This is a genomic window from Chryseobacterium electrogenes, from assembly GCF_053553015.1.
The window spans coordinates 1,495,996-1,611,338 of record NZ_JBNPPB010000002.1 but is presented as its reverse complement, the minus strand read 5'-3'; the positions used below and the strand labels follow the sequence as shown (position 1 = coordinate 1,611,338).

At 34.2% G+C, this 115,343-nt stretch carries 99 protein-coding genes, 5 tRNA genes, 3 rRNA genes and 1 pseudogene (2 of these 108 only partly in view); 72 read left to right on the top strand and 36 right to left on the bottom strand.

Annotated features, from left to right (window positions below; all coding sequences use genetic code 11):
• On the bottom strand, positions 1-250 hold the beginning of the coding sequence (locus tag ACQQ6V_RS07425) for an L-threonylcarbamoyladenylate synthase (RefSeq protein ID WP_448844905.1). The gene continues 362 nt to the left of window position 1, outside the view; the window shows 250 of its 612 coding nt (coding positions 1-250); its start codon is at positions 248-250; its stop codon lies off the left edge, out of view.
• A 194-nt stretch (positions 251-444) separates the two neighbouring features.
• Here ACQQ6V_RS07425 and ACQQ6V_RS07420 point away from each other — a divergent pair.
• From ACQQ6V_RS07420 to ACQQ6V_RS07370, 11 genes are all read left to right on the top strand, one after another.
• Positions 445-517 (top strand) — tRNA-Met (locus tag ACQQ6V_RS07420).
• Positions 518-548: 31 nt separating this feature from the next.
• Positions 549-621 (top strand) — tRNA-Met (locus ACQQ6V_RS07415).
• Between the two features lie 37 nt (positions 622-658).
• Positions 659-734 (top strand) — tRNA-Met (locus ACQQ6V_RS07410).
• A gap of 1,188 nt (positions 735-1,922) precedes the next feature.
• Positions 1,923-3,439 (top strand): 16S ribosomal RNA (locus ACQQ6V_RS07405).
• Between the two features lie 209 nt (positions 3,440-3,648).
• A tRNA-Ile gene (locus ACQQ6V_RS07400) sits at positions 3,649-3,722 on the top strand.
• A gap of 100 nt (positions 3,723-3,822) precedes the next feature.
• Positions 3,823-3,896: transfer RNA gene (locus ACQQ6V_RS07395), tRNA-Ala, on the top strand.
• A gap of 155 nt (positions 3,897-4,051) precedes the next feature.
• Positions 4,052-6,814 (top strand): 23S ribosomal RNA (locus ACQQ6V_RS07390).
• Between the two features lie 148 nt (positions 6,815-6,962).
• A 5S ribosomal RNA gene (gene rrf, locus ACQQ6V_RS07385) occupies positions 6,963-7,070 on the top strand.
• Together the 16S, 23S and 5S rRNA genes with 2 tRNA genes alongside form the textbook arrangement of a ribosomal RNA operon.
• 602 nt (positions 7,071-7,672) lie before the next feature.
• The gene (locus ACQQ6V_RS07380; protein ID WP_448844904.1) at positions 7,673-8,032 is read left to right on the top strand and encodes a BlaI/MecI/CopY family transcriptional regulator; all 360 of its coding nucleotides are present in this window, start codon (positions 7,673-7,675) and stop codon (positions 8,030-8,032) included.
• Positions 8,032-10,158 (top strand): M56 family metallopeptidase, encoded by a 2,127-nt coding sequence (locus ACQQ6V_RS07375; protein ID WP_448844903.1) that lies wholly within the window; start codon positions 8,032-8,034, stop codon positions 10,156-10,158. Before ACQQ6V_RS07380 ends, ACQQ6V_RS07375 begins: the two co-directional genes overlap by 1 nt.
• Positions 10,159-10,232: 74 nt before the next feature.
• Positions 10,233-11,063, top strand: a complete 831-nt coding sequence (locus tag ACQQ6V_RS07370) for a GLPGLI family protein (RefSeq protein ID WP_448844902.1) — start codon at positions 10,233-10,235, stop codon at positions 11,061-11,063.
• A gap of 145 nt (positions 11,064-11,208) precedes the next feature.
• On the opposite strand, the gene fsa is transcribed toward ACQQ6V_RS07370, so the two are convergent.
• The 3 genes from fsa to gyrA form a co-directional block, all read right to left on the bottom strand.
• Positions 11,209-11,862 carry a fructose-6-phosphate aldolase gene (gene fsa, locus ACQQ6V_RS07365; RefSeq protein ID WP_448844901.1) on the bottom strand — a complete coding sequence of 218 codons (654 nt, stop codon included), beginning with the start codon at positions 11,860-11,862 and terminating at the stop codon, positions 11,209-11,211.
• Between the two features lie 98 nt (positions 11,863-11,960).
• A complete protein-coding gene (locus ACQQ6V_RS07360; protein ID WP_448844900.1) occupies positions 11,961-13,346 on the bottom strand; it encodes a tetratricopeptide repeat protein in 1,386 nt (461 codons plus the stop codon).
• Between the two features lie 18 nt (positions 13,347-13,364).
• Entirely contained in the window at positions 13,365-15,947 is a 2,583-nt protein-coding gene (gene gyrA, locus ACQQ6V_RS07355; RefSeq protein ID WP_448844899.1) for a DNA gyrase subunit A, read from the bottom strand.
• A gap of 169 nt (positions 15,948-16,116) precedes the next feature.
• Here gyrA and ACQQ6V_RS07350 point away from each other — a divergent pair, with 169 nt between their 5' ends.
• Entirely contained in the window at positions 16,117-16,431 is a 315-nt protein-coding gene (locus ACQQ6V_RS07350; RefSeq protein WP_448844898.1) for a DUF4286 family protein, read from the top strand.
• Positions 16,432-16,469: 38 nt separating this feature from the next.
• On the opposite strand, the gene ACQQ6V_RS07345 is transcribed toward ACQQ6V_RS07350, so the two are convergent.
• From ACQQ6V_RS07345 to ACQQ6V_RS07330, 4 genes are all read right to left on the bottom strand, one after another.
• Positions 16,470-17,150, bottom strand: a complete 681-nt coding sequence (locus ACQQ6V_RS07345) for a Bax inhibitor-1/YccA family protein (RefSeq protein WP_448844897.1) — start codon at positions 17,148-17,150, stop codon at positions 16,470-16,472.
• A gap of 108 nt (positions 17,151-17,258) precedes the next feature.
• On the bottom strand, positions 17,259-17,930 hold the full coding sequence (locus ACQQ6V_RS07340) for a DedA family protein (RefSeq protein WP_448844896.1): 672 nt from the start codon (positions 17,928-17,930) through the stop codon (positions 17,259-17,261).
• Between the two features lie 84 nt (positions 17,931-18,014).
• Positions 18,015-19,124: a peptide chain release factor 2 gene (prfB, locus tag ACQQ6V_RS07335; RefSeq protein ID WP_448844895.1), complete on the bottom strand. Its 1,110-nt coding sequence runs from the start codon at positions 19,122-19,124 to the stop codon at positions 18,015-18,017.
• A gap of 63 nt (positions 19,125-19,187) precedes the next feature.
• Positions 19,188-20,552, bottom strand: a complete 1,365-nt coding sequence (locus ACQQ6V_RS07330; protein WP_448844894.1) for an AAA family ATPase — start codon at positions 20,550-20,552, stop codon at positions 19,188-19,190.
• Between the two features lie 111 nt (positions 20,553-20,663).
• Between ACQQ6V_RS07330 and ACQQ6V_RS07325 the strand changes: the two genes are divergently transcribed.
• From ACQQ6V_RS07325 to ACQQ6V_RS07315, 3 genes are all read left to right on the top strand, one after another.
• Positions 20,664-21,560, top strand: a complete 897-nt coding sequence (locus tag ACQQ6V_RS07325; RefSeq protein WP_448844893.1) for an ABC transporter ATP-binding protein — start codon at positions 20,664-20,666, stop codon at positions 21,558-21,560.
• Positions 21,557-22,405, top strand: a complete 849-nt coding sequence (locus tag ACQQ6V_RS07320; protein ID WP_448844892.1) for a DUF2705 family protein — start codon at positions 21,557-21,559, stop codon at positions 22,403-22,405. The genes ACQQ6V_RS07325 and ACQQ6V_RS07320 overlap by 4 nt, the downstream gene beginning before the upstream one ends.
• A 69-nt stretch (positions 22,406-22,474) precedes the next feature.
• Complete coding sequence (locus tag ACQQ6V_RS07315) at positions 22,475-23,116, top strand: uracil-DNA glycosylase (protein ID WP_448844891.1); 642 nt, start codon at positions 22,475-22,477, stop codon at positions 23,114-23,116.
• On the opposite strand, the gene ACQQ6V_RS07310 is transcribed toward ACQQ6V_RS07315, so the two are convergent.
• Together ACQQ6V_RS07310 and ACQQ6V_RS07305 are read right to left on the bottom strand one after the other, a co-directional pair.
• Entirely contained in the window at positions 23,117-23,551 is a 435-nt protein-coding gene (locus ACQQ6V_RS07310; RefSeq protein ID WP_448844890.1) for a hypothetical protein, read from the bottom strand.
• 12 nt (positions 23,552-23,563) lie between these two features.
• Entirely contained in the window at positions 23,564-24,052 is a 489-nt protein-coding gene (locus ACQQ6V_RS07305; protein ID WP_448844889.1) for a DUF456 domain-containing protein, read from the bottom strand.
• Between the two features lie 89 nt (positions 24,053-24,141).
• Here ACQQ6V_RS07305 and ACQQ6V_RS07300 point away from each other — a divergent pair, with 89 nt between their 5' ends.
• From ACQQ6V_RS07300 to gloA2, 7 genes are all read left to right on the top strand, one after another.
• Entirely contained in the window at positions 24,142-25,407 is a 1,266-nt protein-coding gene (locus ACQQ6V_RS07300; RefSeq protein ID WP_448844888.1) for a mechanosensitive ion channel family protein, read from the top strand.
• Positions 25,408-25,437: 30 nt separating this feature from the next.
• Positions 25,438-26,163: a pyridoxine 5'-phosphate synthase gene (locus tag ACQQ6V_RS07295; RefSeq protein ID WP_448844887.1), complete on the top strand. Its 726-nt coding sequence runs from the start codon at positions 25,438-25,440 to the stop codon at positions 26,161-26,163.
• Positions 26,164-26,242: 79 nt separating this feature from the next.
• The gene (locus tag ACQQ6V_RS07290; protein ID WP_448844886.1) at positions 26,243-27,022 is read left to right on the top strand and encodes an alpha/beta fold hydrolase; all 780 of its coding nucleotides are present in this window, start codon (positions 26,243-26,245) and stop codon (positions 27,020-27,022) included.
• Between the two features lie 84 nt (positions 27,023-27,106).
• Entirely contained in the window at positions 27,107-28,108 is a 1,002-nt protein-coding gene (locus ACQQ6V_RS07285) for an NAD-dependent epimerase/dehydratase family protein (protein ID WP_448846183.1), read from the top strand.
• A gap of 3 nt (positions 28,109-28,111) precedes the next feature.
• The gene (locus ACQQ6V_RS07280; protein ID WP_448844885.1) at positions 28,112-29,872 is read left to right on the top strand and encodes an AMP-dependent synthetase/ligase; all 1,761 of its coding nucleotides are present in this window, start codon (positions 28,112-28,114) and stop codon (positions 29,870-29,872) included.
• A gap of 44 nt (positions 29,873-29,916) precedes the next feature.
• Positions 29,917-30,990, top strand: coding sequence for a diphosphomevalonate decarboxylase (locus ACQQ6V_RS07275; RefSeq protein ID WP_448844884.1), 1,074 nt, complete (start codon positions 29,917-29,919; stop codon positions 30,988-30,990).
• Positions 30,991-31,478: 488 nt separating this feature from the next.
• A complete protein-coding gene (gloA2, locus tag ACQQ6V_RS07270; RefSeq protein ID WP_448844883.1) occupies positions 31,479-31,856 on the top strand; it encodes an SMU1112c/YaeR family gloxylase I-like metalloprotein in 378 nt (125 codons plus the stop codon).
• 11 nt (positions 31,857-31,867) lie between these two features.
• On the opposite strand, the gene ACQQ6V_RS07265 is transcribed toward gloA2, so the two are convergent.
• On the bottom strand, positions 31,868-32,245 hold the full coding sequence (locus ACQQ6V_RS07265; RefSeq protein ID WP_448844882.1) for a DUF1634 domain-containing protein: 378 nt from the start codon (positions 32,243-32,245) through the stop codon (positions 31,868-31,870).
• Positions 32,242-33,072, bottom strand: a complete 831-nt coding sequence (locus ACQQ6V_RS07260; protein ID WP_448844881.1) for a sulfite exporter TauE/SafE family protein — start codon at positions 33,070-33,072, stop codon at positions 32,242-32,244. The genes ACQQ6V_RS07265 and ACQQ6V_RS07260 overlap by 4 nt, the downstream gene beginning before the upstream one ends.
• 210 nt (positions 33,073-33,282) lie before the next feature.
• Here ACQQ6V_RS07260 and ACQQ6V_RS07255 point away from each other — a divergent pair, with 210 nt between their 5' ends.
• Positions 33,283-33,618: a zinc ribbon domain-containing protein YjdM gene (locus ACQQ6V_RS07255; protein WP_448846182.1), complete on the top strand. Its 336-nt coding sequence runs from the start codon at positions 33,283-33,285 to the stop codon at positions 33,616-33,618.
• A 33-nt stretch (positions 33,619-33,651) separates the two neighbouring features.
• The gene (locus ACQQ6V_RS07250; protein ID WP_448844880.1) at positions 33,652-34,761 is read left to right on the top strand and encodes a 5-(carboxyamino)imidazole ribonucleotide synthase; all 1,110 of its coding nucleotides are present in this window, start codon (positions 33,652-33,654) and stop codon (positions 34,759-34,761) included.
• Positions 34,762-34,794: 33 nt separating this feature from the next.
• Here ACQQ6V_RS07250 and ACQQ6V_RS07245 read toward each other — a convergent pair whose 3' ends face one another.
• Positions 34,795-35,700 carry a DMT family transporter gene (locus tag ACQQ6V_RS07245; protein WP_448844879.1) on the bottom strand — a complete coding sequence of 302 codons (906 nt, stop codon included), beginning with the start codon at positions 35,698-35,700 and terminating at the stop codon, positions 34,795-34,797.
• Positions 35,701-35,933: 233 nt separating this feature from the next.
• Between ACQQ6V_RS07245 and purE the strand changes: the two genes are divergently transcribed.
• On the top strand, positions 35,934-36,437 hold the full coding sequence (gene purE / locus ACQQ6V_RS07240) for a 5-(carboxyamino)imidazole ribonucleotide mutase (RefSeq protein ID WP_448844878.1): 504 nt from the start codon (positions 35,934-35,936) through the stop codon (positions 36,435-36,437).
• 177 nt (positions 36,438-36,614) lie between these two features.
• Here the strand turns inward: purE and ACQQ6V_RS07235 are convergent, their stop codons facing one another.
• Both ACQQ6V_RS07235 and ACQQ6V_RS07230 read right to left on the bottom strand, forming a co-directional pair.
• Positions 36,615-37,526 (bottom strand): T9SS type A sorting domain-containing protein, encoded by a 912-nt coding sequence (locus tag ACQQ6V_RS07235; RefSeq protein WP_448844877.1) that lies wholly within the window; start codon positions 37,524-37,526, stop codon positions 36,615-36,617.
• A gap of 117 nt (positions 37,527-37,643) precedes the next feature.
• Positions 37,644-38,552 carry a T9SS type A sorting domain-containing protein gene (locus ACQQ6V_RS07230; protein ID WP_448844876.1) on the bottom strand — a complete coding sequence of 303 codons (909 nt, stop codon included), beginning with the start codon at positions 38,550-38,552 and terminating at the stop codon, positions 37,644-37,646.
• 101 nt (positions 38,553-38,653) lie between these two features.
• Here ACQQ6V_RS07230 and ACQQ6V_RS07225 point away from each other — a divergent pair, with 101 nt between their 5' ends.
• Positions 38,654-40,012 carry a dGTP triphosphohydrolase gene (locus tag ACQQ6V_RS07225; RefSeq protein ID WP_448844875.1) on the top strand — a complete coding sequence of 453 codons (1,359 nt, stop codon included), beginning with the start codon at positions 38,654-38,656 and terminating at the stop codon, positions 40,010-40,012.
• Positions 40,013-40,080: 68 nt separating this feature from the next.
• Here the strand turns inward: ACQQ6V_RS07225 and ACQQ6V_RS07220 are convergent, their stop codons facing one another.
• The 5 genes from ACQQ6V_RS07220 to ACQQ6V_RS07200 form a co-directional block, all read right to left on the bottom strand.
• The gene (locus ACQQ6V_RS07220) at positions 40,081-40,464 is read right to left on the bottom strand and encodes a GreA/GreB family elongation factor (protein WP_448844874.1); all 384 of its coding nucleotides are present in this window, start codon (positions 40,462-40,464) and stop codon (positions 40,081-40,083) included.
• A 366-nt stretch (positions 40,465-40,830) separates the two neighbouring features.
• Positions 40,831-41,544, bottom strand: coding sequence for a lipoyl(octanoyl) transferase LipB (gene lipB / locus ACQQ6V_RS07215; RefSeq protein WP_448844873.1), 714 nt, complete (start codon positions 41,542-41,544; stop codon positions 40,831-40,833).
• A gap of 117 nt (positions 41,545-41,661) precedes the next feature.
• A complete protein-coding gene (locus ACQQ6V_RS07210) occupies positions 41,662-42,957 on the bottom strand; it encodes a T9SS type A sorting domain-containing protein (protein WP_448844872.1) in 1,296 nt (431 codons plus the stop codon).
• A gap of 130 nt (positions 42,958-43,087) precedes the next feature.
• Positions 43,088-44,371: a T9SS type A sorting domain-containing protein gene (locus ACQQ6V_RS07205; protein WP_448844871.1), complete on the bottom strand. Its 1,284-nt coding sequence runs from the start codon at positions 44,369-44,371 to the stop codon at positions 43,088-43,090.
• Between the two features lie 152 nt (positions 44,372-44,523).
• On the bottom strand, positions 44,524-45,282 hold the full coding sequence (locus ACQQ6V_RS07200; RefSeq protein WP_448844870.1) for a T9SS type A sorting domain-containing protein: 759 nt from the start codon (positions 45,280-45,282) through the stop codon (positions 44,524-44,526).
• Positions 45,283-45,375: 93 nt separating this feature from the next.
• On the opposite strand from ACQQ6V_RS07200, the gene ACQQ6V_RS07195 reads away from it, so the two are divergent.
• From ACQQ6V_RS07195 to ACQQ6V_RS07150, 10 genes are all read left to right on the top strand, one after another.
• Positions 45,376-47,490, top strand: a complete 2,115-nt coding sequence (locus ACQQ6V_RS07195) for a TonB-dependent receptor plug domain-containing protein (RefSeq protein WP_448844869.1) — start codon at positions 45,376-45,378, stop codon at positions 47,488-47,490.
• A gap of 9 nt (positions 47,491-47,499) precedes the next feature.
• A complete protein-coding gene (locus ACQQ6V_RS07190) occupies positions 47,500-48,579 on the top strand; it encodes an HmuY family protein (RefSeq protein ID WP_448844868.1) in 1,080 nt (359 codons plus the stop codon).
• A 30-nt stretch (positions 48,580-48,609) separates the two neighbouring features.
• Positions 48,610-49,488, top strand: a complete 879-nt coding sequence (locus tag ACQQ6V_RS07185) for a heme/hemin ABC transporter substrate-binding protein (protein ID WP_448844867.1) — start codon at positions 48,610-48,612, stop codon at positions 49,486-49,488.
• Positions 49,472-50,512, top strand: coding sequence for a FecCD family ABC transporter permease (locus tag ACQQ6V_RS07180; RefSeq protein WP_448844866.1), 1,041 nt, complete (start codon positions 49,472-49,474; stop codon positions 50,510-50,512). Before ACQQ6V_RS07185 ends, ACQQ6V_RS07180 begins: the two co-directional genes overlap by 17 nt.
• Entirely contained in the window at positions 50,512-51,288 is a 777-nt protein-coding gene (locus ACQQ6V_RS07175; RefSeq protein ID WP_448844865.1) for a heme ABC transporter ATP-binding protein, read from the top strand. Before ACQQ6V_RS07180 ends, ACQQ6V_RS07175 begins: the two co-directional genes overlap by 1 nt.
• Before the next feature lies 1 nt (position 51,289).
• Positions 51,290-51,937, top strand: a complete 648-nt coding sequence (locus ACQQ6V_RS07170) for a class I SAM-dependent methyltransferase (protein ID WP_448844864.1) — start codon at positions 51,290-51,292, stop codon at positions 51,935-51,937.
• Positions 51,938-51,941: 4 nt separating this feature from the next.
• Entirely contained in the window at positions 51,942-52,958 is a 1,017-nt protein-coding gene (locus ACQQ6V_RS07165; protein WP_448844863.1) for a hemin-degrading factor, read from the top strand.
• 106 nt (positions 52,959-53,064) lie between these two features.
• Complete coding sequence (locus tag ACQQ6V_RS07160; protein WP_448844862.1) at positions 53,065-53,937, top strand: ChaN family lipoprotein; 873 nt, start codon at positions 53,065-53,067, stop codon at positions 53,935-53,937.
• Positions 53,938-54,093: 156 nt separating this feature from the next.
• Positions 54,094-54,711, top strand: coding sequence for a peptide deformylase (locus ACQQ6V_RS07155; protein ID WP_448844861.1), 618 nt, complete (start codon positions 54,094-54,096; stop codon positions 54,709-54,711).
• Between the two features lie 74 nt (positions 54,712-54,785).
• Positions 54,786-55,127: a phage holin family protein gene (locus tag ACQQ6V_RS07150; RefSeq protein WP_448844860.1), complete on the top strand. Its 342-nt coding sequence runs from the start codon at positions 54,786-54,788 to the stop codon at positions 55,125-55,127.
• Positions 55,128-55,247: 120 nt separating this feature from the next.
• Here ACQQ6V_RS07150 and ACQQ6V_RS07145 read toward each other — a convergent pair whose 3' ends face one another.
• The 3 genes from ACQQ6V_RS07145 to ACQQ6V_RS07135 all read right to left on the bottom strand — a co-directional run bounded on the left by ACQQ6V_RS07145 (position 55,248) and on the right by ACQQ6V_RS07135 (position 57,425).
• Positions 55,248-55,856: an alpha-ketoglutarate-dependent dioxygenase AlkB family protein gene (locus ACQQ6V_RS07145; protein ID WP_448844859.1), complete on the bottom strand. Its 609-nt coding sequence runs from the start codon at positions 55,854-55,856 to the stop codon at positions 55,248-55,250.
• 38 nt (positions 55,857-55,894) lie between these two features.
• Complete coding sequence (locus tag ACQQ6V_RS07140; RefSeq protein ID WP_448846181.1) at positions 55,895-56,740, bottom strand: methylated-DNA--[protein]-cysteine S-methyltransferase; 846 nt, start codon at positions 56,738-56,740, stop codon at positions 55,895-55,897.
• A gap of 187 nt (positions 56,741-56,927) precedes the next feature.
• Positions 56,928-57,425, bottom strand: coding sequence for a nuclear transport factor 2 family protein (locus tag ACQQ6V_RS07135; RefSeq protein ID WP_448844858.1), 498 nt, complete (start codon positions 57,423-57,425; stop codon positions 56,928-56,930).
• 120 nt (positions 57,426-57,545) lie between these two features.
• Between ACQQ6V_RS07135 and ACQQ6V_RS07130 the strand changes: the two genes are divergently transcribed.
• Positions 57,546-57,815 carry a DUF1294 domain-containing protein gene (locus tag ACQQ6V_RS07130; protein WP_448844857.1) on the top strand — a complete coding sequence of 90 codons (270 nt, stop codon included), beginning with the start codon at positions 57,546-57,548 and terminating at the stop codon, positions 57,813-57,815.
• A gap of 3 nt (positions 57,816-57,818) precedes the next feature.
• Here the strand turns inward: ACQQ6V_RS07130 and ACQQ6V_RS07125 are convergent, their stop codons facing one another.
• A complete protein-coding gene (locus ACQQ6V_RS07125; protein WP_448844856.1) occupies positions 57,819-58,727 on the bottom strand; it encodes a CorA family divalent cation transporter in 909 nt (302 codons plus the stop codon).
• Between the two features lie 242 nt (positions 58,728-58,969).
• Here ACQQ6V_RS07125 and ACQQ6V_RS07120 point away from each other — a divergent pair.
• The 6 genes and pseudogenes from ACQQ6V_RS07120 to ACQQ6V_RS07095 form a co-directional block, all read left to right on the top strand.
• A pseudogene (locus ACQQ6V_RS07120) lies at positions 58,970-59,440 on the top strand (3-oxoacyl-ACP synthase III family protein); the annotation flags it as partial.
• Positions 59,441-59,624: 184 nt separating this feature from the next.
• On the top strand, positions 59,625-60,203 hold the full coding sequence (locus ACQQ6V_RS07115; RefSeq protein ID WP_448844855.1) for a hypothetical protein: 579 nt from the start codon (positions 59,625-59,627) through the stop codon (positions 60,201-60,203).
• A gap of 150 nt (positions 60,204-60,353) precedes the next feature.
• Positions 60,354-61,397 (top strand): glucokinase, encoded by a 1,044-nt coding sequence (locus tag ACQQ6V_RS07110; RefSeq protein WP_448844854.1) that lies wholly within the window; start codon positions 60,354-60,356, stop codon positions 61,395-61,397.
• Between the two features lie 70 nt (positions 61,398-61,467).
• A complete protein-coding gene (locus tag ACQQ6V_RS07105; RefSeq protein WP_448844853.1) occupies positions 61,468-62,034 on the top strand; it encodes a YceI family protein in 567 nt (188 codons plus the stop codon).
• Between the two features lie 93 nt (positions 62,035-62,127).
• A complete protein-coding gene (locus ACQQ6V_RS07100; RefSeq protein WP_448844852.1) occupies positions 62,128-62,769 on the top strand; it encodes an alpha/beta hydrolase in 642 nt (213 codons plus the stop codon).
• Between the two features lie 96 nt (positions 62,770-62,865).
• Positions 62,866-64,284 carry an L-serine ammonia-lyase gene (locus tag ACQQ6V_RS07095; RefSeq protein WP_448844851.1) on the top strand — a complete coding sequence of 473 codons (1,419 nt, stop codon included), beginning with the start codon at positions 62,866-62,868 and terminating at the stop codon, positions 64,282-64,284.
• 203 nt (positions 64,285-64,487) lie between these two features.
• Here ACQQ6V_RS07095 and ACQQ6V_RS07090 read toward each other — a convergent pair whose 3' ends face one another.
• The 4 genes from ACQQ6V_RS07090 to tsaE all read right to left on the bottom strand — a co-directional run bounded on the left by ACQQ6V_RS07090 (position 64,488) and on the right by tsaE (position 67,594).
• On the bottom strand, positions 64,488-65,333 hold the full coding sequence (locus tag ACQQ6V_RS07090; RefSeq protein ID WP_448844850.1) for a prephenate dehydrogenase: 846 nt from the start codon (positions 65,331-65,333) through the stop codon (positions 64,488-64,490).
• 216 nt (positions 65,334-65,549) lie between these two features.
• A complete protein-coding gene (locus tag ACQQ6V_RS07085) occupies positions 65,550-65,921 on the bottom strand; it encodes a hypothetical protein (RefSeq protein WP_448844849.1) in 372 nt (123 codons plus the stop codon).
• A 1-nt stretch (position 65,922) separates the two neighbouring features.
• Positions 65,923-67,116, bottom strand: a complete 1,194-nt coding sequence (locus tag ACQQ6V_RS07080) for an alanine dehydrogenase (RefSeq protein ID WP_448844848.1) — start codon at positions 67,114-67,116, stop codon at positions 65,923-65,925.
• Positions 67,117-67,186: 70 nt separating this feature from the next.
• Positions 67,187-67,594, bottom strand: coding sequence for a tRNA (adenosine(37)-N6)-threonylcarbamoyltransferase complex ATPase subunit type 1 TsaE (gene tsaE / locus ACQQ6V_RS07075; RefSeq protein ID WP_448844847.1), 408 nt, complete (start codon positions 67,592-67,594; stop codon positions 67,187-67,189).
• Between the two features lie 94 nt (positions 67,595-67,688).
• On the opposite strand from tsaE, the gene dnaG reads away from it, so the two are divergent.
• Complete coding sequence (gene dnaG, locus ACQQ6V_RS07070; protein WP_448844846.1) at positions 67,689-69,614, top strand: DNA primase; 1,926 nt, start codon at positions 67,689-67,691, stop codon at positions 69,612-69,614.
• A 65-nt stretch (positions 69,615-69,679) separates the two neighbouring features.
• Positions 69,680-70,363: an ATP-dependent Clp endopeptidase proteolytic subunit ClpP gene (gene clpP, locus ACQQ6V_RS07065; protein WP_448844845.1), complete on the top strand. Its 684-nt coding sequence runs from the start codon at positions 69,680-69,682 to the stop codon at positions 70,361-70,363.
• Positions 70,364-70,724: 361 nt separating this feature from the next.
• Here the strand turns inward: clpP and ACQQ6V_RS07060 are convergent, their stop codons facing one another.
• Positions 70,725-71,489 carry a TIGR02757 family protein gene (locus ACQQ6V_RS07060; RefSeq protein ID WP_448844844.1) on the bottom strand — a complete coding sequence of 255 codons (765 nt, stop codon included), beginning with the start codon at positions 71,487-71,489 and terminating at the stop codon, positions 70,725-70,727.
• A gap of 131 nt (positions 71,490-71,620) precedes the next feature.
• Between ACQQ6V_RS07060 and pyrF the strand changes: the two genes are divergently transcribed.
• Positions 71,621-72,979: an orotidine-5'-phosphate decarboxylase gene (gene pyrF / locus ACQQ6V_RS07055; protein ID WP_448844843.1), complete on the top strand. Its 1,359-nt coding sequence runs from the start codon at positions 71,621-71,623 to the stop codon at positions 72,977-72,979.
• Positions 72,980-73,110: 131 nt separating this feature from the next.
• Entirely contained in the window at positions 73,111-75,924 is a 2,814-nt protein-coding gene (locus ACQQ6V_RS07050) for an aminopeptidase (RefSeq protein WP_448844842.1), read from the top strand.
• A 234-nt stretch (positions 75,925-76,158) separates the two neighbouring features.
• Here ACQQ6V_RS07050 and ACQQ6V_RS07045 read toward each other — a convergent pair whose 3' ends face one another.
• Positions 76,159-76,932, bottom strand: coding sequence for a T9SS type A sorting domain-containing protein (locus tag ACQQ6V_RS07045; protein WP_448844841.1), 774 nt, complete (start codon positions 76,930-76,932; stop codon positions 76,159-76,161).
• A 420-nt stretch (positions 76,933-77,352) separates the two neighbouring features.
• Positions 77,353-79,491 carry a S46 family peptidase gene (locus ACQQ6V_RS07040; protein WP_448844840.1) on the bottom strand — a complete coding sequence of 713 codons (2,139 nt, stop codon included), beginning with the start codon at positions 79,489-79,491 and terminating at the stop codon, positions 77,353-77,355.
• Positions 79,492-79,701: 210 nt separating this feature from the next.
• On the opposite strand from ACQQ6V_RS07040, the gene ACQQ6V_RS07035 reads away from it, so the two are divergent.
• From ACQQ6V_RS07035 to ACQQ6V_RS07020, 4 genes are all read left to right on the top strand, one after another.
• The gene (locus tag ACQQ6V_RS07035) at positions 79,702-80,577 is read left to right on the top strand and encodes a carbon-nitrogen hydrolase (RefSeq protein WP_448844839.1); all 876 of its coding nucleotides are present in this window, start codon (positions 79,702-79,704) and stop codon (positions 80,575-80,577) included.
• Positions 80,567-81,277, top strand: a complete 711-nt coding sequence (locus ACQQ6V_RS07030; RefSeq protein ID WP_448844838.1) for an STM3941 family protein — start codon at positions 80,567-80,569, stop codon at positions 81,275-81,277. Before ACQQ6V_RS07035 ends, ACQQ6V_RS07030 begins: the two co-directional genes overlap by 11 nt.
• A gap of 1 nt (position 81,278) precedes the next feature.
• Positions 81,279-82,340 (top strand): agmatine deiminase family protein, encoded by a 1,062-nt coding sequence (locus ACQQ6V_RS07025; protein ID WP_448844837.1) that lies wholly within the window; start codon positions 81,279-81,281, stop codon positions 82,338-82,340.
• A gap of 96 nt (positions 82,341-82,436) precedes the next feature.
• The gene (locus ACQQ6V_RS07020) at positions 82,437-84,830 is read left to right on the top strand and encodes a S9 family peptidase (RefSeq protein WP_448844836.1); all 2,394 of its coding nucleotides are present in this window, start codon (positions 82,437-82,439) and stop codon (positions 84,828-84,830) included.
• A 69-nt stretch (positions 84,831-84,899) separates the two neighbouring features.
• On the opposite strand, the gene mscL is transcribed toward ACQQ6V_RS07020, so the two are convergent.
• Entirely contained in the window at positions 84,900-85,286 is a 387-nt protein-coding gene (gene mscL / locus ACQQ6V_RS07015; RefSeq protein WP_448844835.1) for a large conductance mechanosensitive channel protein MscL, read from the bottom strand.
• A 153-nt stretch (positions 85,287-85,439) separates the two neighbouring features.
• On the opposite strand from mscL, the gene ACQQ6V_RS07010 reads away from it, so the two are divergent.
• A complete protein-coding gene (locus ACQQ6V_RS07010) occupies positions 85,440-86,927 on the top strand; it encodes an NAD(P)H-hydrate dehydratase (protein WP_448844834.1) in 1,488 nt (495 codons plus the stop codon).
• Here the strand turns inward: ACQQ6V_RS07010 and ACQQ6V_RS14585 are convergent.
• Positions 86,908-87,330 carry a DUF1648 domain-containing protein gene (locus tag ACQQ6V_RS14585; RefSeq protein ID WP_528072283.1) on the bottom strand — a complete coding sequence of 141 codons (423 nt, stop codon included), beginning with the start codon at positions 87,328-87,330 and terminating at the stop codon, positions 86,908-86,910. The two genes, ACQQ6V_RS07010 and ACQQ6V_RS14585, sit on opposite strands and share 20 nt — an antisense overlap.
• A gap of 121 nt (positions 87,331-87,451) precedes the next feature.
• Here ACQQ6V_RS14585 and ACQQ6V_RS06995 point away from each other — a divergent pair, with 121 nt between their 5' ends.
• The 6 genes from ACQQ6V_RS06995 to ACQQ6V_RS06970 all read left to right on the top strand — a co-directional run bounded on the left by ACQQ6V_RS06995 (position 87,452) and on the right by ACQQ6V_RS06970 (position 97,799).
• Positions 87,452-89,998: a phosphoenolpyruvate carboxylase gene (locus tag ACQQ6V_RS06995; protein WP_448844833.1), complete on the top strand. Its 2,547-nt coding sequence runs from the start codon at positions 87,452-87,454 to the stop codon at positions 89,996-89,998.
• A gap of 104 nt (positions 89,999-90,102) precedes the next feature.
• Positions 90,103-90,780 carry a response regulator transcription factor gene (locus ACQQ6V_RS06990; RefSeq protein ID WP_448844832.1) on the top strand — a complete coding sequence of 226 codons (678 nt, stop codon included), beginning with the start codon at positions 90,103-90,105 and terminating at the stop codon, positions 90,778-90,780.
• A gap of 1 nt (position 90,781) precedes the next feature.
• On the top strand, positions 90,782-92,134 hold the full coding sequence (locus ACQQ6V_RS06985) for a HAMP domain-containing sensor histidine kinase (protein ID WP_448844831.1): 1,353 nt from the start codon (positions 90,782-90,784) through the stop codon (positions 92,132-92,134).
• A gap of 176 nt (positions 92,135-92,310) precedes the next feature.
• Positions 92,311-93,585: a TolC family protein gene (locus ACQQ6V_RS06980; RefSeq protein ID WP_448844830.1), complete on the top strand. Its 1,275-nt coding sequence runs from the start codon at positions 92,311-92,313 to the stop codon at positions 93,583-93,585.
• Positions 93,563-94,687: an efflux RND transporter periplasmic adaptor subunit gene (locus ACQQ6V_RS06975; RefSeq protein ID WP_448844829.1), complete on the top strand. Its 1,125-nt coding sequence runs from the start codon at positions 93,563-93,565 to the stop codon at positions 94,685-94,687. Before ACQQ6V_RS06980 ends, ACQQ6V_RS06975 begins: the two co-directional genes overlap by 23 nt.
• 16 nt (positions 94,688-94,703) lie before the next feature.
• Positions 94,704-97,799 carry an efflux RND transporter permease subunit gene (locus ACQQ6V_RS06970; protein WP_448844828.1) on the top strand — a complete coding sequence of 1,032 codons (3,096 nt, stop codon included), beginning with the start codon at positions 94,704-94,706 and terminating at the stop codon, positions 97,797-97,799.
• A 94-nt stretch (positions 97,800-97,893) separates the two neighbouring features.
• On the opposite strand, the gene ACQQ6V_RS06965 is transcribed toward ACQQ6V_RS06970, so the two are convergent.
• Positions 97,894-99,501: a S8/S53 family peptidase gene (locus ACQQ6V_RS06965; RefSeq protein ID WP_448844827.1), complete on the bottom strand. Its 1,608-nt coding sequence runs from the start codon at positions 99,499-99,501 to the stop codon at positions 97,894-97,896.
• Between the two features lie 67 nt (positions 99,502-99,568).
• Between ACQQ6V_RS06965 and ACQQ6V_RS06960 the strand changes: the two genes are divergently transcribed.
• From ACQQ6V_RS06960 to ACQQ6V_RS06920, 9 genes are all read left to right on the top strand, one after another.
• Positions 99,569-100,699, top strand: coding sequence for a DegT/DnrJ/EryC1/StrS family aminotransferase (locus ACQQ6V_RS06960; RefSeq protein ID WP_448844826.1), 1,131 nt, complete (start codon positions 99,569-99,571; stop codon positions 100,697-100,699).
• Between the two features lie 43 nt (positions 100,700-100,742).
• The gene (gene galE / locus ACQQ6V_RS06955; protein WP_448844825.1) at positions 100,743-101,762 is read left to right on the top strand and encodes a UDP-glucose 4-epimerase GalE; all 1,020 of its coding nucleotides are present in this window, start codon (positions 100,743-100,745) and stop codon (positions 101,760-101,762) included.
• 155 nt (positions 101,763-101,917) lie between these two features.
• The gene (locus ACQQ6V_RS06950; protein WP_448844824.1) at positions 101,918-102,580 is read left to right on the top strand and encodes a copper homeostasis protein CutC; all 663 of its coding nucleotides are present in this window, start codon (positions 101,918-101,920) and stop codon (positions 102,578-102,580) included.
• Positions 102,581-102,669: 89 nt separating this feature from the next.
• Positions 102,670-105,117 (top strand): replication restart helicase PriA, encoded by a 2,448-nt coding sequence (priA, locus tag ACQQ6V_RS06945; protein WP_448844823.1) that lies wholly within the window; start codon positions 102,670-102,672, stop codon positions 105,115-105,117.
• A gap of 150 nt (positions 105,118-105,267) precedes the next feature.
• Complete coding sequence (gene dacB, locus ACQQ6V_RS06940) at positions 105,268-106,716, top strand: D-alanyl-D-alanine carboxypeptidase/D-alanyl-D-alanine endopeptidase (protein ID WP_448844822.1); 1,449 nt, start codon at positions 105,268-105,270, stop codon at positions 106,714-106,716.
• Positions 106,717-106,959: 243 nt separating this feature from the next.
• A complete protein-coding gene (locus ACQQ6V_RS06935; protein ID WP_448844821.1) occupies positions 106,960-108,063 on the top strand; it encodes a T9SS type A sorting domain-containing protein in 1,104 nt (367 codons plus the stop codon).
• A gap of 102 nt (positions 108,064-108,165) precedes the next feature.
• A complete protein-coding gene (locus ACQQ6V_RS06930) occupies positions 108,166-110,091 on the top strand; it encodes a M1 family metallopeptidase (RefSeq protein ID WP_448844820.1) in 1,926 nt (641 codons plus the stop codon).
• A gap of 76 nt (positions 110,092-110,167) precedes the next feature.
• The gene (gene kbl / locus ACQQ6V_RS06925) at positions 110,168-111,361 is read left to right on the top strand and encodes a glycine C-acetyltransferase (protein ID WP_448844819.1); all 1,194 of its coding nucleotides are present in this window, start codon (positions 110,168-110,170) and stop codon (positions 111,359-111,361) included.
• Between the two features lie 99 nt (positions 111,362-111,460).
• Positions 111,461-111,637, top strand: coding sequence for a phosphatidate cytidylyltransferase (locus ACQQ6V_RS06920; protein ID WP_448844818.1), 177 nt, complete (start codon positions 111,461-111,463; stop codon positions 111,635-111,637).
• Positions 111,638-111,693: 56 nt separating this feature from the next.
• On the opposite strand, the gene ACQQ6V_RS06915 is transcribed toward ACQQ6V_RS06920, so the two are convergent.
• Together ACQQ6V_RS06915 and ACQQ6V_RS06910 are read right to left on the bottom strand one after the other, a co-directional pair.
• The gene (locus ACQQ6V_RS06915; protein WP_448844817.1) at positions 111,694-112,188 is read right to left on the bottom strand and encodes a DinB family protein; all 495 of its coding nucleotides are present in this window, start codon (positions 112,186-112,188) and stop codon (positions 111,694-111,696) included.
• A 17-nt stretch (positions 112,189-112,205) separates the two neighbouring features.
• Positions 112,206-112,499 carry a rhodanese-like domain-containing protein gene (locus tag ACQQ6V_RS06910; RefSeq protein ID WP_448844816.1) on the bottom strand — a complete coding sequence of 98 codons (294 nt, stop codon included), beginning with the start codon at positions 112,497-112,499 and terminating at the stop codon, positions 112,206-112,208.
• 90 nt (positions 112,500-112,589) lie between these two features.
• On the opposite strand from ACQQ6V_RS06910, the gene queG reads away from it, so the two are divergent.
• The 5 genes from queG to alaS all read left to right on the top strand — a co-directional run.
• A complete protein-coding gene (gene queG / locus ACQQ6V_RS06905; protein WP_448844815.1) occupies positions 112,590-113,519 on the top strand; it encodes a tRNA epoxyqueuosine(34) reductase QueG in 930 nt (309 codons plus the stop codon).
• Positions 113,520-113,716: 197 nt separating this feature from the next.
• Entirely contained in the window at positions 113,717-114,394 is a 678-nt protein-coding gene (locus ACQQ6V_RS06900) for a TIGR02117 family protein (protein ID WP_448844814.1), read from the top strand.
• A 2-nt stretch (positions 114,395-114,396) separates the two neighbouring features.
• Positions 114,397-114,660, top strand: a complete 264-nt coding sequence (locus ACQQ6V_RS06895; protein WP_448844813.1) for a hypothetical protein — start codon at positions 114,397-114,399, stop codon at positions 114,658-114,660.
• Positions 114,653-115,057 (top strand): murein L,D-transpeptidase catalytic domain-containing protein, encoded by a 405-nt coding sequence (locus tag ACQQ6V_RS06890; RefSeq protein ID WP_448846180.1) that lies wholly within the window; start codon positions 114,653-114,655, stop codon positions 115,055-115,057. The genes ACQQ6V_RS06895 and ACQQ6V_RS06890 overlap by 8 nt, the downstream gene beginning before the upstream one ends.
• Positions 115,058-115,207: 150 nt before the next feature.
• Positions 115,208-115,343: the beginning of an alanine--tRNA ligase gene (alaS, locus tag ACQQ6V_RS06885; protein ID WP_448844812.1), read on the top strand. It continues 2,468 nt past the right edge of the window; 136 of the gene's 2,604 nt are visible here — the first part of the coding sequence; the start codon lies at positions 115,208-115,210; the stop codon falls past the right edge of the window.

Genomic DNA, 115,343 nt, shown 5'->3' with positions numbered 1-115,343 from the left:
CAATAGGTTTTGTAAACTCAGATAAGTGGCTTAGGTCATTACATATAATAGAAAAATGAGCTTTTTCTAGTTTAACATTTTTGATGCTCGCTAGTTTCTCCATAGCTTTTAGGTTATAGATGTCACAACCTAATGCATAAATAGTGTCGGACGGATAAATAATAAGTCCTCCATTTTGCAATGTTTTTACGATTTGATCCAGATAATTTTCTTGTGGATTGTCAGGATATATTTTTAAAATTTTTGCCATAGTACAAATTTAGTAAAAAGAAATCGGCTGTAGGTTAAGTTTTTATGTAACTAAATGATAATAATAATATTTTTATTAAAAATGTAAAGCGTTGATAGTTATATTAGTTAAAGGATTATTGTGAAATATTTGCTTTATTTTGAAATATTAGATTTGTATTTTGAGAGAAAAATCGTACATTTGCAAAACAATATCGCGGGGTAGAGCAGTAGGTAGCTCGTCGGGCTCATAACCCGGAGGTCGCACGTTCGAGTCGTGTCTCCGCTACAAAAGTCACTTGATAAGTGCAAAAATATATCGCGGGATGGAGCAGTAGGTAGCTCGTCGGGCTCATAACCCGAAGGTCATCGGTTCGAGTCCGGTTCCCGCTACTAAGTTAACGCTTTCGGTAGGCGTTTTAAAATATACCGCGGGGTAGAGCAGTAGGTAGCTCGTCGGGCTCATAACCCGGAGGTCGCACGTTCGAGTCGTGTCCCCGCTACCAATAGGAGATTCAAAAATGAGTCTCCTTTTTTTTTGCTTAATTTTCAAGTGCTTAGATTTTTGCTAAAATTCTAAATTTTCTTAATCCTTATTAAAAATCACTTTTAGAGGCATGCAATTAGGCGTACCCTAAATTTTGAAAGACACTATCTTAATTATTTATATTGAGAAATATAATGTTTTTTTTTATATACATTTAGTTTCTATTGTTTGTGCTATTCATTCTTCAATTATCATTTCATTTAAAATGTTCTTCAAAATTGATACTTCTCGGGATATAACCAATTCTCATAATATTGTCGAGTATTTCCATTCCTCAAATTATATCTGCTCATTATCACATTTGCTCATCACCATATTGTCAAATCATCGCATCAATTTTGGCAATACCCTTGCCTTGGCGCAAGCCTTTGCTATAGGGTCGGGCTGTCCGCTGTATCTTTTACTTTTGTCACTCAGGTGTCTCCGCTTCGCTGCGCCGCCTCATTCCACAAGAAAAAGGATGTCGCTTCCATCCCTATTGCGAGCAAAGAGGGCAACTAGAAGCTTACTTTCATTATTTAAAATCGAATCCTTCCCGTTAAAAAAGATGCGCCTGACTAATTAGATAGGTTTATTTTATATAGCCTCTCGCTGTATTGTATCATCGTTGCATTTTCCAATCTTCGAATCCCATATCCATGTCTGAAGACTAAGATTAAAAAAATAGCATTGAATTTCAGTGTGTTTAAGGATGCGTTAATAAATAGTTCACAATAAGTTTGCGGGAGATATGTAAAGGGCTTACCTTTGCAGTCGCAATTAGAGATAAGAGCGGCGCAGAAGACAGTAAAGATGACATAAACTATAAAGATTCTCAAAAAATAAATACAAATTTTATTTGCGAGTATTGATAAAAAGTTTTACTTTTGCAAACGCAAATCGAGATAGATTAGCAAGCGTAGGAGTAGAGTATAAGATGTGTGATGATGATTATTATGGCTAAGAAAAATAGTAATAATAAGAGTTGTGTATATCGGAAAAAGTTTTTACTTTTGCACTCGCAAATCAGGGACGACTGACAGAGAAGATTCCTGATAGAAAAGCGAGAAGAATATAGATCATTGAAATAACATATAACAACCAAGTAAGGAAAAAAAACCAAAGCGTCAATTTTAGGATTGAGTAGAGTTTAAGGACAAACCAACATACAATGGAGAGTTTGATCCTGGCTCAGGATGAACGCTAGCGGGAGGCCTAACACATGCAAGCCGAGCGGTAGATGTCCTTCGGGACATTGAGAGCGGCGCACGGGTGCGTAACACGTGTGCAACCTACCTTTATCAGGGGGATAGCCCGAAGAAATTCGGATTAATACTCCATAATATGAGTCAAGGCATCTTGATTTATTGAAAACTCCGGTGGATAAAGATGGGCACGCGCAAGATTAGATAGTTGGTGAGGTAACGGCTCACCAAGTCTACGATCTTTAAGGGCCTGAGAGGGTGATCCCCCACACTGGTACTGAGACACGGACCAGACTCCTACGGGAGGCAGCAGTGAGGAATATTGGACAATGGGTGAGAGCCTGATCCAGCCATCCCGCGTGAAGGACGACGGTTCTATGGATTGTAAACTTCTTTTATATAGGGATAAACCTACTTACGTGTAAGTAGCTGAAGGTACTATATGAATAAGCACCGGCTAACTCCGTGCCAGCAGCCGCGGTAATACGGAGGGTGCAAGCGTTATCCGGATTTATTGGGTTTAAAGGGTCCGTAGGCGGGCTTGTAAGTCAGTGGTGAAATCCGGCAGCTTAACTGTCGAACTGCCATTGATACTGCAAGTCTTGAGTAAAGTAGAAGTGGCTGGAATAAGTAGTGTAGCGGTGAAATGCATAGATATTACTTAGAACACCAATTGCGAAGGCAGGTCACTATGTTTTAACTGACGCTGATGGACGAAAGCGTGGGGAGCGAACAGGATTAGATACCCTGGTAGTCCACGCCGTAAACGATGCTAACTCGTTTTTGGGATTTAGGTTTCAGAGACTAAGCGAAAGTGATAAGTTAGCCACCTGGGGAGTACGTTCGCAAGAATGAAACTCAAAGGAATTGACGGGGGCCCGCACAAGCGGTGGAGCATGTGGTTTAATTCGATGATACGCGAGGAACCTTACCAAGGCTTAAATGGGAATTGACAGGTTTAGAAATAGACTTTTCTTTCGGACAATTTTCAAGGTGCTGCATGGTTGTCGTCAGCTCGTGCCGTGAGGTGTTAGGTTAAGTCCTGCAACGAGCGCAACCCCTGTCACTAGTTGCTAACATTAAGTTGAGGACTCTAGTGAGACTGCCTACGCAAGTAGAGAGGAAGGTGGGGATGACGTCAAATCATCACGGCCCTTACGCCTTGGGCCACACACGTGCTACAATGGACGGTACAGAGGGACGCTACCAGGCGACTGGATGCAAATCTCGAAAGCCGTTCTCAGTTCGGATTGGAGTCTGCAACTCGACTCTATGAAGCTGGAATCGCTAGTAATCGCGCATCAGCCATGGCGCGGTGAATACGTTCCCGGGCCTTGTACACACCGCCCGTCAAGCCATGGAAGTCTGGGGTACCTGAAGTCGGTGACCGTAACAGGAGCTGCCTAGGGTAAAACAGGTAACTAGGGCTAAGTCGTAACAAGGTAGCCGTACCGGAAGGTGCGGCTGGAACATCTCATTTTAGAGCGTCTTTAAGACGAAAAACGTACAAGTCATTAGATTGACAACAAGACCTTAGACAAAACTACAAGTTTTGGTTTTTTTACTCGGTTGGATATATAAAAAAGATAAACCCACTAGAAATTAGTATAGGGAAGAGATTTGGAAAAAGAAGTTAGGAATTAGAAGTTAGAAATTAGTCTAACCTCTATTATCTAACATCTAAAACGAAGTCTCGTAGCTCAGCTGGTTAGAGCGCTACACTGATAATGTAGAGGTCGGCAGTTCGAGCCTGCCCGAGACTACTAATTGGAATAGAGGTTAGAGGTCAGAATTTAGAAGTTAGATATATGCGCAAGCAAAAGTCTAATATCTAATATCTATCATCTAACATCTTAACTAGAGGGGGAATTAGCTCAGCTGGCTAGAGCGCCTGCCTTGCACGCAGGAGGTCAAGGGTTCGACTCCCTTATTCTCCACAGTTTTAGGAGTTTGATTTAAAAGTTACGATTGGAGCCAAAAACAACAATTGTTCATCAGACAAATAAGAAGAAAACAAAGATCATTGACATTAACGGTAAAGACATCACAAAGAGAAAACCGAGCGCAAACAAGCGCTTGAGTAACCAATAGGAAAGAAATCGTTAAGGGCGTATGGCGGATGCCTAGGCTTTCAGAGGCGAAGAAGGACGTGGTAAGCTGCGAAAAGCTGCGGGGATCGGCACACACGAATTGATCCGCAGATGTCCGAATGGGGCAACCCGTCTGGTTGAAGACCAGTCATCTTGATGTTTACATTGAGAAGCAAACCCGGAGAACTGAAACATCTAAGTACCCGGAGGAAAAGAAATCGAAGAGATTCCGTAAGTAGTGGCGAGCGAACGCGGATTAGCCCAAAAGTCTTTATATATTTAGAAGAATGTTCTGGAAAGAACAGCCGTAGACGGTGATAGCCCGGTATTCGAAAGGTATATTTAGATGATAAATGAGTATGGCGGGACACGTGAAATCCTGTCTGAATATGGGGGGACCATCCTCCAAGGCTAAATACTCCTGAAAGACCGATAGTGAACAAGTACTGTGAAGGAAAGGTGAAAAGCACTTCGAATAGAAGGGTGAAATAGAACCTGAAACCGTACGCCTACAAGCGGTCGGAGCTCACAAGTTGAGTGACGGCGTGCCTTTTGCATAATGAGCCTACGAGTTAATGTTACTAGCGAGGTTAAGGACTTCAGGTCCGGAGCTGGAGCGAAAGCGAGTTTGAATAGGGCGCTTAGTTAGTAGTATTAGACGCGAAACCTTGTGATCTACCCATGGGCAGGTTGAAGCTTTGGTAACACAAAGTGGAGGACCGAACCGGTTGACGTTGAAAAGTCTTCGGATGACTTGTGGGTAGGGGTGAAAGGCCAATCAAACTGGGAGATAGCTCGTACTCTCCGAAATGCATTTAGGTGCAGCGTCGTATATAAGTTTATTAGAGGTAGAGCTACTGATTGGATGCGGGGGAGTCAAATCCTACCAATTCCTGACAAACTCCGAATGCTAATAAATGTTCTACGGCAGTGAGGGCATGGGTGCTAAGGTCCATGTCCGAGAGGGAAAGAACCCAGACCAACAGCTAAGGTGCCCCAAATATATGTTAAGTTGAAATAACGCGGTTGGACTGCATTGACAGCTAGGATGTTGGCTTGGAAGCAGCCATTCATTTAAAGAGTGCGTAACAGCTCACTAGTCGAGCGGTCCGGCATGGATAATAATCGGGCATAAACATATTACCGAAGCTATGGATTTATACCTTAGGGGTATATCTGGTAGGAGAGCATTCTATTTGCGCCGAAGCAGTATCGTGAGGTATTGTGGAGCGGATAGAAAAGAAAATGTAGGCATAAGTAACGATAAAGGGGGCGAGAAACCCCCTCACCGAAAGACTAAGGTTTCCTCAGCCATGCTAATCAGCTGAGGGTTAGTCTGGACCTAACGCGAACCCGAACCTGGAAGTGGATGGACAATGGGTTAATATTCCCATACTTGCTCACACTAAAAGGGGACGGAGTGCCGTACTTACTGGAGACTGACGGAATAGTCAAGACCTAGCCTTCGGGCGAAGTTGTTGTAAGGAAAGCGCTTCCAAGAAAAGCCGAAGTGAAGCAACCCGTACCAAAACCGACACAGGTAGTCGAGGAGAGAATCCTAAGGTGCTCGAGTGAGTCGTGGCTAAGGAACTAGGCAAAATAGTCTCGTAACTTCGGAAGAAGAGACGCCAACAGCAATGTTGGCCGCAGTGAAGAGGCCCAGGCGACTGTTTATCAAAAACACAGGACTCTGCTAAATCGAAAGATGCTGTATAGGGTCTGACACCTGCCCGGTGCTGGAAGGTTAAGGAAGGGCGTTAGCGTAAGCGAAGCGTTTGACTGAAGCCCCAGTAAACGGCGGCCGTAACTATAACGGTCCTAAGGTAGCGAAATTCCTTGTCGGGTAAGTTCCGACCTGCACGAATGGTGTAACGATCTGGGCACTGTCTCAGCCACGAGCTCGGTGAAATTGTAGTATCGGTGAAGATGCCGATTACCCGCAATGGGACGAAAGACCCTGTGAACCTTTACTATAACTTCGTATTGACTTTGAGTAAGTAATGTGTAGGATAGGTGGGAGACTTTGAAGCAGGCACGCTAGTGTTTGTGGAGTCAACGTTGAAATACCACCCTTTACTTACTTGGAGCCTAACTTCTTTTAGAAGGACATTGCGTGGTGGGTAGTTTGACTGGGGTGGTCGCCTCCAAAAGAGTAACGGAGGCTTTCAAAGGTACCCTCAGCACGCTTGGTAACCGTGCGTAGAGTGTAATGGCATAAGGGTGCTTGACTGTGAGACCAACAAGTCGATCAGGTGCGAAAGCAGGACATAGTGATCCGGTGGTTCCGTATGGAAGGGCCATCGCTCATAGGATAAAAGGTACTCCGGGGATAACAGGCTAGTCTCCCCCAAGAGCTCACATCGACGGGAGGTTCGGCACCTCGATGTCGGCTCGTCACATCCTGGGGCTGGAGAAGGTCCAAGGGTTGGGCTGTTCGCCCATTAAAGTGGCACGCGAGCTGGGTTCAGAACGTCGTGAGACAGTTCGGTCTCTATCTATTGCGGGCGTTAGAAGTTTGAGCGGACTTGACTCTAGTACGAGAGGACCGTGTTGAACAAACCTCTGGTGTATCAGTTGTACCGCCAGGTGCACCGCTGAGTAGCTACGTTTGGAAGAGATAAGCACTGAAAGCATATAAGTGCGAAACTCGCCGCAAGATTAGACTTCTTTTAAGGGTCGTGGGAGATGACCACGTTGATAGGCTATAGGTGTAAAGGCAGTAATGTCATAGCCAAGTAGTACTAATTACCCGTAGATTTATAGCCTATTGTAAAGCGCAAGTTTGCGCGCCAAAGGTTTTGTCTTTGTGAACGTTTTTATCGATAAACATAGTTTTTAGTTTTTAGTGTATTGTTTTTAGTATGAATGCTAAATAGCCAACACTAAATACCCAAAACTAAAATATACCTTATTTAGGGTGGTTTTAGCAGAGGGGCTCACCTGTTCCCATTCCGAACACAGAAGTTAAGCCCTCTAGCGCCGATGGTACTGCTAACGCGGGAGAGTAGGTCGCCGCCAGTTTTTTTTAAAGCTCAATCATTTAGTTGATTGAGCTTTTTTTTGATCCATACTTTTGAAAAAAGACGAAAGAAATTAAACTTTAGAAGTTAGATATTAGAAATGTGATGAAAAGACATGAGAAACGAAATGGCATATACCGCATCAACAAATCAGCAAATCAACAAATCGTCATATCACCGTATCTCCACATCGTCCTCGCGCTAGGGATAGAAGCGGTTATCCTTTTTCTTTTGACTTCTGGTGATTATTGTAATAGATTTTGAGGTGATGAAGTTCTAAACAACAAAAGATAGACACTGGAAAAAAGAAAAAGATAGTAGCGGATAGCCCGGTGACATAGCCTAAGCCTGGACTTAAGCAAGGAAGGATAGGGCAAGTGCCATAGATATTATTATTATTTTATATCTAGTAATAATGTATTTACTACAGTCATTAATTGATATAAGTGTTAATTATTTGATTTTAACCAATTTGTTTTCAATAGTTTATAATTATTAACTTCTTTTAACTAAAAAAATAGTTGTAAGAATGGAAAATTATTCTACATTTGTATTACTAATTAATTAGTGATATAAGATTGATTGATTTTAAAAGTAATAATTATGAACAAGTTGACAAAAGCAGAGGAACAAGTAATGCAGTATCTATGGACGATAGAAAAAGGTTTTCTAAAAGATATTTTAGAACTTTTTCAAGAGCCTAAACCACATACCAATACTATTTCTACAATTCTTAAAATCTTGATGGAAAAAGGATTTGTCGAGTACAAAACCTTCGGGCGTCAACATGAATATTACCCTGTCGTTTCTAAAGAAAACTATAGTGGAAGAAGCATAAAAAGCTTGGTGAAAAATTATTTTGAAGGATCTTATACTAATGCTGTTTCTTTTTTGGTAGAAAAAAATGAGATTAGCGTAGAAGATCTAGAGATGTTGTTAGACGAACTAAAATCTAAGGACTAATGGAAACTTTATTACTCTATCTGGGCAAGATGATATTGTGTTCTGCCGTAATGTACGCATATTATATCTTGTTTTTAAAAGATAAAACATTTCATCACTATAACCGATTTTATCTTCTTCTGACGGTTATTATCAGCTTATTTTTACCATTATTGAAGGTCTCATACTTCACCATGGAAATTAATAATAAACTGCTGTTATTAATTGCTAATCTACAATCACAACCTATTAATTCTCACAACGATGGTTTCAGTATTTATACAATTTTTTCTCTATTGTTTGGATTGGTTTCAATCCTGTTTTTAGGGAAGTTAGGCTACGGAATTTTGAAAATTAACCATATCAAAAAACAATTTCCCAATGAGAAGATAGAAGGGATAAACTTTTATCATACCAATCTAGAGGAAGCACCATTCTCGTTTTTCAGACATCTTTTTTGGAAAAAATCCATCGAAATTCAGTCCTCTGTTGGACAACAGATTCTTAAGCACGAGATGGTTCATATAGAACAAAAACATACATGGGATAAGCTTTTTATGCAATTGGTAAAAGCTATATTCTGGATGAATCCTATGTTTTATATTATTAATAAAGAAATCAATCTTATTCACGAATATTTAGCGGATAATAAGGCGGTAAAACGGTCAGATACCAAAGCATTTGCGCAGATGTTATTGGCAAGTCATTTTCCCGGGAGAACTTTACCCGCAACAAGTCCATTCTTATCTTCTAACCTCAAAAAAAGATTAAAAATGCTTACAAAAAGTAAACCAAAATATAGCTATGCACGTAGAATCTTTGCGTTACCATTGCTGTTTTCTTTGTCTTTTGCGTACCTCGTTAATGCTAAAAATAAAGAGATTAAAAAAACTAATATTGCTATAGATCTTGCGGTCGAAAATTTGCAAAAAGACACATTGACTTTGCAGTCTGCTTCGTCTGAAGTTGTAGAACCTATCAAGCCTACACAAAATGCCCTGATAGAAACTAATGAACAAATTGCAAAGGATAACCAAAAAATAGCTGAGATTAACCAAAAGATTGCAGAGAAAAATAAATCAATTAGTGAGATGATCAAAGCTAAAAAGACTAAAAGCGAAGATTTTGCTCAGAAAGGAAAAGAAGTTGATTATTTGCAATCGCAAGTAGATGGTCTTGTCAACTCAGATAGATACAAGGATTTATTGAAAAAGTCTGATGAGTATAGTAAGAAGATGGAAGAATATTTCAATTCTGCTGAGTTTAATAAAAAGATAGCTGATGCAGAGAAACGTGCTGCTGAAGTTGATGCAAAATTCAATTCGCCGGAGTTTAAAAAGAGAATTGCAGATGCAGAGAAACGTGCTGCTGAAGCTGATGCAAAATTCAATTCGCCGGAGTTTAAAAAGAGAATTGCAGATGCAGAGAAACGCGCTGCTGAAGCTGATGCAAAATTTAATTCACCGGAGTTTAAAAAGAGAATAGCTGATGCAGAAAAACGCGCTAAAGATCTAGAAATCAAATTTATTTCTGCAAAATTTAAAAAGAGATCTGAAGATGGTAAGAAAAATAATAGTAATGTAATTATTTTGCCCAATAATAATTTTAGTTTTTCTAATAGTTTTGATGTCGCTGACCTAGGTAAGATTTTTGATTTAAGAGATGTCAAATTTGACAATAAAGAAGTTCAGGAACTATTGGCTAAGCTTCCGAATGGAAAAGATATGAAAGGTGGCGGAGCAATTGTTAATTTTAATGATTTTGCTTTCGGGAGAGAGCTGACAGCAAAAGAGAAGCGTCAATACGAAAAACGTCAGAAAAAAATTAAAGAACTTCAGGAAGAAATTAATAAGAAAAGAAAAGAATTAAAACAGGATTTACCATTAGTAGGTAGTCCTTGGGTATTGAATTCTAATTTTACTGATATGAAACCTGCGTCAACTAATCTTTATAAAAATAATACGAGAATTATTATTGACGGAAAAAATCTTGATGAATTAGGTCGTGCATCTGGTACTAAATTTTATCTTAATGGTGAAGAAGTGAGCAGCGAAACAATCCAATCTATCGATAACAATAATATTAAGAATATTAATATTAATAAGGCTAATGGTAAAAGCGAGTTGAGTATAGAAACCAGAAAATAACATAAAACCACTATTTAATATTTAGCCAGGAGGGATTATTTTTTAATCCCTTTTGTTTTCAAATCCTAAAACTTATGAGAAAATATTTACTTTTATTAGTTTTTTTTAGCCTACTTTTTTCGGCTCAAAATCAACGTTACATTTATGAATATAAAATTATAAAAGATTCTACTGATCGTGATAATGTCAGAAACGAAATGATGTTTCTGGACACTTCCAAAGAAGGCTCGCGATATTATAGTTACACGGCTTATCATTCTGATTCCTTAATGTTAGTTAGTCTGGAGCAACAACTTAAAGCGACAGGTATGATTAATATAAAATCAGACATGAAAAAAGAAGCTGTACGTTACAGTGTTAGTAAGACATATCCTGATTATAAAGTTAACTTGCACAATAAAATTGGCACTGATAATTACAATATTTCTGAAGACAGAAAATTCAACTGGAGCATTACTTCTGATAAACAAAAAATAGGAAAATGGAATACCCAAAAAGCCACTTTAGATTTTGCAGGAAGACAATGGACTGCGTGGTTCACTACAGAAATTCCATTGCAAGATGGACCGTATAAGTTTTCTGGTTTGCCTGGTTTGATTGTTAAAATTGAAGATAAATCCCAATCTCATATTTTAGAATTAAGAGGTATTAAGACCATTTCGGATGCAGAGTATAATGCAAAGTCAAAACCTAAGAAAGAAGTATCTCTTAACTTAAAACAATATCAAAAAATTATCACAGACTACGAGAATGACCCAACTAAAGGTCTTAAGCAAGCATCTATGGGAAATATTACTATGTTACCTGCGGAAGGCGGCGACAATCGTTGGATAAAAGAACGTGAGGAAAGTTTGAAAAAAGAATTGAAAAAAGATAATAACAAAATCGAGCTTTCATTTAAATAAAACCAAATCACGGATTATTGTGATAATTTCACACAATTAATTTTTGATCCAAAACTAAAGAATAGAATTAGATATTTTAAAGTAAAATAAAAATTCCGAAGCGATAAAGCTTCGGAATTTTTTTATGAATTGAAATTAATTGTTATTAGCTTAATTTCTTAGCATCTGCTACAAATTGAGCCAATCCGCTATCTGTCAAAGGATGATTTAACAAATTAAGAATCGAAGCTAATGGCGATGTAATAACATCAGCACCAATTTTAGCACAATTGATAATATGCATTGGGTTTCTGATAGATGCTGCTAAAATCTCTGTATCAAAAAAGTAATTATCATAGATTGTTCTAATCTCTTGGATTAACTCGATAGAATCTACAGAGATGTCGTCTAATCTTCCTAAGAAAGGCGATACATAAGTTGCACCAGCTTTAGCCGCTAATAATGCCTGACCAGCAGAGAATATTAGTGTACAATTGGTTTTTATACCTTTATCAGAAAAGTATTTTAAAGCTTTTATTCCGTCTTTAATCATTGGTATTTTTACCACGATTCTTTCGTGCAATGCAGCTAACTCGTCACCTTCTTTGATCATTTCTTCATAAGTTGTAGACAATACTTCTGCAGAAACGTCACCGTCTACGATATTACAAATATCAACATAATGTTGGTTAATAGCGGCTTTACCAGAAATACCTTCTTTAGCCATTAATGATGGATTAGTTGTTACACCATCCAAAATACCAAGATCTTGAGCTTCTTTGATTTGTGCTAGATTAGCTGTATCAATAAAAAATTTCATAAGAATGAGTTTAATTTTCGGTTTATACAAAGATACTTTATAATTCTAGTATCTCTAAAATATTTATAAAAAAAGGAAGCAAAAAGCTTCCTTTGATATTATTTTTTAAGTTGAGCTTCAATTGCTTTAAACTCGTTATACTTAGCCGTGTTTTGTGTTGACATATAGAAACTTTTTAATAAAGAGACATTGTCAATATCTTTCGGGTCTATTGCATAAAGTTTTTCTGCATAAGGTAAAGCTTTAGCAAAACGTGCACGACGTTTCTCCATTACTTTGTTAGCCTCATCAATCTTACCAGATTTTCTTAATGAGTTGTAATCATCAACAGTTTTTGGATCATCACCCATTTGGAAATAAACCATATTAACTAATGCAGATTTATTGGTTGGGTCAATCTGTATTGTCTTACTGAAGGCTTCTTCTGTTTCTTTTTGTTTGTTAGGATCTTTGCTCATGATAACTCCTAAATTGTACCAAGCAACCGCATCATTAGGGTTTTTAGCAATTTGAGCCTTTAGAGTATTAACAAATTCGTCTGTTTTACCAGCTTTGTAATATGCTAAACTTTGAGTTTGAGAAAGCTTATTATTATTAGGGAATTTTTTTAATCCTTTTTCTGTTGCGGTAATGGCATCATCAAATTTTCCCATGTCAAACAATAGAAGAGATTGTATCTCGTACATTTCTTCTTCTTTGCTTGGCGTATTTTCAATTTTAAAATCTGTGAAATCAGAAGATGCTCCCATTTTTTTATACAAATCAAATGTAGATTTATCTAAATTTTCATTTTGATTTGTTTTCTTATTTTTAGCAACATAATTAGTTTCTACGCCTGTATAACCTTCGTTAATCAATATATTGAAAACATCAGCTGCTTGACTTTTTTTATCCGTGCTTTGTGCGTAAGCTACACCAGAGTAATAAAGATAACTTTTATTATCCTGACCTCCTGCTTTTAGAAGATAATAAGATTCTCGGAATTTATCACCAGCAGAACCGTAATTTTTAGCATCATAGTCCGCAGAAGCTTGCTTGCTCACTGCTTGTAGTGTAGGATTGATGTTATTACCAATTTTAGAAGCTAGAGTAGGTGTGTATTTTTCTTCTTTTAAAGATAATCCAGCTCCTAATTTTTCTGCTTCAGTTTTTCCTACAAAATAGACTTTGTTTTTGTCAGCATTTTTACCTGTGAATACAGATTGCTTACCAAGGTCTGTGATTTTTGCTAAAATAGTTGCGCCCTCTGTAACCTTACCAGATTTTAAAAGAGCGAGACCTTTAGCATAATATAATTGTTCTTGTAAAGAAGGTTCTAAAAGATAAGTTTTATCTCCAATAATTGCTTCTGCTTTTGCAACTTCCGAAGTAGCAGTGTTATTATCACCAGCTTCTACAGCTTTTACAGCATTGGCGATTTCTTTTTTCTGTCCAAATACAATTGAGGCAGAAATTAATGTGATGCTTAAAACTATTTTTTTCATAAATAATCTTTTTATAATTTATTCTTCGTTAGATTCTGGAGTTTCTGAAGTGGTATTTTCTTCATTGTTTAGAGTGTCTTCAGATTCAGAAATTGCTTGTTCTATAATTACAGATCCTTCTTCTGTTTCTTCTACTTCTTCCTCAACTTCTCTGTCCATTTCTACTTTTGCAATGGCTGCAATTTCGTCATTAGCTTTAAGGTTGATTAGTTTTACACCTTGCGTATTTCTACCCATTACTCTAAGTTCTGCGGTATTCATACGGATGGCAACACCAGATTTATTGATAATCATTAATCCGTCTTCGTCTGTTACGCTTTGTATTGCAATAAGATTACCCGTTTTTTCTGTGATATTAAGGGTGATTACACCTTTACCACCACGATTAGTAATACGATAATCTTCTACTGCAGTACGCTTACCGTAACCTTTCTCAGAAACTACCAAAACAGTATCATTCTCTAGATCGTTCACAACAATCATACCAATAACTTCGTCACCTTCTGCAAGATCTATTCCTCTTACACCAATAGATGTTCTACCAACTGGTCTTGCTTTAGCTTCTGGGAAACGGATACATTTACCATCCTTAGACGCAATCATGATTTCAGAATTCCCATCTGTTAATTTAGCGCCAAGAAGCATATCGTTTTCACGGATTTCGATGGCGTTAACACCATTGGTTCTTGGTCTAGAGTAAGCTTCTAGAGATGTTTTCTTAATGGTACCGTTTTTAGTAATCATGACAACATTCATTTGGTTGATGTAATCTTGATTTTTAAGATCTTTGGTACGGATATAAGCTTTTACTCTATCATCAGGTTCTATGTTAATCAAATTCTGAATGGCTCTACCTTTAGCAGTTTTAGACCCTTCTGGCACTTCGAATACTCTTAACCAGAAACATTTTCCTTTTTCGGTGAAGAATAGAAGATACTCGTGATTGGTAGCGGTAACGATATATTCTAAGAAATCCTCATCACGCGTTGTTGCGCCACGATTTCCTACGCCACCTCTTGATTGTACTTTATATTCTGAAAGAAGTGTTCTTTTAATATAACCAGCGTGAGAAATGGTTAATACTACTTTTTCGTCTGGGATGATGTCTTCGATAGAGAATTCTCCACCAGAATAGTCGATCTCAGAACGTCTCTCATCACCATATTTTTCTTTAACCTCGGTTAATTCGTCTTTAATAATTTGGAATCTTCTTGGCTCATTCGCTAGTATGTCTTCTAAATCATTAATTAAAGCCATGATCTGATTGTACTCGTCACGGATTTTGTCCAACTCCATACCTGTAAGACGCGCTAGTCTAAGATCTAGGATAGCTTGTGCTTGTAGGTCTGATAATTCAAAAGCTTCTATTAAACCTTCTTTTGCTGCTTGTGGATTATTAGAGTTTCTGATGATTGCAATTGCTTTGTCCAAAGATGCTTGGGTCGCAATTACTTTCATGAAGCCTTCTAAAAGATGTGCTCTTTCTCTGGCTTTTTTTAGTTCATATCTTGTACGTCTGATGATTACTTCATGACGGTGATCTACAAAATGATGAATGATATTTTTTAAGTTAAGTTGCTCTGGTCTACCTTTTACCAATGCAATATTATTAACACTGAAAGACGTCTGTAATGATGTATACTTATACAACATGTTAAGAACAACATTAGGAATAGCGTCGTTTTTCAATTCATAAACAACACGTAGACCATTTCTGTCAGACTCATCACGGATTTCATAAATACCTTGGATTTTGTCATCTTTAACCAATTCTGCCGTTCTGGCAATCATCTCGGCTTTGTTAACTTGGTAAGGGATTTCTGTAACGATAATCGCATTACGATTTCCGATTTCTTCAAAACCAACCTTTGCACGAAGTACGATACGACCACGTCCTGTATGGAAAGCATCTCTAACACCATCATAACCATAGATGATACCACCTGTAGGGAAATCTGGCGCAATGATATGCGTCATTAACTCGTCTATTGTGATCTCGTTATTGTCAATATAGGCGCAGATAGCATTAATACTTTCTGTAAGGTTATGAGGTGCCATATTGGTTGCCATACCTACAGCAATACCAGATGTACCATTAACCAAAAGATTTGGGATTTTGGTAGGCATAACAGTAGGTTCTGTTAAGCTATCATCAAAGTTATTTTGAAAATCAACGGTTTCTTTATCAAGATCTGATAAGATATCGTCAGAGATTTTTTTTAGTCTAGCTTCGGTATAACGCATTGCTGCTGGTGGATCTCCATCCATAGACCCGAAGTTACCTTGGCCATCTACTTGTGGATAGCGTAAGCTCCAAGGTTGCGCCATACGTACCATAGCATCATAAACAGAGCTATCGCCGTGTGGGTGATATTTACCCAAAACGTCCCCAACAATTCTGGCAGATTTCAAGTATTTTCTGTTAGAAAAAACACCTAGACCGTACATACCGTATAATACTCTACGGTGTACAGGCTTTAGCCCATCTCTTACGTCTGGTAAAGCTCTTGATACAATTACCGACATCGAATAATCGATGTAAGAGGATTTCATTTCATCAACAATGTTGATAGGAATTAACTTTTCTCCTTCTGATTTCATCTATAAAATTATAAGTTAGTAAGGGAATTCCCTTTTTTAATATAAATTACTGATTAACAAACTTTTAAAATGCTTGCGCGAGTAGTTTGAAAATGCTGTGCTAAAATACGAAATTTTTACCTATTATTGCCAATTAAACCTAATTAATAATAGAAGTAATATCAAACGAATGAGTATCTTAAGCATTACTTTTCATACGACTGAAAATCAACTAGAAAAATGGGATGGTTATCTAGAATCTGACCTTCATGCAATGATCGAAAATCTAATGGATGTCGATAAATATATCCTGTCTGAGGTGCATAGTGATATGGTAAATGAGGGGAGAAATACCAATTTATTATTGATCTTTGATAGAGATGAATTGAGAGAACAATTTATCATTAACGAATTGGAAAATATTGCAGAAAGAATCCATCGAGAATTTGGTGAAGAGGTTATGATTTTTCAGACTTTTCTTAATCCAAAAAAGCACAGACTATAGAATCTGTGCTTTTTTTTATTTGTTTCAACTAAATAGAATTAGCTTCTTCTGCTCATTAATATTCTTAAGATGTACCAGAATAGTAACATAATAGAAGCAAAAAGCTGTAGCGAAGCGCCTACATATTGGTCGGTATGGTAAACATTTTTTAGCTTGCTGGTTTCGTATAAAATGCTTGCCGAAGCTAATAAAACCATGCCTACAGAAAACCATAACCCAAGATCAAAACCGAAAATTGTACCTGCAACAATTAGTCCTAATGCTACAAATCCTCCGATAACGATAGCAGATCTAAGGAAAGAAAAATCTTTATTGCTTAGGAAGGCAAAAGCCGTTAACCCACCGAAAAGTGCCAATGTTAATATGGCCGCTTGGTAGATTACATCTCCCGATGTATACATTGTTGCCATATGTAATAATGGTAAAAAAATGATGGCCTGCAGGATAACATAAAGTCCAAGTCCGAAATATTGTGTGGATCTACTTTGGGATAAAGTCCACTTGTTGGCTAGCATGGAAGCAAGCCAGACGGCGCCAATAATTAATAACCAAGAGTATTTTTGGCCAATCATCATAAAGATGTATTCTTCCGGAACGGTTTTTAATAGAAGAGTTTCTACCAAAATGAAAGCCAAAATTGCTAAGGCAACATGTGAGTAAGTTTTTTTGTAAAATTCTGATTTCTCTATCGCTGTAGAGTTGAGAACTAAAGTGTCCATATTGATGTGTGTTTGTTTTAGGATTCTAATATAATAAATTAATTGTAGTTGAGGTATAAAAAAAGAACCCACGAATAGGTTCTTTATTAAATTTATTCTTAAATCTTTTTAATCTCTATGTTTTTCTTTACCGAAGAAAAATTTCATAACAATTGGTACAGTCGTGATTAGAACGATAATAATGATAATCCACTCTAAGTGAGATTTTAAATCTATATCAAATTGATCTTTAAATAATTTGTCTAAATAATGTCCCGCAAATACTAAACTGAAAGACCATAAAACTGCTCCTACAATATTGTCAAACAAAAATCTCTTTTTGTCCATCTTTACGATACCTGCTACAATTGGCGTAAAAGTCCTTACAACTGGTAAGAATCTTGCCATGATAACTGCTAGACTACCATGTTCTTCAAAAAAGTCATGTGCCTGATTAAGATATTTTTTCTTGAAAAGAAATGTGTCTTGCTTTTTGTAAAGGGCTGGACCAGCTTTCACCCCGAAGAAATAACCTACTTCATTACCGATAATTGCAGCTAATGATATACAGCTTGCAAGGATTGTTGTGTCTAGCAAGTCATTGCCAGTACCTCCAAGAGTTTCTTTAACTATTTCTACAGCGTAGATTCCTGATACAAATAAAAGCGAATCGCCAGGTAAGAAAAAGCCTACAAATAATCCAGTTTCAGCGAAGATGATAAATAGTATTAACCAAAATCCCCCCATTTTTATGTAAAATTCTGGGTTTAAGAGATCTTTCCAAGTTTCAAAGTGTTCCATATATGTGATTGATGCGCAAATATAATAAAAACGATTAATTTTATCTATTATATATCTCGTTAATTTTAGTTAAAATATATCAGATTAAAATAGGTTTTCGTCATCCGTATTTTGTCCTTCTGCCATAAGAAATGACTTAAGGAATGGTGTTATATTACCATTCATTATGCCATCAACATCGGAGGTTTCGTGTCCAGAACGTACGTCTTTAACCAATTTATAAGGATGCATGACGTAATTTCGAATTTGGCTTCCCCATTCGATTTTCATTTTACTGGCTTCAATTTCGTTTCTAGCGCGTAATTTTTCTTCCAATTCCATTTCATAAAGACGAGATTTAAGAAGTTGCATCGCTTTTTCCTTATTCTGAAGCTGTGATCTAGATTCTGAGTTTTCGATAATAATTCCTGTTGGTGCGTGACGAAGACGGACGGCTGTTTCTACTTTATTAACATTTTGACCACCGGCTCCGGAAGATCTCATGGTTTCAAAACTGATGTCGGCAGGATTAATATTAATCTCAATGGTGTCATCTACTAAAGGATAAACGTAAACTGAAACAAAACTCGTATGGCGCTTAGCATTACTATCAAAAGGCGAAATTCTTACCAATCTATGCACGCCGTTTTCACCCTTAAGGTAACCGAAGGCAAACTCGCCTTCAATCTCTAACGTTACAGTCTTAACACCAGCAACATCACCTTCCTGGAAGTTGAGTTCTTTAATTTTATAACCTTGCTTTTCTGCCCACATGATGTACATTCTCATGAGCATGCTTGCCCAGTCACAGCTTTCTGTCCCACCAGCGCCAGCAGTAATTTGCAAGACAGCCGATAGCTCATCACCTTCGTTGGATAACATATTTTTGAATTCTATGTCATCTAGTTTTTCTAGAAGAATAGGGTAGCTGTCATCTAATTCTTTTTCGCTATCAGGATCTTCTTTGGCGAATTCTACCAAAACTTGCAAGTCATCAAAAAGTGATTGTATGTCATGATAACCTTCTACCCATTTTTTCTTAGATCGAAGTTGCTTAAGAAAAGCTTCTGCTTCTTTGGGATTGTTCCAAAATTCTGGTGAAGCGGTTTTCTCGTCATCGTTGGTAATCTCGATGGTTTTTTTTTCGATTTGAAGATATTTATAGAGATCTTCAATTCTAGACTGTAGATCTTTTATTTGGTCATTATTTAGCACGGGATGATATAATTTTTTACAAAAGTAAGGATAAGATAAGACTTTCTGTAGGACAATGTCTAATTATTCAATTGGATTATTATTGTTTTCAATGGTATTAAAGCCAATTGATCTGGATGGCTTTTCTTTAATCATATAAAATTGAAGTTCTTCTTTTAATTGCGAAATGCGACTTTCAAATTGATCCGAAGAGTTAATACTTGCATCTTGTAAGAATTGTTGTACATCATTAAGATAATCAGAAGTTAACTTGCTGGCAGCTTCTTTGTAAGCGGAGTTAAGAATATTGTCATCTATTGTAATATTTTCATCATGATTTTTCAGGAAAATAGTTCTTAGACGTTTCTTGAGGCTTTGGGTAAAATCTACAAGCATTGTGTTAGAAAATGCCCTCATTTTTAGTGCGATATCATTCCAGAAAGGAAGTTGATTAGCTTGGTTGTATTGTAATATTTTCAGCAAAGTTGCATTTTCCGTAAGACCATTTTGCATGTGATGAAGTATCATCTCTGCTCGTTCTTTTGCGTTAGGCGGAAAAATAGGAATTAAAACATCAAATCTTCCTGGCGCAATTATTTCTGGATCAATCATAGAAAAACTCTTAGCAGAGCCAATCATGGTGAGGTCTTCTTGTTGAAATTTGTCTACGCTGTGTAATATAATGTTTTTAGTTTCTTCATTTTCAGAATTAATGCTTTCTTGCTCGCTTCGTTCTTGCATGACGGTGTCGAAATTCTCCATGAAAAGAAGCATTTTGTCTTGTTTCATCATGGTTAATAGAAAATCATTGAAAGAGGTCTTCTTTCCGTTAACAAAAGATGTTTTGAGGTAAGTATGTCTGATTTCTTCAAATTTATAATTAATGATTTCTGCGATTTTTCTAGCCCAGAAAATCTTACCACTTCCCGGAGGTCCATAAAGGATGATTCCTGCTGCTTTTTCTATGCCCCAATTTTGGCTTTGATCAGGATTGATAAAAGGTTCTAGCATATCTACAATATAAAAGTAAAGATCTCTGTATCCAATAAAATCACGCTGTTCTAGAGCCGTTTTTGCACCAAAATAATCATAGATAAATTGATAATTGCCTCCTAACTTTTTATCGATCCCAAAGCTGGAGATAGATGTTTTAAAATATCCATTTTCGAAAATATTAGTTGCTTGTTGGCTAATATATTCCTGTATTTTTTCTATAGGTTGATGTGCTTTGTTGGCAACATCTTCTATAGTTTTTTTGGTAGAAAGATCATCGCTGTAATCTTTGATAAAGGATTGATGGTCTTTCGCGAAATTTTCAAAATTTATTTTTATGTCTTGATTGCAAGAGATACAGTCAGAAACTTCTAAGTCGAAATCTTGTATAAATTGCATTAAGCTTTCTACAGGTATTTTTAATTCTTTAGCAAGTGCTCTTAGGTTTTTAGACATAATATTTGATTTAGGAATTCCAAGTTTTATATTAGCAATAATTGTACAAATTTTATTAAGAATTGTAACGATTCTTAATTTTTAAGGACTATTTATTTAAATCATATAATAATGGAGAAAATACTCGAAGTTAAAAATTTAACCAAAAAATTTAAACATATTGCCGTAGATAATATTTCTTTTGAAGTAGAGCGTGGCAATGTTTATGGACTTTTGGGGCCAAATGGTAGTGGGAAATCTACCACATTCGGAATGCTGCTCTCTACCATTAATCCAACCAATGGAAGTTGGAAATGGTTCGGGAAAGAAGGTACAGATACGGATACTTTGAAAAAGATTGGCGCCATAATAGAGCAACCTAATTTTTATCCTTATCTAAGTGCAGAGAAAAATCTTAAGATTGTAGCTACGATAAAAGGTGTTTCTGAGAAAAGAATAGATGAAGTACTAGGCATTGTTGGACTTTTAGACCGTAAGAAAGATGCTTTTAAGACTTACTCTTTAGGGATGAAACAGCGTCTCTCTATTGCTTCTGCTATGTTGTGTAACCCAGATGTTTTGATTCTGGACGAGCCAACTAATGGTCTGGATCCTGAAGGAATTATCCAAATTAGAGAAATTATTAGCAATATTGCAAAGACCGGTACTACAATTATTCTGGCAAGTCACCTCTTGGACGAAGTAGAAAAAGTATGCAGCCATGTTATTGTCTTAAAGCAAGGTAAAACCATCTATTCTGGTGCTGTAGATGCTATGAGTAATACTAAAGGTTACTTTGAGCTGAAAGCAGATAACGACGATCTGTTGTTAGAAAACCTGCTTGCGATGCCTTATTTTTCTTCGGCTAAATATGAAGGTCAATTAATTGTAGCTCAAATAAAAGAAGATATTGCTGCCGCAGATCTTAATAGAAAATTAGCAGAGAAAGGCATTTTTGTATCGCATCTTGCTAAGAAAAAAGAAAGCCTCGAAAGTCAATTCCTAGAACTTGTAAAACAGAAATCATGATAAGATTATTAAAATTAGAACTACTAAAAAACCTTAATTATAAGCCATTTAAGATTTTTACTGCATTATATTTTATAGTGCTGATTTGTCTATTGTTTGTAGGATTGATTAATTTTGATTTGTTTGGTTCAGAAGTTAATCTTAAGGAGCAAGGATTTTATGATTTTCCGGGCATCTGGAATTTTATCACGTACAGCGTTGCTATTTTAAAAATATTTTTGGGCTGTATTATTGTTTTTTCAATTTGTCAAGAGTTTTCTAACCGTATGTTTAAGCAGAATTTGATTGATGGCTTAGGACGTGGCGAGTTTATACAATCCAAGTTAATTACTATTTTATTATTTACAATATTGTCAACCATAATTGTTTTTGTTTTAGGATTATATTTAGGCAAGACTTATTCTGTAACGCAAGAAAGTGATTTAGTTTTTAAAGAAATTTATTTCATCTTGTGCTACTTTATTAAGTTGCTTACTTTCTTCTCGTTGATGATGTTTTTATCAATTTTGTTCAGAAAATCAATATTTGTATTCTTAGGATTATTTATGCTTTGGTTTATAGAAGGCGTTTTGTCTGCTGTAGAAAAATTTGCATTTGCGCAGAATGTCTTAGAGTCAAAGAAAGCAAAATATGTAGAAGGCAAAATATTCTTAACAGATTATCTGCCACTATCGAGTATGTCTAACCTTATACCGTCACCGTTGATGCGTACGACGATGGCAAAAGCTTTTGGAATTAGTGATTTTAAATTTGAATTTCCAGTAGCAGGTATTTTGATTTGTTTGGTATGGAGCGCAATTTTTATCGGTGGTTCTTACTGGATTCTGAAAAAGAAAGATTGGTAAACTTACTTTAGATATAATATAAAGCTCAACTTTTTGGTTGGGCTTTTTCATTTCTGTTATCTTTGTTGGATGAATTGGACTGACGTTTTAGAACCTATAAAAAATTCTGATTATTATAAAACACTCTGGCAGAAGGTAGAAGAGCAATATCATACAGAGCAATGTTTTCCGCCGAAAGATCAGATTTTTAGAGCATTGGAGTTAACAGATTTTGATGATGTTAAAGTTGTTATTATTGGTCAAGATCCTTATCATAATTTGGGTCAGGCTAATGGACTTTGCTTCTCTGTGACGGAAGGTATAAAAGCACCGCCATCACTCAAAAATATTTTTAAAGAATTAGAATCCGACCTCGGAATTATCCGTACAAAAACCGAATTATCCGATTGGGGAAGTCAAGGTGTTTTGCTACTTAACGCAACGCTGTCTGTAAAAGCACATGAGCCTAATTCTCATAAAGATATCGGTTGGGAAGTGTTTACAGATTTTATTATTAAACAGATTTCTGATCGTAAAGAACATGTTGTGTTTGTTCTTTGGGGCGCTTTTGCACAAAAAAAGGAAGAGTTAATAGATTCTGCACAGCATTTTATTCTAAAATCTCCACATCCATCACCATTTTCTGCACGTAAAGGTTTTTTCGGAAGCCAGCCTTTTTCTCAAATTAATGACTTTCTGAAAACAAAAAGTAAGTCAACGATTAATTGGTAGTTATTTAATTTTTTTAAGGCTTATTTCGATGCCGTTTTTCACAGTTGATGGACTTCCGTCTTGGTTGCGCCAAGGAGAGACGTGATTTAGTGTTACTGCGTAGCCTTCAAATACTTTTGTTTGTCGAGCGTTGCTGCCTTCAAAATCCATTGTTGATAATTCTATAACTTGTGGTGTAGATCCTTTGCGGCTAAGCTCTAGTTCAACTTTTGCTAATCCTTGCCAGACGCATGTTACATCTTCTGGACATCGGCTATCTTCTGTTATTGTTAGGTATTTTGCAGTGATATTTGTTTTTGCAATTTTAATAGATTCGCCTTGTTTTAAAATGATACTTGTTTCAGAAATGTCAGAAGAGTTTTCGGTATTAATTTTTTGAGTTTGACAACTTGTCAGACTGATTATGCTCATTGCTAAAAAGAGAGAACGTATCATAATATATTTAGTTTAAAAAAATGCATAATAAATAACTACAAAAAACATAGCAACACCTACCATCATATTAAAGCCCGTACCATAAATAAATCCTACTAAAGCTCCTTTTGTAGAGTTAAAAGCTTTTTTATGATTGTTAATATCATGTAGTAATTCGCCTACGAAAACGCCCAATAACATTCCTATTAAAAATCCGAACGGAATAGGGATGAAGAAGAATCCTAATAATGTTCCTACAAAAGATCCAATGCTTCCCCAGCGCGTACCTCCATATTTTTTGTTGGTTTTTGCCGGAATAACATAGTTGAGAACGGCGGAAAGTAATGTTAGAAACCCAAAAATCCAGACATATAAGATAGGCATCTCAGTGTTACCCCCGAATTTAAAAATTAAAAGCCCGGCAAAGCTCAAGAATAGTCCAGGTAACACAGGGACAATTGTACCAACAATGCCGATAATGATTAATAGTATACTTATTACTAGGATAACAGTGTTGTCCATTTTTTTTTAATTGTTAAAATTAAGTATTATATCTGTACGATGAGGTTATTATTTTGTTTTAAATTTGCAAAACCTAAGCCAAATTGCATATGAAAGATGAACTGAACGATACAAAAGATTTTTTACAAAATATTAGCGATCAGATTAATGTTTTTTTTGCTCAATATTTTCGTGGTGATGCAGCGTGGATTTTTCAGGTAACGTGCAAAATATTGGTGTTATTGGCTTTTCTTTTTTTAATGGATTTCTTACTAAAGTTTTCTTTTAAATTGGTGGCTAGATATTTTTCAAATCCAGAAAAATACCCGTTTATTCATTCTTTATCCAAAGCAAAGTTTTTTGATTCTATAGCACATATTATTGCGTTAGGTCTCTGTAATTTTGCATTAGAATCTATTTTTTATGCAGGGATGCATCAGATCACCAAAGGTATATTAGACAAGATTGTTAATGTGGCTCAGGTTGTGGTGATTGCTGGTGCTGGACTTAGATTGTATAACGGTGTGGAGAATTATTATATCCTCATAAAGGATAGCTATAAGCTTATTGCATTCCGTGCCATTTCTCAGACTCTTAAGATTTTTGGTGGTGTTATATTGTTCTTTATCGCGATTAAGATTCTTTTCAATATCGGAAGCGGTGCAATATTAGGAAGTATTGGAGCCATTACGGCGGTTATGGTTTTGGTGTTTCGGGATACGATTTTAGGTTTTGTAACGGGCATCCATGTGGCGACTTCTAAAACTCTGAAAGTTGGAGATTGGATAGGGATCCCTAAGTATAATCTAGAAGGAACGGTGATAGAAATAAGTCTTCTAACCACTAAAATCATGAACTTTGACAAAACCATTTCTACAGTGCCAACTTATGATCTTATGACCACTGAGATTAGAAATTTCCAGGTGATGACAGAGGGTAATCGTCGTAGGATTAAGCGTTCTATGATTTTTAATATCAAATCTTTTCATTTTCTGACAGAACAAGATTTTGATAAATTAGCGAATATCAATCTTATTTCGGATTATCTGATTACCAAAAAAAACGAAATAGAATCAGAAAGAGTGAGTCTAAACAATGCTGATATTAATCTTAATGGACAGCAATTGACCAATATTGGTGTGTTTAGAAAATATGTGCAACACTATCTTAAGAATAATCCAGATATAGAACAAAACGAAATTATCTTAGTAAGACAATTAGAAATCACACCACAAGGTATGCCTTTGGAGGTTTATTGTTTTACAATTTATTCGGGCTTAGAGGATTATGAAAGAGTACAATCTGATATTTTCGATCATTTGCTAGTTGCGGCTCAGGATTTTGGATTGGAGATTATGCAGATTAATAAAATTTAAAAATAAAAAAGTTAAGCTTTCAAAAATATTATGACAACTAAATTAAGTGTTAATATCAATAAAATAGCTACGTTGCGTAATGCAAGAGGTGGCGATGTGCCAAGTGTAACACAGATTGCAGTAGATGCGCAGAGATTTGGTGCGCAAGGAATTACCATTCATCCCAGACCAGATGAGAGGCATATCACCCGCAAAGATGTCTATGACTTAAAACCATTGGTGACAACAGAATTTAACATCGAAGGTAATCCTCATCGTGATTTTATTGACATGGTTCTTGATGTTAAACCAGAGCAAGTGACTTTGGTGCCAGATGCTGATGATGCGATAACGTCTAATGCAGGTTGGGATTGTAAAACTCATTTTGATAAATTAACGGAGATTATTGCTGAATTTAAAAATGCAGGCATCCGTACTTCTGTTTTTCTTGATCCTAATCCAGAAATGGTGGAGTTTGCGGCAAAAACTGGTACAGATCGCATCGAGCTTTACACCGAAGCCTACGCAACTCATTATCCTATTAATAAAGAAAAAGCTATTGCAGATTATATTGCGACAGCTAAGCGTTGTCAGGATTTTAACCTCGGTGTTAATGCAGGACACGATTTGAGTCTTGATAATCTTAAATATTTCTCAGATAATATTCCTAATTTGTTAGAGGTTTCTATTGGTCATGCTTTGATCTCGGAAGCTTTATATTTAGGTTTAGAAAATACAATCCAGGCTTATCTTAAAAGATTGGCGAAATGGGCTTAAATGTCGACTGTTAGAGAGAAGTGTGCTCAATATATTTCGTTTAATCTAACAATTGATGCTTAATACTAATATTAAAATTATGGAATTATTACATTCAAAAATATACGGAGAGGATAAAGTCGGGACGCCATTATTGGTGTTTCATGGCTTGTTTGGGATGTTGGACAATTGGGGGAGTTTTGGGAAAGAATTTGGAGAAATTTTACCAACGCATCTTCTGGATCTAAGAAATCACGGACGCAGTTTTCATTCGGATTCTATGTCGCATGACGATTTGGCAGAGGATATTCTTAATTATATGGATCATCACAAAATCCCGAAAGCCTTTATTCTAGGACATTCTCTAGGCGGAAAAGCTGTGATGCAATTTGCGATTAATTATCCTGATCGTGTAGAAAAGTTAATTGTTGTAGATATTGCGCCTAAAGCGTATCCGCCGCATCATCAAGGGATAATTAAAGCTTTGCAATCTGTAGATTTTACCAAAGTTGAAAACAGACAAGATGTAGAAGCTTCGTTAAAAGAATACATCCCGGAGACTTTTGTGATTCAGTTTTTGATGAAAAATCTTTACTGGAAAGATGACAAAACTTTGGGTTGGAGATTTAACCTTGATACTTTGGCAACGCATTATGCAGAATTTGTTTCTAATGCTATAAAATTTGGTGTTTTTAATGGTCCAACGTTGTTTATTGCGGTCGCCAAATCTAATTATATCTTGCCACAAGATGACTTTGGGATAAAACAACAATTCCCTAATTCTCGTGTTATAAAAATAGCTAATGCTTCTCATTGGGTACAAGCCAATAATCCTGTAGATTTTGCAGTTGCTGTGAGAACTTTTTTGTTTGATGAATAAACTTCGTTTTCATTTATCAATTCTTATCTTTGTAGAGTTTAGAATTTTAAATCAAATATATTGGATCAACTTCCACAAGATAAAATAGTTTTAGTAACGGGCGCCACAGGAATATTGGGGCGTGTCATTGTGCTAGAATTGTTAAAGCTAGGCAAGGTAGTAAAAGCAACCAAAAGAAAGCAAAGTAATCTGGATGATGTTAAGTCGTCTTTGCGATTTTATACAGAACATCCAGAAGATTTTTTCGCAAAAATAGAATGGATAGATGTCGATTTTGATGATATCAGTTCTATAGAAGCCGCTTTGGTTGGTGTGTCAGAAGTATATCATTGTGCGGCAAAAGTTAGTTTTCATCCGGATGCTCGACATGAGATGTATCAGACCAATATCGAAGGGACTAAAAATCTACTTTATGCTTGTCAGAATAAAATAGAAAAGTTTTGTTTTGTCAGTTCTATTGCAGTTTTAGATGGTTTTAATGATGACGGTTTTCAAGATGAGGATTCTAATTATAACCCGAAACTAATGCATTCTTCTTATGCTAAGTCTAAGCATTTTTCTGAGATGGAAGTGTGGCGCGCAGCAGCAGAAGGACTTAATACTGTGATTATAAATCCAGGTATTATCGTGGGATCTGGCAACTGGAAGAGTAGTAGCGGTGAGATGTTTGGGCAATTGGCAAAATCTTCATTTTCTACCAACGGAAGCTCTGATTATGTAGATGTTAGAGATGTTGCAAAAATTGCAATTTCTTTAATGGAACAAAATGTTTTTGACCAACGTTTTATTTTGGTTTCAGGAAATGCTAAAAATGAGCACGTTGCCAACAAAGTGAGAAAAGCTGTTGGGAAATCTCAAGTTAAAATTATTTCTAAACCAGTCTTAAATATCGGTCGAGTTTTTAATTTTCTTTTAGGTTGGCTTATCCCAAGTCTCAGAATGATAAACAAAGTTAATATAGATGCGATAACGACAGATTCTAAACTTTCTAATCAAAAAATCATCAATCAGTTGAATTATCAATTTATCCCAGTAGAGGAAAGTATTGATTTTCATCTTAATCATTATTTACAAGATCATCAATAATATATGAATATTGCTAATTTCTTAATAACCAACGCAGAAAAATATCCTTTAAAACAAGCTATTGGTTTCAAAAGTGGTGCAAGCTGGTCTCATATTACGTGGAGAAAATTTAAAACAGTTGTTTTTAAAACCGCTAATGCCCTGAAAGACGCTGGAGTAGAGCAAGGAGATAAGGTCGCTATTTATTCTGAAAATTCTGCAGAGTGGATTATGATGGATCTTGCTGTACTTGCCATTGGTGCGATTACGGTTCCTATTTATTCTACCAATACAAAAGATCAAGCAAAGTATGTTCTTCAGGATTCTGGAGTAAAAATTATTTTGACTGGTAATAAAGAGCAATATGATAATGCGATTGCATTGTTGGATGATTGTCCTTTATTAGAGAAAATTATCGTTACCAAAACTTATGAAAGATTGGTTCATGAGAAGAGTTTTCATCTACAGAAATTTATACAAAAAGCATCAGATCAATTAGAGATTCTTCAGTTGACAGAAGATGACATAGCGACAATAATCTATACATCTGGTACAACAGGTACGCCAAAAGGAGTTGTATTAACTCATTCTAATTTTATAAAATGTATAGAAGCTCATTTTGAGTTTTATAAATTCAAGGATTTTGATGATGAGCATTCGTTGGCGTTCTTGCCTCTAACTCATGTTTTCGAAAGAAGCTGGACGTTATTGTCTTTAACGGGTGGTGCGAAAGTTTCTTTTTTAACTAAAACTAAAGATATTGCTGATGAGATAAAAGTGGTGCAACCTACAATGATGTGTTCTGTGCCAAGATTTTATCAGAAAATTTACATAAAGATTCAGGAGACTATTCAGAGTTCTTCACCAACTAAACAGAAAATTTTTAATTGGGCGTTAGAAGTTGGTGCAGCTTACAACGAGAGAAAAGGCTTGCAAAAAAGTATTCCTTTCGGGTTAGGCCTGAAAAATAAAATTGCCAATGCTTTAGTTTTTAAGAAAATTAAAGGTCAACTTGGTGGTGAGTTGTGGTTTATGCCATGTGGAGGCGCGTCTATTTCGCCGGAGATTGCACGTTTTTTTGATGCAATGGGCATTCATTTAACCATTGGCTATGGACTTACAGAGACAACGGCGACATTAGCACTTTATCCACTAAAACATTATAAATTCGGGACTGCAGGTAAGACTTTGCCAGGTGTAGAACTTAAGATTGGTGACCAAGATGAGATTCTTGCAAAAGGTAGTGGCGTGATGAAAGGTTATTATAATAGACCAGAAGATACTAAAGCTGTTTTTACAGAAGATGGCTGGTTTAAGACTGGAGATTGTGGTAATATAGATAAAGATGGCAATCTTACGATTACAGATCGTATCAAAGATCTCATGAAAACTTCTAATGGTAAATATGTTACGCCGCAAGCAACAGAAAACTTATTGACTAACGATGCTTTTGTACAACAAGCTGTGTTAATTGCAGAAGGTAGATCGTTTGTGACAGCGTTAATTGTTCCTAATTTTGAAGCTTTGGAAGTTAAAGCAAAGCAAGATCAAATTTCTTTTTCGTCTCATGAAGAATTAATTAAAAATCCTCAGATTATTAGCTTCTATAATCAGAAAATTAACGAACTTCAAAAAGAACTTGCTGATTATGAAAAAGTTAAAAAAATAACATTATTACCAAGAGATTTTCAAATGGATTTAGGTGAGATGACCCCAACTTTGAAAGTCAGAAGAAAAGTTGTTTTAGAAAAATATGCCGACTTAATTGATAAAATGTATTCTTAATTTTAATAGTAAGTCAATAGTTCTCAATCTTAATTTTATCAACAGTGGAAAATCAATTCTTAGGAAATTCTCAATATAATATATCTAATCAATCGGTAACAGAAAGTTGCCCGTCTAATATTGCCTTAATTAAATATTGGGGTAAATATGAAAATCAAATTCCGGCTAATCCCAGCATCAGTTATACGCTTAATCATTGCAGAACGAATACAACTATAGAGTTTTTTGCAGATGAAGAATTCTCTGTTCAGACTTTTTTGGCTGGAAATGAAGAAGTGAAATTTGCTTCGAAAATTGAAAAGTATTTTAAAAATATTGAAAAATATTTGCCTTGGATTTTAAAAGGAAAATACATTATCAAAACCGAAAATACCTTTCCTCACAGTTCCGGAATTGCAAGTTCTGCTTCAGGATTTGGCGCGATTGCAAAATGTCTGATGAGCTTGGACGATGTTTTTTCAGATAAGAATAAGGAAGGCTTCGAGAGCCTAAACCTTACAAAGGATAGAAAAGCTAGTTTTTTGGCAAGATTAGGAAGCGGAAGTGCTTGTAGAAGCCTGTACGATGGATTAGTTGTTTGGGGTGAAACCGAGGAGGTAGACGGAAGTTCCGACTTGTTTGCAGTGCAATATTCTAATGATAAAGTACATTCTGTTTTTAAGAATTTTAATGATTGGGTTTTATTAATTCATGAAGGTGAAAAATCAGTTTCGTCCACTGTTGGACACGGCTTGATGAATACTAATCCTTATGCAGAAAGACGTTTTCATGAAGCACATGAGAACTTTACTAAGCTGAAAATGATCTTAGAAAGTGGTGATATGGACGGTTTTATCCAATTGGTAGAACATGAAGCATTGACACTTCACGCGATGATGATGATGAGCGATCCTGCTTTTATCTTGATGAAAACGGGCACTTTAGAGGTTATTAATAAACTTTGGGAGTTCAGAAAAATAACGGGCTTGCCTTTATTTTTCACGTTAGATGCTGGCGCTAATGTTCATCTTCTTTTCCCGAATGATATTGATACAGATAAAATCACAGATTTCATAAAAACCGAATTAATACCATTAACGCAAAAAGGTGGCGTGGTAAAAGATGTGATGAGGTTTTAAATGAAGAATAAGAAAGCAGCTTTAAGGGAAAGACATTTAACACGTTTTTTTCAATTTAAAGGAATTGAAATTGAAGAAAAACTGGCTTTTTATGAGTCTAAACTGATGGTATTTTTACCATTTTCATAGCATTATATAAATGTTATGAAGCATATTTTACGCCGATTATAAAATTAGATTCTAAAAGAATTACATTTAGATTTGATAGATATAATTGGATTGATTTGAAGAAAATAAATATGCATTTCAAAAATAATTATTGGATTTTCGTTTTAGTCTTTTATTCTGAAAAAAAAAATAGAAAAGAAGATTCCTTATTCTAAATTAGAAAATAGTTTTCAGTTACCTTTAATTTTGAAGTCATTTAAGAAAAAATATAGAAGGAAGTTTCATTTAAAACATTAATAATTTGATTAATGAAATAAATAGATTTAGATTCCTACGGAATGACAAATATTGATGATTAATTTAATTACAAAACTTTTAACGTGAAAATCCATCACATCGCTATTATTTGTTCTGATTATAAGATTTCCAAATCGTTTTATACAGAAGTTATTGGCTTAAGTATTTTGCGTGAAGTTTACCGCGAAGAGCGTCAATCTTATAAGTTAGATTTAGCGATTGGAGATCATTATGTGATAGAGTTATTTTCTTTCCCTAATCCACCTGAGCGTCCATCAAGACCAGAAAGTTGTGGGCTTAGGCATCTCGCTTTTTCGGTTGATAATCTGGGCGATAAAAGAAGCGAACTCCTTGCTAAAGGCTTGGATTGCGAAGAGATAAGATTAGATGAGTTTACGGGTAAAAGTTTCTTTTTTACCCAAGATCCAGACGCTTTGCCTTTAGAGTTTTATGAAAGTTAAAACTATTTTAGTTAATGTGCATAACCGCTCACAAAGCTGAAAACCATAATTGCTAAGACAATAATGGATATTACAACATAGGTATAATCCTTTTCTTTAAGATAGCCAATAAGGGCAAAAATAATTCGCATTAATGGTGTGAAGATTAAGAATAGTATTCCTAATTGGATAATTCCTATTCCTTCAAAATTCTTTAGAGAAACCCAGAAAGATTGCCAGATATGATCGCTAGGAATCTGAAGATGCTCAAAGTGTTTTGGCATCTTAAAACCTTCTGTAAATAACTTTATAAAACCAACTAGTGAAGTGGTAACAGAGAATAATACGCCAAGACGAAGAAGGTTTCCTACAGAACGATTAAGGTCGATGTCAGTAAATTCTTTTCTCATTTGAAGTTATTTGTTAATCCGTTATACATCATGTAAATTGACAATATAGTAATGACAATCGCAAAGAATGTTTTTAATTTTTTAGTTTTAGAAACCATTAATGTTTTAGATCCTATTAAGCTGCCTAATACAACGCCAATAACTACAGGAGCTGCGATGACAGGGATAATTTCGCCTCTTTGGAAATAGATTAATGCACCAGCTACAGCCGTTACGCCAATCATAAAATTACTCGTTGTTGTAGATACTTTAAAAGGTAATTTCATCATATTATCCATTGCGAGTACCTTTAGTGCGCCAGATCCAATACCTAATAAACCAGACATTGCGCCCGCAAAAATCATCATGAAAAATCCTGGAATCGTGTTTCTTGCTGAGTAACTTTTAAGCTCTCCTTTATCAGGGAAAGTACCGTATAACTTTAGTCTGTCTTCTACACTTCCTTTAATGAGCGGTTCTTGATGATCTGGTTTTCCTTTAAGATTTAGGATTACAGTTAATAAGAGGATGCTTGCAAAGATAATCCCGATAGTATTAGGATTTAAAATCCCGGAGACCAATGCGCCAGCAACAGCGCCAATAGTTGTTGCAATCTCCAGAAACATACCAATTCTCATGTTGGTAAAACCTTCTTTGACAAAGGCAACTGCTGCTCCAGAAGAAGTTCCGATTACAGAAATTAATGAAGCACCAATAGCATAATGCATAGGTACACCAAAGCCTAATGTTAATAACGGTATGATAATAACACCGCCGCCTAATCCAGTTAGAGAACCAAGTAATCCAGCGCAAATAGCACCGAGAAATAAAATAATAATTTCCGACATAAGGCAAATATAGTGGTATTGAAGTTTTTACACCAAATATTTAATAGTAAAAATAAAAATTTATAATTATTCTAGCTTTTATATCCTCAATTGCACTTATTATAATTAATGTTTTATAGAGCCAAAATTACTTTTTTGGCTAAAAAAGCTGTGATTGTGGCTAATCTTCAATATCTTTGGGGAAATTTATTTAATACTAAAAAGATAACTATGAGTGATGTTGTTCTATGTCCAAAGTGTCAATCAGAATTTACCTATGAAAATGACAATTTAATGGTATGTTCACAATGTTTTTATGAGTGGAATCCAGAAGATAATGCTGTTAATGAAAACAAAATTCTAGATGCTAACGGTAATGAGTTACAAACTGGTGATTCTGTTGTAGTGGTTAAGGATCTTCCTGTAAAAGGTGCTCCAAAACCAGTAAAAGCAGGGACGAAAGTGAAAAATATCAGACTTAATTTTGATAGCGATCATAATATAGATTGTAAGATTGATGGATTTGGATCTATGGCTCTCAAGTCAGAGTTTGTTAAAAAAGCATAATTGTCTTATTCTAATAAAAAGTAATAAAAAATAATGAAAATCGGAATTCTTGGTGGAGGGCAATTAGGTAGAATGTTTATCCAAAATGCATTGAAATATGACGACGAAATCTATACTCTAGATCCTGATGCCAATGCGCCTTGTCGCAATATTTCGCATTTTACCCAAGGTAATTTTAACGATTATCAGACGGTCTTAGACTTTGGGCAAGGCAAAGATGTTATTACCATCGAGATAGAACATGTTAATGCAGATGCCTTAGAAGAATTAGAAAATCAAGGTGTAAAGGTAATTCCGAATTCTAAAATTATTAAAATAATTCAACAGAAGATTCTTCAGAAACAATTTTATGAAGACAACAGGATGCCATCTCCTGATTTTGAAGTGATGGATGGGAGCGAAGAAGAAATCCTTATTCAACTTCCTTTTGTCCAAAAGCTTAATACAGGCGGTTATGACGGGAAAGGTGTCCAGGTTTTACGTACCAATGAAGATTGGAGAAATCTTTGGACTCAAGAATCTGTTCTAGAAAATTTGGTTGATATTGATAGAGAATTATCCGTTATCATTGCTAAAAATGAGGATGATGATATTAAGACTTTTCCCGTTACAGAGATGGTTGCAGATCCTAAGCTTAATCTTCTAGACTTTAATATATGTCCCGCTGATATTTCGCAAGAAACGCAACAGCAGATAGATGTTATAGCTAATCAATTCATAAAAAATGCGGATTCTGCAGGGCTTTTTACCATCGAATTATTTTTAGACAAAGCAGGTAAAGTTTGGGTTAATGAGACAGCCCCAAGATTGCACAACTCAGGACATCAAAGCCAAGAAGGTAATGCTAATTCTCAGTTTGAGCAGATGTATCGCGTAGTAAAAAATCTTCCTTTGGCTGATACAGATTCTTTCGGTTACAGCGGTATGCTTAATCTTGTTGGCGCAGAAGGTTTCTCTGGAAAAGTAATCTATGAAGGATTAGAAGATGTTCTTAAGTTACCTAAAACCTACGTTCATCTTTATGGAAAAGCAGAAACTAAGCCTGGTAGAAAAATGGGACATATCAATGTCTTGGCAGATTCTAGAGAAGAATTAATGCGTAAGCTAGTTCTCATTAAATCTATGATTATGGTTAAAGCTTAGCAGAAATGTTAACACTTATTCTCTAACGATCGTCTATATTTTGACTTTCTTTTTAAACATTTCTGGCTTGTAATTGATAATGAAAACACCACAGATGATTAGAAATGCTGCGATAATAAACTTTTCAGAAATCTTTTCGTCCAAGATTAACCATCCAAGAATAATAGCAATAATGGTATTGAAGTAAGATAGAATGGAAACTTGGATTGGGCTTATTTTGGTTAAAGCATAATGGAATGAGAAAAATGTAATGACAGATCCGAAAATTGATAAGTATAATAAAGCGCTAATACTTTTGAAAGTCCAGTTTCTAACATTATAATCATCAACAAAAATCAATGCAAAAAGAATCTGGACGATACCAGCAAAGATGAATTGATAAAAAAGATTGAGTGATATATTTTTGCTTTGGATATTCATTTTTTTTGTAAAAATAGTTCCTGATGCCCAGCCTAATATAGCGCAAAACATTAAGATAATTCCATTTTTGAAATCGGGGTTTACAAGCTCGTGTAATGTATCCCAAAAGATAAATAAAATACCACAGAAGCACATTATTATACCAATTAATGCACGAAGGCTAAATTTTTGTAAACCAATTGCAACACTACCCAAAAATACCAAAATAGGAGCAGAAGCGGTTATTAGAGAAGCCAAGCTGCTGGTTAGGCTTTCTTCGGCAAGCGTTGTCAGTCCATTAGCCATAATAAGCATGAGAACAGAAAATACAATTTGATATTGTAGATTTTTCCAACCAATCCATTTTAATTCTTTTCTAGATAGTAAAATAACAAGCATAATTAGTCCTGCTAAAAACTGTCTAATCCCTGCAACAAACCAACCTGGTATGCTCTCTACCGCAACACGAATTCCTAAAAAAGTGGTACCCCAGACAATAGCAACAGTAAGTACGGCAAATGTTAGTTTGTAATCTTTCAAAATTTTATAAAATAGCTTACAAATATATTTATTTTACAATAGAATAAAGTGAGGTGTTGTTGTCTATTTATTATTAATATGTAATTTTTATTGATTAATTCTCATTGATATAATTGGATATTTTTTTTATTTTTTGTTTTAGAAATTATATTGCATTAATGCTGCTAAATTAAGTTTTTGTTTACCGCATTTTTAAATTCTTTATCTTTGACAATCTAATAAAATGAAATAAAATGATCGGAATAATCATGGGAAGCCAAAGCGATTTGCCTATTATGGAGCAAGCTGTAGACTTCTTAAAAAATCTAGACATACCATACGAGTTAACAGTTGTCTCTGCACACAGAACACCAGAAAGGATGTTCGATTATGCTAAAACAGCTAAAGATCGTGGCATAAAGGTAATTATTGCAGGTGCGGGTGGCGCAGCTCACTTACCAGGAATGGTGGCTAGTTGTACAACTTTACCAGTCATTGGTGTACCAATATTGTCAAGTAATTCTATTGATGGTTGGGATTCTATTTTGTCTATTTTGCAGATGCCTGGCGGAATTCCGGTAGCAACCGTAGCTCTTAATGGCGCTCTTAATGCTGGGATTTTGGCTACAAAAATATTAGCAACTGCAGACCATGCTATATCGGATAGATTGCAAGGCTATCAGGATGCACTTAAGGATAAGGTATTAGGAACGGTAGATGATATAAAACTAAAACACCCTAACAATTTCGATATTTAATAATATTATTTATTATGAAAGATGTTTTTTAAATGTTTTAATTTTAATAAATACTCATCTATAGTTATTTTTTTACTAAATGTTAATTATTGCTTAGTGAATATCTTCTTTGATAAAATGACAATAAAGTCCTTAATTATATCAATTAAGGACTTTATTATATAAGTAATAGGATAATTATTTTTTTACTATTTTGGTAGATAATGTCTTACCATTCTCGGTAGTTGCTTGTAGAATGTAAGCTCCCGTTGATAAAGATTTTATATCAATGTTTTGAGCTGATGTTCCACTTTTAACTTTTTGACCGGCCGTATTGTATATACTGTAAGTTGTAATTTTTTCTTCGGAAGTAATGGTTACAAAATCTTTTGCTGGATTGGGATATACTTTCAATGTTTTAGAAGCAGTTGCTTCATAAGTTGCTAAGTCTTCACCATTTATTTTAATATTATCAATGAAAGCTGCGCCATCAAAATTGTCATGTAAGAATTTAAAACCTAAAATCTTAGATTTAGAGTAATTGGCTCCAGTATAAATTAATGTATTGTCTACAAAATATTCGATTTCAGTTTCATTAATCTCAGCTCTTAATTTGTACCATTGGTTAGTGTCCCATTTTGTACCAGTATCTGTATATTGATAAAAATTTTCATCAACAACTTCTATAATTCCTGTGGCATTAAAAGCAAAAAAGAAAACAGGGACAAGCTTTCCGTCTTTTGTGCTCCAACTTCCAAAGTCAAAAGATGAGCCTTCTTTTTTCGTTAATCGAACATCAAATTCTACTTTTACATTCTTGAAATCCTGAGCTTGGGATAGCGTTTTGGTTGCTCCAAAAGTCGCAAACCATCCTAAATCTTCTGTCGTATCTACATCTATCTTTAGGGAGTTGGTGCCATCTGTGGATTGTTGGTTAGAGATGTTTTGATTCTTAATAGGTTGATTATTCTTGTTACGTGTGGCTTCCCAGCCGTTTTGACCATTAATATTGCCTAAAGTATAACCTTCAGAAGTTTCGAAAGAAATGTGATTTTGTGCAAATGTTATTGACGCAACTAGAATGGTTGCAAGTGTGTAAATCTTCTTCATGTTTTATTAAAGTAAAAAAAATGTTATCACTTTTGATGAGTGATAAATGTGAAATGTGAATGAAAAGTCCCTAATTTTATTGTAATTAAGGACTTTGTAATAGGATTATTAGCCTGATTAATTCTTGATTAATTTAGTAGATAATGTTTTACCATTTTCAGATTTAGCTTGTAGAATGTAATTGCCGGTTGATAAAGATTTGATATCAATATCTTGAGTTGACGTTCCGCTTTTAACTTTTTGACCAAGAGAATTATAGATAGTAAATGCTGTAATTTTTTCGTCAGAACTTATCGTTACAACATCTTTAGCCGGATTAGGATGTACTTTTAATGACTTAGAAACGGTTGCTTCGTAAGTGGCTAAGTTTTTATCGTTTATTTTAATATTATCAATATAAGCGGCGCCACTTCTATTATCATGTAAGAAATTAAGACCTAGCAGATTAGATTTAGCATAATTAGGACCTGTGAAAATTAATTGGTTATTAACATAATATTTAATTTCTTTTTCGTTGACTTCAGATTTTAACTTATACCATTTATTAACTTCCCAGGTATGTCCAGTACTTTCTGTTTCAAAATAAACATTTTTGATCACATGTAATTCGCCAGAATTCATAAAAGAAAAGAAGGTAACAGGAACGAAGTCTTCATCCTTAATTCCCCAACCTCCAAAATCATAACTAGAACCTTTAGCCTCGGTTATAAAAACATCAAATTCTAATTTTAAATTATTGAAGTTCTGACTTGTAGTAAGTGTTTTAGAAGCTCCTACAGCTGGTATCCAAGATGCGTTAGAGCCATTGTCTTTAGCTATTTTCAGAGAATAATTACCGTCTGTAGCTTTTTCATTTGTTACTGTCTGATTGTTAAAAATTTGCTTATCACTGTTAGTGCCGACTTCCCAACCATTTTGATCATGGATGTTTCCAAGAGTAAAGCCTTCTGAGGCTTCGAAAGAGGTGTTTTGTGCAAATGTAATAGATGCGACTAAAACTGTCGCAAATGTGTAAATCTTCTTCATAAATTTTTTTAATAATTCAAAAGTACTTAAATATTTTTGAATATTATATTATTCGTCTATTTTGATTATAATGAAGCATTAATTTCATTATTTTTGTAATTATGAATCTTAATCAACTTTTCACCAATCAAAGAACCGGAAATCCTCCTAATCATAAAGTTTCAAGAACTGATTTTCAGCGTGATTTTGATAGGATAATTTTTTCGTCAGCTTTCCGAAGATTACAGAATAAAACTCAAGTTTTTCCTTTACCGGGAAGTGTTTTTGTACACAATAGATTGACGCATTCTCTAGAAGTGGCTTCGGTTGGGCGTAGCTTGGGAAGTTTGATAGGAGATCATATCGGATCTGTATATGCTAAAGAGCTAGATGAGACATCTGGTAATTTTTATCAGTATCAATTGAGTGATGTAATTGCTGCGGCATGTCTCTGTCATGATATTGGCAATCCAGCTTTTGGACATTCTGGAGAAGATGCTATTGCAAGTTATTTTGAGAAAAATGAAAACGCTTTAAAACCATTTTTTAATGATAAAGAGTGGGCAGATCTTATTAATTTCGAAGGAAATGCCAATGCGATTAGAGTATTAACTAATCAACAACAAGGTAAAGATGCTGGCGGAATACAGCTTACATATTCTACATTGTCTAGTATTGCAAAATATCCTTGCGAAGCGATTGCTAGAGATAAAAAGAAAATCCATCAGAAGAAATTTGGTTTTTTTCAAAGTTCTAAAACCGAATTTTTAAAAATCGCAGATAGCACAGGTATGACAAAAGATAATAATGATCCTGTTATTTTTAGACGTCATCCTTTTGTATGGTTAGTAGAAGCGGCTGACGATATCTGCTACAGCATTATTGATATGGAAGATGCACACAGATTAGGCATTGTTAATTCTAAAGATTGTGAGGATCTTTTTATAGATCTCATTACCTCTGTTAATCCGCAAGATGTCTCTAGAGTTAAAGATAAGTTGCAAGTCATTTGGAATCCTAACGAAAGGATTTCTTACCTGAGAGCCAAAGTAATCAACTCATTAATTAATAAATCTGTAAGTATTTATAAAGATAATTTTGATAGAATAATTGATGGTACTTTAGATAAAGCTTTGCTTGATATTTTTAAAAATGAAAGCTCTTCTTTAACAGAAATTGAGCGGTTTTCTATCGATAAAATCTACAATCATAAAGCAGTCATCGAGATAGAAAATGCAGGTTATAATGTTATGTATGAGCTTCTGGATCACTTTATTCCGTCTGTAATTTTAGAAAAGTCTCAACGTAAGAACTACGATAAAATGGCCTTGAAACTTCTTCCGCAACAATTTGTCTATGAAAATGGAACAACTTATGATAAAGTTTTGGGTATTTTAGATTTCGTATCTGGCATGACGGATAATTATGCGACGGATCTTTACAGAAAAATAAAAGGAATTGACATCGGTATGACCATGTAAAAATAAAAAATCGAAGTAATTATTACTTCGATTTTTTGTTTATAAAAATGATAGAATATCAAGGTTAATTAAGCAATAGCTAATGCTTCAACACTTAATATTTCGTACTCGATTTCGCCATTGGTAGAAGGCCATTTTATTTTGTCACCTACCTTGTAACCGACAATGGCAATACCAATTTCTGATAAAATAGAATGTTTGTTTTTTTTAGGTTTTGCTTTTTGAGGACCAACAAAAGTGATGGTCTGTACATCATTAGTTGTAGAGTTTTTTACTTCTACAATTCTGTCAACCGTTACAATATCATTAGGCAGATTTCTTCTAAGAACTTGTTTAGACTGTTTTAATTCGCTTAGAAGGATTTCTTCTTCTTTTTTACTTACTTGTTTTCTTCTTAGATGATCTTTGATTAAATCATAAACTCCTGTAGTTAAAATAATGTTTTCTGACACGATAATAATTTTAATAAAAATGAATAGAATTGATACAAAACTCCAACATCTTAATTGTTAATAATTAGATGTTTGATTATCAATTCGGTAAAAATTTGTAGACTTGTGGATTAACCCTGTAGGAGTTCTTACAGGGTAGAAGTGATAAACTCTTTAGAATTTTTTAGGAAAATATCATCATGCAGATATAATAACGAACTGAAAAGTCGCACTAATTTATTATTCGAAAAATAAGAATTAGAAATGTCCATTATATACTGATGAAATACAAAGCTACGACTTAAATAGTGTAAAGCCAAATTGCATCCATATAATTGTATGCTAATTATTTATCAATAAATTATGGAAATAAAGTGTAGTGTATATCTAGACTAATTCACAATTAAAGACGTCAGCAAAATGTTTTTTAATTTTAGATTTAACCTCTTCAATATTGACTTCTCGCTCGAGTTCATTTTTAAGAGAAGTAACCTGCTTATCAGTAATACCACAAGGTACAATATAATCGAAATACTTCATGTCTGTGTTCACATTAAGTGCAAATCCATGGATGGTTACCCAACGAGAGGCTTTGACGCCCATTGCACAAATTTTACGTGCATAAGGCTTACCAACATCTAACCAAACGCCTGTTTCTCCTGTTGATCTTTCTCCAATAATACCGTATTCTGCAATTGTTCTTATGATGACTTCTTCCAGATCACGCATATAACGGTGAATATCTGTGTAGAAATTTTCTAAATCTAAAATAGGATAACCTACAATCTGACCAAATCCATGATAAGTAATATCGCCGCCACGATTAACTTTAACGTAAGTGGCATCAATCTTTTTCAAAAGATCCTCATTGGCTAATAGATTTTCTTCGTGCCCACTTTTTCCTAAAGTATAGACGTGTGGATGCTCTACAAAAAGTAAATGATTGCTGGTAATTGCTTGCTCTTCTGGAGATAAAGAGCGATTGCTTATTTTGATGTCAATATTCTCTTTCAATAGAGATTCTTGATAATCCCAAGTCGGGATGTAATCTTTGGTGCCTAGATCTTGAAACTTTACCTTATCGTTGATATGATGATTCATGTGAAAAATATTACAACAAAATTACATTTATTTTATCTAATAAAGGCAATTATAACATAACGAAAAAGCCATCCAAAATTGGATGGCCTTCTCGAAAAATAATTGGATATGGAATAATTACTTGACAATGATTTTCTTGGTTTCTGTTATACCTCCGAAAGAGATTTTAACAATATAATTACCAGTTGATAATTGACTTAGGTTAAGTTCTTTTTTATACAATCCAGATTGATTATTTAATGTAGATTCGTATACTTTTTTACCAGAAAGATCATAGATCTCTACAGATCCGGTATTGTTAGATTTTTCTTTAACATCAAAAAGGATAGTGGCTTTCTTGTCGATTACAGGGTTAGGATAGATACCAAAACTTGCTTTTTTACCAAGATCTGTAACGCCTAAGGTAGATGTGATATCTTTATATTTAAAATGCATATCACCCGTAGCACCACCGCCTACTTTGGTAAAATACATTCTGTAATATTTGCTATTTTTTTTGATATAATATACAACGTTGGGTACTAGTACGGTAGAGAAGCCTGATAGTTTTTTCCAATTGTCACCTATAGTTGTGATTTTTTTAGAATATTTAGTCGCTTCTGGTGCGTTAAAAGTATTGGTATTCTGAGCTTCTGGTTCTACTCTTGCAACTTCTATATTTGGACTTTGGATAACGCCAGATAGAGCATACATCATAATGTCGTTATAGAAAGTCCAATAACGAGTTAGCGTAATATCCCAATCATTCTTGTTAGGTTCTGCATCTTCTACTTTTTCTCCAGTCTTGAAAGAAAAATAATTGAAAAATTTGTCATCCTTTCCGTTGGCTATAGTTTTAGTAATTGTCGGATCCCAAGATGAGCCATTCCATTTAGCATATTTAAAGGTGTAACCAGCTGCATATTCTGTAAGTAAAATTTTGTAGTTTTCACCATTAGGATATTCTAATACAAAGACTACTTTGCCATCAATTTTATGAGTTGTCATATTGTAAGTTCCCCAACCAACATGGATACCAGGTCCTTTTAGCAAATTAGATGACTCAAAAGCACCGTCTTGCAATCTTTCTGTTTTATCAGGATTGTATAGAGGTTCTCCCCAATTGGATTTCTCTTTAAGATCTACAGTGTCAAAATCTGATGGATTAGCAGAAACCTGATAGACGTTAATCAATGCGCCGTCGTTAATACGTGTCCCATAATCCATTGAGGTATTTCTGTAAAATGCAATATCCCAGATGTCAGCAGGTTGGCTAATTAGGTTGTCTTTCTCGAAGCTGAAAAAGACACGATCTTTATAACTCTGACCTAGAGATGCTTCTACATTTTTGTACCCCAAATCATCAACTTGGGCAGAGGTATTGGTGAATACCAGAAGAGAAAACATTGAAGCAAATAATAGTTTTGATTTCATATATATTATATTAGTTGTACAAATTTACAACTTATTTTTAATTGTTCTAAATAAAAAGAATGAGATTTGTCATTAAAAAAAGCTACCTAAGAAATTAGATAGCTCGTTGTAAAAAGAATTGAAATATGGATTATTTTACAATAACCTTTTTGGTTTCTGTAATGCCTCCATAAGTTATTTTAACAAGATAATTACCTGTAGATAATTTGCTTAGGTTAAGCTCTTGCTTATAAAGACCAGATTGATTGGATAGAGTTGCTTCATATACTTTTTTGCCAGATAGATCGTATACTTCTACTGATCCAGTATTGTTTATTTTTTCTTTAACATCAAAAATAAGAGTTGCCTTCTTATTAACAATAGGGTTAGGGTAAATGCCAAAACTTGCTTTTTTGCCAAGATCTGTAACACCTAATTCTGAAGTAATATTTTTATATTTAAAGAACATATCACCTGTTGTAGCACCGCCATTTTTAGTAAAATACATTCTATAATATTGATTATTTTTTTTGATGTAATAGACAGCATCGGGATGGATGCCCGAAGTTGGTTTCCAACTATGACCGATTGCTGTTATTTCTTTGGAGAATGCTGCATCGGCAGGTAAGTTGTAGGTAGCTGTTTCTTGGGTTTCTGGTCTTGCTTTTGCTACAGTTATACTAGGATTTTGTATGGCACCAGTAAGCGGGTACATCATAGTATTATTATAAAAAGTCATATACTTGGTAAACATTAGATCCCAAGAACTTTTAGAAGGCTCAAGGTTAGGTACTTTCTCACCAGTAGACAGATTAACATAATTGAAGAATGCATCATCAGATCCGTTATCAATGGTTTTAGTTACAGTTGCATCCCATGATGTTCCGTTCCATTTTGCATATTTAAAAGTATAAGATTTAAAATAGTTTTGGATAAAGAATTTATAAACTGTTTTATCAGCTAATTCTAAAACGAAAACTACTTTTCCTTCAACATGATGATTAATAGCATTATAAGCTCCCCATCCGAAATTCATCCCAGTTGAAGGTAGTAAAGTAGAAGCTTCAAAGGCTCCATTTTGTAATCTATCAGTTTTGTCTGGATTGTATAAAGGATCTCCCCAAGTTGATTTTTTGCTTAGATCTACCGTATCAAAATCGTTAGGATTTTTAGAAACTTGATATACAAGAATACCTTTGGCATCATTAACTCTTGTTCCAAAATCTTTGTCCGCATTTCTATAAAATGCAATATCCCAAGTATTGGCAGGTTGAGAAACTATGTTTTTATCAGAAAATCCAAAGAAGACTCTGTTCTGATATTGAGCTCCCATGGTAAGGTCTACTTGTGTATAGCCTAGAGCATCAGTCTGTGCAATTACTGTTTGTTGTACAGATAATGCAAAAAGTGATGCAAAAAATAGTTTTGTTTTCATAATGATTTGGTATTTTATTTTTATTTAGAATTATTATACAAAAGTATAAATTAATTTTAATAGTTCTAAATAAAGATAGTGACACTTGTCATATAAAAAAGACACTGCTAATAATAACAGTGTCTAGAGAGAGTAATATAATTTATTTAAACTTATTTTTTAATGAATTTTGACTGTTTTACTACACCATTATCAGTTGTTAAAGAGATAAAGTATGTACCTGTATTTAGTCTAGAAACATCATATTTTTCATTAATAACTTTGCCTTCAGAAACTAAGCTTCCAGTAGCCGAATAGATTTTAACTGTGTTAACACCTTTTGCCCCAAAAACTATGTTATTATTAGATATTGCAAATTGCAAAGCTATATTGGTTTTGACATCATTAACCGCAAGATCAGGACCATACATTACATTATCTAGCATTGCTGCAGTATGATTAGAAGCTGGTATGTACTTGAAAACAATATACTTATCCGATGTGGAAGGAAGGTTAACAGTATAAGTATTACTACCTGAAGCTAAAGCGATATTACCAACTTTATTAAAGACTGTAAGTGGCGTACCACTAGATGCTGGAGCAGTAGTTGTACCATACTCGAAAGTTGCTGTTGTGCTTGCGCTTCCTGCGATGAATCCTGCATCAAATTTTAGTACATAAGTAGAGTTAATGCTAATAAGCTCAGGTGTTACAATATGGATAGGGACATTAGCAGACATTAATGAGTATAGCTGTACCGTTTGATTAGCTATTGATGCAAAAGGGTGCCCTTTGTCTGATGTCCAGTTATTTTGCGGAAGAGCACCATCAGAAAATTTAGGCGACGCGAAGTTTTCGTTAATCGTTGCTACTTGCGCATTAGTATAACTTATTATTACTAGAGCAATCGACGTGAGTAGTTTTTTTTTCATGACTTTTATTATATATAATGATGGTACAAAAATAGATTATTATTTTTATTAATTCTAAATAAAAGCGTACTTTTGGCAAAAATTATTTATCTAATGAATAAGAAAGTACTTTCAATACTAGCGATGTCTGCCATATATTTTGTTTATGGACAAGAAAAAGATTCATTATATACTAAGAAAATTGATGAAGTTGTAATTACAGGACAATACAGTGCACAAAGTATTAATAAGTCAATCTATAAGGTTGAAGTGATTAATGCAGAGCAAATTAAAAATATGGCAGCTACCAATGTTGCAGATGTTCTTAATCAAAGTCTTAATATATTAATCACTCCTGATCGTAACTCTGGTAACTCAACGGCCTCTATTATGGGATTAAGTGGAGAGTATACCAAAATATTGATTGATAATATACCAGTTGTTGGAGATATAGGACTTGGTAACAATATCGATCTTACTAAGCTTAATATTAACAATGTAGAAAGAGTAGAAATCGTAAGAGGTTCTATGGGCGTAGATTACGGTAGCAATGCCGTAGCTGGTGTTATTAATATCATTACCAAAAAAAATAGCCAAAAAAAATTAACTATTAATGCGGCTTTACAAGAAGAGACCGTTGGTAAAGAGTATGATTGGTATAAGAAAGGAGAAGGACGCCATATACAGACGCTTAACCTTGGTTATAATATTAATGAAAATTGGTATGTAGGAGCTAATGTTAATAGAAATGATTTCCAAGGATTTAAAGGGACTCAAAAAGGTTATAAGCATATAGAACAAGATGCTAAAAGAGGCTACTTATGGCAACCTAAAGATGTCTTGAATGTAGATGGAATTGTAAGATATAACAATAAGAATACTTCTGTTTTCTATAAATTCGGTTATGTTAATGAAAAACTTAATTATTATAATCCTGTTCTTTCAGAGTTATATTTAGGTGGAGGTAACAGAACTTATATTTCTAAAGATAGAGATTATATGACCACCAAATATATTCATCAACTTAATGTATGGAAAACATTAGGAACGGTTAATTATACAGGTGATTTTTCTTATCAGACTCAAGATAGAAAGTATAGAAATTATACCTATGATGTTCCCAATAGAAGTGTGAGCTCAACGGATGATTATCTATCTTATAATAAGGCTGATATTCTTTACTCAAGAGGTGTTTTTAGTAATTTCTTGAATAGTGATAAGGTCGACTTCCAATTAGGTTATGAGCTAGATCACTCTTCTGGATATGCAGGTTTTATAGCGGGATTTTTTGATGGTAATAATGTTAAGCGTAAAATCTTTAATTATGCTAATTTCTTAACAGCAGAGTGGAAGATTAATAATGTATTCTCTTTGCGTCCTGGCTATCGTCTTGCATTGAGTGATAAATTTAATGCACAACATAATTATTCTGTAACAGCAAGAGCAAAAATTACAGACAATGATAACTTGAGATTAGTAGCAGGAAGTGCTAATAGATTTCCTAATTTCAATGAGCTTTACACATACTTCGTAGATAGTAATCATAACCTGCAAGGTAATATGGATTTAGTTCCAGAAAGTGGTTATACAGGAACGATTAATTATGATAAAAAATTAACTAACCTTTCTGGCTGGGATTTTAATCTAGGTGCAAGCACAACTTTCCTTTATGTTAAAGACAGAATAGAAATGCTTAATGTGAAGCTTCAACCATTAATTGTAACTTATCTTAATGTGGATAAATATAGATCTGTATTATTCGAAGGTAATCTTAAAGTTAGAAAAGGTGCTTTTGCATTAGCAGCCAATGCTTCTTATTATGGTATTTCAAGAACTCTAACCGATGGACAAATTGTATCAGATAATGATTTCTTTTATACTTTCGAAGGTAATCTTAATGCCAATTATACCGTCCCGAAACTTAATACAGTGCTCTCGTTGTTCTATAAATATACAGGGAAAAAAAAGGAGTTCGTAATTTCTGCTCTAGATATAACCAAGCCAAAATATGTTCTAGGTGAAAGAGGTGATTATAGTATGATGAATTTTACTATGAGTCAACCATTCTTTAATAACCATTTCGAAATAGCTTTAGGTATTAAAAATATTTTTGATGTATCCTCTATTAGAGATAACACAAAGTCAGGAGGCGCTCATAATGGGCCGTCTGATTTTGTAGAGTTGTTTTATGGAAGAAGCTATTTTGCAAGAGTTAATTATAATTTCTAAAAATTTAAAATGAAAAAAATATTTTTACTAACCGTATTAGGATTGACTTTCATTACTCAATCTTGCATCAAAGACAACGAAGATCCTATTGCAATACCAAAGTCTGATGGTGCTGTTGTAAGCCCTAATGTGGGTGGAGCAAGTCAGCCTAACCAAGTCTGGATAGATCTAGGTACAGAAGATGTAGCTTATAATAAAAGAACCGATTGGGATTTTGGGTTTTATACAGGGACACAATTTAAGGTTATTCTTAACTCTTCTATTATGATGGCTGCAGGCAAGATTCCTAATGCAACTAATATTGATGAGGTTAAAGAAGCAGATCTTTATGACTTACAAGAAAAAGTTGTTGTTGCTAGTTTTGATCCAGCTAACGAACAATTTATTGATGACCCTAAAGGTTACATTGTGACAGGGAGAACTGCTATCTCAGAAATTACGGCCAATGATGACTCCGTTTACCTTATCAATATGGGATTTGATATATATAAAGGCGTAGAGACCCCAGGTACTGCCTATACCGGAGGAGAAAGTAGAGGTTGGAAGAAAGTACAAATAACAAGAGTTAATGACGGTTATAAAATTAAGTATGCCAATCTTAACGAAAAAACTCACCAAGAATATATTATCACCAAGAATTCAGATTTTAATTTTAACTTTTTTAGTACGATCTCAGGTAAGGAAGTTTCTGCACAGCCAGAGAAGAAAAAATGGGATATTGGCTTCACCGTTATTACCAATGTAATTGCTGGCGCAGGAAGTTATATTTATGCCGACTTTGTGGTTACTAACGTTCTTGGTGGTGCCAGTGCTTATCAAGTCACTGTAAAAGCTCCTGCGACTGGTCAGGCTAGATATGATCAATTTAAAATTGAAGATATTGATGTGACTAAATTTATTAATAATGACCAAACTGTTATTGGTGCTAACTGGAGAAATCCTATAGGTGCTAATGGATTGGAGGTATATTCTGATAGATTTTATGTCATAAGAGATGCAGATGGTTATTTCTTCAAACTTAGATTTACAAGAATGACAGATCCTAATGGTAATCGTGGTTTTCCTCAATTTGAATACAAACCATTATAATTTAATAAATACTATAAACCTATAAACAATATGAAAAAATTAGTCTTAATGGCATCTGTGATGCTAGCATTATATTCTTGTAAAAAAGAAGATGCAAAATCAGAAGGAGCAGCAACAGAACAATCTTCAGAAGCACCTAAAACCGCTAACAAAATTGTATCATTATCTGGCGGAATTACAGAAATCGTAAGTGCATTAGGTCACGAATCCGAAATTATCGGGACAGATGTTACCAGCACATATCCAGAAAGCCTTAAAGCTACAGCCAAAGATCTTGGTCACGTTAGGTCTATGACGATTGAGCCTATTATGGCGCTTAATCCAACATTAATTTTGGCGTCTGATAAAGATCTTAACCCAGAATTATTAGCTAAAATCACTTCTTCTGGTATCAAAGCAGATATTCTAAAACAAGAATTCTCTGTTGAAGGAACTAAAAAATTAATCGAAGAAGTAGCAAAAGCAGTTGGTAACAATGATTATCAAAAACTTTATGACAAAATTGATGCTGATCTTAAAGAAATACAACCATTAGCTAAAAAACCAAAAGTACTATTTATCTACGCAAGAGGTAATAACCTAATGGTAGCTGGTAAAAATACAGCAATGTCTAATCTGATTGCTTTGGCTGGTGGAGAGAATGCTTTCAATGATTTTGAAGATTTCAAACCATTAACTCCAGAAGCTGTTGTACAAGGTAATCCAGATGTATTATTTTTATTTACAAGTGGATTGCAAGGTGCAGGCGGTATAGATGCAGTTCTTAAGATGCCAGGTGTAGCACAGACTAATGCTGGTAAGAACAAAAAAGTTATCGCAATGGACGGAGGCTTAGTGTCTAGTTTTGGACCAAGATTAGGAGAAGCAGCATTAGGATTAAATAAACTTTTAATTGAAAACACAAAATAAATTATATATTCACTTGATATTAGGAGGGTTATTGCTGATAATTTTGGCAATAACTTCTCTTTATATTGGCGTTTATGACTTTGGTGATAAATCGCCTTTTTCTGTTTTGTGGCAAGTGATAACCCAAGATCCTAGCATTACATTAAGTGAGAAATATGTCATTTGGGACGTTAGATTTTCTAGAGTCATTATGGCAATATTGATAGGAAGTATGTTAGCCGTTTCTGGTACAGCATTACAAGGGATGTTCAAGAATCCATTAGCAACCAGCGACTTAATTGGATTAACATCTGGAGCAACTTTGTTGGCGGCATTTGCAATAGTTTTGGGTGGACATTTTAGAGCCTATTTACCAGAAGCTTTACAGTTTTCATTAGTAGGATTTTCGGCATTTTTGGGAGCATTATTATCGATGTTGTTGGTATACAGAATTTCTACAAGCAGCGGAAAAACCAATGTGATCATGATGCTTTTAACTGGTGTTGCGATAACAGCAATTGGATTTTCTATCACAGGTTTTTTAATTTATTTGTCAAAAGACGATCAATTAAGAGATTTAACCTTTTGGAATATGGGAAGTCTAGCAGCTGCAACTTGGACTAAAAATATTGTTCTCTTTGTGGTATTGGTAATTTCTTACTTTATATTATTACCGAAAGGAAAAGCGCTTAACGCAATGATGCTGGGAGAAAAAGACGCACAACATTTAGGCATTAACGTAGAAAAACTGAAAAAACAAATTGTCGTAATTACGGCTCTAATGGTGGGTACTTGCGTTGCGTTTTCTGGGACGATTGGTTTTGTAGGATTGATTGTACCGTATATTTTACGATTATTATTTAAGTCCAATTATCATTTTATTTTACCATTGTCAGCTGTATTTGGTGCTGTTTTGTTATTAATTGCAGACACGATTAGCCGAAGTATTGTCGCACCTAGCGAGCTTCCGATTGGTATTTTGACAGCATTAATGGGCGGACCTATTTTTATTGCCATTTTAATGAAACAAAAAAAATCTCTCTAATGATAAAAGCACATCAGATAAGCTACAAGCATAAGACGTTCCATATTTTGGATGGCGTAGATGTATCGTTAGAGTACGGAGAATTTTTGGCAATTGTTGGGCCTAATGGAGCAGGTAAATCTAGTCTTCTAAGTGTTTTGGCTAATGAAGTCAAGCAAGATAAAAAGTCAGATGTTTTATTTAAAAATAAACCAATGTACGATTGGTCAGTGCAGGATTTATCGATTCATAAAGCTAAATTTTCTCAACATAACAGCAATGATATTCCGTTGCAGGTAAAGGATGTTGTGATGATGGGACGTTATCCTTACTTTGATTCTCAGCCGAGAAAAGAAGATATGGAAGCCATGCACAATATGATGTTAGAAACAGATATTAATCATCTCAAAGAGCGGGATTATAACACACTTTCTGGCGGCGAAAAACAAAGAGTACACCTATCCAGAGTCTTGGCGCAGCTAGAAAATGATGTCGCACATAAATTGCTTTTTTTGGATGAACCTCTTAATAATTTGGATGTTAAACATCAATATCGTGCTTTGGATATTATTAAGAAATTTACTGCCAAAGCTAATTCTGCCATTGTTGTCTTACACGATCTTAATTTGGCGGCACAATTTGCAGATAAAATTTTATTGATGAAAGGCGGGAAAGTAGCCGCATTTGGTAAGCCCGATGAGGTTTTTACAGCAGAAAAAATTAGCGATACTTACAATTTTCCGTGTACAATTTGTAAGCATCCAATTAATGAAAATCCAATGATTATTTTTGGTTAAAATGAACGAAAAAGATTTAAAAATACTAGCGAAAAACCTAGCCAACCCCGAAGGCGAAAAAGGATTGGAGATTGCTGATATGATGCATGCAACCAATATTTCTATGACTTTAGAAAGTATTAAGGCTATGGCGCTGCAAGATTTGGATTCAGTTTTAGAAGTGGGGCAGGGTAATGCTGGACATTTAGAATTTGTTTTAAATGAAGCAAAAAATATTCAATATATAGGTCTGGATATTTCCGAAACTATGAGGAAAGCAGCTGTTGAAAAGAATCAAGCCTTCAAAGATCAAGCGCAATTTTTAGTTTATAACGGGCATGATATTCCGTTTCAAGATTATAAGTTTAACAAGATATTTACGGTTAATACACTTTACTTTTGGGAAAGACCGCTAGATTTTCTCAATGAAATTTTTAGAGTTTTAAAACCCGAAGGCATTTTTGTCTTGACGTTTGGTCAAAAAGAATTTATGCAAAATCTACCGTTTACCGAGTTTGGATTTAACCTTTATGATAATCAAAGTTTGATAAAAATGATAGAGAAAAGCCTGTTTTCTAATTATATCTTAACCGAAAAGGAAGAAGTAATTAAAAGTAAAACAGGAGAATTAGTCACAAGAATTTATACCATATTAACGATAAAAAAATAAGATAATGAGCGAGTTAAAAGAAAAATGGAATCAGCTAAAAGCTGAAAACGCACATTTGAGAATACGTAATGCTGCAGAGCAATTAGGCGTAAGTGAGGCAGATCTATTATTAACTAATATTGGAGAAGGTGTAACCATCCTGAAAGCAGATTTTGCAGCGATTTTGTCTGAAGTAGAAAGTCTGGGAAAAGTAATGGCATTAACAAGAAATGACGAGTGTGTGCATGAGAGAAAAGGAGTCTATCTTAATGGCGATTTTAGCAGTCCACATGCACAATTATTTGTAGGAGAGGATATTGATCTTAGGATTTTCCTTAATTCTTGGAAACATGCTTTTGCCGTTGTAGAAGGAGATAAAAAAAGCTTACAATTCTCTGGAAAAGACGGATTGGCTCTTCATAAAATATATTTGACTAAGGATAGCAACGCTGAGGCTTTTGATGTTTTAGTAGAGAAATTTAAAGCAGAAGATCAAGATCAGGTTTTTGCGTTTGAACCTATTCCTGCAAAAGCTGATGAGAAAGCAGATTCTGATATTGATGTTGAAGGTTTCAGAAAAGCTTGGTCAGAATTGAAAGATACACATGATTTCTTCATGATGTTGAGAAAATTTGGTGTGTCAAGAACTCAAGCTTTGCGATTGGGTGCAGCCGAGTTTGTGACAAAAGTTGATAATGCTAGCGTAGTGACTTTGCTAGAGAAAGCTTCTGCACAGCATTTGCCAATTATGGTTTTTGTTGGTAATCGTGGGATTATTCAGATTCATACAGGAGAAGTTAAGAAGGTAATGTGGCATGGTAGCTGGATTAACGTGATGGATCCAGACTTCAATCTTCACCTTGATACCGCTAAAATTGCCGAAACTTGGGTGGTGAAAAAACCTACCGAAGACGGATTAGTACATGCTCTAGAAGTTTTTAATAAAGATGGTGAGTTTATCGCTCAATTCTTTGGAAAGAGAAAACCTGGTATCCCAGAATTACCAGAATGGAAAGCTTTGGTTGAAGAGTTAGAAAAATAATTGGATTAACGTCCAATATTTATCATTAAAGTTTATTAATTGATTCTAAGACCGTTTTGTTAATTATTTAATTTCGAAGCGGTCTTTTATTTTATAATTTTAAAATATGAAAAAATTAGTTTTTGCGTTAATGCTTTCCGGTTTAGGGTTGGTTAATGCTCAGAATTTTACCGCTTACCAACTTTTTAATAAAAAAGGGAAAGTAGTAAAACCAGAAAATATGCTGAAAGAATTAGCGACTTATGATGTCGTTTTGTTTGGCGAAAATCATAACAGTTCTATCAATCATTGGTTGCAATTAAAGGTGACAGAAGGTCTTTTCAAAGAAAAAAAAGGACAATTAGTTCTGGCAGCAGAGATGTTTGAGAGAGATAATCAGCCTCAGGTTAACCAATATCTTGCGGGTAAGTTGGATGCTAAAGTGTTAAAAGATTCTGTAAGACTTTGGAACAATTATTCTACGGATTATAAACCGCTTTTGGATTTTGCAAAAGATAATAAACTGAAATTTATCGCCGGAAATATCCCAAGAAGATACGCTTCTCAGGTGGCAAAACAAGGTTTAGAATCCTTAAATACTTTGCCAGAATTAGATAAAACTTATATAGCGCAATTGCCGATAAAAGTGACATTGGATACACCTGGATACAAAGAAATGAAAGCCATGATGGGCGATCATGCTGATGATATGAAGGTGATGAATTTTGTCTCAGCCCAAGCGGTAAAAGATGCGACGATGGCTGAGTCTATTTTGCGAAATATCGAGGCTGGGAAGACACTTATCCATTATCATGGCAATTACCATAGCAAAGAATATGGCGGCATATATTGGTATCTGAAAGCTAAAAATCCTGAGCTGAAAATTGCGGTGATTTCTGTATTTGAGTCCGATCAACCAGAATTGAAAGTGCCAGAAAAAGATTATATTCCGACAGAATTTAACTTGGTAATTCCGTCTGATATGACAAAGACATTTTAGATTTTCAATTTTTTCATTTATAAAAGCAAACTTTACTCAGAGTTTGCTTTTTTTGTGTTTTAATTTGTGAAAAGCAGATTATTTAAAGGATAAACTTTAATTTCTTTTTGCTAATTCAAAATTAAATAAGACCTTTAATCCTTGCAAAATTATACTATGAAATTTTTTAACTTATTATGTCTTGTTCTATGTATTTCTGTATTTGGTCAAAAATTGACAAAAGAAGAATTAACAATCATCAACCAAGGTGACATATCGTTATTATTGCCAATTTATCAGACAAGCGATCAGCACCAACATGACGTCCTTCTGGGATTATCAACGGATGTTAACCCAAAAGATAAAGCCACCGAAATATTGGTTAATCGCATGAAATTATCACTGTTATCCACAGATGGCGGCGTTGGGATTGCGGCACCACAAGTCGGGATTAATAGAAATGTAATCTGGGTACAACGTTTTGACAAGGCCGGAAATCCATTAGAATATTTTCTTAATCCTAAAATCATTTGGAGATCTGAGCTTCTCAATTATGGTCCTGAGGGAGATCTTTCTATCCCAGAATTCAGAGAAATGTTTTATAGAAGCAAGGTCATTCAGTTAGAATATTACGATTTGAAAAACCAAAAACACACCGAAATTGTAGAAGGATTCAGCGCTGTTATTTTCCAACATGAGATCGACCATTTGTCAGGAATACTGATTTCTGATAAGATAGAGCAGCAAAGGCAACAGAATTATAAATCTGTTGAATCTTTTCAAAAAATAAATTAAAAATGTAGAGGATAATATAAAATTTGTAACTTTAGTTTTCGAATGAATTTTTAAACTTAAAAAAATAATAAACTATGAGATTGATTATTAGCCTTTTGATTACAGCTGTTTCGGCTTTTTTATTGAGCAAAGTACTAACTGGAGTTCATTTTGATGGTTTTGGATCGACAATTATTTTCGCAATTGTTTTAGGTATTCTTAATATGATTGTAAGACCCGTATTGTCAATTTTGTCTTTGCCTATTACCATTATTACATTAGGATTATTCTCTTTTGTAATTAATGCCATTATTATTTTGCTGTGTGATTATTTTATGGATAGTATGCAGGTTGCAAGCTTCTGGTGGGCATTATTATTCAGTATATTATTGTCTTTGGTAACATCATTTTTCAGTTCAATCTTCGAGAAAGATTAATTTTTTGATTTTAAATTTCAAAAATTAAGGAAAATGTATAAAATATATTGCCATTACTTATCAATGGGTTTGTTATGAAGATTATGTTAAATAAGTTTCTTAGCATTAAAAAGAATATTTCTATTCCATAATTGTCCTAAAAGTTAGGTTGATTCTAGCTGTTTTAATTTTTTTTGTTGGAGGAAGCCTGTGTAGCCAATGCGTCTGTGTAGTATCTTTCATTACCAATAAACTACCGTGCTCTAGAATCAACTCAACTTTTTCTTTGGATTGTTTGTGCTTAAAGGCAAACTTACGTTCTGCCCCAAAACTTAGAGAAGCAATTGCACCATTTTTCTTAAGATCTGCTTCTCCGTCGCTGTGCCACGCCATACCTTCGTCACCATTGTGATATAAATTGAGAAGACAAGAATTGAATGTTTCGCCTGTTTCTTTTTCAGCAATATCTTTAAGTTCTAGAAGTTCTTTTGACCAAGCCAAAGCGCGTTTTGTCGTGTTAGAGTAGGTGTACTCAAAAGGTTGGTCTCCATACCACGCAACTTTACGTTTGGTAAAGATTTTTTTTCCAAAAATTATGGCTTCATCATTACGCCAAGCAATGGTTTCTAACAGATTATTGAAATAGAAATCAGCTTGTTCTCTTGTTAAAAGCTTACCATGATAATTGACCGTTCCATCCTTTGGAAGCCAGTTTTTTGTTATATCTATGGTTTGATTAAATAAGTCCATTTTTTCCGTTTTTTGAAAATCTTAAATATTATCCAACATTAAATTTCAGAATTAATTTGTGCCGCTTCCCAACCAATTATTGCTGTTTTTCTTGTGTTTCCCCACATATAACCGCCGAAATTTCCGGTTGATTGAATCACACGATGACAAGGTATAAGAAAAGCCACAGGATTACTTCCGATTGCTGTCCCAACAGCTCTAGAAGCTTTTGGGTTACCAATTCTATTGGCAATATTGCCGTAAGTAGATAATTGCCCTAATGGTATTTTTAACAATGCTTCCCAAACTTTTAATTGAAAATCAGTGCCTTTAAGATGCAATTTGATTTCCGGTAATTTGTTCCAATCATTTTGAAAAATGAACAACGCATTTTGTTGGTTAATATCTGATTTTCTTTGGAAAGTAGCATTATAGAATTTCGCTCTAAGATTGGCAAGTGCTTTTTCTTCATCGTTGTCAAAGGCTATATAACAAACACCTTTTGAGGTAGAGGCAATAATTAGATTACCAAAAGGGCTTGTTGCAAAATTATAATTTATGACTAGGTTTTTACCAGCATTTTTATATTCTGCAGGCGTCATTCCTTCAATATTAATAAAAAGATCATGCAATCTTGCCGTACCAGAAAGTCCTGTCTCTAGCGCTGTGTCAAAGAGTGTAGACTGATTATTTAATACATTTTTAGCATGTTCTATACTTATGTATTGCAAGAATTTTTTGGGAGTTGTACCAGCCCATTCACTAAACATACGTTGAAAATGAAATGGACTCAGATGTACTTGCTCCGCAACTTTATCTAGATTAGGTTGTTGTTGGAAATTGTTTTTGATATAATCAATAGCATCCGCAATCCGGTTGTAATTTATAAAATCTTGCTCAGTCATTGTTCTGAATTTTTCTACTACAAATGTCGGCACAATTTTATAAACCAAAAATCCGAAACTTGCTGAATTTCCTATTTTGGTTATTTTTTTTAATAAAAGTTATAATAAAGCTAAAACTGATTATATCTAAAAAAATCCTATTGATAAAACTAGAGCTAATCTAAGGCACAAAAATTATTCTTATATATTAGAACATCGGATGGTTGTTAGCAGATTCCTTAGGAACATCTTGATGAACATCCCAATGTTCTACAATTTTATTATTAGCAATTTTAAAAATATCTATCGTAGAAACAAGTGTCCCATCTGGGTTTTTATCTTTGAGGTGTACAAATACTAAATCACCATCTGCTGCAACATGCTGAACGTCAATTTTAGTTTTAGGCTGTCCTTTAAACCAAACTGCCGCTGCTTTTTTAAAAGCTTCTGCGCCGTCAGCTACCGTAGGATTATGTTGGATGTATTCTGGTGCAATATATTGATCTACTGCGCTAAGATCTTTGTCTCCAAACATCTTTTGATAAAAGTCCAAAACTAATTTTTTATTCGCTTCATCTTGCGTGTTTTTATCGGAATATTCTTGCTTAGGAGCAATTTTTTGTTCTCTATTTTCTTTCTTTTCGCAACTGCTTAATGTTGCAACTGCAAGTCCTAAAAAAGATAATGTTAAAATTGATTTTTTCATAAAATGTAATTTATTTGTGAATAAAATATTAGAATTTCTTACTATTTGCAAATTTTAAACCATAAATTATTTGTTCATTTTTTTTAACCCAATTTTATAACTTTATTAACTTTGTAGGCCATGGTCATTATTTTAATCATAACATGTTTTAGCTTTTTTGTATTTGCATTAGATAAGTACAAGGCAATACATCATAAAAGAAGGATTTCTGAGAATGCTTTACTATTATTTTCTTTTTGTGGCGGAAGTCTTGGCGCCATATTAGCAATGATCATTTGCCGACATAAAATATCTAAAGGTTCTTTTATCTTAAAATTTATATTGGTTTTAGTGATTCAAATTATTGTAGCATTTTTTATTTATCAGAATTTTTTTACATTCAATAATTAATGATTACCAGCGTTTTCTTCTCATGTACACAAAAGTGCAGGCAACGACTAATCCCATAAAACCGAGTGTGTAAAAATAACCATGCTCAAGATGAAGCTCTGGCATCAAATCGAAATTCATTCCGTACACGCCAGCAATAAAAGTGATTGGTAAAAAATAAACCGAATAGATTGCTAACAGCTTCATAACCTGATTGGCTTTTTGGTCAGACAGCGCTAAGAACATCGAGATTAAGTTGGTTGTCTGTGTGCTTAGATGGTCAAAATCTGCCAATACATCTTTCTGTTTGTCCAACAAGTCCATTACTTCTACATCTTCTAGGTCTAAGGTTTTGAATTTTGTAATCCAATCCGTCGAGATGTACAAAATCCTGGTGTTGAGTCCAGATTTGCGTTTCAATTTATATAATCTTCGTATTTGGTTAGATTGATTAGAGTTTTTCAAGAAAATCTCGTTTTCCATCGTATCAAGAACTTCTAGAAGATAATTACTTTCGTCATCAAAAGTTTTCATCACTTTAAGAGAAAGGCGCAACGCTAGATTAGCAGGCTTTAGCTCGCTTTTATCAATTTTTTCTAAAAAAATATCATCAATAACCGCTTGTATACTTTTACTTTTTAGTCGGTGCACGGTGATGATGACATTGGGTAATATAAAAACACTCAGCTTGCTGCTTACATCACTAATGCTATTAAGTGTCTGGCGTTCTAGATCCGTATTTTCGCGCATCAAGAAGAATTTCACACCTTCCACTTCCTCATATTTCGGCAAGTGATTAGGATCAATTGTATCTTCTAGGAGAAGTTGGTTGATGAGATAACGTTGATTAAGAAAAGTCAGATCCTCTTCCGTAGCTTGTTCTACATCCACCCATTCGCAATAATCGTTCTTGAAAATAATTTCTATAGCCATAGCACAAAACTAACTAAAAAAGTCATAATCTTATCTAATTTTTTTAGGAGCCGGGAACCTGCTTTTTGTTACAATCTTTTATCTTGTCTAGCTTAGGCTTCCCACGGATAAAAGGATTTTCACGTCAATCAGGGCTAGATATTTCTGGGTGATCATTAAGTGATGACATAGAAATATCTTCACTCTATTCATCAATAAGTGATATGTAAAGAATAAAACCTTATTTTTGCACAAATTTTCAATTAGCAACTAATATGCACTCAGAAGGAAAGTATGCAGATGAGTTGGCGGTAAAATTCCCAGGAAGCAAATTCGGTTGGTCAGATCGTATTATTAATGAGCCAGATGCTATTACTGCAGAAGAAATTTACCCTCACATGAATGGTAATTTTGTCTTTAAACATGCCGTTACACGTTTCCCAGAAAGCATCATGGAAGCTCTTAATAAAGCTGGCAAAACAATTGATGATTTAGACTTATTAATTCCGCATCAAGCTAATATTAGAATTGCGCAATATGTACAACAGCTTTTAAAATTACCAGACGAAAAAGTATTTGTCAATATTCAAAAATATGGTAATACAACGGCAGCTTCTATTCCTATTGCGTTAAGCGAAGCGATCCAAGAAGGAAGAATGAAACGAGGAGATTTGGTATGTTTGTCAGCATTCGGGAGTGGTTTCACTTGGGGAAGTGTCCTTTTCGAATACTAAAATATCATACACATATAATAAGGAAAACCACTTTTTACAAGTGGTTTTTTCGTGAATTGTAATTATAAAAATATAATATTGATTTTCAGTTGTTTGATTTTTATAGATGAGTTTTTGATAATATAAATATAGTTTTGGCACGTTATTTTCAAGTAAGGTTTTTGTAAAACAAAAATTTGAAATTATGAAACTATTTAAGCAAACTGTAATAGCAGCGAGTATTTTGGGAGGAGGATTATTATTTGCTCAGAATTCTCAGATGAATAACATGGTAAAAGTTGGGGTTAATGGTGGTGTATCTACAGGAGGTAATACCTCTGCCAATGTTGGTGTAGATGTTTCTTATCAGAATCTTGTGACACCTGGTATTGGATTAGGTCTAGCGACAGGTTATAATCAATTCTTTGGAAAAGATGCAACCATTAATAATGTTAATCTTAGTAATAACAGTTTTGGAGTTGTACCAGTAGCTGCTTTAATCCGTATATATCCTAAGAAGACAGGGTTTTACTTTGGGACAGATTTAGGTTATGGTTTTATCGTAGGCAAAGATAATGTTACAGACAATTCTGTATATAATGCTGCAATGCCAGATGGAGGTTTTTACTTAAAGCCAGAGCTTGGTTACCATAATAAAGATTGGAATTTCTTTGCACATTATACGAAAGTATTTACTGGAGACAGAGGAAAAGTTGTAGATCAGAAATTTAATGCTGGTTCTGTTGGCGTTGGTGTATCTTACAACCTTCCATTAGGTAAGTAATTCTAGAAGCACATAGGTGACAAAACACAAATGATCATTTACACAATGATTGAAAGATAAATAAGAAAACCATCTTCGGATGGTTTTTTTATGTTTTAATTAATACAAACATTATCAGATTTTAATTATATTTGGTAAAAAGCAATTACTATGGTCAATCAGTTTTTTCCTATCCAAGTTCCGGGGCAATTAGAAAGTAATATCTTGACAGGCCAAGTGTTGGCTGCGGATATAGATTCTCAAAATGTCAAATTAGCATATTATTCTGTTGCTGATTCTGTTGTTAATCTTCAAAAAGAAGCATCTTATGCGATATCGGATTACCAATCATTTTCTGCAATTTATCAATCATTTTTAAAAGAACAATCAGTTGCTGTACCTACGGTATTGTGTATTGCTGTTGCCGCGCCTGTTGTTGGCGGGAGATGTGAGTCTGATAGCTGGCCTTGGGTTATAGATTCTGAAGATCTTTCTAAAGAATTAGACCTTACAAACATTTATGTTATTAATGATATAGAAGCTACAGCTTATGCATTTGGGAGTCTTAATGAAGAAGATTTAGCTATAATTTATAAGTCGAAACAATTGGTAAAAGGTAATATGGCTATTCTGGCTCCAGGAAAAGGATTAGGGGAAGCAGGATTGTTCTGGGATGGTCATTTTCTAAGACCATTTGCTAGTGAAGGTGGTCATACAGAGTTCTCTCCACGTACAGATTGGGAGGTAGAGTTTTATCAATATTTAAAGAAAATTTATGGTATTGTCAGTTGGGAGTATGTTTTATCAGAAGAAGGCTTATTTAATATCTATCGTTTCTTAAGAGATGTAAAACAACATGAAGAACCAGATTGGTTAACAGAGAGACTATCTACAGAGGATAAGGTTGATGTAATTTGTAACGTAGCTTTACAGAAAAAAGCAAGGATTTGTAATATTGCTTTGGATTTATTTGTAGAATTTATGGCAAGAGAAGCTAATAATTTAGTTTTAAAATTAAAAGCTACAGGAGGTTTACTTATTTCTGGCAGAATTCCTAATCTTATATCTGAGTTGTTAAATAAAGAAAAATTTTATAAAGATTTCATAATCAGTGACAAGATGGATAAAATACTGAAAGATGTTCCTATCTATCTAGTAAGACAAGAAGAGAGCGTTTTGCTTGGTGCAGCAGTATATGGTGCAAAAATTATGTAATACTTATCATACATCAATTTTTATTGAAAATAAATAATGCTATTTTTGCAGTATAATAATTTATTAAACAATGAAAAAATTAGCATTATTAGCTGTATTAGCTGGAGGTCTAGCATTTGGACAGACAAAAAAAGTAGTAGGATCAGACGTACACTGGTGGGGATATAAAATTGCAAAATCAGAAGCATCTTCACATGATGGTACAGTTAATGTAAAATCAGGTAGCTTAGATGTAAAAAACAACAAAGTAGTTGGAGGTACTTTTGTACTTGATATGACCACAATTAGCTCTACTGACTTAACTGGAGATTACAAAGGTAAATTAGATGGACATTTGAAAAATGGAGATTTTTTCGAAGTAGAAAAATTCCCAACAGCAACATTTGTAATTACATCAATCCAGGCTAAAAAGGATAAAGTTTTTAACTCTACAGTTAATGGTAACCTTACTGTAAAAGGAAAAACTAATGCTATTAGCTTTCCAGCAAGAGTTGTAGTAGGTAAAGATCAGACAAGTATCGTTTCTGATAAATTTACTATCGATCGTCAGAAATTTGATGTAGCTTACAAATCTGCAATGCAAGATGTTTTAGTAAAAGACGATATCGATCTTAAAGTTAAAGTAACAGCTAAATAATCTTATTTAAAAGATATAGTTTTAAAGAACAGCGTTTTGCTGTTCTTTTTTTTGTGCTTATTTTTGAAAGAATGTTTTTTTTGTACGTTAATTATGAAGGTATATCTTATCAGCGGTCTTGGGGCAGATTATAAAGTCCTAGAAAAATTGAGTTTTGGCATGTCAGTGCAACCTGTTTTTATACCGTGGCTAGTCCCCAATAATCAGGAAGACTTTTATGATTTTGTAAAAAGAATGGCAGATTCTATTGACGAAAAAGAAGATTTTTATCTTCTAGGTTATTCTTTTGGAGGGATTGTAGCACAAGAAATACATAAAATAAAACCAGCCAAGAAAGTAGTTATTTTAGGTAGTATCAGATCAGATCAAGAAAAATCAAAATTAATTAAATTAGGTGGTATCTCTAGATTACCGAGATTGTTGCCCGTTAAATTATTTAGTCCAAAATCTGCTGTTTTATACGGATTTATGAGATCATTATTTGATCCTAAAAACCCCAAAGTTTTAGAATATTTCCGGATGAAAGATCCATATTACTTAAAATGGTCTATCGAGAAAATTTCAGAATGGAAATTTGAAGCACTGCCAGATGTTGTTCAGATTTTAGCAGATAAAGATATTGTTTTTCCCATTAAAAACTCAAAACCAGACTTCGTCATACAAAATGCGACACATCTTTTCCCTGCAACAAAATCAAAAGAAGTCTCTAGAATTTTAGAAACTATATTCATCTAATTGTTTATCATTGATTTAAAATTAGCTTTAAAAAAATATTTCTTTTTTTTTAGACTCAGAAATTGATAGTATCTTTAGAGCCCTAATTTTGTATTAATGGAATCGATAAGTGTTTTTGAAATTATAAAAGTTGGAATAGGTCCATCCAGTTCTCATACCATGGGACCATGGAATGCTGCAACGTCTTTTATCAAATTGATAGAAAGAGAAAGAGCATTAACAGAGGTTGCAGAAGTCTTTGTAGAATTCTTTGGTTCTTTAGCAAAAACTGGAGTGGGGCATGGGACTGATATTGCTGGGATGCTTGGTCTAGAAGGAGAAAATTTCAGAACAATTGATACCAATAAGATAGACGAAAAAATAGATCATATTAAGTCTTCCCAATCTCTCAACTTTGCTGGGACAAAGAAGATTCCTTTTATTTATGGTCATCATTTAATTCTAAATAAAGAAAAAAGCCTAGATTTTCACCCTAATGGTATGATCTTTAAAGCTATTTTTGAGAATGGAGAAGAATTAATTCAGGATTACTATTCTGTTGGTGGAGGTTTTATTGCCACAACTGAAAAAAACTCTTTCGAAGTTGCTTGTGTAAGAACATTGTATCCTTGCCATAGCGGTAAAGATGTGACTCAGTATATTCAAAAATTAGGATTATCGCGTCTTTCGGATCTTATTTTCTTAAATGAAGAGAGTTGGAGATCCAAAGAAGAAACAGAAAAAGAAGCCCTTTATATTTGGAAACACATTAAAGAATGTATCTATAAGGGCGTTAACAAAGAAGGTATTTTACCAGGTGGACTTAACGTTGTCAGAAGAGCGGCTGGGCTTAATACCAAATTATTAGGCAATAAAGTCTATAAAAATATTGATGATTGGTTCTCTCAGGTAAGAGAATCAGACACCAACTTTACGACGATTAATAAGTGGGTGTCATGTTTTGCATTAGCTGTTAACGAAGAAAATGCGAGTTTCGGACGGATTATTACAGCACCAACCAATGGCGCGAGTGGCGTAATTCCGGCTGTGTTAATGTATGCGCAAGCATTTACAGAACATATTTCTGATGATGATATTATTCGATTTATTTTGGTAGCAGGAGAGATCGGAACTTTATTTAAAAAGAATGCTACTATTTCTGCAGCAATGGGCGGTTGTCAAGCCGAAGTTGGTGTATCTTCTGCCATGGCAGCAGCGGGATTAACAGAGATTATGGGCGGATCTCCAGGTCAGGTTTTAATGGCAGCAGAGATTGCCATGGAGCATCACCTTGGTCTTACTTGTGATCCTATTGCTGGATTGGTGCAGATTCCTTGTATCGAAAGAAATTCTATGGGAGCTATTAAAGCCATTACTGCTGCTAATATTGCCATAGAAAGTGATCCAACTAAAGCCAGAGTCTCTCTAGATGAGGTTATCCAATCGATGTGGGAAACAGCATTAAGTATGAACGAACGTTTTAAAGAAACCTCAGAAGGTGGATTAGCTATTGCAGTTAATGTAGCTGAATGTTAAAATTTTTCATGTTTATATAAAACTTGTGAGAATTGTCAGATTGCGCTTGTCAAAATCTTTGTAATTTAAAAATAGTTTTATTTCAGTTTAAATTTAAACCAAAAAAAGTGATTTCGAAATTTTGACTTTGGTTAATTTACGGGTAAGAATAAGAATAACAAAAATTGTAAAAAAACTAAATCAAAAAGACGAAATCACTAAGATTATTTATCCAGAATTCCTCTTATTTTATTGGCATTTCTGATTAATTCGTCCAAGTATTGGAAATTTTCTTTCTCCAATGCAGATTTGAATTTCCTTAACTGAGAAATATGCTCATTAAGAACATCAAGGATATTTTCTTTATTTTGTTTAAAAATCGGAACCCACATTTCTGGGTGAGATTTGGCTAATCTTACCGTACTAGAAAACCCAGAACTCGCCAACTGGAAAATAGTATCCTCTTCCTTTTCTTTCTCTAAAACCGTATTGGCAAGGGCGTAGGAGGTAATATGTGAGATATGCGAAATATAAGCCGTGTGTAGATCATGAGCTTCTGCCTCCATATTAAGGATGTTCATTTCTAAAGCTTCATAGATTTTTGTAACCAATTCTACAGCGTCTTTATCGGATTCTTCTGTATTGCAGATTACAGCTGCGCGTCCTTTAAAAGCTTCTGCAGATGCCGCTTCTGGGCCGCTGTTTTCGGTTCCCCACATGGGGTGAGCTGCTACATAACGACCACGGTTGGGGTGATTTTTTACAGCAGCAATAATACTAGATTTGGTAGAGCCTACATCCATTACCACTTGCTTATCTGTTATGCAATCCAAGACTTTTGGCAGTAATAATTTGGCACCGTCAACAGGAATTGCAATCACGATAATATCAGACTTTGCAATGCCATCTTCTAGAGTTTTAATTTCATCAATAATGCCTAATGATAATGCTTTTTCGAGATGTGGAAGGCTTACGTCCATACCAATAACGTGGCTAATAAGCTTTTTATCTTTTAGTTTTAGTGCTAGGGATCCTCCAATTAATCCTACGCCAATTAATCCTAATTTCATATTTATATTTTACATTTATTAAACAAAAAAAAACCTTGTCCGAATAGGACAAGGTCTAATATATCTACATACAGAAGCTCAATCCTATTTTAAGACTGTCATTCTATAATAATATGCGTTCATTAATATCACGGGTCAAATTTAGATAAAAAAAATGAAAATCCTAATTTTTTTAATAGAATTATTAAGGCGATAATTTAATTGCCTTATTTCATTTTACTTTAGTTTTTTGAAAGATTTTATTACAGCAGAATCTTTAGCTTTTTCAAAATAAATCTCAAAACGAGGATTTTTCTTTGGGTAATCTAATAGATATTCTGGGAAGGGCTGCTTCTGTGCTTGGCTTTTCTCGAAATTAATTTCGCCTTTTGCAATAATACTATCTTTAAGAAAAGCTTCATTAACGTTTGCTAATTGCATGCTACTTTCTACGTTATTAGCGTATACAAAAGGCTTGGTTAATGTTTCTGCTGTTACTCTATCATTAGGAAAGTAAGTGCAGCTAGCATTTTTTTTGTTTAATATAAATAGAACTATTATAAGTCCAGGAATTAATCCTACAAAATAAAATTTTAGTTTTTTTAGCATTTTAGAAAATCAATAGGTTGATATCGTGATAAGGTAAATCGAATCTGTTGCAGATTAACTGCTTGGTGTGGCGACCTTTGTACATATAAAGGCTTTGTTTCATTTCGTTTTTGTGAAGTAACATATTTTCGAAACCACCTTCTTCGTCATAGTTAAGGAGATAGCTCAAGAAAAAATTACTAATGGCCTTAGTTGTTGTTCTTGGCATTTTAGAAGTTAAGTTAGGTAGTCCACAATGCAGTACATCGTGTTTTACAAAATAAGGATTGTCTTGACTGGTTAGCTCTGATGTTTCGAAAACCTTACCGTTATCAATTGTAATATCTATAATAACGCTTCCTTTTTTCATTTTCATGACCATCTCTTCTGAGACAACAGGCGACATATTAAGTCGTGGCAAAGCACCAATCACAACATCTGCTCTTCTTATGGCTTTGGTCAGTTCTTTAGGATCGATAATTGAAGTAGGGATTCTACGATCAATTAAAGCATGAAGTCTTCTTAATTTAGATAAAGAATTATCAAAAACTCTTACGCTTGCTCCTAAGCCAACTGCGGCTTTGGTTGCAAATTCTCCCACAATACCAGCGCCAATGACAACAACTTCTGTTGGTCTTACACCAGTTATACCTCCCAACATTAATCCATTAGAAAAAGCTAATAATTCTGAGGCGTAAAGGATAGAAATATTACCTGCAATCTCACCAATTAATCTTACGAGAGATAATTGTTTATACTCATCTGTTATAAACTCGAAGGCAATAGCATTAACCTTTTTCTCAGAAAGTTTTAAGAAATAATTTTTATCCCGAAGGTTAATTTGTAACGCCGAAATAAGATAAGTACAAGGTTTGAGATAATCAATCTCTTCTAAAGTTGGAGGATTAATTTTTAAAACCAAGTCCTGAGAAAATGCTTCTCTAGGATCATCGGTAATAATAGCGCCAGCTTCAGAGTATTGCAGATCAGTAAAGTGAGAGCTATTACCAGCTCCTCTTTCTATAATCACTTCGTGACCATGTTCTACAAGAATCTGGATAGCATCAGGGATAAGACAAGTTCTTTGCTCATTAAGGCAAGTTTCTTTGGGCATCCCAATGCTGAATTTTTTTCCTTTTTTAATGATTTCTAACTTTTCTTCTTTAGGAAGTAAGTCTTCTTCCTTAAAAGGTGTAAATATGGTAGATGAGCTCATATAATTATTTCTTAATCTGCCTGATTAGCATGGTACAAAGGTAAGCAACTTTTAGTAGTTGTGAAATGGCTTAATTAAATGTAATTTCTCTAGATTCTCCGTTATTGAAAATGTCCATTTCATGGTATTCTTCTTGCAAAAGTTCGGGTTCATAGATCTCTGGCCACTCAATAATACAGAAAAAAGCGTTGTCAAGATATTCTTCAATTCCGAAATCAAATGCTTCTTCTATATTTTTTAATCTATATAAATCGAAATGAAAAATCTTTCCTTTTGGAGATTGGTATTCATTAACGATGGAGTAAGTCGGTGATGTTACCTCGTCATCGCTGCCTAAAGCTTTTACAAGATGTTGACTGAAAGTCGTTTTCCCAGCGCCAAGATTACCTCTAAGCAACAAAATCGGTTTTGTGATATTGGGGATGATTCTCTCTACAATGTCGTCCCATTCTTCAATATGTTGAATTTTAAATTCCATATTTTTTATTTGGTGCAAAAATAAAGTTTTATTGTTGATCTATAAAATGCTTGTTCTAAAACTGAAATTTAAAATTACTTCTTAACTTTGTCAAGTGATAACCAAAGATACAATAGATAAGATTTTTGCCGCAGCAAGAATCGAAGAAATCATCGGAGAATATGTACAACTAAAACGCGCTGGCTCTAACCTAAAAGGTCTGAGTCCCTTTGTGGATGAGAAATCACCAAGTTTTATTGTATCGCCAAGTAAGCAGATCTTCAAGGATTTTTCTTCCGGAAAAGGTGGCGGCGTTATTACGTTTCTTAAAGAACTCGAAGGTTTTTCTTATCCGGAAGCACTCCGATATTTAGCTAAAAAATACGGTATTTCTGTAGAAGAAGATATTGTAGAGATGTCTGTAGAACAGCAGCAACAACGTAATCAGAAAGATTTAATTTTTAAGATTCATGAAGTTGCCAATGATTATTTTATCGATCAACTTTGGGAGAAAGAAGAAGGTCGGCAGATTGGATTATCTTATTTTAAAGAGCGAGAACTTCGTCAGGATATTATTAAGAAGTTTCAGTTGGGTTATTCGCCGGAGAAGAAAGATGCTTTTACTAAGTTTTCTTTGGAGAAAGGCTATGACAAAGAAACTTTGGAGAAATCAGGCTTGTCTATTTTCCCAGAAAATGCACCTAACGGGATAGATCGTTTTCGAGAGCGTGTGATGTTTCCGATTCATAGTTTTTCGGGTAGAATATTGGGCTTTGGCGGACGTATTCTCAATAATAATCTTAAAACGGCTAAATATCTCAATTCTCCAGAAACTGAGATTTACCATAAATCAAACGTTCTATACGGATTATACCAATCAAAACAAGCGATTTCTAAACATAATCATTGCCTTTTGGTAGAAGGTTATATGGATGTTATTGCGCTGCACCAGGCAGGATTAGAGAATGTGGTGGCAAGTTCTGGCACGGCGTTAACGGTAGAGCAGATTAAGTTAATCAAGCGTCTTACGGAGAATGTCACAATTCTCTTTGATGGTGATGCTGCTGGGATCAAGGCGAGTTTTAGAAGTATTGATATGCTGTTGTCAGAAGGCATGAATATTAGGATTGCTCTTTTTCCTGACGGCGATGATCCCGATAGTTTTTCTAGAAAACATCCGCAAGACTATGTGGAGAAATTTATTAGAGAAAATGCTAAAGATTTTATCGACTTTAAAGCCGAAATTCTCTTCCGCGAAACAGGAAGTGATCCGATAAAAAAAGCCGAAGCGATCCGCGAAATTGTAAAGTCTGTCGCATTTGTCACCAATGGATTAAAACAAGAAATTTATCTAAAGCAGGTTGCAACCCAGTTTCAATTAAGTGAGCAGAATCTTTTTAATGAGCTTCAACTTCAGAAAGATTCTAAAAATCAGGATTTTAAACCGAAACTTCAAAAAGAACAATCTCAACAGATTAAGCTAGAAGTAGTTAAAGAACCAGAGTTGTCCATCAATCCTTTAATTTTATTAGAAGACAAGTTGGTGGAGTTGATGCTGAAATTCGGGGATTTTATTTTAGAAGAAAGTGATGCAGATGGCAACAAATATGAAACTACGGTGATTCAGACAATTTTACATCATTTAGAAGAAGATGACTGCGAAATCCAGACCGAGATTAATCAAAAAATCATCAGAGAAATTAGATTAGGACTTCAAGAAAATGAGTTGAGATCTGGCAATTTCTTTTTTACGTTGATGGATGATGAGATTTCTGGTAAGATGGCTGATACTATGATTAATCCTTACGATACGAGTGATTGGTCTAAGTTTAATATTTACTTTAGCAAAGAAGAAGAAGTTGTACAGAAGCTGGTCAAAGATATTGTGCTTAGACATAAGCGAGAATATATTGTAAAACTTGTTGAGGACCTCAAAAATCAATTGGATAGTTACGAGAATAAAGACGATGTCTATCAGCATATTATAAAATTAATGACATTCAAAAATCAATTGGATGCTAAGTTGTTTAGGATTTTATGACATAATGACTTATTTTAGCAAAGGAACAATTATTGCAAAAACAATACAGAAAAAATACCAATTATATGGACTTAAAGAAAGAATTTAGAGATTTCGCGGTTAAGCACCAAGGGATCAACGGTCTAGCAACCGATCAATATATGGGACATTTTAATCCAACCAATTTGACGCCTTACATTATGGAAGAACGTCGTATGAATGTTGCACAGATGGACGTTTTCTCACGTCTAATGATGGATCGTATTATCTTTTTAGGAACTGGGATAGATGACCAAGTTGCGAATATTGTGACGGCTCAGCTATTGTTTTTAGAAAGTTCTGACCCTTCTAAGGATATTCAGATTTACATCAATTCTCCAGGTGGTAGCGTGTACGCTGGTCTTGGGATTTATGATACAATGCAGATTATTAAGCCGGATGTTGCGACAATCTGTACCGGTATTGCGGCGTCTATGGGTGCGGTACTTTTGGTTGCGGGCGAAAAAGGAAAACGTTCTGCACTTAAGCATTCTCGCGTGATGATTCACCAGCCTTCTGGTGGTGCGCAAGGTGTGGCTTCAGACATGGAAATCAACCTTAGAGAGATGTTGAAACTTAAAAAAGAATTATACGATATTATTTCTCATCATTCTGGTCAAGATTATGATTGGGTAGAGAAAGCGTCTGATAGAGATTATTGGATGACTTCTTCTGAAGCTAAAGGCTTCGGGATGGTAGATGAAGTATTAGAAAGAAAAACGGATAAATAGTTTTCTTTAATTAAATATAAAATCCTCGGTAATTAGCTGAGGATTTTTTTTTGACTTGATTGTGGAAAACTTATTGTTGTAAATCAATTAGCTAACGAGTTGTTAATAGTTTACTAACAATTAATTGTGGATAACTTTTAATTTAATATTGAGTTAATTTATGTTGAGGAAATAATTTCTAAATTTACTATAGAAGAAAAGTAAACACTTGAAAACATTACTATTTTATTCTCCAAAGAACATCATTAGATTTGATATAAAATTTAAGGACAGCATACGTCGGCTGTCCTTTTTTCTTGGTCTTTAACTAAAAAATGAGATGAATTATCTATTGAAGCGGCTTCTAAAGAGTCGCTTCTTTTTATTCCAACTCCTTACTAACGCCCAATCCGAATAAGGCAAAATCATAGATGGCAGGATCTTCGGGATTGTAGAGTCTGATCTGTTGATCCAGTTCTTCGATGGCTTTCCAGTCGTTTTGTTTTCTGGTAAGAAGTCCAAGTTTTCGGGAGATATTTGCCGTATGAACATCCAACGGAATAGAGAGATGTCTCGCATCGATGTTTTTCCAAATACCAAAATCTACGCCTTTATGATCTTTTCTCACCATCCATCGCAAAAACATAATCAATCTTTTAGAAGCCGAATTTTTATAAGGCGAACTTACGTGTTTGTGCGCACGATGCGGTTCTGACAAAAATTGATTTCTAAAACGTTCTATAGCGTGATAAAAATTGACTTCGTCCTCTTTAACTAAAAATAAATGTTCTAAAGAATTTTGCTCTTTATATATTTTTTGAAATTGTCTTAGAAAATATTTAAAATCTTCAGCATGAAAAGTTCTATGCACTGCTTTGTCAGGGAATTGAGCCAAATCTTTTTCGGTAAAATTCATCATGAAATCATGTGGAGAATCATCCATCCAGCTCAGCATTTTTTCGGCATCTTGGATGATGGATTTTCGGTTTCCCCAGGCGATACTCGCTGACAAAAAAGCAGATATTTCTATATCCTGGATTTTCTCAAAACGATGCGGAATAGAGATTGGATCATTTTCTATAAAGGATTTTTGGTTGTAGAACTCCGCTTTTTCATTAAGAAGATCAATGATATTTTGATGCAGCATTTTTTTGATAAAGATTAAATGTCAGATGATTGAATTTATTTAAAATAACTTCAGATTGTAAAAATACAACTTTACATTGCTTTTCGCTTTCAATATTAAATTTTAACTTTGTAGGAAAGTAAAAAGTAAAAATGGAAAGTAAGAAAGATTTTTTTTTAGAATGCTATCAATTAGGCATTATTAAGTTTGGGCGATTTACCCTGAAAAGTGGCATCGAAAGTCCTTTTTATGTCGATCTAAGACCATTGGCATCAGAGCCTAAAATTCTTAAAAACTTAGCTAATTATCTGTTGGATATGTTGCCGTTGGATAACTTTGATGTGATCTGTGGTGTGCCTTATGCAGCATTGCCAATGGCAACGGCGATGTCTTTAGAAAGTTACATTCCGTTAATTATCAAACGAAAAGAGGCTAAAGAATATGGAACTAAAAAACTGATTGAAGGCATTTATAAAAAAGGCGATAATTGTCTGCTTGTGGAAGATGTGATTACGTCTGGCAAATCTCTTTTTGAGACCATTGCTGAGGTAGAAAATGAAGGGCTTAATGTCTCTGATATTGTTGTTGTACTAGACAGAGAGCAAGGCGGAAAAGAAAAATTAGAAGCCAAAGGTTATAGAGTTCATACTTTGTTTAAAATTTCTGAAGTTGTAGAAATCCTAAAAGATATCGACTATCTTACCGATGAAGAAGTGACGAGAATTAATGACTTTTTACAAAATAATCCGGTACAATTTGAGGAGAAAAAGAAACTATCTTACGAAGAAAAATTAGAGAAAGTAGAACACAGCGTTGGGAAAAAACTCTTAGAAATTGCCATCGAAAAGAATTCTAATCTTATTGCTTCCGCAGATATATTGACGACTCAAGAACTGTTAGATTTTGCGGATATGGTTGGACCGCATATTGTGGCGCTTAAGACGCATATTGATGTTTTAACAGATTTTGATCCTGATACAACAATTTTACCTCTAAAAGACTTGGCTCAGAAGCATAACTTCTTAATTATGGAAGATAGAAAGTTCGCGGATATCGGTAATACGCAAGAGCTGCAATTTTCATACGGAATTTACAAAATTTCTAATTGGGCAGATCTTGTGACGGCGCAGGTTATCGGCGGTAGTCAGAGTTTGGACGGCTTCCATAATGTAGGTGTTGTCGCAATTTTAGGGATGTCTTCTAAAGGCACGTTAACCGATGCGCATTACCGAGAAGAAGCGCTTAAGATTATCCAATCTCATCCTAATGCAATGGCTTGTGTGGCACAAAATGAAATTCCGGATGATCTAATTCTAATGACGCCTGGCGTTAATCTTTCTGCAAAAGGAGATGACAAAGGACAACAATATAACACGCCAGAAAAGGTAATTTCTAATTATCATACAGACTTTATTATTGTTGGGCGCGGTATTTATAAAGCAGAAAATCCAGAACAAGAAGCTTTGCGCTACAAAATGGCTGGCTGGGAAGCTTACCAAAACGCTTTATAAAATTAGCTTTTAATTTAAAATATTAACGACTTTCTGAAGGATTATTAATCTTAAAAGGAAGTCGTTTTTTGCTATAAATATCTTATTAATTCGGGGATTTTTAGTAGTTTTGACTCATATCGAATGTCCTGATGAAGAAATTTTTGACCGCCTTATTTATTCTACAATCTTTAATGTGGTGTTTTGCGCAACAAGACAGTATTTATATTGATGCAAAACTTTCTGATAACAGACGAACGCTTCTTGTAAGTCAAGAAATTATATATCATAATCCACATGATTTTCCGATTAATAAAGTGAAACTTCAAAACTGGATTGCAGCGTATAAAAATAGAAAAACACCTTTACTTAAGAGAAAACTAGAAGATAGAAAAAGAGATTTATACTTTGCTAAACCTTCTCAATTAGGGAAGTTAGACAATCTTTCTTATCAGATTTCTACTCAACAAACCGAACTTGCTGACTTAGACGATGAGAATTTTTTCATTCCTTTAAATAAAGAATTAAAACCGAATGAGTCTGTTAAAATTAAACTTAATTATCAACTAACGCTTCCGCTAAAAACCTTTACAGGTTACGGTACGTCTAATTATGAAGTTGCTCTAAAATATTTTTTCATCACGACAGATACTTTTGAAGATGAAGCGCAGACGCCCAAATATTTTTTGGATATAGAACAAAACCTCAATTCTAATACTTATTGGTTGGTAAAGTTGCAGCTTCCTAAGTTTTTTATCGCCGAATCTAATCTTAACAAAATTAATCATCAAGAATTTGAAGGCGTTTCTGTCAACGATCCGGAGTTTATTATTGCGCCACAGGATTATCCTTTTTTTAAAATTAAAATAGAAAATCAGACTGTTAATGTGCAGTTAGGTTATAATATTACGGCACAAGAACGACAGGATATGGAGTTTTATTTGATGCTTCAGCTTAAATTTATCAAAGAAAAAATAGGCATACTACCATCTAAAATTTTTATTTCAGAAAAATTTAAAGACCGAGAAAAATTTATCGGTATTGAAGATGTTAAGTTTTGGATGTTTCATTATAAACTTTTTTCAGAGGCAGAAAAGACGGATCTTAATTACTTTAGTATTTTGTCTAAAGCTTGTATTAATGATGCTTTTGTAACTAACAAACAAGAAGATCATTGGCTGAAAAACGGAATTAAAACTTATCTAGAAATGCAGTATTTGCAAAGTTTTTATCCTAATCAAAAATTGTTAGGCAACTTACCAGATAATGCGAAAGTCTTTGGAATGAAGCCATTAAAGATCTTTCATGCGTCTGATATCAAGCTGAAAGAACGTTACGGTCTGGCTTATCAATATATTTTGACTCAAAATCTAGAACAAAAAATCTTGTTGCCTTATGAGAAATTAAGTAATTTCAATACGACGGCGATTAGCCATTTTGAAACAGGTACATTATTCAATTTTATATCAGAAAAAATAGGAAAAGATCAGTTTAATCAATTTTTAAAATCCTATATTCTTGAGCATAACGGACAGAAAGTTTTAGGTGATGATTTCTTGATAGCCTTAAATAATTTTTCTCAAAAAAATACAGATTTCTTGAAACCGATGATGTCTGAGAAGTCTAGAATTAATTTCAATATCAGAAATTATAAAAAAGTAGATGACGATTTTCAGGTTAAAATTTCTAAGAAAGCAGCATTTAGTTTACCTTTTAAATTAGAAACAGAACAAGAAAATGGCGAGAAACAAACCGAATGGATGCATGCAGATAAGTCGGTAGATTTTTATCAAATTAAAGATTCTAATGCGGATAAAATAGTTGTTAACGACGAATATTCTTTCCCAGAAACTAACTTTAGGGACAATTATCTGTATACAAAAGGACTTTTCTCTAATATGAAAAGGATAAAATTTAAGCTTATAAAAGATATTCCTAACCCTGAGTATAATGAGATTTTTGTAAGTCCTAGATTTAGTTTTAACGCCTATGATGGATTGTTGCTAGGAGCTAATTTTATTAACAAAGGTATTTTTGATCAGAAATTTGTATATTCTATTTCTCCGTATTATAGTACAAAAACAGGGAGTTTGACTGGATCTAGTGGAGTTTCTTATAGCTTTATGCCTGCAGATAGTTTTTTTAGAAGTTGGCAAGTTGGGGCATCTGCTTCTTATTATCATTACGATTATAATTTAGCTTATCGTAGGATTAACCTTTTTACTAATGTTAATCTTAGTAAAGATCCTAGAAGTGCAATAGGTAGAAGTCTTTATTTCTCCTATGGCTATTTCGAAAAGGATCTTGATGCAATAAGAATTAAAAACAAAGAGTACGGGAAATATAACCTTTGGAATATTGGTTACAGTTATGCTGACAATGGGTTGATCCATGAAAAAAGTATTAATGCTAACTTTCAGTGGATGGAAGATTTCCAAAAAATATCTACGGAAGCTTATTACCGCTGGGAGTATGCGGCTCACAAAAAAGTGAGTTTTAGATTTTATGGTGGTTTTTTTATGTCAAATACCACACAGAATTCGCTTTTTAATTATGGTGTTTCTAAAGTTTCTAATTATGCTTTTTCTTATGGATTATTAGGGCAGAGTGCTACCACAGGCGTATTATCTCAGCAATTTGTATTAGCGGAAGGAGGTTTTAAATCTCGATTTAACCAAAGTGTTAATCAATGGATTGGAGCGGTTAATGTAGATGGACACGTATGGAAGATGTTTAATGTATATGCGGATTTCGGGTTGTATAAAAACAAATATCGTGACCCACATTTTATTTGGGATTCTGGTGTTAAGTTACGACTGATTCCTGATTTCTTAGAGATTTATTTTCCTGTCCAATCATCGTTGGGATTCGAGCCTTCATTTAGAGATTATGCTTCCAGAATTAGATATACTTTAGTTTTTAATCTAGGTTCTTTAGTTGGTAACCTTAGGCGAGGTGTTTATTAGTAAGGTTATTTGGAGCTTAATCCCGCTGTCCACTGTATCTTTACTGCGCTCATTCGGACGGCTCCGCTTCGCTTCGCTGCCTCATTCGCACAGAAAAGGATGTCGTTTCCATCCGGGCTAGAGTATTGCCACTACGATCTAATTTAGTTATAGAAATAAAAATTTACGTTAAAGATTGAAATAAAAAAAGGCTTCCCGAAAACGAGAAGCCTTTAGTATTTCTAAAAAATAAGATTATTTTTTGATAACTTTCTGAGAAACAGACTTACCATTAACTGTACCAGTTACGATATATGTTCCTTTAGCAAGCTCAGATACATTAAGTCTAGCATCTTTAGCAACGTCAGCAGTTTTAACAACTTGACCAGCCATGTTAGTAACAGTTACTTTAGCAGCTTCTCCAAAGATGATTTCGTTAGCAACGATAGTATTTTTAACTAAGCTAGCTTTAGCACCGTTAACATCACCTACAGCAAGTACACCATCAGCAACGATATCGTCAACTAATAAGTTAGGACTTGATGCTTTTTGTAATTTGATTGAGAATGGCCCATTAGCACCAAATGTAACACCAGTTAAATCTAAAGTGATAGTAATCCAATCTGCAGCAGCGATACTTCCTGTATAAAGGTTAGATCCTGTAGCTGATAAAGTTACATTAGATGTTACATTAGCAGGTACATTGAAGAATTTATTTCCAATATTGAAAGAAACACCTCCGGAGTTACCTTTTACTTTTAAAGAAATTGACTTGATGCCAGTTGTATTAAGACCAGAATTAACAGTCATCATATAAGCATTTTGAGTTGCATTGCTACTGTTGATAAGCAAAGCAGTTGATCCTCCAACTCCTTGTCCGTCTGCTTTTACAGCATACTTAAGGCCATTGCTATCTAGACTTCCTAAAAAAGTATCCCAATTGTTAAAATCAGAACCGTTAAATAAGCTGGTTTGAGCAGATGCAAACATTGCTGCAGATACTCCTAAAATAGTAAAAATTTGTTTCATTTTATTAAAATTTTAATTGTTTTATAAGGGTTGCTAAGATAACAAAAAAAACGAACTGGAATTATTTTTATCAAATAATTAACATTTTTTTTAATTATTATTTATTTGATGTATTAAACATAATAACTATTTCAGTTTTATTGTAATTGTTGATTTAAGCCTAATAGATGTTTTCAGCTTAAATTTTACTATTACTTATTTTTTTGTTTAACATTATCCATAAGTGATAATGGTTATTTTTTTTATTTGTTTTAAATATATTGCAAATTTAATACCTTTTATGACAATATTATATTTTTAATATTACAAATAAGTTAATAAAAATTAAAACGAAATTGCTTGCATTTATTCTAAATATTGCTACATGAAAAATGCCAAAGCATCTAGCTTTGGCATTATACTAATAATATGTCAGAATGATTACTTAATGATTTTCATTTCATTAAGAAGCCATTTAGCATCTGCAAATTTGTCTACCACAAAGAGAATATATTTGGTATCAACCATGATATTTCTACTGAATCTAGGGTCAAAGTTAATATCGCTCATTGTACCTTCCCATTGTCTATCAAAGTTAAGCCCAATTAAGTTACCGTAAGCATCCAAAGCAGGACTTCCTGAGTTACCACCAGTTGTATGATTGGTTGCTGTGAAGTTAACAGGTACGTCACCAGATTTGTCTTTGTAGATACCGTAATCCTTAGAATTGTAAAGATTGATTAATTTTTTAGGCACGTCAAATTCGTAATCACCTGGAATATATTTTTCCATAACACCAGCGAGATGTGTCTGGTAACCGTAGTTAACAGCATCTCTAGGATTAGATCCTTTTACTTTTCCGTAAGTTACACGCAGGGTAGAATTGGCATCCGGGAAGAATTTTCTGTCCTTATCAGTTTCCATTTGTTGCGCCATAAATTTCTTTTGCAAGGCATCAATATCCGCTTGTAACGCAGTAACTTTAGGTTGCGTATTGGTTGCGTAAGTATTTCTGATGTTTAACCATAGCTGGATTAATGGGTCTTTCTTTAGATTTTGAACCAAAGCATTTTGATCAGCAAATACTTTATTAATATCTGTGTAAACCGTTGCACCGTTAATGGTTCCGCGTCCTGTGATCACAGAATTTTTAGACCAATTTTCAATGGTGTTAAGATTCATGTTAGCATCTTTAAACTTATCAAAACCTGCTGGTAAGAATTGAGCTTGCGTTTTATTAGCATACAGTGCTAGAACTTTAGCGGTTACTTTAGCATCAAGATCACCTTCGTAATCTTTATATATTTCTGTAAGTCTGGATTTAAGATTTTCAAGGGATTTTTGGTTAGCCGTTCCATTTTCTACGGCTTCAACATAGCTAGAAAACAAACTACCTAAAGCCAAAGTTTCTGCATTTCTTGGCAACTCGCTGTAATAAGAACGGTTAAGTGCATAAGGAGCTTGGTCGTTATACGCTTTATTTAAGCCATCAATCGTCGATTTAATCGCTGGATTTTTAGCAATCAGACTTTGTTCATATTGTTGTTTTTTGCCAACAGCATTAGATTTTTTAAGACCTTCCACTTCGCCGATCCATTTTTTCCAAGCGTTAGCAATTCTTGCATATTTAGAAGCGTACTTAATTCTTGTTGCATCGTCTGTTCTCATTTTTTCGTCCAGAACTTTAAGAGTCACATCACGCACAGAAACCATCGCTGGATCTGTCTCATTCATGATTTTTTCTACAGCAACTGCCGGTAGATATTCTGTCGTTCTACCAGGAAATCCGAATACAAACGTAAAGTCATTTTCTTGCTTATCTTTAATAGAAATCGGTAAGAAATGCTTTGGCGTATACGGGATATTATCTTTAGAATATTCTGCAGGTTTGTTGTTTTTGTCAGCATAGATACGAAACATAGAGAAATCTCCCGTATGTCTTGGCCACACCCAGTTGTCAGTATCACTACCGAATTTCCCTATGCTTTGTGGTGGTGCGCCAACCAATCTAATATCTTTGAAAGTTTCTATGATATAAGCGTAATATTTATTACCATAATACATAGATTTAACAGTAATTTTCTGATAATTTTCTGTTTTCTGAGCGCTGATATAGGCATCTGTATTTTGTTTAATCTTAGCATCAAGATCTTTACCAGAAAGACCATTGGTACTTGCCAAAACTTCAGAAGTAACTTCTTTGATATCAACGATGAAATCTACAGTAACACCAGGATTAGGCAATTCGCCTTGTGTATTTTTTGCCCAAAAACCATTGGTCAGCAAGTCATTTTCTACTGTAGAGTGCGATTGTATATTGTCATAACCACAATGGTGATTAGTCAGTAATAGACCTTGTCCAGAAATAATCTCGGCAGTACAACCACCATCAAACTGTACCACGGCATCTTTAATACTTGGTTTCGCAGGATTGAAAATATCTTTTGCAGAGATTTTCATTCCTAAGTCTTTCATTTCCTTTTCATTAAGTTCTGTAGGGATCCACATTCCGCCGTTCTGTTGGGCAAATGCCATAACAGCAGGTAGAATAATAGCCGATAAAAGAATGTTTCTTTTCATTTCTAAAATTTAAAATTGAGCTAATTTACAAATTTTTCAGTTAACAGAATTCAACGGGTTTTGTAGGAGCTTTTTCCCGCTTTTCGTTGCAATCTACTGGCTTCGGCATAGCCTCTCAGCCAGTAGGATTTTCACTACAATCGGGGCTAGTTTTAGATTCTGTTTTGTCAATCGATTTTTGTAATTTTGTAGATCATTTAAAACAAAACAATGTCAAAAGTAAAAATTGGTACAGTACAGATGTCTTGTGTTAAGGACAAACAAGAAAACCTAGACAAAGCCATCGTTAAGATAAGAGAAGCGGCAGCCAAAGGCGCTCAGATTGTATGTTTACAAGAGTTATTTACGTCTTTGTATTTTTGTGATGTAGAAGATTATGATAATTTTGATTTGGCAGAAACTATCCCAGGACCTTCTACAGATGCATTGTCGCCAATTGCTAAAGAATTAGGTGTTGTGATTATTGCGTCATTATTCGAGAAAAGAACCGCAGGTTTATACCATAATACTACAGCTATAATAGATGCAGATGGCACTTATCTAGGGAAATATCGCAAAATGCATATTCCTGATGATCCTGCTTTCTATGAGAAATTCTACTTTACACCAGGAGATCTTGGTTATAAGATATTCAATACAAAATTCGGGAAAGTTGGTGTGCTAATTTGTTGGGATCAGTGGTATCCAGAAGCATCAAGAATTACAGCATTAATGGGCGCAGATATTCTTTTTTATCCAACAGCAATTGGTTGGGCAACGGATCAAGATGAAGAAACTAACCAAGATCAATACAATGCTTGGCAGACGATACAACGTTCTCATTCTGTTGCTAACGGATTGCCTGTTGTATCTGTTAATAGAGTAGGTTTTGAGCAAGATGGTGCTATGAAATTCTGGGGCGGAAGTTTTGTAACCAACGCACAAGGTAAATTATTGTACCTCGCATCTCACGATCAAGAAGAAGTAGTGGTAACAGAAGTGGATTTGGCAGAAACTGATTTTATGAGAAAGCATTGGCCTTTCCTTCGTGATAGAAGAATCGAAACTTATTCGCCGATTACCAAACGTTTTATTGATGAAGATTAGAACAAATAAAAAAGATATATTTATCTATATCATTTTTTTATTTTTTTCTGTTGCATCCATTTATTTATTATTTAAAAATGATTCTGAAGAAAAGTTTATTATAGGATTATTTAATCTGATTTTTTTTGGCGGCGGCGGGATTGTTTATTTTTTACTAAAAAATGATTTTGGTTCAAAGAAATTAATAGATGAGAAAACGACAATCATATACGAAAGCAAAAGGAAAATATTTTTTTATTTTTTAGGAAGTTTAGTTTTTGTAATTTCTGGTGGAATTTTATTGTTTTATAGTGGCATATTTCATTGGATAAAAATGAGTTATGAAACAGTAATAGGAATTATCTGTATCGCTTTTTTTGGATTAATTCTCATTGCATCTTTCTGGAAATTAATTACGATAAAACGAAAGCTTATAGTAGTTACATCTACTACGATAGAGATTCAAGTTGGTTTTTTACGAGATAAGAAGGTGATTTTACCAAAAGATGAAATTCAGTTAATAACCAAACATGAATTTTTGTCTAATGAATATATTCTAATATACGTTAATAACCCCGAAAAATATATAAAGAAAGGATTTTTTAAGAATGTAAATTATAGATTAGTAGGAACTCCAATTAGTATATCTGCTAAGATGACTAAATTTTCGATTGAAGAAATTTTAAATTTTTTAAAAAGGAATCTAAATATTAAAAATTAAAATGAACAACAATAATATTACTCAAAATATCAATATTTCAGATTATACCTTCCCAGCAGAATGGGAAGAGCACGAAGCAACTTGGCTGTCTTGGCCGCACAAAGAAGCGTCTTGGCCAGATAGAATTCATTTGATTTATCCTGCTTACGCGAAGTTTATTGCAGAATTAACTAAAGGCGAATTTGTATGCATCAATGTCAAGGATCAAGAAATGCAAGCTTTCGCGATGGAACATATTTCTAAAGCAGGAGCTGATATTTCTAAAGTTGAGTTTTATTTTAACGAAACCAATGATGCTTGGTGTCGTGATCATGGACCTGCTTTCTTAGTGAATAAAAATGGCGAAGAACCCAAGAAGATTATTGTAGATTGGGGCTTTAACGCTTGGGGCGGAAAATATCCTCCTTTCGAAAATGATGATGTTATTCCAACCAAAATAGCAGAAGAAAAAGGTGTTCCGGTGCTTTATCCTGGTATTATTATGGAAGGCGGTTCGGTAGAATTTAATGGTGCTGGGACGATTTTAACTTCCAAATCATGTCTTCTTAATGAAAACCGAAATCCACATCTGTCGCAAGAAGAAATCGAAGATTATATTAAAAAATATTACGGGCAACAGCAAGTGCTTTGGGTAGAAGATGGGATTGTTGGTGATGATACAGATGGTCATATAGATGATACGGTTAGATTTGTTAATGAAGATACAGTCTTAACGGTAGTTGAGGATAACGTAGAAGATGATAATTATGAATTGTTACAAGTTAACCTTCGACAATTGAAAGAAATGAAACTGTTAGATGGTCGCCCGCTTAATGTGATTGAGTTGCCAATGCCAGATCCTGTATATTGTGATGGAGAGCGTTTGCCAGCGTCTTATGCTAATTTTTATATCGCCAATGAGTCGGTGATTGTACCAACTTATAATTGTGATAAAGATCAAAAAGCTTTAGATATTATCCAAGACTGTTTCCCAACAAGACGAGTTGTTGGTATTGATTCTACGGATATTATTTGGGGACTTGGTAGTTTCCATTGTCTGAGTCAGCAAGAGCCTTTGGTGTAAAAACCAATATTTAAAATATTAGAAAGCGTCCACTATTGGGCGCTTTTCGTTTTTATAGGTCATTAATAATTCTTAATTTCGAAGAAATAAAGTTTTATGAAGAATAGATTTAGTATTTTGATGCTAGTTGCGGGATCTTTTGCTTTTGCTCAAGAAAATGTCACTTACCAAAAACCTTCTGCCGAAATATTACAATTGGCAGATTATGAGCGTCCTCCATCTATTATGATGGATAGCAAGAGAGAATGGGTTGTTTTATCATATAGACCAACTTATAAAACTCTAGATGATCTTAATCAGGATGAAATAAAATTAGGAGGTTTACGCCTTAATCCTGTTACCAATATTTCTAGCACAATTACTTATTCTGATAATCTTAAAATTAAAAAGTTTAAAGATAAATCCGAAGTTCAGGTCAAAGGTCTTCCTCAGAATGCTAAATTGTCTTACTTCAACTTTTCTCCAGATGAGAAATCTTTAGCATTCACTAACACAACAGCAAAAGGTGTGGAGTTGTGGATTGTAGACCTCGCTACGGCAACAGCTAAAAAACTTTCTGCTGATAATCTTAACGCCAATATGGGATCGCCTTATTCTTGGTTTAGAGATTCTAAAGCATTGTTGGTTAATCAATTGGTTACTAATCGACCTGCGCTGTTAGACGATAAAAAAAATCTTCCGACAGGACCAACAGTTTCTACAGGAGATGGTAAAGTGTCTCAAAACAGAACGTATCAAGATTTGTTAAAAAATCCACAAGATGAGAAAAATTTTGAAACCTTAGTCACTTCAGAATTATATAAAATTGATGTTAACGGCGGATCTACTTTATTTAAAAAAGCTGATATGTATGCTGGGCAAGGCTTTTCTCCAGACGGAAAGTATATCAATATTACCACCATAAAAAGACCATTTTCTTACATCGTACCATTATCGAGATTTCCGATGACGAGCACTGTCTATGACGAATCTGGAAAGGAAATTAAAACAGTAAACGAAATCCCTCTAACCGAAATTATGCCGAAAGGTTTTTCTGCGGTGCGCCAAGGAAAAAGAAATATGACTTGGAGAGCAGATAAGCCAGCTACTTTGTATTTCGTTCAAGCATTAGATGGTGGAGATCCTGCTAATAAAGTAGACTATAGAGATGAAGTTTTTACTTGGGAAGCGCCTTTCAGCAATGCTCCAAAATCCTTAGTTAAAGTTAAAGATCGCTACGCTGGCATAGAGTGGGCGGACGATACGCACGCTACGGTAGCAGATTCTTGGTACGATACAAGAAGTCTTAGAACACAGTTTCTTAATCCTTCTACGGGCGAAACAAAATTGATCTCTGAGAGAAATTCTCAAGATATCTACAGTAATCCGGGTAGTTTTCAAACTAAAAAAAATGAATTCGGTAGAAATGTTATTGATATAGAAAACGGAAAATCTTATCTTCTTGGCGATGGTTATACCAAAGAAGGACAATTCCCTTTTATTGATGCTTTCGATTGGAAAACACTTAAAACATCAAGACTTTATACTTCCAATGTTAAAGGAAAAAAAGAAGAGTTGATTGATATTTTGGATGTTAAAAAGAACGAAGTTTTAGTCCGTGAGCAATCCAAAAATGAGTATCCTAATTATTACGTTAAAAATTTTAAATCAGGGAAATTATCGCCAGTAACGCAATTTGTTAATCCTTTTGTGAGTATTAAAGATGTTTCTAAAGAAGTGATTCATTATAAAAGAAATGACGGCGTAGATCTTTCTGGTACACTTTATTTGCCAGCTGGTTACAATAAAAAAGATAAGCTGCCATTGTTAATTTGGGCTTATCCAGCAGAATATAAAGACAAAAATACAGCGGGACAAAATGATAAAAATCCTAACGAATTCACTTTTCCGTATTATGGATCTTTTGTCTATTGGACGGCTAAAGGTTATGCTGTATTAGATGATGCATCGTTCCCAATTATTGGCGAAGGTAAGACTGAGCCTAATGATACTTTTATCGAGCAATTGGTTGCAGATGGTAAAGCAGCAATAGATGCGGTGGATAAATTGGGTTATATTGATCGCAAGAAAGTGGCTGTTGGTGGACATTCTTATGGTGCTTTTATGACGGCTAATTTATTAACACATTCGGATTTATTTGCTTGTGGTATCGCTAGAAGTGGCGCTTATAACAGAACGTTAACGCCATTTGGTTTCCAAAGTGAGCAGCGTAATTATTGGGATGTTCCTAATATTTATAATGAAATGTCTCCTTTCATGAATGCTAATAAAATGAAAACGCCAATGCTTTTGGTACATGGAGAAGCGGATAATAATCCAGGGACTTTTACGTTGCAAACAGAACGTTATTTCCAAGCTTTGAAAAATCTTGGTGCGCCCGTGAGAATGGTATTATTACCAAAAGAATCTCATAGCTATTTTGCTAAAGAAAATATCTTACACCTTCTTTGGGAGCAAGATCAATTCTTAGAAAAATGTTTGAAGAAATAACAGATATCAATTCAACAAAAAAACCATCGAAGTTATTCGATGGTTTTTTATATTTTAATTAAAAAGAAATTAATTTTTCTCCTTTAATAGATCTCTAATTTGAGCTAATAACTCTTCTTGAGTTGGTCCAGCAGGCGCTTCTTCTACAACTGGTTCTGCTTTTTTCAATTTGTTAATCCCTTTTATCATGATAAACAATGCAAAAGCAACAACTGTAAAAGATATAGCAGCAGATAGGAAGTTACCATATTTTATGGCTGTCCCAGGTACAACTAATTCTGATAAGTTCTGAAGGTTAGCTGCTTTTAAAGCTGGTGTTAAGATTGCTGGAGTGATAATATCTTCTACCAAAGAGGTAACAATTTTACCAAAAGCACCACCGATAACTACACCGACTGCAAGATCTATAACGTTTCCTTTAACGGCAAACTCTTTAAATTCTTTAAAAAATCCCATAGTGTTTTATTTATTTATGAGGCAAAAATAGTAAAATTATCTATTGATTTGTTAATGATTTTTTAAAAGTTTATTATTAAAAAGATAAGATTGTAAATATACAGTGGAGTATTAATATTTTTTTTATAATTTCGAATACTTAAATAGCACAAAATGAAAATACTAAATATCACACAATTAAAGGAGTGTGATCAGTATACTATAAAAAATCAACCTATTTTTTCTATTAACTTAATGGAAAAATCTGCTCAAGCTTATTCAGATTGGATTTTGTTAAATACAAACTCCAGTCAAAGTTTTGTTATTTTTTGCGGTAATGGTAATAATGGTGGTGAGGGATTGGTAATAGCAAGACTTTTATCTAATGTACATCGTAAAGTGAGAGTATACATTAATAAAGATAGAAAGTTGTCAAATGATGCTGAAGTTAATTTTCAAAGGTTGCCTCATAATGTGGCTGTTAATGATTATCAAGAGTTTAATGTAAGTGATATAACTGAGCATGATATTATTATAGATGCTATTTTGAGAATCGGTATTAATAAAAAACTTAGCGGTGTCTGGGCAAGTATTGTTAATGCTGTTAATGAACTTAATAATAGAAGAATTAGCATTGATATTCCTTCTGGCATTCTTCCTGATGTAATTTCAGAAGATACTAATATATTTCATGCTGATGATACTTTAAGTTTTCAATTTTATAAAAAAAGCTTTCTTCATGCAGAAACAGGAATTTTTTGTGGTAAAATTCATGTGTTTAATACCGATTTGAGCCAAGAATATATTTCTAATGTAGATTCTCATCAAAGTATTATAAGTTTGGATCTGATTAAGTCAATATATAAAGCAAGAAAAAATTTCTCACATAAGGGGCATTATGGGAAGGCTATTTTAGTTGGTGGAAGTTACGGCAAAACAGGTGCTATTTTATTAGCTAGTAAAGCCGCTTTACGATCTGGTGCAGGATATACCTTAGCAATGGCTCCAGAAATTGTTAGTCAATCTTTATTAACATTACTTCCAGAAGCTATGTTTATATTATCTGGAGATAAGAGTGTTAATTTTATTGATTATGTAGAAAAAGGAACTTATGGTATTGGTCCAGGGTTGGGTCGTGATGAATTAGCATCTGCCGCTTTGGAGGGTTTTTTAAAGCTAATCAATCAGCCTATCGTTTTAGATGCTGATGCTATTAATATATTAGCAGAAAGAAAAAATTTAATTTCCTGGGTACCTAATAATAGTATCTTGACGCCACATCCCAAAGAATTTGATAGACTTTTTGGTAAATCTCAAAACTCATTTGACCGTTTAGAACAAGCTATAAATAAAGCTTTAAAGTATAAAATTTATATCGTTCTCAAAGAACATCATACGCAAATTATAACTCCACAAGGAGAAGTCTATTATAACAATACAGGTAATTCTGGTCTTGCAAAAGGTGGCAGTGGCGATGTATTGACAGGTATAATAACGGCATTATTAGCACAACGTTATACGCCAGAAGAAGCCGCTATTTTTGGAGTTTGGTTGCATGGTAAATCTGCAGATTTTGCATTAGAAGAACAGTCTAAAGAAAGCTTATTAGCATCTGATGTTATTGATAACTTAGGTAAAGTCTTTAAGTTTTTACAAGAGTAGATGCCACAATAGCCGCGACAATAAGAAGAATCACCCATAACCAAAAGGATTTATTAAGGCGCTCTGCTTTTTTGGTAGCTACTTTATAAATGCTGCTTTGGATGTCTATCAATAGCATTAAAATTAATATATTGATAACATAAGGAAAGCTGCTAATTAATCCTTCTTGCCAATGGGATGTGATTTTAAAATCTCTTAAGGTTAAATGCTGCAGATTATTGTCCTCGTAGGTCATCAGTATAAAAATTAACAAGCCTATCACAGGCAATAGCCAATAATAGCGTTTGCGGGCCTGTCTATCCACCTCGCCGAATAGGTTGAAGTGAATCGGTATTCGTTTTGGTAGGTCTCTATAAGTTAAACTCGTAAAAAGAAATAACCCAAATAGCACTATAAAATTCATAAGTAGGATTAATATTTCCATAGATGATTATTACAAATTAAAAATAATTTAGTTTACAAAATTATGATAAAATTAAAGAATTTAATCCCTTTGAAAAAAAGATATTCTTTACATTTGTTATATGCTAAATGATAAAAAAATAGAAACTTTTCGTCAAATTGTTGAGAATAAGTTTCAGATCTATAATTCGTTGTTCATGAGTTTGCCTTATGACAAGATGACTAATATCGGGATGTTGCTGCCCTTTTTATATGAAGGAAGCAAAGAAGGTTACGATAAAGGGAAATCACCAGAAGAAATTATCAATTCTTTTTTTGAAAAACATACTGACCTAACGACTGAGGAACAAAAAACTGAGTTGTTGTTCAAGATTGTTCAATATATAGAACGCCAAGTAGTATTATTTGATAGTATTGAGGATGCTGCTTTTCATAAGTTACATTCTGAAGCAGATGCAGGCACAATTACTAATCTGTACGAAAGAGCCACACATGCGCAGCAATTATCAGATGTTAGAAAAAAACTTAAGGATTTTGCAGTAAAAGTAGTTTTCACAGCGCATCCAACGCAGTTTTATCCCAATTCTGTTCAGCGTATTATTCATGATTTAAGAGATGCTATTCAGAGTGATTCTGTTACACAAATAGACATTTTGCTTCAGCAATTGGGCAAGACACCTTTTGTTAATAAAGAACGTCCAACGCCTTTGGATGAGGCGATGAGCATTATTTATTACCTTCGATATGTTTATTATCAGAGCATTGGTGAGTTATTTAGAAAGATTAAGGAGGTTTTTGGTACAGATCATTTTCATCCGCATCCAGATGTAATTCAATTAGGGTTTTGGCCAGGCGGTGACCGTGATGGTAATCCATTTGTAACGGCAGATGTCACTATGCAAGTGGCTAAAGAACTGCGTTCTTCTATTCTTAAATGTTATTACGGACATCTTAAGAATCTGAGAAGAAGATTGAGTTTCAGAGGTGTTTCTAGTATTTTAGAAGACTTAAGTCATGAGCTTTATAACGCTATTTTCCAAAAAGATTATACGATTTCGGATCAATTTATTTTAAACAAAATAGATGAAGCAGAAAAAATACTTGTAGAACAACATCAGGGATTATTCCGAGATTTATTAGACGATTACAGAGATCGAGTTAAGATTTTTGGGACACATTTTGCGACTTTAGATATTCGTCAAGATAGCAGAATTCATCAACAAGTTATTGATGCTTTAGTTTCAAAAATATCTACAGAAGCGGTTGAAAATCTTTCACATCAACAGAAATTTGAGTTACTCATTAATTCTGGTAAAATAGTATTGCCAGAAGATTTTGAAAATGATATCGTAAGAGATACTTTGCAGACGGTTTATAATATCAAAAAGATACAAGAAACCAACGGTGAGCGAGGATTACATCGATATATTATTTCTAATTCTGATGAGGTAAAAGATGTGATGAATGTCTATGCCTTAATGAAAGTTTGCGGTTACCAAGATGAAGATATTCACTTAGATATTGTCCCTTTGTTCGAGACGATGGAAGGTCTGGATCATGCAGAAACGGTGATGCGTGACTTGTATCAATTGCCTATTTATCAGAAACATTTGGCATTAAGAAATCAACAGCAATATATCATGCTTGGTTTTTCTGACGGAACTAAAGACGGTGGTTATCTCAAAGCGAATTGGGAAATTTACACCACAAAAGAACAACTGACTAAAGTATCAGAAGACAATGGAATTAAGGTGATTTTCTTTGATGGTCGTGGTGGTCCACCAGCAAGAGGCGGTGGGAAAACCCATGATTTCTATGCCTCGCAAGGCAAGACTATTGCTAATAATCAGATAGAACTTACCATCCAAGGACAGACGATTACGAGCGTTTTTGGTAATAAAGATCAGGCTAAATATAACTTTGAACAGCTTCTAACGGCTGGACTTGAGAACGATGTTTTCCCTAATTCTAAAAAAGAATTGAGCGATAATGAGCGAAACTTGATGTCAGAATTGGCAGAAATAAGTTATCAAAAATATTCGGATCTTAAGGCGCATCCAATGTTTGTACCTTATCTGCAAGAGATGAGCACTTTAGAATATTACGGAAAAACCAATATCGGAAGTCGCCCAAGCAAGCGTGGCGCAGATGGCGCGCTTAAGTTTGAAGATCTTAGAGCTATTCCGTTTGTGGGATCTTGGTCGCAGCTAAAGCAGAATGTTCCTGGCTTTTTTGGCTTTGGCTTTGCGTTGCAACAATTGAAGGATGCAGGACGTTTTGATGAAGTTAAACATTTGTACAGAAACTCAGATTTCTTTAAGACATTGGTGCTTAACTCTATGATGTCGATGAATAAGACTTACTTTCCGTTGACTTTTTATATGAAACAAAATCCGAAATTCGGTGCGTTTTGGAATGTTCTTTTCGATGAATATGAATTGTCAAAAGACATGATGTTAGAATTAACGGGTTTCAAAATTTTGATGCAAGAAGAACCGCTTAACAGAAAATCGGTGAAAATCAGAGAAAAGATTGTCTTGCCGTTGTTGAGCATTCAGCAATATGCTTTGATTAAAATTCAACAAAATCCGGAGAACAAAGAAATCTACGAGAAGTTGGTAATCCGATCATTATTCGGGAATATCAACGCGAGTAGAAACTCCGCGTAATGCTTTATTTTTGCATTATTCATTTTTATTTAATTCGATTTTTAAAGATGAATAATGCAACTTTATTTCAAATAAAAATATATCTTTAAAGATTAAACTCTAGCGTGAATATATTATTAATCGAAGACGACGAAAGAATCAGTAACTTTTTGGTAAAAGGTTTGTTTGAGAATGGACATACCATAAAGTTGGCACAGACGGGAGAAGAAGCTCGAGAAATTATTCAACATTATCAATTTGATATTATATTGATGGATATTATGTTGCCAGGGATTGATGGTATCCAACTGACGCAATTGATTAGATTTAAGAAAAATTTCACTCCGATTTTAGTTTTAAGCGCGCTTAACTCTCCAGAAGATAAAGTGAAAATTTTGGATATTGGCGCGGATGATTATTTGTCTAAGCCTTTTCATTTTGAAGAATTATTGTCGAGGATTAATGCGCTGACAAGAAGAACGCGACAATTTTTTAAAGAAGAAGAAAGGCAACTTCTGACGATTCATAATGTGAGTGTAGATACTGAACAGTACAAAGCTTTTCAAAATAATATAGAGCTTAATCTATCGCCAAAAGAGTATAAGTTGCTTCATTTTTTACTGATTAATAAGAATAAAGTCGTGACTAGAACGCAGATTATGCAGAATGTCTGGGGGATAGATTTTGACTCCAATACCAATGTTTTGGATGTTTATATGTCCTATGTTAGGAATAAGTTGGACGAATCCGAATATAAAATTATCCACACTGTAAAGGGTGTTGGCTATATGATTAAAGATTAATATGACGCTTAGAAACCGATTTACGTTAATATCGAGTTTGTCTTTTGGGATTGTGGCGATCATTACGTTTTTGATTGTCTTTTTAGCCTATTATGATAGTACCAAAAATTCTTACTTTAAAGAACTTAAAAACGTTTCTCTCATTGCTGCGATCTATTATCTGGAAAAAGATGAGCTTCCGCAATACAAACACACTGAAGTTAAAAAACAATATCGAAGCCTGATAGAAAGCCAGATGGTGGCTGTATATAACAAAAGTGACTCGGTTGCTTTTGGGAAATTGGTTAATGACAAGGCGATTACGCATGGTTATTTGGATTTTGCAAGAAAAAATAAAAGTGTCCAGTTTATGGCTGAAGATTATTTTTATTACGGCATTTATTATCCGGATAATCAAGGAGACTTTGTTGTCGTTGTAAAGGCTTCTGCACAAGAATTCCAAAGTCAGATTTTAAGATTATTAGTCATTGTTCTTTTGGTTTTGATTTTAGGATTGATTACTATTTTTTTCTTAAGCCGATACCTTTCAAAAATTGTTTATCAGCCGCTGTCCAACGTTGTAGAGCAAATTAATAGCGCTGATTATAATACCATTTCTAGAGCAATAACTTCTTCTAATACCAATGATGAAATAGACGAACTAATTAAGTCCTATAACAAATTATTAGGACGTATTTCTGAGAATATTTTGGTGCAACAGAATTTCATTAACTATGTTTCTCATGAGTTCAAAACGCCGTTGGCTTCCATATCAGGGAATCTTGAAGTTTTTGCACAAAAAGATAGATCGCCAGAAGAATATCACCAAGTTGTTAAACAAAGCCTAAAAGATGTTTTTTACATAGAATCTATTCTTAATAATCTCTTGATGATGTCTGGGTTACGTGATAAAGAGCATACGTTTTCTAAATTCAGGTTGGATGAAGTCATCTGGAATATCTACGAAGATCTACAGCCTAAAGCTTTGCAAAATAAAACCATGATTAAAGTTTCTTTGGAAGTACAAGATCCTTTACTTTTAGAGTTTAATGGTAACGAAACATTACTGCATTTGGCGATTTATAATTTGGTAGAAAATGCCATAAAATATTCTGCACAAAAACCAATAGAACTGATATTATCAGATGAAAAATCCTTTCTAGAAATTATCATTAAAGACAACGGAATTGGCATTAGCAAAGAAGAATTAGACAAAATAACAACAACATTCTATCGTGGCAAAAACGTTGATAATATCAAGGGAAGTGGTATTGGATTATCATTAGCTAAGAATATTTTGGACTATTATTCAATACATTTGCAGATTACTTCTGATGTCGGCGTAGGAACTGAGGTTAAACTTAGTTTTAAATAACAAAAACGTTGAAGTGTAAAATCATCAAATCTTCACATCACCACATCTTCACATTCTCAAATCCTCAAATCATTTCTCTAATCTAATTTTAAGGTTACTTTAATTGTATTTTAATCCTATTAGGAATTGGCTATAATATGTAACGAATAATTTTGTGGTCTTAAAATAATAAGACCTTGAAATCATACTATATTACACTTTTCGGGATTTTAGCTTTTACGCAATTTTCTGCTCAGACAATGGACACGATTAAGATTAGTCGCGAAGAAGCAGAAACGGTTTTTATAGCAAAAAACCTAGATTTAATAGCTCAAAAAATCGAAATTTCACAAGCGGAGGCCCAAGTTGTACAAGCTAAACTATGGCCTAATCCAACATTAAGCATCAGTGAAGTTAATCTTTGGAAAAACTCTAGCGCAGAAGAAATGCCGCCACTTTTCAGGAATTGGGGACAAACTTCGCAGATTGCAGCACAGATAGATCAAGTCATACAAACGGCTGGTAAAAGACGCAAAAATATTGAACTTCAAAAAATTGAAGTAGATGCTAAAAAGTATGAACTCCAAGAAAGCTTACGAGAGTTAAAGAAAGAATTGAGAAATGATTTGACAGAGCTTTTATTTCAGCAAGAACTGAAAAAAATGTATCAGCAACAGATTATTTCTATTCAGAAATTAACCAAAGCTTTTAAAAATCAATACCAACAATCCAATATCAGTAAAGCAGAATATATGCGACTGAAAGCTCAGGAAGTTGATTTTACAAAGAAAATTGTTGATGTTGACCAAGATATAGAAGATCTTCAGGAGAATCTTAAAGCATTCTTGATGATTCCTTCTTCAGAATTTCTTGTAATTTCTGATCCGTTGACTCGTCCAGAAAAAGATTTGCTAGAGCAGGATTTACCAATCTGGATGAACAAAGCACAGCAAAATAGACCAGACATTTTGTTATCTAGAAATGCTGAATCTTCTGCCAAAAAGAATCTAGAACTTCAGAACGCAATGAAAACGCCAGACCTTGCATTCTCCATGAATTATGATAGAGGCGGTAATATTATGCGAGATTTTATTGGTGTAGGCGTGGCGTTCGATTTACCGATTTTTGACAGAAATAAAGGGAATATCCAAGATGCTAAATTAGAAATCGAGAAAAAACAAATCGAGACCAAAAGAAATCTTCTAAAATCCGAAAACGAAATCGTTACCGCTTATAAAAACTACAAGCATTCTCAGAAAATGTATCAGAATCTCGACACAGATTTTGAAAGTAGTCTAGATGGACTTCTTGTTAATTATGAGAAAAACTTCCGAGAAAGAAATCTCAATATGTTGGAGTACCTCGATTTTGTGGATGCTTATATCAACAACAAAATTAATTTCTTAGAGACCAAAAAAGAATTGAATCAATATTTAGAAAATTTACAATATGCAATTGGAGAAGATTTATAAAAGCAAATGTTATATAAAAAGTTTAGCAACCATAGGGTTTCTAGCTGTTTTATTAGTGGGATGTAAGTCTGATACAAAAGCAGATGTTGATGGTAATACTAAATTCTGTATTGATCAAAAACTAAAAAAAGAATTACAAACCTCCAAAGTTGAGTTAATGCCGATTGAAGAAAGTATCACTTTAACTGGCGAGATAGAAACCAACTCGGATAATACCGTAAAATACGCCAGCATGGTTGATGGATTGGTGACTAATACTTATTTTTCTCTAGGAGATTATGTTAAAAAAGGTCAGCTTTTGGTAGAGATACAAAGTACGTCTCTTAACGAGATGCAGGACGATACACAATCTCTAAGAGCGCAGTTGGTCGTCGCAAAGAGAAAGCTAGAAGCTGTTAGATCTATGTATAAAGATGAGATTGTCTCGCAAAAAGATTTGATTGAGGTGCAGTCAGAAGTAGCTATCATAGAATCTAACATTGCCAAAACAGGAAAGAATATGCAGTTATATTCTGCACATAAAAATAAACTTCAGGTAAAAGCGCCGGCTAGCGGTTATGTCATTGAGAAAAATATCTCTCAAGGGATGAGTGTTAGCGCGGGTGGCGATAACCTTTTTGTAATTTCTAATCTGGATAATGTCTGGGTAATGGCTAATGTATATGCGACTAATATGCGTCACGTTTATGCTAATCAGACGGCTGTCGTTAGTACTTTGGCATATCCTGGCGAAAATTTCTTTGGGAAAGTTAATTCTATTTCGCAGGTTTTTGATGAAAACGAGAGAGTTCTAAAAGCTAAAATTGTCTTAGACAATAAAGACAAAAAACTGAAACCCGGCATGTCAGCAGATATTATGTTTCCGGTTCAGACCAGTGAGAAAAGCGCTTTGGCAATTCCTGTGAAAGCCTTGATATTTGACAATAATCAGAATTATGTGGTTGTTTATAAGGCAGATTGCGATATGGAGATAAGATTGGTGACGGAGATTTCTGCTAATTCTAATTATACTTATGTTGAAGGTAACCTAAAACCTGGCGAAAGTATTATCACAAACAATGCTTTGTTAATCTACGACGCATTAAAAGCTCAGTCTAACTAAATTTAAAGAAGTTAACATGCACAAGTTTGTACAAAACATTGTATCGTTTTCACTCAAAAATTCTTTAATAGTTATTTTTGGGACGATATTATTACTATTAGGTGGGATATATTCCTACATACATACGCCGATAGAGGCTTTTCCCGATGTTACCAATACCAGAGCCAGAATCATCACGCAATGGCCAGGACGTAGCGCAGAAGAAATAGAGAAATTTGTTACGCTTCCTATTTCCAAAGAAATGAATACAATCCCCAACAAGACGTCGGTGAGATCTATTTCATTATTTGGATTGTCTGTAGTTACCGTTATTTTTGACGATCATGTGGATGATTTTTATGCACAGCAATATGCGTCCAATAGGATGGGGAATGTTGATCTTCCCACAGGTGCAGATTTCGAAATAGAACCACCTTCGGGTGCGACTGGTGAGATTTTTAGATATATCATCAAAAGTAAAATGCCTATAAAAGATGTTACCACGATCCAGGATTGGGTAATAGAGAGAGAGTTGTTGGCTGTACCTGGCGTGGCAGATATTGTTAGTTTTGGTGGTGAAGAAAAAACCTATGAGATTAAAATTAACCCAACCGAACTTCATAATTATGACCTTTCACCATTGGATGTTTACGAGGCGGTTTCCAGAAGTAATATTAATGTTGGTGGCGATGTCGTGTCCAAAGGCGATCAGGCTTATGTAGTGCGAGGCGTTGGATTGTTAGAAAGTAAAGCAGATATCGAGAATATTCAGATTGAAGTTAAAGGATCCACGCCAATTTTGGTAAAGCACGTTGCCGAGGTTAAAATTTCTGCTAAACCAAGACTCGGACAAGTCGGTTATAACAAAGAAGATGACGTTGTAGAAGGTATTGTGATTATGCTTCGTGGCGAAAATCCAAGTGATGTTATTGCTAGAATTAAAACCAGAATAGCAGAACTTAACGATGGAGAATTACCAGCCGATGTCAAGATAGAACCAGTGATTGATCGTACAGAATTGGTCAACACGACGGTTAACACAGTTTCTAAAAACTTGGTCGAAGGGATTATCTTGGTTTCCATTATAGTTTTTATATTTCTATACAATTGGAGAACGACATTTATTGTCGCATCTGTGATTCCTTTGGCGTTTTTATTCGCGATAATCATGTTGAAAATCCAAGGCTTACCAGCCAATTTGATTTCAATGGGCGCGCTAGATTTCGGGTTACTTTTAGAAGGAACTTTGGTCATCGTTGAGCAGGTTTTTGTCGCCTTAGAAAAGAAAGCACACAAAGTCGGCATGGCGCGTTTTAATAAAATGTCTAAGCTGGGCATCATTAAGAGAAGTGCAGGAAGTGTGGCGAGTTATATTTTCTTTGCCTTATTAATTTTGATTGTTGCATTACTGCCGATTTTCTCGTTCCAAAAAGTGGAAGGCAAGATGTTTTCACCATTGGCGTTTACTTTAGGATATGCATTGTTAGGCTCTTTAATATTGAGTTTGACTTACGTGCCGGCTATGTGTAAATTATTATTGAACAAAAATATCGAAGAAAAAGAAAATATCATTTCTAGATTTTTCAGAGTCAATTTGTTTAAACTTTATAGTTTTAGTGAGAAATTCAAAAAAGAATTTATCATTGGATTTTTAGTGATTTTAGGTGCTTGCGGATTTCATTTTAGTAACTATGGATCCGAGTTTTTACCGAAGCTAAATGAAGGAGCAATCTATGTGAGAGCAACCTTACCTAATAGCGTTAATCTGGACGAATCGGTAAGATTAACCAAAGAGATGAAAACGATATTATTGAAATATGATGAGGTCAAATTTGTCATGACGCAGACGGGAAGACCTAATGATGGGACGGATCCAACAGGATTTTTTAATATTGAATTTAATATTCAGCTTAAACCTCAAAATGAATGGAAAACTAAAATTAAAAAAGACGAATTATTAGACGAAATGCGAAAAGATCTGGAGCGTTATCCAGGGATTAACTTTGGATTCAGTCAGCCCATTCAGGATAATGTAGAAGAATATGTGGCGGGTGTCAAAGCGCCTTTGGTGATTAAGATTTTCGGGGATGATTTATTCGAGCTTGAAAAAATGGCGGATAAAGTCGCAACGTCTATCAAAGGAGTTAATGGGATTTCGGATGTTAATGTGTTTAAGAATATTGGTTTGCCAGAGTTGAGAATTCAACTTCATGATTCTAAAATGGCAAAATATGCCGTTTCTACAGCAGATGCACAAGCGGTTATAGAGATGACCATTGGTGGTCAGGCAGCGACTAAGTTTTATGAAAACGAAAGAATGTTTGATGTCGTTTTACGTTACCAGAAAGATTATCGTGACACGCCAGAAAAAATCGGAAATATCTTAATTCCGGCTCAGGACGGGAAGAAAGTTCCGCTTAAAGAAATTGCAACGATTGATTATCACACGGGGCCATCTTTCATTTATCGTGAAGGGAATAGCCGATATATTGGTGTTGGTTTTAATATTGATGGTCGAGATCTTGGCAGCACAATTGAAGAAGCTAAGGCTAAAGTTGATAAAGAAGTGAAGTTATCCAAAGGTCACAAAATGGTCTGGGCAGGAGAATTTGAAAGTAAAGAAAGAGCCGCCAAGCAACTCGCAACCGTGGTTCCTATTTCTTTATTATTAATCTTGATGTTGTTGTATTTCAACTTTGGGAATTTTAAAGATACAATGATCTCAGCGATTACTTTGCCATTTGCTTTTATTGGAGGATTCATTTCTCTTTGGGCAACGGGGACGATTTTCGGAATTTCTGCAGGCATTGGATTTATCATTCTTTTTGGCGTTGCAACGATTGATGGTATTGTGTTAATCGGTGTGATGAAAGAGAATTTACTGAACAGAATGCCTCTAAAACAAGCGATTTCGGAAGGTGTAAAAAGCCGAATTAGACCAGTCGTTATGATTGCATTAATGGGATCTATGGGATTATTGCCAGCGGCATTATCCAACGGAATGGGATCAGAAATCCAAAAACCATTAGCCATTATGATTGTTGGTGGATTAATTATATGTATGTTCTTATCATTCACAGTATTGCCACACGTGTTTTACTATGCATATAAGAAGAAGGAAAAGAAAAGTTAGTTAGTTTCTTATAGTAGTAGCGCTCAATGACAATTGTTATTGAGCGCTATTTTTTTTATTTAAATAAATTTTAACCTGAAAATATACAGAATATTTAGTCTTTAATTATTTTTTCGATATAATCTTTTGATGCTGTTTTTACTTTTAGGTAATAAGTTCCTTTAGTTAATTTCGAAACATTAATTATTGACGTTTTTTCGGTTTTTATTAATCTTCCTAATTGATCATAAAGCTCAACAGAGGTAATGGTGTCATCTATTTTAATATTAACAAGATCTTTAGCAGGATTGGGATAGACGCTGATATTCTTTGACTTTGAATAATCTTGAGTACCCAAACTGGATGTGTAAGCTGCTCCGAAATTTAAAATTCCATAACCTTTTTGATAGTTATAATTAGGATAAAGAGACGCTTTGGAAGTTAATTTTGATTTCAGGTCATTAATACTAATACTTTTTGGTAAAGCCTGCATTAATGATGCTATACCACCAGCGGCCAAGGGATTGGCTAGCGATGTGCCATTAGCAAAAGTAAGGGAGTTATTATTAACCGTTGCTGTAGTAGTTCCTTTAGCAGAGGCGTCAGGTTTTATAACATTATCAGCATTAGGCCCGAAAGATGTAAATGTTGAGCTGTTTCCTGATCCATCTACAGCACCAATTGTAAAGACTTTAGCATTGTCTGCCGGTGTAGAAATATAGTGCCAAGGTAGATTGCCTTCGTTACCTGCAGCAAATGATACAAATATTCCTTTTTCTACTGCTATCTGAGCACCTCTTGCAATAAAGGATGTCTGGCCATCCATATCCGCATAAGTATAATTGTAACGACTGTCATCAAAAGTTGTATAACCCAAAGATGTAGAGATGAGATCTACGCCTTTTCGGTCTGCTTCTTCGGCAGCTTCTATCCAATATAACTCTTCTTCTGGGATTTCTTTAGCGCCGTCTTCGGAAGCATAAAGATAAAAATCGGCATCTGGCGCAGTACCTACAAATTGATTCTCAATATAGCCACCAATTACACCAAGACAAATGGCTCCATGTGAGTTAAGATTAACATTGTAGATATCCTCATTTTTTGAAACAAAATTATAACCGCCTTTTATCTGCCCATTATCACGAAGTCTCTTAAAGGCGGATCCTGTATTAACGTTAGGATATCCAGTATCTATAACGGCAATAGTAATATTTTTGCCAGTATAACCAGCAACATGTAAAGGTCGTAGATTAACTTGATCTATCTGAGAGCTTGCGGATCCATAATTAAAATTGGCTTTCTGAGATGGGTTAATGTCGTCCCATTTATTAGGCCTGTTTTCTAAGCTTTGCTTCCCGCCATTGGAGTTTTTTACAAAAGATTCTACAGAAGCAACATAATTTTGTGATTTAAGCGTTTCAATTTGAGTTTTTGTGGCATTAACAGCTACGCCATTCAACCATTTAGAATAATCTTTAACGGTAAAACCTAGATTTTTAACATTCTGAATGTAAGTTGTTTCTATTGGAGCGTCTTGATCATTAAGCGCAATGCTTTTTGCAGATCTTCGGTCAAGTGCTTTTTGAGATAATTCTGATTGAGGATTAGCATAGAATGCTGCCTTATTTGGTTTGTCTTTAAAGAAGACGAAAACCAGTTCTGTATTTTGTGCAGAAATAGAAATTATACTACAAAGGAGCAGAGGAGTAAATATTTTTTTCATAATTTTAGATTGGTACTTTTTATAAGAACGAAATTAAGCTTAAATTTACAAAATCAAACTTTTCTATATGAAAAAAATTCAAATGGTTGACCTTCAAAGTCAATACTATAAAATAAAAAATGAAGTGGATAACGCAGTGATTAATGTCATGAACTCTGCGGCATTTATAAACGGACCAGAAGTAAAGTTTTTTCAATCTGATCTAGAAGACTACCTTGGTGCTAAGCATGTTATACCATGTGGTAATGGGACTGATGCGCTTCAGATTGCATTAATGGCGTTGGATTTACAAGAAGGAGATGAGGTGATTACAGCAGATTTTACCTTTGCTGCAACCGTAGAAGTTATTCATCTTTTAAAACTGAAATCTGTTTTGGTAGATGTAGATTATGATACGTTTACAATTTCGCCAGAAGAAATTAGAAAAGCAATCACTCCAAAAACTAAGGCGATTATTCCGGTGCACCTATTCGGGCAATGTGCTAATATGGAAGAAATCCTGAAGATTGCTAAAGAACATAATCTTTATGTGATAGAAGACAATGCACAAGCTATTGGTGCAGATTATACTTTCTCAGACGGAACGGTTAAAAAGTCTGGTACAATGGGGACAATTGGTACAACATCTTTTTTCCCGTCTAAAAACCTAGGTTGTTATGGTGATGGAGGTGCTATTTTTACCAATGATGATGCACTTGCTCACAGATTGAGAGGTATTGTTAATCATGGTATGTATGAGCGTTATTATCACGAAGAAGTTGGTGTTAACTCTAGATTAGATAGTATCCAAGCGGTAGTATTGAGACAGAAATTACCTTTGCTTAATTCTTATAACGAAGCAAGAGAGTGGGCTGCAGGTATTTACAATGAAGCTTTTGCTAGCCATGCAGATATTTTGACTCCAACCAAAGCAGACAATTCTACGCATGTTTATCATCAATATACGCTAAGAATCCTTAATGGAAAACGTAATGAGCTTCAGAAGTTTTTGACAGAAAAAGATATCCCAGCGATGATTTATTATCCTGTGGCTCTTAGAAAACAAAAGGCTTATTATCAGGAAAGTAATGATGCAGATTTTATTAATACGGATAAACTTCTAGATCAAGTTATTTCTCTGCCAATGCATACAGAATTAGACGAGGAGCAACTTAATTATATTACGGAGGCTGTTTTGGAGTTTATGTCCGCCCAATAAATCTTTATCTGAAAAAACTAATATTTAACTTTAGAAATCAACTATGGCAATACTCGTAACTGGAGGGTTAGGATATATTGGATCACACACGGTGGTAGAACTTCTTAATAATAATTTTGAAGTAATTATCGTGGATGACCTTTCTAATTCAGAAAAATTTATCCTTTATAACATCGAAGAAATCACAGGAAAGAAACCTATTTTTTATCCTTTTGATCTTAGAAGAAAAGAATTATTGACGCAGGTTTTCGAGGCTCATAACATCGAAGGTTGTATTAATTTTGCCGCTTATAAAGCTGTTGGCGAAAGTCAAGAAAAACCTTTGGATTATTATGAAAACAACTTGTTTACTTTAATTAATATTCTTCAGGAGTTTAAGAATAGAAATATTTCTAATTTTATTTTCAGTTCTTCTTGTACCGTTTATGGTCAAGCAGATCAGATGCCGATTGACGAAAATACACCACTTAAAATGCCAGAAAGCGTCTATGGGAAAACCAAACAAATGGGCGAGGAAATCCTGAAAGATTTTGCTGTGGCTGATAAGAAGAAGATAAGTCTATTGAGATATTTTAATCCAATTGGTGCGCATCCATCGGCAATAATTGGAGAGTTACCTATTGGAGTTCCTAACAATCTAGTGCCTTATGTAACACAGACCGCTGCTAAGATTAGAGAAAAACTTAACATTTGGGGTAACGATTATCCTACCGAAGATGGTACTGCAGTTAGAGATTATATCTATGTTGTAGATCTGGCAAAAGCCCATGTGGCAGCGCTTAGAAAGCTGATTAATTCTACAGAAGAAACATTAATAGATGTTTATAATCTAGGTACAGGTAGAGGTTCATCAGTTTTAGAAGTTGTAAAAGCATTTGAAGTTGCTAATAATGTAGAAGTACCTTATCAGATATGTGATAGGAGAGAAGGTGATATTACGGTAGCTTATGCTAATGCTGATAAAGCCGAAAAAGAACTTAACTGGAAGTCAGAGACGACTTTGGAGCAAGCTCTTAAGACGACTTGGGATTGGCAACAATACCTGCAAAGTAACGACCGTTAATAAGTATTATATTATATAAAAGAATAAGAACTCCAATTGTTAGATGTTGGAGTTTTTTAGTTTTTTAAAGAAAGTTTTCTAAGTAAAAATTATACTTAAAACTTTTCATTTTTTACAAGAATTAATTTATTGTATTTGTAAATACCACTTTAGCTATGACAAAACTAGAAATCGCATGTTTTAATGAAGCTTCCGCAATGATGGCGGCACAAGAGAAAGTTGATAGAATCGAACTTTGTGAGGATTACTCATTAGGTGGGATTACACCTCATATTGATACGTTACAAAAATTGAAGTCTCAGTTTTCCGTGCCAATTTTTGTAATGATTAGACCTCGTGGTGGAGATTTTAATTACAATGCAAAAGAATTTGAAAAGATGAAATCTGACCTGTTGATGCTCAAAGAAGCGGGCGCTGATGGTTTTGTCTTTGGGATTTTAAATTACGATCACACTTTTGATTATAAAAGAAATTTAGATTTAATTAAGCTGGCGGGAGCAGTCCCATGTACGTTCCATAGGGCTTTTGATAGAATAGAAAGCCAGGCAAAAGCTTTAGAACAAGTGATTGATTGTGGTTTCAAAACTGTATTAACTTCTGGGGGACAGCCGACAGCGATGGAAGGTATAGTAACATTAAAGAAACTTCAAGAAAAAGCTGCCGGAAGAATCACAATTTTAGTTGGTGGTGGCGTGCGATCTTCTAATGCATCAGAGCTTAAGAAAGAATTTAACTACTTACATTCTGCTTGTATTGCTGATGATTCAGAAAGTATTGATATGGAAGAATTAAGACAATTAAAACAAATAATTTCTTAGAGTTTAGAGATTATTCTTCCTAAAGAAAAGTCATCTCAAATTTTGACTGCGAGAATTAAAGAATTAATTTTACACATTAATTCATTTACTTGCAGTACGCTCAGATTATTTTACCGCTACATCTCAAAGGGACTTTTACCTATAAAGTACCAGATGATTTATTAGAAAAAATCCAGATTGGGATGCGCGTTTTGGTGCCTTTTGGTGGAAAAAAAATATACACCGGAATTATTTTTGAGTTCCATGATACGCCTCCAGAACAATTTGTAGCCAAAGAAATCATCAATATATTAGATGAGTCTGCAATTTTGCCACTGCAACAAATTAGCTTTTGGAAATGGCTTGCTAGTTATTATTTATGTAATTTGGGAGATATTTATCGTTTTGCATTTCCTTCTTCTCTTAAGTTAGAAAGCGAAACGTATCTCAAATTAAAACCCAATGCTGTTATTGATTTTCAAAATTTGGATGTTAATGAGATGTATCTTATTCAGGCTTTAGAAGTCAGACAACTTATTAATTTGACGGATATAGAAGCTTTTATTCCGAAGAAAGAAATCATAAAAACCATCAATGGATTAATTGATCTTCAATACATAGAAATTGACGAGAAAGTTGCAGAAAAATATAAAGCTAAAGAAGTTGCTTATATAAAAATTAATGCTGATCTACTACAAAATTCTCAATTAACGGAGATTTTGTCAATGCTAAATCGTGCACCCAAGCAGAAAGATCTTTTTCTTTGTATCTTGGATAAGCAGACTAATAATCCAGATACTCTTATAAAAAAGTCAGAACTTTTTGATGATGGTTTATTTGCTCATGCACACTTGAAGCCTTTACTAGATAAGGATTTAGTCGAAGAATATTTTGTTCAAAAAGATAGAATAGATTCTTATGAAGGCACAACCGAAGAATTAGAAGTTTTATCAGAAACACAAATCGTTGCCAAAAAAGAAATTGATATTGCTTTTGCTGAAGACAAAAATGTACTCTTGCACGGTGTTACATCTTCTGGTAAAACGCACTTGTATCTTGATAAGATAGAAGAATGTATTAATGCTGGTCAAAATGTACTGTTCTTACTTCCAGAAATTGCGTTAACTAAACAAATTACGCAACGTTTAGAGAAAAAATATGGTGCTCAATTAGGATTTTATCACCAGAAATTAACCGATTTTGAAAGGGTAGAGGTCTGGAGAAAAGTCAAAAATAATCAAGTTAATATCTTAATAGGGACAAGAAATGCATTATTTCTACCTTATCAAAATATAGGATTAATCATTGTGGACGAAGAGCATGATTCTGCTTATAGACCAAGAGAAGTACAACCATTTTTCAATGCTAAAGATGCGGCACTTATGTTGGCTCATTTTTATAAAGCTAAAGTAATTTTGGGTTCTGCAACGCCTTCTGTAGAAAGTTATTATGCTGCGAAAAAAGATAAATTAAGATATGTTTTTTTAGCAGAGCGTTTTGGTAATGTTAAGTTGCCAGATTATGAGTTGATAGATTTTAAAGAAGCTCAGAGTTCTAAGAAAGTATCAGGTAATTTCTCTTTTCAGTTGATTGATGAGTTGCGGAAAAATATTGAAAAGGACAAACAGTCCATTATTCTACATAACCGCCGCGGATATGCTAGTGTGATAGAGTGCGAGAGTTGTGGCTATGTTACTTATTGTACCAACTGTGATGTGGTAATGACTTATCATAAATTTTCTAATGAGATGAAATGTCATTATTGTGGACAGCGTGCAGGCAAACCTCACTCTTGTCCTAAGTGTCACTCAGAAAATCTTAATGAGAAAGGTGTTGGAGTAGAACAAATTCATGAGGAGATTTCTAAAATTTTTCCAGAAGCAGAAATTGATAGGATGGATGTTGATAGCATGCGTCAGAAATTTGCCTACGAGAAATTGTATGAGAAAATAGAAGAACAAGAAACGGATATTATTGTTGGGACACAGATGATATCTAAAGGTTTAGATTTTGATCATATAGAATTGGTTGGGATTCCTAAGGCAGATTCTATGTTGTATGTTCAGGATTTTCGGGCAGAAGAAAGGGCTTTTCAATTAATTACGCAGGTCTCTGGTAGAGCAGGACGCGTTTCTGGTGAAGGTAAAGTTTTTATCCAGACTTATAATCCTCAACATTCTGTTTTCGAGTTAATTAAGAATAAAGACATCATTAGTATTTACAGATACTTTTTGGAAGAACGAAAAAAATTCTTGTATCCACCTTTCACCAAGCTTATCCAAATTGAGTTAAAGCATCGTAAAGATGAAAAAGTGGACAGAGCATCTCAGTTTTTAGGTTCTATTCTTAGAAAATATTTACCAGAAGAATGTATTTTGGGACCAGAGCGTGCATCAATCTCTCGATTGAATAATCTCTATCAATTTCAAATATTGTTGAAACTTCCCAAAAATAAAAATTATAAGATTTATAAAGATTTAATCCAGAAATCTTTAGAAGAATTTGAAGAAATAGCAGCCTACAAATCTATAAAAGTCAATATTTTGGTTGATTTTTAACGGATTTTAACAAAATTTGTGCACTTTTATAACAGCTAAATCCTTTGCGGATAACAATTATCTATAACTTTACTTAGTGTTGAGATTGACAGAGAATGTGATAATTTTTACTTTTTCATATTGTCAATAATTTTAACCAATCCTTTAAGAATGAATAAAATAAAAAGTTATTTGTCAGCTTTAGGTCTAGGGCTTAGTCTTACTTTGTTATCACAAACCTCTGCTGTATCTACATTACCTCAATTATATGAAGCGCCAAGTTTAGTCAAAGATGTCACGGCAGAAAAAGCCTTATTATCTCCAAAAGATCAGATTGATATTAATATTAACAGAATGATGGGTGATCCTGTATTGCGATCAGCTAACTGGGGATTTGTTGTATATGACCCAAAATCTAATAAAGTAATTACATCTTATAACGAAAATGCGCCTTTGGTACCGGCTTCTACTACCAAGTTGCTTACTACAGAAACAGCTTATTCTTTATTAGGAGGTAAGTTCCGTTGGAATACACAATTAGAAATTTCTGGTATTATTGACGAAACAGGTACATTGGATGGTAATCTTTATATTATAGGTAGTGGCGATCCTTCTCTGGGAAGTCGTAAAGGTGGCGCCGCATCTTACACGGATATCATTAACCAATTTGCAGATGCGCTTAAAGAAAAAGGTATTAAAAAAGTAAAAGGAGATATTGTCATAGAAACTGCTGTTTTTAAGGAAAATAAGTCTAATCTCCCACCTAATATCGTATGGATAGAGCATAATAATTATTATCTGCCAATAGGAACAACTAAAGATATTGATCCTAAAAATGAAAAGATGTTGGCAAAACAGAATAATCCATTCAATAGTACTAAAAACTATTATTACGTTTCGCCTTACACCAATAAGATGGTTTATGCAGATAAATTTGAAGGTGGTTGGGTAACTACAAAAATTGCAGAACCGCCAGCTTATCTGGCTAATAATCTTAAGGCTAATCTTGTTAAAAAAGGAATATCGGTAATTGGTAAAGTATCTCCAAGAACTGTCGATAAAGATCCAGAACCTAGAGAAACGATTAGCAAATATCAATCTCCAAGCTTAACGGATATTATTTTTTATACCAATCAACATAGTGATAATGCTTTAGCAGAAGCGACTCTCAAAACATTAGGATTTCAGATAAAAGGAGATCAAACGATAGAAAGTGGTAGAGAAGTAGTAACTGCTCATTTAGCAGATAAAAAATTTGATAGCAACGGGCTTAATTATTATGATGGCAGTGGATTGTCAAGAAATAATACTGTATCGCCTATTGCCCAAGTAAAATTCTTGACCAACTTGATGAAAGAATCTTATTATAAAGATTATTTTGAATCTTTACCTATCGCAGGACAAACTGGGACGCTCAAGAGGATGTTTTTATACAATTCTAACGGTCAGATTTTTGCTAAAACAGGAACCTTAAATCGTGTTAAAACACTTGCAGGCTATATTAAAACAAGAACTGGTAAGACGCTGGCTTTTTCGTTGATGATTAATAATTACAGTGGCTCAGTAGATCAGGTTAAAAATAGAATGGAGCAATTACTAGATCCTACATTAGATTTATAATATCATTGAAGATATTTTTTCAAAAAAAATAGAACTCACATTAATTTTGTGAGTTTTTTTTGTGCTTTAAAATTTAAGCTTATAAAATTTTCAGTTTTTTTTGAATAGTTAAAATTGATTCTTGTTATGAGAAATACGGCTTTAGATATTTTTATATGACTTGGTTTTTTATAATATCAATAGTTGTTTAGTCTTAAATTTAAAAATAATACATTATATTTGAGTATAATATAAATATAATATATGAAGAAAATTTTACTTTCTGCTATTTTATTAGCAAGTTACAATACTTTATCGGCACAATGTACAACTGCAGAAAATGGAGTCTACCCGGATGAGGTTTTTACTCCAAATTGCGAAAATAAAGATGAAAAGATAATCGATTGGGCTTTTATGTCTGAGTATTCTGTTGTTCAATTACGAGAAGGTGTTGATTATGATTTTTTTAATAAATCTGAAGGTGCTGTATTCGGTTATGTTACGATAACCAGTGAAGATGGCAAAACTGTGCTTGCTCATGGATCAGGTAGAGTACCTTATAAGTCTGATGGTAACAGAAAAGTAAGATATTACTCTCATAAAAATGCTTCTTGTGCATTTGATTCTTCTACTTTAATCTCTAGAAATGTTAAATGTAAGTATGACGTTAGAACAGATTACTGTAAACCAAACATGAATTGTACGGATGGTGCTGTTATAAAAAAAGTTTCTATTGCTGACTTTATTAATACTTCGGATTGCTCTCAAAGCGGATATAATGATTTTAGTTCTAAGACAATAACTTTGGTTAAAGGGACCAGTTACAATCTTAGTGTAGACATAGGTTATGGTTGGTATCAACAATCAGTATCTATGTGGATTGATTATAATAAAAACTTTTTATTTGATCAGAACGAATTTACATATCTTGGTCAACAAGATGATGGGGCTGGTACTGTTACTAAATCTATAACGATTCCTAGTTCTGTGCCAGACGGAGAATACAGAATGAGAATAAGGCTTGCAACCACGCCTCAAGCCAATGCAACATGGGGTAAGTCGTGTGATGTATCTGATGGCTCTGGTGAGACAGAAGATTATACTGTAAAAGTGGTTACTACATTGGCAACTAATGATATTAAGACATCTGATATCAAGGTTTCTCCTAATCCTGTTATTGATTATTTAAATATTTCATCTAATAATGAGATATCAGAAATTACTATTACCAATGCAAGTGGTCAAGTTGTAAGAAGATTTAAAGAAGCTTCTAAAATCAATATGAAATCGCTTTCTGCAGGCGTTTATTTTGTAAATATCAAGCAAAAAGATGGACAATCATTAGTCAAAAAAATAATCAAAAAGTAACTTTCAGATTTATAATATCATTGAAGATATTTTTTCAAAAAAATAGAACTCACATTAATTTTGTGAGTTTTTTTTATGTATTTTTGGTTAAATTTAAATTAAATGAAAACAATCTTTACTACGGTTGCGATATTAGGATTTTTTAATTCAGTTTTTTCGCAAAATCATAATGTAGATAAAAAAGAAATTATTAAGTCAGAAAGCAGATCTTATAACAATAAAATGTTATTGACAGAAAATGTTAATCCTAATACACTTAACTATGACTTGCAGTACGCAAGATTAGAAATAGATGTAGATCCAGCCGTACAATATGTTTCTGGTACTGTAACTCATCACTTTAAGATGTTATCCAACTCCAATTCTATATATTTTGATTTAGCTAATAGCCTTAATGTAAGCGAGGTAGAGTATCATGGTCAACCTCTAACCTTCCAAAAGCTTAATACCAATGAAGTGAAAATTAATTTTCCTGCTAATATTAATGCTAATGTGCTAGATTCTTTATCGATTAAATATAGTGGCGCACCAACAAGTAGGGACGCTTATGTATCTACCAAGCAAAATGGTGTGCCGATTTTAGCAACTTTATCAGAGCCTTTTGGGGCTAGAGAATGGTGGCCTACCAAGCAAAGCATGAATGACAAGATAGACAAAATGGATATTAAGGTCACTACGTCTACACAATATAATGTTGCCGCCAATGGTCGTCTAATCTCCGAAACTAACATTGGTAATAATAAAAAAACAACTTTTTGGAAGCTTTCTTATCCAGTTCCTGCATATCTAGTGGCGATAGGAGTTACCAATTATGTGAAATTGAATGATACCATGGGAAGTCCAGGTAATACATTTCCTTTTGTTAATTACATCTATCCAACTACAGCAGATAATTCTACTGTGATGTCTAATATTAATTGGACTAAAGACTGTATGGCAACTTTCGAAAATTATTTTGGAGATTATCCTTTTAGAAATGACAAATATGGTCATATGCAGTTTAATTGGGGTGGTGGTATGGAGCATACTACTATGAGTTCTATGGGAAGTTTTAGCAAAGGACTTATCGCTCATGAGTTGGCTCATCAATGGTTTGGTGATAAAGTGACTTGTGGCGCATGGAATGATATTTGGCTTAACGAAGGTTTCGCAACATTTGGAGAGCATTTGGTTAACGAAAAAATGTTAATGTCTGCGGCTTCTTTTCAAAATTATTTATCATCAGAAATATCTTCAATTACCGCTAGGGCTAATGGAAGTGTCTATGTTCCCGATAGCCAGTTGTCTTCTGATAGGATTTTTGATTCGCGATTAAGCTATTCTAAAGGCGGTTATGTCGTAAGAATGTTGAAATGGATCTTGGGTGATGCCAATTTTTATGCGATGCTAAAAGATTATCTTAATGCACCGCAGTTTGCAAATTCTTATGTGAGAACAACAGAATTTAATGCTTTTGTTAATCAATATACGGGCAAAAATTTAGATTATTTTTTCAATCAATGGATTTATGGTCAAGGTTTCCCAACATATACTATTAGATGGAAACAGGGTTCTAATAATGTGACATTTAAGGTGTCTCAAACTCAAAGTCATAATTCTGTTAGTTACTATAAAATGCCTTTGCCGGTAAGAGTTACAGGGACATCTGGGCAAGTTGCAGATTTAGTTTTAGATAATAGTGTCAATGACGAGTTCTTTACCAAGGCTGTTAATTTTCCAATTTCCTCGGTTGCATTTAATTATGAAAGACAACTTTTAACGCCTGCTGGATCGGTAATAAAAGATAATAATTTAGCAGTTGGAGACGTTAACAAGATTAATGTTCAGCTTTATCCTAATCCAGCAAAAAATGAATTAACAATTTCTGGTGTTAATGAAGTTGTACAATATGAGATCTTCTCTACTGAAGGGAAATTAATAAAGAAAGGAGAATATCAACCTAATTCTAAACTTAATATCAGTACGCTTTCAGTCGGTGTTTATGTTTTAAAATTAGGGAATCAGAATTTCAAATTTATTAAAGATTAAGAAATAATTATGTTTTTAAAAGCCTTCTATTTGAGGGCTTTTTTTTATTTTTGTTAAAATCGAAAATTCAATAATTATGATTTCTAAACAATATCTCGAAAACTTACAAAACGAGTTACAAAATATCACCAACGAAGGTCTTTTTAAAACAGAAAGAATTATCACATCGCCACAATCTGCAGAGATAGAAGCTAATGGTAAGAAGCTTCTTAATTTCTGTGCTAATAATTATTTGGGATTATCTAATAATCCAGAAGTTATAAAGGCGTCTCAGGATACCACTGCTGCTCATGGTTATGGGATGTCATCTGTAAGATTTATTTGCGGGACACAAGATATTCACAAAGAATTAGAAGCTAAAATTTCTAAATTTCTAGGTCTAGAAGATACAATTCTTTATGCAGCATGTTTTGATGCTAACGGTGGCGTTTTTGAGCCTCTGTTTTCTGACCAAGATGCAATTATTTCTGACGAGCTTAATCATGCCTCTATTATTGATGGAGTAAGATTGTGTAAAGCAGCAAGATATCGTTACAAGAATAATAATATGGCAGATCTAGAGGCTCAACTAATTGAAGCTTCTAAGCAAAACCACCGTTTCAAAATTATCGTTACAGATGGCGTCTTCTCTATGGATGGTATTGTGGCTGATCTTAAAGGAGTTTGTGACCTAGCAGATAAATATGATGCCTTGGTTATGGTAGACGATTCTCATGCAACAGGTTTTATAGGGAAAACAGGTCGTGGTACACACGAGGCTAATGAGGTGATGGGAAGAGTAGATATCATTACATCAACATTAGGCAAAGCTTTAGGTGGTGCTTTAGGTGGATTTACTTCGGGTAAAAAAGAAATTATCGATATGCTTCGTCAGAGATCTAGACCATATCTATTTTCTAACTCGTTGGCGCCAGGTATTGTTGGAGCAGCAAGCAAAGTGTTGGACATGATTTCTGATGATACATCATTGAGAGATAAAGTAATGGATAATGCAACATATTTCAGAACTGAGATGAAGTCTAAAGGTTTTGATATTCCTGATGGTGATGCAGCTATTGTACCTGTCATGTTATACGATGCACCATTGTCTCAAAAAATGGCAGAAAAACTTATGGATGAGGGGATTTATGTTATTGGATTTTTCTATCCGGTGGTACCAAAAGGTAAAGCTAGGATTAGAGTACAATTGTCTGCAGCGCATACCAGAGAACATCTAGACAAAGCTATTGCAGCATTTGAGAAAGTTGGAAAAGAACTAGGGATTATATAGTCACTCTTTTTTTCATGAAATATAAAAAGCAGGTTTATTTTTATGAACTTGCTTTTTTATTGGTATGAATTTTGAATAATTGATACTAAATATATTACTATGAAAAAATATTCGTTTATCTTCATGCTTTTAGCGGTGTCTAGTTTATTAACCAGTTGCGAAGCTATTAATACTATTTTTAAAGCCGGAATGTGGTGGGCTTTTATTCTAATGTTTTTGGTAGTCGTCGCAGTGATTTGGATTATTTCCAAAATTATGGGTGGCGGCAAAAAGTAATAAAAAAATCCGATGAATATTTTTCATCGGATTTTATTTTTTTTTTGAATTTTAATCTACATTGGTTCGTCTGCTGTAGGACCATAGATACTAGGAACAGGGATGTTTAATAATCTAAGATACACACTCAATTGCCCACGATGATGGATGAGGTGATTGGTGATAATAAAGCGATAAGCACCAATTTTTGGCATCTTTGCGATAATGTGGTCACCATGTTTAAAAGTCCATTCGTCAAACCAAAACTCTTCTGGTTTTGCATTAACAAAGTCTATGTTTTTTTGCAGACCATCTTCAAGAGTTGTGATAAGCTCTTCGAAGCTATTTTCTGTACTTTCTTTATAATCGGTTAGATAATTATAAGAATCAGTGTTAATTGCTTCGTGTAGCCATGTTTGTAGATGTACAATATGTTTTGCTAAAGCACTTGTAGACATCGATTTTTCATGTGGTTTCCAAGTCCAATGATCTTGATTAAGACGCTCTAACAATCTTTTTGTAGTCGCAGTCTCGCGTTGCATTTCTATAATGAAACTCTCCTTAATACTCATTTTAACTTTATTAGAAGCTATTTGTTAAAATTCTCAAGAGTCTGACTTAGGTCATTATATCCACCACCATTGTAGACATCCGTTAAGCCTTCGGCCTTAAAGTAATCAGTTGCCTTGCCGCTTCTGTTACCGCTTCTACAGAAAAATATTTTTGTTCCGTTAAGGTTAAGAACTTCTTGTTTACGATCTTCTAATTCTCCTAATGGGATGTTTTGTGCACCTTCAATATGTCCGTCCATTTCTAATTCCATAGGTTCTCTAACATCGATTAAGTGGTAGTTGCCTGCTAGTAATACGTCTTCTATAGCCATTTTTATTGATTTTTAAAATTTATAATAACAAAACTACAATAATAATCTTAGTTAGAAAATAAAAGAAATTTAAATTTTACCTTTGCGCTCATGTTAAATCATACAGAAAAATATACACAATTAATAAAAGATAAATCCAAGAAATTCGGGTTTCAGTCTTGTGGTATATCTAAGTCTGATTTTCTGGAAGAGGAAGCGCCACGCCTAGAAAAATGGTTGAAAAACCAAAGTCACGGCGAGATGCATTACATGGAGAATTATTTTGATAAACGCTTAGATCCAAGATTATTGGTAGAAGGCTCCAAGTCTGTTATTTCTTTAAGTTATAACTACTTTCCTAAAGAGGATATTTTTAAAGATAAAGACCTGAAAATCTCAAAATATGCTTACGGTCAGGATTATCATGAGATTATTAAGGAGATTCTTCGAGATATGGTTACCGAATTAAGAGAAGAAATAGGCGATTTTGATTGTCGAGTATTTGTCGATTCGGCACCAGTTTTAGAGCGTGCTTGGGCAAGGAAATCGGGTATTGGCTGGGTTGGTAAAAACGCGAATCTCATTACCAAACAAAGTGGTTCTTTTTACTTTTTGGCAGAGATAATTTGTGATTTGGAGTTAGAATATGATGGTCCTACGACAGATCATTGTGGCAGTTGCAGAAAATGTATTGATGCTTGCCCTACTAATGCGATTATCAGTGACAAAATTGTGGATGGAAGCAAGTGTATTTCTTATGCAACGATAGAGTTGAGAAACGAAATCCCAACTTCTTTCCAAAATAATATGGAAAACTGGATGTTTGGCTGTGATATTTGCCAAGATGTCTGCCCTTGGAATCGTTTTTCTAAACCAAATATGGAGGAAAGATTTCAGCCAAATTCTGCATTGAAAAACATGACGAAACAAGAGTGGAAAGAGATTACTCAAGAATTATTTTCTTCAGTTTTTAAGAAATCACCAGTTAAAAGGACCAAGTTAGCTGGACTTAAGCGTAACCTCGATTTTTTGTCCGACTAGAAACGTTTTTGTTGTCTTTTAGGCGCAATTTTCACTCTAACTTTTATACGCTTATAACTTTTTTGTTTTTTCTGCATAAGGTTTTGATTGTGTTTTAAAGATATTTAATTTCACAAAGAATAATTAAGGTTTTAGGTTAATTATTTTGTTTTTCAAGTTAATTTTCTGTTATCTTTAATTTTTTAAAATAAACTTTGATGAAAAAATTATTAATCACTCTTTTAAAATTGCTAGGTATCATTTTAGGACTTGTTATACTGTATGTTATTCTAGCCTTAATCGTTCCGTTGATTCCTGTAAGCGCGGAGAAAACAGAGGATCCTAAAGTTATAGAAGCCTATATTTTGACCAATGGCGTCCATACAGATATTGTTGTTCCTACGCAGTCAGAGTTTATGGATTGGAGTACTAAAATTCCTTTTTCTAATACAACTGGCAAAAAAACGGGTTACAAATTCACTTCGTTTGGTTGGGGTGACAAAGGTTTTTATCTGGACACGCCAACTTGGGCAGATCTCAAAGCTTCTACCGCCATCAAAGCGGCTTTCTGGATGGGTCAATCTGCCATGCATGTTACTTTTTATAATAATATGAAGGAAGGTGATGACTGCAAAAAAATAATGTTGACGGTTAAGCAATACCAAGATTTAATACAATTTATTGATGCTAAATTTGATAAAGATGCTAACGGAAATTATCAATTGATAAATACTGATGCCGTGTACAGCGACAATGATGCGTTTTATGATGCTACAGGAAGCTACAGTTTTCTTTATACTTGTAATACTTGGAGTAATAATGCCCTGAAAGTTGCTGGTCAAAAGGCAGCATTATGGACACCAACAGACTTTGGAATCTTCCGACATTATAAATAGTTATGAAATTTTTATTCAATATATTACTTCTGTTTTCAATAATATCTTGTTCTAGAGAGAGGCCTGCTTATAAAAGTGTTTTCCCTACAACAGATTCTGATGACTCCCAAGTAGCAAAATCAACTTTAGATGATTCTAAAACTTTACAAAAAGGAAAAGAAGCTTTAGAGTTTTCTACAGCTAAAAATTTTAATACGGACTTTTGTATTTTGGTGGATATGAGTATTCACTCTGGCCTTAAAAGATTTTTAATTTTTAATTTTTGATTTTAAAAATAATGAAATTAAGAAAAAATATCTTGTAGGCCATGGTTGCGGTGACGGTGCTTGGAGTGCAGACGAAACTAAAGATAATCCTACTTTCAGCAATATAGAAGACAGTCATCGATCTTCTCTAGGGAAATACAGAATTGGGGAAAGAGGTTACAGTAGCTGGGGTGTTAATGTTAAGTATCTTATGCACGGCTTAGAAGAAACTAATAATAATGCTGCAAAACGCGTTATCGTTTTCCATTCTTGGGAAATGATGAGTGATGATGAGGTTTATCCAGCAGGTTCTCCGGAAGGATGGGGTTGTCCAACGGTATCTAATAATGCTTTTAGAGAAATTGATGCTTTACTCAAGACTTCAGAAAAGCCAGTTTTGATGTGGATTTATGATTAATCCTACATTATTAGTTATACATTGATTTTAGATTATTTTAATTCTAAAAATATGACGAAAAAATCTCCTCAAATTTCTTATTTTTGCAAACTATATGTTAATGCTTAAGATAATTAACGATTAACCAACAACGATCAACTGATATTTAAAATGACTTCACAAGAAATAAGACAGCAATTTTTAGATTACTTTAAAAGTAAAGGTCACCTCATTGTACCTTCTGCGCCTATTGTCCTAAAAGACGATCCAACGCTTATGTTTTCCAACTCTGGGATGACACAGTTTA

Excerpts from the sequence above, each read along its gene's own strand:
- ACQQ6V_RS07380 (WP_448844904.1), top strand. The coding sequence starts at position 7,673 with ATGAACAAGTTGACAAAAGCAGAGGAACAAGTAATGCAGTATCTATGG.
- ACQQ6V_RS07375 (WP_448844903.1), top strand. The coding sequence starts at position 8,032 with ATGGAAACTTTATTACTCTATCTGGGCAAGATGATATTGTGTTCTGCC.
- ACQQ6V_RS07370 (WP_448844902.1), top strand. The coding sequence starts at position 10,233 with ATGAGAAAATATTTACTTTTATTAGTTTTTTTTAGCCTACTTTTTTCG.
- fsa (WP_448844901.1), bottom strand. The coding sequence starts at position 11,862 with ATGAAATTTTTTATTGATACAGCTAATCTAGCACAAATCAAAGAAGCT.
- ACQQ6V_RS07360 (WP_448844900.1), bottom strand. The coding sequence starts at position 13,346 with ATGAAAAAAATAGTTTTAAGCATCACATTAATTTCTGCCTCAATTGTA.
- gyrA (WP_448844899.1), bottom strand. The coding sequence starts at position 15,947 with ATGAAATCAGAAGGAGAAAAGTTAATTCCTATCAACATTGTTGATGAA.
- ACQQ6V_RS07350 (WP_448844898.1), top strand. The coding sequence starts at position 16,117 with ATGAGTATCTTAAGCATTACTTTTCATACGACTGAAAATCAACTAGAA.
- ACQQ6V_RS07345 (WP_448844897.1), bottom strand. The coding sequence starts at position 17,150 with ATGGACACTTTAGTTCTCAACTCTACAGCGATAGAGAAATCAGAATTT.
- ACQQ6V_RS07340 (WP_448844896.1), bottom strand. The coding sequence starts at position 17,930 with ATGGAACACTTTGAAACTTGGAAAGATCTCTTAAACCCAGAATTTTAC.
- ACQQ6V_RS07330 (WP_448844894.1), bottom strand. The coding sequence starts at position 20,552 with ATGTCTAAAAACCTAAGAGCACTTGCTAAAGAATTAAAAATACCTGTA.
- ACQQ6V_RS07325 (WP_448844893.1), top strand. The coding sequence starts at position 20,664 with ATGGAGAAAATACTCGAAGTTAAAAATTTAACCAAAAAATTTAAACAT.
- ACQQ6V_RS07320 (WP_448844892.1), top strand. The coding sequence starts at position 21,557 with ATGATAAGATTATTAAAATTAGAACTACTAAAAAACCTTAATTATAAG.
- ACQQ6V_RS07315 (WP_448844891.1), top strand. The coding sequence starts at position 22,475 with ATGAATTGGACTGACGTTTTAGAACCTATAAAAAATTCTGATTATTAT.
- ACQQ6V_RS07310 (WP_448844890.1), bottom strand. The coding sequence starts at position 23,551 with ATGATACGTTCTCTCTTTTTAGCAATGAGCATAATCAGTCTGACAAGT.
- ACQQ6V_RS07305 (WP_448844889.1), bottom strand. The coding sequence starts at position 24,052 with ATGGACAACACTGTTATCCTAGTAATAAGTATACTATTAATCATTATC.
- ACQQ6V_RS07300 (WP_448844888.1), top strand. The coding sequence starts at position 24,142 with ATGAAAGATGAACTGAACGATACAAAAGATTTTTTACAAAATATTAGC.
- ACQQ6V_RS07295 (WP_448844887.1), top strand. The coding sequence starts at position 25,438 with ATGACAACTAAATTAAGTGTTAATATCAATAAAATAGCTACGTTGCGT.
- ACQQ6V_RS07290 (WP_448844886.1), top strand. The coding sequence starts at position 26,243 with ATGGAATTATTACATTCAAAAATATACGGAGAGGATAAAGTCGGGACG.
- ACQQ6V_RS07280 (WP_448844885.1), top strand. The coding sequence starts at position 28,112 with ATGAATATTGCTAATTTCTTAATAACCAACGCAGAAAAATATCCTTTA.
- ACQQ6V_RS07265 (WP_448844882.1), bottom strand. The coding sequence starts at position 32,245 with ATGAGAAAAGAATTTACTGACATCGACCTTAATCGTTCTGTAGGAAAC.
- ACQQ6V_RS07260 (WP_448844881.1), bottom strand. The coding sequence starts at position 33,072 with ATGTCGGAAATTATTATTTTATTTCTCGGTGCTATTTGCGCTGGATTA.
- ACQQ6V_RS07255 (WP_448846182.1), top strand. The coding sequence starts at position 33,283 with ATGAGTGATGTTGTTCTATGTCCAAAGTGTCAATCAGAATTTACCTAT.
- ACQQ6V_RS07250 (WP_448844880.1), top strand. The coding sequence starts at position 33,652 with ATGAAAATCGGAATTCTTGGTGGAGGGCAATTAGGTAGAATGTTTATC.
- purE (WP_448844878.1), top strand. The coding sequence starts at position 35,934 with ATGATCGGAATAATCATGGGAAGCCAAAGCGATTTGCCTATTATGGAG.
- ACQQ6V_RS07235 (WP_448844877.1), bottom strand. The coding sequence starts at position 37,526 with ATGAAGAAGATTTACACACTTGCAACCATTCTAGTTGCGTCAATAACA.
- ACQQ6V_RS07230 (WP_448844876.1), bottom strand. The coding sequence starts at position 38,552 with ATGAAGAAGATTTACACATTTGCGACAGTTTTAGTCGCATCTATTACA.
- ACQQ6V_RS07225 (WP_448844875.1), top strand. The coding sequence starts at position 38,654 with ATGAATCTTAATCAACTTTTCACCAATCAAAGAACCGGAAATCCTCCT.
- lipB (WP_448844873.1), bottom strand. The coding sequence starts at position 41,544 with ATGAATCATCATATCAACGATAAGGTAAAGTTTCAAGATCTAGGCACC.
- ACQQ6V_RS07210 (WP_448844872.1), bottom strand. The coding sequence starts at position 42,957 with ATGAAATCAAAACTATTATTTGCTTCAATGTTTTCTCTTCTGGTATTC.
- ACQQ6V_RS07205 (WP_448844871.1), bottom strand. The coding sequence starts at position 44,371 with ATGAAAACAAAACTATTTTTTGCATCACTTTTTGCATTATCTGTACAA.
- ACQQ6V_RS07200 (WP_448844870.1), bottom strand. The coding sequence starts at position 45,282 with ATGAAAAAAAAACTACTCACGTCGATTGCTCTAGTAATAATAAGTTAT.
- ACQQ6V_RS07195 (WP_448844869.1), top strand. The coding sequence starts at position 45,376 with ATGAATAAGAAAGTACTTTCAATACTAGCGATGTCTGCCATATATTTT.
- ACQQ6V_RS07190 (WP_448844868.1), top strand. The coding sequence starts at position 47,500 with ATGAAAAAAATATTTTTACTAACCGTATTAGGATTGACTTTCATTACT.
- ACQQ6V_RS07185 (WP_448844867.1), top strand. The coding sequence starts at position 48,610 with ATGAAAAAATTAGTCTTAATGGCATCTGTGATGCTAGCATTATATTCT.
- ACQQ6V_RS07175 (WP_448844865.1), top strand. The coding sequence starts at position 50,512 with ATGATAAAAGCACATCAGATAAGCTACAAGCATAAGACGTTCCATATT.
- ACQQ6V_RS07170 (WP_448844864.1), top strand. The coding sequence starts at position 51,290 with ATGAACGAAAAAGATTTAAAAATACTAGCGAAAAACCTAGCCAACCCC.
- ACQQ6V_RS07165 (WP_448844863.1), top strand. The coding sequence starts at position 51,942 with ATGAGCGAGTTAAAAGAAAAATGGAATCAGCTAAAAGCTGAAAACGCA.
- ACQQ6V_RS07160 (WP_448844862.1), top strand. The coding sequence starts at position 53,065 with ATGAAAAAATTAGTTTTTGCGTTAATGCTTTCCGGTTTAGGGTTGGTT.
- ACQQ6V_RS07155 (WP_448844861.1), top strand. The coding sequence starts at position 54,094 with ATGAAATTTTTTAACTTATTATGTCTTGTTCTATGTATTTCTGTATTT.
- ACQQ6V_RS07150 (WP_448844860.1), top strand. The coding sequence starts at position 54,786 with ATGAGATTGATTATTAGCCTTTTGATTACAGCTGTTTCGGCTTTTTTA.
- ACQQ6V_RS07145 (WP_448844859.1), bottom strand. The coding sequence starts at position 55,856 with ATGGACTTATTTAATCAAACCATAGATATAACAAAAAACTGGCTTCCA.
- ACQQ6V_RS07140 (WP_448846181.1), bottom strand. The coding sequence starts at position 56,740 with ATGACTGAGCAAGATTTTATAAATTACAACCGGATTGCGGATGCTATT.
- ACQQ6V_RS07135 (WP_448844858.1), bottom strand. The coding sequence starts at position 57,425 with ATGAAAAAATCAATTTTAACATTATCTTTTTTAGGACTTGCAGTTGCA.
- ACQQ6V_RS07130 (WP_448844857.1), top strand. The coding sequence starts at position 57,546 with ATGGTCATTATTTTAATCATAACATGTTTTAGCTTTTTTGTATTTGCA.
- ACQQ6V_RS07125 (WP_448844856.1), bottom strand. The coding sequence starts at position 58,727 with ATGGCTATAGAAATTATTTTCAAGAACGATTATTGCGAATGGGTGGAT.
- ACQQ6V_RS07115 (WP_448844855.1), top strand. The coding sequence starts at position 59,625 with ATGAAACTATTTAAGCAAACTGTAATAGCAGCGAGTATTTTGGGAGGA.
- ACQQ6V_RS07110 (WP_448844854.1), top strand. The coding sequence starts at position 60,354 with ATGGTCAATCAGTTTTTTCCTATCCAAGTTCCGGGGCAATTAGAAAGT.
- ACQQ6V_RS07105 (WP_448844853.1), top strand. The coding sequence starts at position 61,468 with ATGAAAAAATTAGCATTATTAGCTGTATTAGCTGGAGGTCTAGCATTT.
- ACQQ6V_RS07100 (WP_448844852.1), top strand. The coding sequence starts at position 62,128 with ATGAAGGTATATCTTATCAGCGGTCTTGGGGCAGATTATAAAGTCCTA.
- ACQQ6V_RS07095 (WP_448844851.1), top strand. The coding sequence starts at position 62,866 with ATGGAATCGATAAGTGTTTTTGAAATTATAAAAGTTGGAATAGGTCCA.
- ACQQ6V_RS07090 (WP_448844850.1), bottom strand. The coding sequence starts at position 65,333 with ATGAAATTAGGATTAATTGGCGTAGGATTAATTGGAGGATCCCTAGCA.
- ACQQ6V_RS07085 (WP_448844849.1), bottom strand. The coding sequence starts at position 65,921 with ATGCTAAAAAAACTAAAATTTTATTTTGTAGGATTAATTCCTGGACTT.
- ACQQ6V_RS07080 (WP_448844848.1), bottom strand. The coding sequence starts at position 67,116 with ATGAGCTCATCTACCATATTTACACCTTTTAAGGAAGAAGACTTACTT.
- tsaE (WP_448844847.1), bottom strand. The coding sequence starts at position 67,594 with ATGGAATTTAAAATTCAACATATTGAAGAATGGGACGACATTGTAGAG.
- clpP (WP_448844845.1), top strand. The coding sequence starts at position 69,680 with ATGGACTTAAAGAAAGAATTTAGAGATTTCGCGGTTAAGCACCAAGGG.
- ACQQ6V_RS07060 (WP_448844844.1), bottom strand. The coding sequence starts at position 71,489 with ATGCTGCATCAAAATATCATTGATCTTCTTAATGAAAAAGCGGAGTTC.
- pyrF (WP_448844843.1), top strand. The coding sequence starts at position 71,621 with ATGGAAAGTAAGAAAGATTTTTTTTTAGAATGCTATCAATTAGGCATT.
- ACQQ6V_RS07050 (WP_448844842.1), top strand. The coding sequence starts at position 73,111 with ATGAAGAAATTTTTGACCGCCTTATTTATTCTACAATCTTTAATGTGG.
- ACQQ6V_RS07045 (WP_448844841.1), bottom strand. The coding sequence starts at position 76,932 with ATGAAACAAATTTTTACTATTTTAGGAGTATCTGCAGCAATGTTTGCA.
- ACQQ6V_RS07040 (WP_448844840.1), bottom strand. The coding sequence starts at position 79,491 with ATGAAAAGAAACATTCTTTTATCGGCTATTATTCTACCTGCTGTTATG.
- ACQQ6V_RS07035 (WP_448844839.1), top strand. The coding sequence starts at position 79,702 with ATGTCAAAAGTAAAAATTGGTACAGTACAGATGTCTTGTGTTAAGGAC.
- ACQQ6V_RS07030 (WP_448844838.1), top strand. The coding sequence starts at position 80,567 with ATGAAGATTAGAACAAATAAAAAAGATATATTTATCTATATCATTTTT.
- ACQQ6V_RS07025 (WP_448844837.1), top strand. The coding sequence starts at position 81,279 with ATGAACAACAATAATATTACTCAAAATATCAATATTTCAGATTATACC.
- ACQQ6V_RS07020 (WP_448844836.1), top strand. The coding sequence starts at position 82,437 with ATGAAGAATAGATTTAGTATTTTGATGCTAGTTGCGGGATCTTTTGCT.
- mscL (WP_448844835.1), bottom strand. The coding sequence starts at position 85,286 with ATGGGATTTTTTAAAGAATTTAAAGAGTTTGCCGTTAAAGGAAACGTT.
- ACQQ6V_RS07010 (WP_448844834.1), top strand. The coding sequence starts at position 85,440 with ATGAAAATACTAAATATCACACAATTAAAGGAGTGTGATCAGTATACT.
- ACQQ6V_RS14585 (WP_528072283.1), bottom strand. The coding sequence starts at position 87,330 with ATGAATTTTATAGTGCTATTTGGGTTATTTCTTTTTACGAGTTTAACT.
- ACQQ6V_RS06995 (WP_448844833.1), top strand. The coding sequence starts at position 87,452 with ATGCTAAATGATAAAAAAATAGAAACTTTTCGTCAAATTGTTGAGAAT.
- ACQQ6V_RS06985 (WP_448844831.1), top strand. The coding sequence starts at position 90,782 with ATGACGCTTAGAAACCGATTTACGTTAATATCGAGTTTGTCTTTTGGG.
- ACQQ6V_RS06975 (WP_448844829.1), top strand. The coding sequence starts at position 93,563 with ATGCAATTGGAGAAGATTTATAAAAGCAAATGTTATATAAAAAGTTTA.
- ACQQ6V_RS06970 (WP_448844828.1), top strand. The coding sequence starts at position 94,704 with ATGCACAAGTTTGTACAAAACATTGTATCGTTTTCACTCAAAAATTCT.
- ACQQ6V_RS06965 (WP_448844827.1), bottom strand. The coding sequence starts at position 99,501 with ATGAAAAAAATATTTACTCCTCTGCTCCTTTGTAGTATAATTTCTATT.
- ACQQ6V_RS06960 (WP_448844826.1), top strand. The coding sequence starts at position 99,569 with ATGAAAAAAATTCAAATGGTTGACCTTCAAAGTCAATACTATAAAATA.
- galE (WP_448844825.1), top strand. The coding sequence starts at position 100,743 with ATGGCAATACTCGTAACTGGAGGGTTAGGATATATTGGATCACACACG.
- ACQQ6V_RS06950 (WP_448844824.1), top strand. The coding sequence starts at position 101,918 with ATGACAAAACTAGAAATCGCATGTTTTAATGAAGCTTCCGCAATGATG.
- dacB (WP_448844822.1), top strand. The coding sequence starts at position 105,268 with ATGAATAAAATAAAAAGTTATTTGTCAGCTTTAGGTCTAGGGCTTAGT.
- ACQQ6V_RS06935 (WP_448844821.1), top strand. The coding sequence starts at position 106,960 with ATGAAGAAAATTTTACTTTCTGCTATTTTATTAGCAAGTTACAATACT.
- ACQQ6V_RS06930 (WP_448844820.1), top strand. The coding sequence starts at position 108,166 with ATGAAAACAATCTTTACTACGGTTGCGATATTAGGATTTTTTAATTCA.
- kbl (WP_448844819.1), top strand. The coding sequence starts at position 110,168 with ATGATTTCTAAACAATATCTCGAAAACTTACAAAACGAGTTACAAAAT.
- ACQQ6V_RS06920 (WP_448844818.1), top strand. The coding sequence starts at position 111,461 with ATGAAAAAATATTCGTTTATCTTCATGCTTTTAGCGGTGTCTAGTTTA.
- ACQQ6V_RS06915 (WP_448844817.1), bottom strand. The coding sequence starts at position 112,188 with ATGAGTATTAAGGAGAGTTTCATTATAGAAATGCAACGCGAGACTGCG.
- ACQQ6V_RS06910 (WP_448844816.1), bottom strand. The coding sequence starts at position 112,499 with ATGGCTATAGAAGACGTATTACTAGCAGGCAACTACCACTTAATCGAT.
- queG (WP_448844815.1), top strand. The coding sequence starts at position 112,590 with ATGTTAAATCATACAGAAAAATATACACAATTAATAAAAGATAAATCC.
- ACQQ6V_RS06900 (WP_448844814.1), top strand. The coding sequence starts at position 113,717 with ATGAAAAAATTATTAATCACTCTTTTAAAATTGCTAGGTATCATTTTA.
- ACQQ6V_RS06895 (WP_448844813.1), top strand. The coding sequence starts at position 114,397 with ATGAAATTTTTATTCAATATATTACTTCTGTTTTCAATAATATCTTGT.